The sequence below is a fragment of the Sulfuricella sp. genome, assembly GCF_035531155.1.
Classification (GTDB): domain Bacteria; phylum Pseudomonadota; class Gammaproteobacteria; order Burkholderiales; family Sulfuricellaceae; genus Sulfuricella.
The window spans coordinates 1-114,095 of the sequence record NZ_DATKTK010000056.1 but is presented as its reverse complement, the minus strand read 5'-3'; the positions used below and the strand labels follow the sequence as shown (position 1 = coordinate 114,095).

Here is a 114,095-nt window from a genome sequence, read left to right as displayed (position 1 = left end):
CCGGCTTCCACGGTAATTTCATTGATGCCGCGCTTGCCCAGTTCATCCAGCATCCGCGCGAGATCGACCCGGCCATCCAGCGGCGGCAGCACCAGCACTTCAGCACCGGCCTCGCGCAAGCGCCCGGCCTTGGCCTGGTCGCCGCTGGCGGTGACTACCAGGGTTTCCCCCGCCGTCAGCATTTTCGCCGTGGGCAGCATCTTCAATGTGCTATCCACCACGATGCGCAGCGGCTGGCGCGGGGTTTCCACATCACGCACGTTGAGCGACGGATCGTCAGCCAGCGCCGTGCCGATGCCGGTCAGCACCGCGCAGGAGCGGGCGCGCAGACGGTGGACGTCACGCCGGGCATCCGCGCCGGTGATCCACTGGCTGACGCCATTGTTGAGGGCGGTTTTGCCGTCCAGGCTGGCGGCGATTTTCAGCCGCAGCCACGGCCGCCCGCAGGTCATGCGGGAAACGAAACCGATGTTGAGATTGTGCGCCTCCTTCTCTAGCAGGCCGATATCGGTCTGGATGCCGGCCTGTTGCAGTTGCGCCAACCCCTCTCCCGCCACCTGAGGATTAGGATCGACCATCGCCACCACTACGCGGCCCACACCCGCCTTGATCAGGGCCTCGGCGCAAGGCGGCGTGCGGCCATGATGGCTGCATGGCTCGAGCGTGACATAGACCGTTGCGCCCTGCGCCAACTCGCCTGCCTGTGTGAGTGCATGGATCTCGGCATGGGATTCGCCGGCACGCTCATGCCAGCCGGAACCCACCACCTTGCCGTCGCGCACGATCACGCAGCCGACGCGCGGATTCGGCGTGGTGGTGTACAACCCCTTCTCGGCCAAGCGCAGCGCCTGCGCCATGTGTTCATGATCAGCAGCGGAAAACATGGGGCGCTTACTTATCCAGATCCCGGATCACGTCGCGGAAGTCATCCACATCCTGGAAACTGCGATAGACCGAGGCGAAGCGGATATAGGCCACCTTGTCGAGCTTGTACAGCTCGTGCATCACCATTTCGCCGATCTGGCGAGACGGCAACTCTCGTTCGCCCAGACTCAACGCCTTTTGCGCGATGCGCTCAATCGCCTGATCCACGAATTCGGTCGGCACCGGGCGCTTGTGCAGCGCGCGCATGAAGCTGGTGCGCACCTTGGCGCGGTCAAATTCCTCGCGGGTACCGTTCTGCTTGATCACCTGCGGCATGTGCAGCTCGGCCGTTTCGTAGGTGGTGAAACGCTTGTCGCAGGACGGGCAGCGGCGGCGGCGACGTATGCTGTCCCCCTCCTCGTTGACGCGGGAATCAATTACTTGGGTGTCGATGGCACCACAAAAAGGGCATTTCATTTTTTAGTGAGGAGTGAAGTGTGAGGAGTTAGGAGCGGAACACCCCATAAAAAACTCCTCACTCCTCACTCCTTACTCCTCACTTTCCATACACAGGAAACTTCGCGCACATCGCCTTGGCCTCATTCGCCACGCGGCTGATGACAGCCTCGTCGGTGGGTGCGTCGAGCACATCGGCGATCAGGTTGGCGAGATGCTCCGCTTCGATTTCCTTGAAGCCGCGCGTGGTCATCGCCGGCGTGCCGATGCGGATGCCGCTGGTGACAAAAGGCTTCTGCGGGTCATTCGGAATGGCATTCTTGTTCACGGTGATATGAGCGAGGCCCAGCGCCGCCTCGGCTTCCTTGCCGGTAAGATTCTTGGCACGCAGATCGACCAGGAAAACGTGCGACTCGGTGCGCCCGGAAACGATGCGCAAGCCGCGCTCCTGCAGCACCTTGGCCATCACGATGGCGTTTTCGATCACCTGCTCCTGGTACTGCTTGAATTCTTTCGTTGCCGCTTCCTTGAACGCCACCGCCTTGGCGGCGATCACGTGCATCAGCGGGCCACCCTGGATGTTGGGGAAAATCGCCGAGTTGAGCGCTTTCTCATGCTGAGCGGAGGACAGGATGATGCCACCGCGCGGGCCGCGCAAGGTCTTGTGGGTGGTGCTCGTTACAAAATCGGCAATCCCGACTGGATTGGGGTACAACCCTGCCGCGACCAGGCCGGCGTAATGCGCCATGTCGACGAACAGGTAGGCACCGACCGCGTCGGCGATCTTGCGGAAGCGTTTCCAGTCGATGATCAGGGAATAGGCGGAAGCCCCGGCCACGATCATTTTCGGCTTATGCTCGTGGGCCAGACGCTCCACTTCATCGTAATCGATCGCCTCGGTTTCCGGATGCAGGCCGTAGGTGAACGCCTTGAACAGCTTGCCGGAAAGATTGACCGAAGCGCCGTGGGTGAGGTGACCGCCATGTGCCAGCGACATGCCCAGAATGATGTCGCCGGGCTGCAGTACCGCCATGTATACCGCCTGGTTGGCCTGGGAACCGGAGTGCGGCTGGACGTTGGCATATTCCGCACCGAACAGGGCCTTGACCCGGTCGATCGCCAACTGCTCGGCCACGTCCACGTACTCGCAGCCGCCGTAATAGCGCTTGCCAGGATAGCCTTCGGCATATTTATTGGTCAGTTGCGAGCCCTGCGCTTCCATCACAGCCGGGCTGGTATAGTTTTCCGAGGCGATCAGCTCGATGTGGTCTTCCTGACGGCGTGTTTCATCCTGCATCGCCTGCCACAACTCGGGATCGAACTTGGCGATGGTCTGGTCTGCGCTAAACATAACGAGCTCTTTCCAAAAAGCAAAATGGTAATTTTATCATGACACGGCTTCCTTTTGCTGAGTATTCGGATTTCCCGGCTGATGGAGCCATCAGATTAACCGCAGCATGGTTGATATGGGGACGGTCGCAGCGGCTTTGCGCCGGCTCAAGCAATGACGGCCCGCACCCTCCTTGCCGCCTCGACCATGTTGGCCAGAGCCGCTTCTGTTTCCTCCCAGCCACGGGTCTTGAGCCCGCAGTCCGGGTTGACCCAAAGGTTTCCCGCCGGAATGACGGCGGCTGCCTTTTCCAGCAACCGCACCATTTCGTCAACCGTGGGCACGCGCGGAGAGTGGATATCGTACACGCCCGGCCCGATCTCGTTGGGATAGTTGAAATCTCCGAAGCCTCGCAACAGTTCCATATCCGAGCGGCTGGTTTCGATGGTGATGACATCGGCGTCCATCGCCGCAATCTCCGGCAGGATGTCGTTGAATTCCGAGTAGCACATATGGGTGTGGATTTGCGTGTCGTCCGTAACACCCGATGCCGAAACACGGAAGACGCGAGTAGCCCAGGAGAGATATGCCTGCCACTGCGCGCGCCTCAAAGGCAGGCCCTCGCGGATGGCGGGCTCGTCGATCTGGATGATGCCGATGCCGGCCTTCTCCAGGTCCTCCACTTCGTCCCGGATGGCGAGCGCGATCTGCAGGGCAGTGTCGGCACGCGGCTGGTCATCGCGCACGAAGGACCATTGCAGAATGGTGACCGGCCCCGTGAGCATTCCCTTCATTGGCCTGGCGGTAAGGCCCTGGGCGTAGGCCGCCCATTCGACTGTCATGGCGGCAGGCCGCGACACGTCGCCGTAGATGATCGGCGGCTTGACGCAGCGGGAACCATAGGACTGCACCCAGCCGTTCCGGGTAAAGACGAAGCCGGCAAGCTGCTCGCCGAAATATTCCACCATGTCGTTACGCTCGGGCTCGCCGTGGACTAGCACGTCGAGGCCGAGTTCTTCCTGCTTTCTCACCGCAACGGCGATTTCCGCGTACATCCGGCTGCGGTATTCCTCTTCACCGATTTCTCCGCGTCTGAAGGCCGCGCGGGCGGCACGAATCTCCGCTGTCTGCGGGAAGGAGCCGATGGTGGTGGTGGGAAAGCGCGGCAAATTGAACCTCGCCCGCTGCACGGCCTGGCGCACAGCGAAAGACGAGGCACGCCGGTCGGCATCGGCGGGCAGGCCGGCGATGCGTTCGGCGACCCGGGGGTTGCTCACACGCGCGCTGGATCGCCGGGATATGAGCGCTGCGCGGGCGGCGGCAAGCTCCCCCACCACGGATGCCTCTCCCTCGTCCAGCACATGTTTCAGCATGGACAGCTCGCCAAGCTTCTCCACGGCGAAGGCGAGCCAAGACTTCAATTCCGCGTCCAGCCCGGCTTCCGCCTCCAGGCCCACCGGAACGTGCATGAGCGAACACGACGGCGCCAGCCAGAGGTTTTCGCCCCTTTTCTCATGCACTGGCCTTAGCACCGCCAGCGCGTAGTCCGGATCGGTACGCCAGACATTGCGCCCGCCCACGATGCCGACTGAGAGCACCTTGTGTGCGGGCAGCCAGTCCGCAGCCCCAATCAGCTCCTGCGGCGCACGCACGGCATCCACGTGCAAGCCTGCCACGGGAAGCTGACAGGCCATGCGCAGATTCTCCCCCAGCGCAGAAAAATAAGTGGCAAGCAGCAGTTTCGTACCGGTCGAGGCAAGGCGCCAATAGGCGCCCTCAAAAGCCTTCTTCCACGCGGCCGGCAGATCGAGGCCAAGGATGGGCTCATCCATTTGCACCCACTCGACACCGGAAGCCTTCAGCCGGACGAGAATTTCACAGTAGACCGGCAGCAGTTTTTCCAGCAGACCCAGACGGTCGAATTGGGTTGTCTTTTCCTTGCCCAGCCAGAGAAAAGTGAGCGGCCCCACCAAAACGGCCTTGACTGGATAACCTAGAGCCCTCGCTTCCGCTACCTCGTCAAACAGGCGTTCCGAGGCCAGATGGAAACCGGTATCGGACGTGAATTCCGGGACAAGGTAATGGTAGTTGGTGTCGAACCACTTGGTCATCTCCAGCGCGGGTTTTCCGACGACATCGGCGCCGTGGATCTGACCGCAGCCGCAAACGGGCACCTCCCCCGCCACCCCCCGCGCCATCGCAAAATAGCGCGCAAGTTCCGGTTCTCGCACGGTGAAGCCGAAGCGCGCCGGTTCGCAACCAAGCAGCTGGACATGGGCCGCCACGTGATCATAGAAGGCGAAATCACCCACCGTCACGAAGTCCAGTCCCGCCTCCCGTTGCAGCGCCCAATGCCGTGCCCGCAGTTCGCGGCCCACGGCCTCAAGGCCAGCGGCGGAAATCTCTCCGCGCCAGTGCTTCTCCAGCGCGAACTTCAGTTCCCGTTGCGCGCCCATGCGCGGGAATCCCAGGGTGTGGGTGGTGGTCATGGCGATCTCCTGATGCAAATTCAGCCATAATCCGGGTTTATCATGTATGATACAAACGCATGTTTATCACTTTATTATGATTATAATTCATGATTGAGCTACGCCACCTGAAAGCCATCGTTGCACTGGAGGACACGGGCAGCGTAACCCGTGCCGCCGCCAGGGTTCATTTGACGCAATCCGCCCTGTCCCATCAACTTGCGGCGCTGGAGGATTATTTGGAGACTCCGCTTTTCGAGCGCCAGCAACGGCCGCTGAAACTGACTGAAGCCGGCAAGGCGCTTCTGGCGCTTGCCAGGCAGATGCTGCCGGAGGTGGAGGCGGCGCGCCGGACGATAGCCCGCATGAAAGCCGCGCCACCCACGCGCGAACTGCGCATCGCGGTGGAATGCCATACCTGCTATGACTGGCTGATGCCCGCCATGGACGCCTACCGTGAGCGCCATCCAGAGGTGGAACTGGACCTGGTGCCGGGCTTTCACACCGAACCGCTAGCCCTGTTGACCGAGCACCAGGCCGACATGGTGATCATTTCGGAAGCGAAGCGCCAGGCAGGGATCGCCTACCACCCCCTGTTCGCCTACGAGATGGTGGGGCTCACAGCTCGCGGCCATGCTCTGGCCGCACGGGCTTCTCTCACGGCGCGCGACTTCGGGCAGGAAACGCTGATCACTTACCCCGTGCCGGACCGGATGCTGGACTTGGTGCGGCGGGTTCTAAAACCCGCCGGGGTGAACCCGCCCCGGCGCACGGCGGAGCTGACCGTGGCCATTCTGCAACTGGTGGCTTCCGGACGCGGCATCGCAGCCCTGCCGCGCTGGGCAGTACAAACTTATTTGGAACGTGGCTATGTCGCGGCGCGGCCCATCGGCCCCAGGGGATTGTGGGGGCGGCTCTATGCCGCAACGCGCTCCGCCGAGAAGGAAACCCACGCCGAGTTCACGGCATTACTGCCAGAGACGGTGTTTGCGACGTTGCACGGCGTGAAACCCATTGCCGAATCAGCCAGGGGCCGGTAAGCAATTCCCGGCAGCCGTGACATCCGTCTTCATGAGCGCTATCGGCTTATCTTCAACAAGGCAGCAATGACGAAATCTGCTGAAATAGGCTCTTATTCGCCCGCGACGGTCATTTTCTCAATCAATATCGAACCGCACTGCTTCGAGCCTTGGATCAGGATGTCGCTGCCGACCGCCGCAATCTGCCGGAACATGTCCTTAAGGTTGCCGGCAATGGTGATTTCCTCGACGGGAAACTGAATTTCGCCGTTTTCCACCCAATAACCGGCGGCGCCGCGGGAATAATCCCCGGTCACCGGGTTGATGCCGTGGCCGAGCAGTTCCGTCACCACCAGGCCCTTATCCATCATTTTCAGCAGACCGGCAAAATCCTGGCCGCTGCTCTCGATAATCAGGTTATGGTTGCCGCCGGCATTGCCTGTGGAGGCCATGCCCAATTTGCGCGCCGAATAGCTGCCGAGAAAATAACCTTGCAGCACGCCGTCCTTGACCAAGTCGCGTGCGTGGGTGGCGACGCCTTCACTATCGAAGGGGCTGCTCGCCAGCCCCTTGGGGATGTGCGGCAGTTCGCGGATCTGGACGAACGGAGCAAAAATTTGCTGGCCCAGGCTGTCGAGCAGGAAAGAGGATTTGCGGTACAGACTGCTGCCGCTGACAGCGCCGACCAGATGTCCAATCAGGCCGGAAGCAATCGGCGCCTCGAACAGCACCGGGCACTCGGTGGTCTTGATCTTGCGCGCGCCGAGGCGGCGCACGGTACGCTCGCCGGCCTTGCGGCCAACCGCTTCGGCGCTTTCCAGGTCGGAGGCATCGCGCCGCGAGCTGTACCAGTAATCGCGCTGCATTCCTCCATCTTCGGCGATCACCGCACAACTGATATCGTGGCGCGAGGAAGGATAGCCGCTGAGGAAGCCCAGGCTGTTGCCGTACATGAACAGCGATTCCTGGGTGGAGACCGAGGCGCCCTCGGAATTGTCGATCCGCTTGTCCACCGCGAACGCCGCAGCCTCGCAGTTTTTTGCCAGTTCGATCGCCTGTTCCACCGACAAATCCCACGGGTGGTACAGGCTGAGATCGGGGATCTCCCTGGCCAGCAGGTTCTCGTCGGCGAGCCCGGCGAATTCGTCGCTGGCGGTGTATCTGGCAATGCTCACCGCCGCCGCGACGGTATCCTTGATCGCCTGGGGCGACAGGTCCGAAGTGCTGGCATGGCCGCGCTTATGGCCGAAATAGACGGTGACACCCAGGCCCTTGTCGCGGTTGTACTCAATGGTTTCGACCTCGCCGCGGCGCACCGAGACGTTCTGGCCGAAGCCTTGCGACACTTCCGCCTCGCAGGCCGTAGCACCGGCCAGTTTCGACTGGTTCAGAATGTCGCGAGTGATCTGACTTAGCGTTTCAATAGAGTGGGAAAAACGGGAATCTGGCACATGCACCTCAAAAATTTCAGCAAACGGTTTGCCCCACAAGGGGACTCCGACTTTCTATCCGCTGAAACGACCAGCGGATGAAAGGTCGTATGCCGAAGGCCGTTGGGAAAAGGAGTTAATAAAAAGCATTTTAACCGCAGAGGACGCGGAGGACGCAGAGGAATTCAAAAACTTCATGACGTACCCATGTAGCTCCCCAGATAAAGAGCTCTTCACAAGGCTCCAGCCTCTTGGTTTCCTCCGCGTCCTCCGCGTCCTCCGCGTCCTCCGCGTCCTCTGCGTCCTCTGCGGTGGAATGACGTTTTTAAGGTTATCATATCAACTTTGATTCCATTTGCGAAACCATGACGGATACAGAAGACAACGCGGCGGACGACTTACCGGAAACCCCGAGCAAAACCAAGCGCAAGCAAGAAATGCACGCATTGCAGGATATCGGCGAGGAGCTGGTGGGGCTGAACAAGGATCGGCTGGCACAGTTGAATCTACCCGATAACCTGCTGGATGCCATCATTGAAGCCAAGCGCCTGACCCGCCACGAAGCGCGCCGCCGCCAGATGCAATACCTCGGCAAATTGATGCGCACGGTGGATGCGGAACCGATCCAGGCCAAGCTGGACGAGTGGAACAATGTCACACGCGTCCAGGCGGCCAAATTCCACTCGCTGGAGCGCTGGCGTGAGCGCCTGCTAACGGAAGAGCAAGCCTTGAGCGACCTGGTGGTGGAATATGCGCGGGCCGACATCCAGCAGATCCGCACCCTGATCCGCAATGCGCAGAAAGAGGCCGCAGCCGGCAAGCCGCCAAAGAGCAGCCGCGCCCTGTTCAAGCTGCTGCGTGAAATGATCCTCGAAGAAAAAGAAACCGAACCGGAGGAAGGGTGACTCTAAAAATTCAGAGTTCGCCCAAATGCAAGGCGCGGAAAAAATTTCGCAGCGCGGCATATGGTTGATATGTAAGCAAGAAATTTTTTCCGTAACGCAGCAGTTGGGATGAAATCTGGGTTTTTAGAGGTGCCCGCAACATGAATAGCGAACAGCAAGTTTTGATCGGTCTGGTCACCATCAGCGACCGCGCCGCACAGGGCGTTTACGAAGACCAGGGCATCCCGGCGCTCAACGACTGGCTCGGCAACGCGCTGGCCACGCCGTGGCGTGCCGTTACCCGCCTGATCCCGGACGAGCAGGCGCAAATCGAAGCCACGCTGCGTCAGCTGGCGGATGAAGAAGGCTGTTGCCTGGTGCTCACCACTGGCGGCACCGGTCCGGCGCCGCGCGATGTCACACCGGAGGCGACGCTGGCTGTGGCGGACAAGGTGCTACCCGGCTTCGGCGAGCAAATGCGCGCCGTCAGCCTGAAGTATGTGCCCACCGCCATTCTCTCCCGCCAGGTCGGCGTCATCCGCAAGCAATGCCTGATCATCAACCTGCCCGGTCAACCCAAGGCGATCAAGGAAACCCTCGACGGCGTGTTTGCTGCAGTGCCTTACTGCATCGACCTGATCGGCGGGCCTTACCTGGAAACCCGGGAAGAAGCGATCAAGGCATTCCGCCCCAAGTCCGCCATCCGGGCAAAAGAATAGCCGAGGCTGACAAATCCAGGCCCACCATTCACTCCGGCCTTCCCGACCATCAGTTCGACCATGCGCTTGCTGATGGCAAAGCCGATACCGCTTCCCCCGATTTCACCAAACTGCGCTTTCGCTACGCTCAGCTCGCGTAAGGCGTAATGTGGGTGCCAATAAGCGAAGCGCATTGCACCGGATGTTTTGCGAGTTGGGCGACAAGTCGCCCATCCCTGCGAACCCCATTTCATTCGGCGCAATAACGATTGCGCCTACGCGGGCTGTCCCCTATTGGTCTTCTCCATCAACTCGTGGACTCGGCGATCCGCGCTCCGGTCAAATCATCTTATCCAGTTCGCGATAGTTCACCTTGCCGGTGCCGAGCTTGGGAATCTCGTGGATGAACTTCACTTCGCGCGGGACGGCGATGTTAGGCAAACCTTTCGCTTTGATCGCGGCGCGTACCTCGTCGAGCGTCAGCTTCGCTTCATTGGAAATCGCGATGAGTTTCTCGCCTTTATCTTCGTCAGGGCGAGAAACCACCGCTGCCTGGCAACGCAATCCGTAATGCGGAAATGCCCCGGCCAGCGCGTCTTCGACCGCAGTGAGGCTCACCATTTCACCGCTGATTTTGGCGAAGCGCTTCAGCCGGCCTTGAATGAACACATAGCCTTCTTGATCCACGCGTACGATATCGCCAGTGTCGTACCAGCCGCCGAGCGATTGGAACTTCGCGTTCGCGTCCGCGTTGAGATAGCCCTTCATCACGTTGGGACCGCGCACGAATAAGCGCCCGCCTTCCGCGACGCCTTCGACGCGTTCGAGTTTATATTCCATGCCCGGCATGAGCCGCCCCGCCGAGCCATACTTTGCTTGCAGCGGCGTGTTCCCGCTCACGCACGCAGCGCACTCGGTCGCGCCGTAGCCTTCGAGGACGCGTACACCGAAACGTTGTGCCCACGTCGTTGCGGTCGTTTCCTGCAACTTCTCCGCCGCGGCGAACATGTAGCGCAGGCTGCGAAAGTCATAAGGGTTGGCCTTGCGCGCGTAACCGTTCAGGGATGTGTTGGTGCCAAGCATGATGGTGCAATCTGTGTCGTAAAACACCGTTGGCACCACGCGGTAGTGCAACGGCGATGGATAAATGAACACGGACATCCCGCGCACGAGCGGCAGCAACGTTCCGACCGTTAGCGCGAAGCTGTGGAAGAGTGGCATGGCGTTGAATATCCGGTCGTTGTCCGTGAGGTCGGTCACGGCGAGCATCTGTCGTACGTTCGCGAGAATGTTGCGGTGCGTCAGCTCAACGCCTTTCGGCACGCCTTCGGAACCGCTCGTGAACAAAACGATGGCGGCTGAATTTGTGTCCACCCGCGCACACGGCAGTCCGGCCGAAAAAGTTTGCTTCAATAACGCGCGCAGTTTTGCGCTGCCGGAGATTCGCGCGCGAATGTCTTCGAGATAAACGAAGTCAATGCCTGCTTCGCTTAAAGCGCTCACGTCGAGCTTCGCGCGCTCGAGAAACGCGCGTGACGTGATGATTTGCTTCACAGCTGCGAGTTGCGCGCACGAAAGCATGATCGCCGGCCCTGTGGAGTAGTTAAAGATCGCCGCCTCCTTGTCGAGCGTCCACAGACTCAGCAACACGACCGGCGTGGCGTTCACGTTCGGCAGCAAGACGCCCACCCTCTTCACGTCTCTCGACAACGCGTTGTCGAGTTGTCGGGCCATCAAGTCCGCGCTCACGAGCAGTTTCTTGTAAGTGAGCGCCGCATTCACGTCCTGCAACACGACGTGTCCCGGAAAACGCGTGGCGGGCTCGACCACAGCTTCGGCCAGTGTTTGCGGGCCGAACTGCATCTCGATTTCGAACTGCTGCCGCACCATCTGATCGCGCAGCCAGTTTGTGAACAGCGCGCGCGCTTGCGAGGTGCTGAGGTGCTCGACAGGCGGCGCGATAAGCGCATCGCTGAAGTGCGCGGTGATGCGCGGGAAGCATTTCTTCCGATTGGGATTCGGCGACGCGGGCAGACGGTGCGCACCGCGCAAGTAGCAAGTGATGACCTTCGCGCCCGTCTTGTGCAGGAGAAACCCGGTGCCGTCGAACAGTTTCATCAGCGTGCCGGTGCGGGAAAGCCGTCCTTCAGGGAAGAGCGTGAGCCGGCCGCCTTTCGCCAAAAATTCCGCCATGTGTTTCACGGCGTAAGGCGAATCGGTGTCGATCGGGAACGTGCGGCGGTTGATCATGATCTTGCGGTGCAGCCACGACGTGTGCGCCGTACGCTCGGAGACGACGCACTTCCAATCCTTATCTGTACAGACGAGCAGGAACAACCAATCGAGCCACGACACGTGATTGGGGAGCAACAGCACCGGTCCCGGCGTCTTCAACACTTCCTCGTTGTAGGCGCGGAAGCCGAACAGCAGCCGAAGCAAAAAGCGCAGCAGTGTTTTCATTTTTCAATCAAGGGTGAACAGGGATTAACACGGATGCACCTGCGAGGCGATATGGGAAGTCTTGGCCCGTGATTGAAAGAAGCGATGGCCCTAGCAGCCTGTCGGACTTGAAGAATCGAAGCGAAAATTCGGCTGGGCGAGGTCTGGTCGATTGGCTGCATGGAGGTCCATGACCAGAAACGCGACTTCGTTCATCACATCGATCCAGCGCAAGTCCGGGTTGAATTCGATGCAATCGAAAGCCCGCGGCTCACCGTCCAGGAGCACGATGTTCCCCAAGTGAAGATCGCCGTGGCATTCGCGCACCCGGCCTTCGCGTTTGCGCTGTGCAAACACATTGCACAGGCGCATGTGCTCCTGCCGCGTCCATGTTTCGATGTCGTCCAGAACCTGCAGATGCACCGCATGGTTCGGAACAGCACGGATCTGGCTGAAGTTCTGTGCGACAGAGGCCAGTATCGCCTCTGGCGTCCCATAGTCATCGCTCTCCCGGGAACGGTGCGAGCGGGGGTGAAACTCCGCCACCAGTGCGGCCAGCGCGTCCATATGGCGCGACGGCAACTCGCCCCGGGCAAGCACCCTGTCGGCCAGTGCCTCCTGCGGAAACTCGATCATCTTGACCGCATACTCGATGGCCCGCCCGTCCTCTCATTAGCTCTTAGGGTGCCACTTACCATCGGTACCCTTTTCATACTTATTTTTTACCGCGCTCCAAGCAACGCGGTGCGCCACTTCTTCCCGGCCGGCGTCATCCCGACGATCTTCGGGGTTTTTGTATTCTTCCCATGCACTATTAAAAGCTTCTTTATAAATATCTTGGGCATGATTTGGTAACACATTCTTCACGCTGTCAGGTAATTCATCTATATGCTGATATGGCATGTTAAATCCTCCTTACAAAAATCAACGCAAAAATAAATAGGGTCGTACTCGATTGATCCTGCACTACAAGAAGCGAAGGCTGCCCCCTAAGGCAGCCTGACAGTCGCCGCCATTCCGGCGCGCAGCAACTCCTTCACCGCAAACACCGCATCCGCCTCGTAGGCCGCCCCGTCTTTGTCCTTGACTGGCTCCAAGCCGAGGTTTTTAAGCGTGGCCGGGTAGTCCTGCTTGCCCACAACCACCGTCACTGCCTGTCCGACCTTGAGGCTGCCGATACGGTCGGCGGACACCTTGAAGCGCGCCGCCATCTCCCCCACCTTCGCCAGTACCAGCAAGGGCTGGGGCTGAAGCCCGACCGCCACATGCTGCCCCGGCTCGGCCAAGCGCGCCACCACCACCGCATCGAAGGGGGCGCGCAACGCGCTATCCGTCAGATCCTGGCGTTCCCGCGCAAGCCGTGCCTGGGCGCCGTCCAGTTGGGCCTTGGCGCGGGATTGACGCAACTTGGCCTGATCCAGCTCGGAGGTAGAAATCACGGTCCGGTCGTAGAGCTCCTGGGTACGCACCAGTTCGCGCTGGGCCTCCGCCGTTTCCTCCGTAAAGCGGACGACTGCGGCTCGGCTCTCAGCTACCCGCGCCTGATAAGGCGCAGCGTCCAAGATCAGGAGCGACTGCCCTTTCCGCACCCGATCGCCGGCATTCACCCCAACCTCACGCACAATGCCGGATACTCGCGGAGATAACTCCACCCGTTGCGACCACTGCAACGTCGCAGGAAAACTCTCCGCCCAAGCGGCGCTAGCCGCAGCCCACAGCATGCCCGCCAAAATCCATTTCGTCATTTCGTTCGCCCTTCATCCTACAAAAAGCTGTTGAACCGCAAAGGACGCAAGGGACGCAAAGGAATTCAAGGACTTGAACAACTTAATCTGCTTACCAGATAGGTGATGCAGAATAATACATTAGCTCGTTGTTTTACCTTGCGAACCTTAGCGTCCTTTGCGGTTAATCGCTGTTTTTAGGTTCATCCTTACCCTTACTTTCCAGCGGCTTGCCCAGCAGCGCCTTGATCCGCGCGAACGCCAGCGCCAGCTGGTACTCTGTTCGACGCTCGCGCAGCTTCGCCTCCATCGTCGCCGCCATGGCATCCCCCAGGTTGGTTTTCAGTTCCACTTCATATTGCCCGCGCGCCTTTTCCAGCGCCAGATCACGATATTCGACCTGCTTCCGGGCTGCCGCGCGCACGCTGCGCTGCAACTGATCGACCTCAGCCCACACTTCCAGAAGCGCCTCGGCCAGATCCATCCCGAGTTTGTCGGCCTCGGCCTGGAGCTTGTGAAACTGGGCCTGTTCCCGCGCCAATTGCGCCGACACGCGCCGACCCTGATACACCGGCCAGGTCAGCACCACGCCGGCGCGCAGGTTGTCGCGGGTAGTCGTTTCCCGGCTGTAGCCCGCCGCTTCGACCTCGGCATCCAGCATCGGGGAGTTCTCGGCGCGCAAGGCTTCCATGCGCTGCCGCGAGGCTTCGAGCAGGGCGAATTGGGTACGTAGCCGGGGGTTGTATTCCCGCATTACGGGCAGCAGGATCTCGTAATCCGGCAGGGAAAGGTTGTTGGCGGCAAGCTTCGGGTCTTCCAGTTCAACTGCAAGCTGTCCGGGCTGGTTCATGGCATTTGCCAGCTGCGCCCGGGCGAAACGGGCGCGAACCTGGCTGGCGTTGCGCCGGACCAGAATATCCTGGTAGCGGGACTCCAGTTCCGCCAGTTCCGTGGCGGATATCTGGCCGACCTTGAGGCGATCCCTGGCATTATCGGCATTGACATAGGCCACCGCCATATATTCATTATCGGCAATAAACTGCATGTCCGCCGCCAGAACGTTGAAGAACCGGGCCATCACTTCGATGCTGCGCCTCTCGCGCGCTTCCAGCAGGCCGGCTTCACGTGCATCCACTGTCGACTTGGCGGCCTGCTCGTACAAGGCGGTACGGCCAAAATCGTACAGGCTCTTGCGTGCGCTCAGCCGAAGGGAATTGTCGGAAAGGCTGGCATCCGGGCCGAAGGAAGGGTGTGCGTGACGCAGGCCGGCTTCGACATTGACGGAAAGATCGCTGCGCGAGGCTGCCGCCTCCTGTTCGGCCAGAGCGGCTGACCGGTCGGCCTCGGCCAGCCGCAGGTCGGGATGGGCAACTTCCGCCGCCGCCAACGCCTCGTTGAGCGTGAGCCGCTTGCCGGCAGGCGCGGACCAGCCATGCGGTATCAGCCAGACCATCAAGACCAGCGCGATCCCGATGCGGGAAAAAATCATTTCGCGGCTTGCTGCTTGTACTTGGCAAACGGCATGGTTTTCCAGAACCCCTCTGCCACGTAGCGTCCCAGTAGCATGAACTCATTCACGTCCTTGGATGCCCCAGTGAAACGGGTCATCGGTTTGCCGTCAAGATCGTAAAAACCGAACACCGGGGTGGCACGCACACGCTGCTCGGCGGCAAATTTCTTCTCGGTGGTTTCCTTGCCGGAAAAGTCCACCAGGGGGTTGTCGCCATTGATGTCGACGCTGAAGATGAGGAAGTGCTTGCGGTAATAATCCTGGACTTCGGACTGGTTGAGGATGGTTTCCTTCATGCGGTGGCAGAAGGGGCAATCCTCCAGCTCATACATCAGCAGGATGCCGATTTTTCCCTCTTTGCGCGCGGTCGCAAGTTCGGTCTTGAAGTCACCCAGATTCTGGTCAAAAAAGGTCTGAACGTCACGAGTTTCAGCCACTCCCGGTCCAGCAAAAAAAAACAGCAATACGACGAGTAACCATTTCAACATGAACGCCTCCGTTTACTTCTTTGTCCCAATGTAGCTTTCAACCGTCTTTTTCGTCAACGCACCCACGTTGTACGCCACGACCTTGCCTTGCGGATTAAACATGTAGGTCATCGGCAGTCCTTCCACCCGACCGATCTGCGCCACGATGCCATCATTACCCAGCACGACCGGATAGGAAATCCGGTGATCCCTGGCGAAATCGTTGACCAGCTTCGGGTTGTTATAATCCGTGACGATACTGATCACCACCAGGTCTTTGTCCTTGTGCGCGTCGTGTAGTGCGATCAGGTCGGGAATCTCTTTCAGGCAGGGTGGACACCAGGTCGCCCAGTAATTGACCAGCACCCACTTGCCGCGGTAGTCGGCCAAATTATGCTGCTTGCCGACGATATCCCTGAACGAAAAATCAGCCGCAGCCACAGCCGAGCTGAAAATCGCCAGGCAGAGTCCAAAAAAAACACGCGTCATTGATGCAACCCTTTCCATAAGGCTTTGCGCTCTTCTCTGCGCCACAGGGCGTCATCAAACAGCCATTCCAACCGTTACATTACTCGAATTCCTCCAAAATAAAACGGTTAATGCGCGCTGGGACACCTGCCGCGGCAGAATGAGCCACGGCCATTACCCTCATCGCGGATTGCCCCACCCCGCTTCGTCCGCATCTACTCTTGATGTATGATTCCTGAGTATTGGATTTATTTTACAAAATATCCGATTGTTTCTAGAATTTACCGGATAAAAAACATTCTTGCCAGGGGATACCTCCATGTCGCTAACGCTGACCGTACCCGCACCCGATCCGGTCGAAGACCTGACCGTGGAAAAACGCCCGAAACATCTGAAAGAATGGCTGGACGACCTGCCCCTCACCAACCTTACCGATGTTTGCCGCACCCTGGACGATGAAATCGGCGCACTGAATCGACAAAAAGTCGCCCTGGAAAAGCGCCTGAAATTGCTCGAATTATATCGCAGCGTCATTCTTAAACTGCTGCCCGCCATGGAAGAGCAGTATGTTGCCACCCGTCTGCCGCAACCGGGAAAGAACCGACAAATGGCCGAACAGGCGCGCCAACTCCTGATGGAACTCGCCAACGGCTATAAGATCATCTTGCTCGATTACCAGAACGCACGCATTACCCTAGGCAAGGGAAAAATTGCGGTGACTGCGGCGCAGCGCGCCATATCCGCCTTGAGCCGGATCCTGATGATCTGCTACCAGACCTATGCCCCCGCTCCCTCCGGCATCTGGTTCGAGATCCACCAGATTTTCCGCTTCGCCATCGAGCAGGATAGCGCCAACGAAACCGTTTCCGACGAGGAATGCGAAAGCAGCGTCAATCTGGTTTACAAGCAAACCCTGTTGCTCGCACTGTCGAATCCTTACCAACTGAGTCCCGGCGAAGTCGCATGCATCCAGAACTACCTGGCGGTGTTCGGTGGTCTCGCACAACTTCAGGCATTCGCACAAACCGGCAATCCGATCGGTTTGTTTCTGGCGCAGACTCACAGCGACAAGCCTCCCAAGCCCTTGCCCCAGGATCTGGATGAAGAAGTGGACAACCGTAGCGACATCCAGCTCAACACGCTGGAATTGGCACAGGCGCTACATCACCACATAGAAAGACTGAACGCAGGGGAATTGCCGAAAAACTTGCGTCTGCCCGATGTCGCCAGGGAAGCCAACTACCGGAACCTGCTAAAACGTTTGCTCAAGAGCTGGTCAGCGGCGCCGAAACGGGTGTTCAACCGGACCCGGAACATCTCCAGCACCCAGGTCTGCATCGGTTTGCCGTCCCTCCATCATTTCCTGGGTGGGCGCGAACCCGGAGAAAGCACCGATCTTTCGTTTGTCCAGCCGGCCGAGGATCGGCGCTTCATCTCGGGCAAGTGGCTGGTCATCAATGAAAGTGCTGGCGGCCTTGCATTGAGCGGGGCTTTCGAGACCCTGCCCCAGATTCGCCCTGGCGACGTGATCGGGTTAAAAGCGGATGGAGCGAACAAATGGCATGTCGGCGCCGTGCGCTGGGTGAAAAGCGGCAAGGCCGACCATCTTGAAATCGGCGCGCAGCTTGTCGCCCCCAAGGCCGATCCAGCCAGAATCAAACCTTCCATTGCCGGTCCGGCGGAAACTTTCCAGGCCGCCCTGCTGCTGCCGGAAATCCTCCTGCTCAAGCAGCCGGAAACCCTGATCGCACCACGCGGAACCTTCGGCCCGCAACGCGAGCTGCTGCTCGAGCTCGATGGCAACACGACCCAGGCCGTCCGCGCCGTCAAGCTGGTGGAACAAACAGCGGGCTACGAAAGGTTCGAGTTCAGCCGGGGTTGAGCATCCCGCCCCGCTCAGCCTGGGCTGAACAATTCTTTCAAGGACAGGCTCAATGCCTCGTCCAGCTTGGCCGTCAGGCCAGTCAGCAGGACAGCTGCGCGCGTACCTGCAACGCCCGGAGCCGGACGGCCCTGGTCCGGATCGAACACGAAAACGCGGTAAACATCGGCGAGCCGGATCGCCTCCGCACTTCGGGTCAGGGTCCAGCCGCCGCCCTCCACGCTGCCCACCCAGTTCACCTCGTTCAGCCGGTCGAGGATATCCTCGATATCTTCCAGCCCCAAATCCGATTCGCGCAGCAGGCGCTGCAGGCTGAGTGTTTCACCGGCCCGATGCGCCTGGTAAATCGCCTTGAGAACGGCCAGCGCGGCGAAAAACCCCCGTCCGGCAACTTCCTCGCCACGATGCATGGAGGTGTTCCAATAAGGAAGCGCAGCGGCGATCACCGCACCGGACAGCACCACCAGCCAGGACAGATAAATCCAGATCAGGAAAAGCGGAACACTGGCGAACGCGCCGTACACCAGGGTATAGGTGGAAAAGTGAGTGACATAAAGTGCAAACACCTTCTTCATCAACTCGAAGGCAATCCCCGCCGCCATCCCGCCGACCAGGGCATGAAGCGGTAAAACAGGGCGGCTGGGGACAATCCTGTAGAGCAGCGCGAAGGCAAAGATGGTCAGCGCCACCGGCACAATCTTCAGGGTCACCATGCCGACTGCGGGTACGCCTTTCGCCAGCTCGAGAGGAAAGCTTACCAGGTAGGAAGTCAGGGACAGGCTGACCCCGATCAGCAGCGGTCCGAGCGTCAGCGCCGCCCAGTAGATCAGGAAGCGACGCAGCAGCGGGCGCTTCCGGCGCACACGCCAAATCACATCGAAGGCGTGATCGATAGTCAGCATCAACACGAACGCGGTCACTGCCAGCAACCCGATGCCCAGCGCCGTCAAGTGCGCCGCCTTCTGAGCGAATTGCTGCATGTACACCGAGATGATCTTGCCCGCCGAGATCGGCACGAAGTTGCCCAGGATGAACACCTTGAGCTGGGTCATCAGGTCAGTAAATACTGGGAAAGCGGACAATACCGTCAGCGCGATGGTGACAATCGGTACCAGTGCCAGCAGCGTGGTGTAGGTCAGGCTCGCGGCGAACTGGGCACAGCGATCTTCCTTGAAGCGTCGCCGCACCAGGAGCAGAAACGGCATAACGCGAGAAAAGTTATTGACCATGAATTACGTTATTATCCTTAAAACGACAATTAACCACGAATGACACGAATATTCATGAATAAACACGAATAGTTAGAGAAAATCATCGTGTCTCCAAACAGGTGAATCAGGTCGTCCATGCTAACCATCTGATTATTAGTGAACATTCGTGTTTAATTCGTGTAAATTCGTGGTTAAAAGCTTTCCCAGGATTATTATATTAAAAAGGAGTATCCCATGATGTATGAAATTCCGCATGGTCGCTGCCCCGCCGGGCCGGCCGAAATCGCCCCATGACGACTGCTGAAAAGACCTGGAAACAGGCGCGCAGGTTGCTGCGTGCAGAGCATACCGGCTTGCTTTCCACGCTTTCCCACAAACTCGGCGGCTACCCGTTCGGCTCGGCGGTATCCACCCTGACCGATCATGAAGCCAAGCCGTTGTTCCTGATCAGCCAACTGGCGGAACACACCCGCAATATCGAGCAGGACGAGCGCGCCAGCTTACTGGTACACGAGCAATCCGTCGACATCCAGGCCGGAGAGCGACTCACACTGGTCGGCAAAGCAATGCATGTGGAAACAACGGAGCAGCTCAAGGCGCGTTACCTGCGCTACTTCCCCGGCACTGAACCTTATTTTGCACTGGACTTCAGCTTCTACCGCATCGAGCCCGTCACTCTGCGCTACATCGGCGGCTTCGGCGTGGCGCGGTGGATTTCCCCGACGGAAATCCTGCCGCCGCCAAACTCAATGGCGCAAGATGAAGAAGCACTCCTGGCCCGCTTCAATCGCAACCAGGCCGGCGACCTGCAGTTCTTCTGCAGAGCCTACTACGGCGCAAGTGCCAGCGATGCAACCCTGGTGGGAATCGACTGCGACGGCTTCGACATTCTGGATGACGGACAGCTGTTGCGCTTCGATTTCCCTGAAACCGTCCTCAATGCCGAACAGGCCGAAGCAGCGCTCCTGCGTATGATACGAGAAAGCAGCACATGAACCGAACCGCAGCTCTCCACTATGCCAGCATCGCCAGCCTGATCGCGCTGATCATCCTGTGCCTCGCGTGGGAATTGTGGCTCGCGCCGCTACGTCCCGGCGGCTCCAGCCTGGTTTTCAAGGTGCTGCCGCTGCTGCTGCCGCTGGCCGGCATCCTGCGCGGCAAACGCTACACTTACCAGTGGGCCTCGATGCTGATCCTGCTCTATCTCACCGAAGGCGTGGTACGCGCCATGAGCGACAAAGGCCTGTCGGTGGCCTTGGCGGGAGTGGAAATCGCGCTCAGCCTGATTTTCTTCAGCAGCACGATTTTCTACGCCCGACTTAGCCGCAGGCCCTAATTCAAATCATTAACCGCAAAGGACGCAAAGTGACGCGAAGGAATGCTTGATGATCTTGATTTCCTTTGCGGACCTTCGCGTCCTTTGCGGTTAATCGCTTTTTGATTGCGAATTAGACCTGCGGATTCATCCGCTCCAGCTTTCCAGTCAGCTTGTTCAGGGCATTGAGGTAAGCCTTGGCCGAAGCGATCACGATGTCGGTATCCGCCCCCTGACCATTGACGATACGCCCACCCTTGGCTAGCCGCACCGTGACTTCGCCCTGTGCATCCGTACCGCTGGTGATGTTGTTGACCGAATAGAGCAGCAGTTCCGTGCCGCTCTTGACGATAACCTCGATCGCCTTGAACGAGGCATCCACCGGACCGCCACCATCGGCTTCCGCAGCCTTTTCCTTGCCGCCATCGCTGATGGTGACTTGGGCATGAGGCGTTTCGCCGGTTTCCGAGCAGACGCGCAGGGACACCAGCTTGAACTGTTCCTTCACCATCGCCTGTTCCTCGTCGCTGACCAGCGCATGAATATCCTCGTCGAAGATTTCATGCTTCTTGTCGGCGAGATCCTTGAAGCGGGCGAAGGCGGCGTTGAGCGCTTCTTCCGATTCCAGCTCGATACCCAGTTCAACCAGGCGACTGCGAAAGGCGTTGCGCCCGGAATGCTTGCCCAACACCATCTTGTTCGCGCTCCAGCCGACATCCTCGGCGCGCATGATTTCATAGGTTTCGCGGTGCTTGAGGACGCCGTCCTGATGGATGCCGGACTCGTGGGCGAAGGCATTGGCGCCGACGATAGCCTTGTTGGGCTGCACCGCGAAGCCAGTAATGCCAGCCACCAGGCGGCTGGCCGGCACGATCTGGGTGGTGTCGATGCCGGTATCGCAGGAAAAGACGTCCTGACGCGTACGTACCGCCATGACTATTTCTTCCAGCGCAGCGTTACCTGCCCGCTCGCCCAGGCCGTTGATCGTGCATTCCACCTGACGCGCCCCGGCCAGTACCGCGGAGAGGGAGTTCGCCACGGCCAGACCAAGATCGTTGTGGCAGTGCACCGAGAAGATCGCCTTATCGGAATTGGGAATCCGCTCGCGCAAGGTGGCGATGAGGTTGCCGAACTGCTGCGGCAGGTTGTAACCGACGGTATCAGGAATGTTCAAGGTCGTGGCGCCGGCCTCGATCACCGCTTCCAGGATGCGGCACAGGAAATCGGTCTCGGAGCGGCCGGCATCCTCGGGCGAGAACTCGACATTGTCGGTCCACTTGCGCGCCCATTTCACCGCCTTCACCGCCTGCTCGACCACCTGATCCGGGCTCATGCGCAGCTTCTTCTCCATGTGGATCGGGCTGGTGGCGATGAAGGTGTGGATACGGCCTGAGACGGCTGGCTTGATCGCCTCGCCAGCGCGCTCAATATCGCGCTCCAGGGCGCGCGCCAGACCGCACACCGTGCTGTCCTTGATGCTGCTGGCAACCGCCTTGACCGACTCGAAATCACCGTTGCTGGCGGCCGGGAAACCGGCCTCGATGACATCCACGCGCATCCGCTCGAGCTGCCGCGCGATGCGCACCTTCTCCTCTTTGGTCATGGAAGCGCCGGGGCTTTGTTCGCCGTCGCGCAAGGTAGTGTCGAATATGATTAATTTATTTTTCATGACGGGCTCCGTTGCAGAAGTCGTAATTTAACCTAGAAACCTTAGTTGGACGGGGTGGAGTGTGCGGTTTTTGGGGTGCAGGGCAAGGCGCAACGACGCGGAATGGCCGTTCCATTCCAAGGAGTTGCAACGCCGCCATGTGCCCCAAAAACCGTGCAATCCACCCCGTAGCGGATTCACAAACCGTGTGAAACGGTAAATTTATGAAGAAGTTTATTGGGATCATGCCGTTAAATATCCAGTCGAGCGGTCAACTGAGGTTTCTAGGTTCATATAACACGAAAACCGGTCGCCGCCGATTTCCGCAATTCAAAACAAGTAATGGGGGGAGGAAAGTTAGCGCCTGCGGCGCAGCAGCAGGCCGACCAGCAGGATGTTGGCCCGATATGAAACGAAGGAGACTGGGATAGCGGAGTTCATGGTTTGAAATATAAACGCTTTCATTTGTGAGCGCAAGCAGTTAGCCCTCGGCTAGCCTTTCCGCCTTCTCCGCACCAAACCCCACAGCCAGTCCGCGTAAGCAGACAGCGCATACAGCACAAAAACGCTGAACAGTACACGTGGCGGGTCGGAAGAAATCAGAATGAAGGTCAGCACGATCAACAAGATGCCCACAAAGGGCACGCTCTTGCGCAGGTTGATATCCTTGCCGCTGTAATAGCGCAGGTTGCTGACCATGGTCAATCCGGCGAACAGGGTCACCCCCCACACCAGCCAGCGGATATCGGTGCCGCGGATATGGTACTCGTTCATCACCCACACCAGCCCAGCCAGCAACGCTGCAGCAGCTGGGCTGGGCAAACCCTGGAAGAACCGCTTGTCGGCAACTTCATGCTGGGTGTTGAAGCGTGCCAACCGCAGCGCCGCGCCGGCACAATAGATAAAGGCGGCGATCCAGCCCCATTTTCCCATGTCCTTCAGCGCCCAGACGTACACGATCAAGGCGGGCGCTACGCCGAACGACACCATATCGGAAAGCGAATCGTATTCCGCCCCGAACGCGCTCTGGGTATGGGTAAGGCGAGCGACCCGGCCGTCCAGGCCGTCCATCACCATGGCGATAAAGATCGCCACCGCAGATTGCTCGAAATTCCCGTTCATAGCCTGGACGATGGCGTAGAACCCGGCGAACAGTGCCGCAGTGGTGAACATGTTAGGCAGCAGGTAGATACCGCGCCGGCGCAAGCGGCCATCCAGCAGGGGTTTGCGATTGGCGAGATTATAGTCTTCGTTCATGGCACAAATGTTTTAGCTGATCAGCCGACATTCATCGGCAGTTCGGACAGCACGGTTTCCCCGGCACGGACCTTGTCGCCGATGCTGACACGTACCTGGGCAGTCAATGGCAAGTACACGTCCACCCGCGAGCCGAAACGGATGAAACCGTAACGCTGGCCGCGCGCAAGCCACTCACCCGGCTTGGCATAGCACAGGATGCGCCGTGCAATCAGCCCGGCCACCTGGACACAGGTAATGTCGTAGCCGTAATCGGAACGCAGCCAGATGGCATTGCGTTCATTTTCCGTGGAGGCCTTGTTCAGGTCGGCATTGACGAATTTTCCGGGGTTGTACCAGATTTCCTCGATCACACCATCCACCGGACTGCGGTTGGAATGAACGTTAAACACGTTCATGAACACGCTGACCTTCTGCGCATCGCGCTTGAGGTAGGGATCCTGAACACGTTCGACGGCGACGATGCGGCCATCTGCAGGGGCGATCACCAGATTGCGCGCCGTCGGCACATTACGCCCCGGGTCACGAAAGAACTGCAGCACGAACAGGCTGATGATCCACAATGGCAGCGCCCACAGCCAGCCGGCCAGGAACGTAACCAGCAGCGAAACCGCCACGATGCCGGCCAGGAAAGGCCAGCCCTCGCGGGCAATAATAGGGTGGGGATAATTTTTCACTGGGGGAGCGATACCGATGCACATAGGAGTATGAGTAATGGGGTATGAGTAATGGGTAATGGGGGACCCCATTACCCATCACCCTTTACCCATTACTAGTTTTTGGACTGGTCGACCAGCTTGTTCTTGGCGATCCACGGCATCATGGAACGCAGTTTTTCGCCCACCACCTCGATCTGATGCTCGGCGTTCAAACGGCGACGTGCAGTCATTTCCGGATAGTTGGTCTTGCCTTCCAGGATGAAGCGCTTGGCATACTCGCCATTCTGGATGTTCTTCAGCGCTTCCTGCATGGCCCAGCGGGATTCCTCGTTGATCACCTTCGGGCCGGTGACGTATTCGCCGTACTCGGCATTGTTGGAAATGGAGTAATTCATGTTGGCGATGCCGCCCTCATACATCAGGTCGACGATCAGCTTGAGCTCGTGCAAGCATTCGAAATAGGCCATTTCCGGCGCATAGCCGGCATTGGTCAGGGTTTCGAAGCCGGCCTTGACCAGCTCGACGCAGCCGCCGCACAGCACGGCCTGCTCGCCGAACAGATCGGTCTCGGTTTCTTCACGGAAATTGGTTTCGATCACGCCACCCTTGGTGCCGCCGTTGGCTGCTGCATAGGACAGAGCAACGCTCTTGGCCTTCTTGGACACGTCCTGGTAGATAGCGATCAGGGAAGGCACGCCGCCGCCCTTGAGGTACTCGGAACGCACGGTATGACCGGGGCCCTTGGGTGCAATCATGATGATGTCGAGATCGGCACGCGGTTGGATCTGGTTGTAATGGATGTTGAAGCCGTGGGCAAAAGCCAGGGTTGCCCCCTTTTTCAGGTTGGGCTCCACGTCTTTGCTGTAGACGTCAGGCTGCTGCTCATCGGGCACCAGGATCATCACAATGTCAGCGCCCTTCACCGCATCGGCGACTTCCTTCACCGTGAAGCCGGATTTCTTGGCCTTGTCCCAGGAGACGCCGCCCTTGCGCAGGCCGACCGTCACCTTGACGCCGGAATCCTTCAGGTTGGCGGCATGGGCATGCCCCTGGGAACCGTAACCGACGATGGTGACTTTCTTGCCCTTGATGATGGAGAGATCGGCGTCCTTGTCGTAATAAACTTTCATGACTATCGTTTCCTTAAGAAATATAAATATAAATAACCGCGGAGCCAAAAGTAGGCGCATCTAGGCGACGCGGAGGCGCGGAGCCGAGAGAAAAGCAACGGTTTTCCTCAGCGCCTCCGCGGTTCAAACTAAAATTCAAACTTTCAGTATTCTATCACCACGCCCGATGCCGGATGCACCCGTACGCACCGTTTCCAGAATCGCATCCTTGTCCAGCGCTTCGAGAAAGGCATCCAGCTTGTAGCCTGCACCGGTCAGCTCGATGGTGTAGGTCTTGTCGGTGACATCCACAATGCGGCCGCGGAAGATATCCGACAGTCGTTTCATTTCCTCGCGCGACTCACCTTCGGCGCGCACTTTCACCAGCATCAATTCGCGCTCGATGTGGCCGGCTTCGGACAAATCCACCACCTTGACCACGTCGATCAACTTGTTGAGCTGCTTGGTGATCTGCTCGATCACGTCGTCAGAACCGCGAGTGACGATAGTCATGCGCGACAGGGTGGCATCCTCGGTCGGAGCGACCGTCAGCGACTCGATGTTGTAGCCGCGTGCCGAAAACAGTCCGGCGACACGGGACAGAGCGCCCGCTTCGTTTTCCATCAACAAAGAAATTATGTGTCTCATACCAGAATCATTTCACTCAACCCCTTGCCGGCGGGAATCATCGGGAAGACATTTTCCTTCTGGTCGGTAATGAAGTTCATGAACACCAGCCGATCCTTCATGTCGAACGCCTCTTTCAGCGCGCCCTCGACATCTTCCGGCTTCTCGATCTTCATACCGACATGGCCGTAACTTTCAGCCAGCTTGGCAAAATCCGGCAGCGCATCCATATAGGATTCGGCATAACGGTTGCCGTAAAAGAATTCCTGCCACTGCCTCACCATACCGAGGTAGCGGTTGTTGAGCAGAATGATCTTGAGCGGCAGGTTGAACTGCTTGCAGGTAGACAGCTCCTGAATGTTCATCTGGATGCTGCCCTCGCCGGTCACGCAGGCCACCATTGCCTCAGGGTGGGCAAACTGCACGCCCATCGCTGCCGGCAAGCCAAAGCCCATGGTGCCCAAGCCACCGGAGTTGATCCAGCGACGCGGCTGGTCGAACTTGTAATACTGCGCAGCCCACATCTGGTGCTGTCCGACGTCGGAGGTCACATAGGCATCACCGCGGGTAACCTCGTACAGCTTTTCGATCACGTACTGGGGCTTGATCAGGCTGCTATCGCGATCGTATTTCATGCAGTCTTGCGAGCGCCACAGTTCGATTTGCGTCCACCAGGTCTTGAGTGCAGTCTGGTCGGGCTTCTCCTTGCTGGCCTGAATCAATTTATTCATCTCTGCCAGCACGTCCTTGACGTTGCCGACAATGGGCACGTCCACCTTGACCCGCTTCGCGATGGAAGTGGGATCGATGTCGATGTGGATGATGCGGCGGCCATCCTGAAAGAAATGCTCCGGATTGCCGATAACACGATCGTCGAAACGGGCGCCGATGGCGATCAACACATCGCAATGCTGCATCGCCATGTTGGCTTCATAGGTACCGTGCATGCCGAGCATGCCGGTAAACAGTGGATCGGTGGCGGGGTAGCCACCCAGCCCCATCAGTGTGCTGGTAATGGGGAAACCGAGCTGACGCGTAAACTGGGTTAGCTCCTCCGCCGCATTGCTCAGCACCACGCCGCCGCCGGTATAGAGCATCGGCCTCTTTGCCTCCAGGATCATCTGCACCGCGCGCTTGATCTGCCCCGGATGACCCTTGATCACCGGGTTGTAGGAGCGCATCGTCACCTTCTTCGGATAGGTGAATTCAGTCTTGCGCTGGGTCACATCCTTGGGGATATCCACCACCACCGGTCCAGGCCGGCCAGTTGAAGCGATATAAAACGCCTTCTTGATGGTCTCGGCGAGATCCTTGACGTCCTTGACCAGGAAATTGTGTTTCACGCAGGGGCGAGTGATGCCCACCATATCCACTTCCTGGAAGGCATCCATGCCGATCGCGGCGGTCGGCACCTGACCGGAAATCACCACCAGCGGGATCGAATCCATGTAGGCGGTAGCGATACCGGTCACGGCATTAGTCGCACCCGGCCCGGAGGTCACCAGTGCCACGCCGGTCCGACCTGTGGCGCGCGCATAACCGTCCGCAGCATGCACCGCGGCCTGCTCGTGCCTGACTAGCACATGCTTGAACTTGTTCTGCTTGAAAACCTCGTCGTAAATGTTCAACACTGCACCGCCGGGGTAACCGAAAACAAATTCAGTCCCTTCTTCCGCCAGACAGCGCACAACGATCTCTGCGCCCGTCAATTCCATATACCAGCCTTAAATAATCATTCCGGGGAAACGTGAAACACTAATGGTTGCCGCCAACTTGGTCAAGTGCGGCATTTTACCAAACTTGCCCGGATGATTCATAAATTCGCATGATGATCGCGCAGGATGTTGTTTGAAAGGGAAGTTTTGCGAAGAAGCTGTGCAGTTATTCATACACCTGACAGAGCAACATTTTCATGTCAAACATTTTTAAAGGCTAGTGAGGGCGTGCGTCACTACGAAACATCCGGGCATAAAGAAGACTCTGCTTTATTTTTCTTTATTTGATAAGATACGACGAAAGAACCTTACTCGGGAACTCTCCAACTGGCCACCTTTCAGGAACTTTCCAAGTTTCTTGCCGAAGTCGAACGACGCGCTTACAAACAGGCGCTATTTGCCGTTCGCGACGAACATGGCGCTCTGGACATCGTGCAGGACTCCATGATGAAACTGACGGAAAAATACTCGGGGAAGCCCGCCGAGGAATTCCCGATGCTATTCCAGCGCATTTTGCAAAATACCATCCGCGACTATTACCGACGCCAGAAAGTGCGCTCGTTGTGGACCACCCTACTGTCGTCTTTCTCTCCGCATCAGGAAGAAGAATATGATCCTCTGGAAACTTTAGAAGTCGAGGACGACTCAAATAAGATTCATCGGCCGGAAGAAACCCTGGCTCGCTCGCAAGTCGTTAAATTGATTGAGCAGGCACTAAAAATATTGCCGGCTCGTCAACGGGAAGCGTTCCTGCTGCGTTATTGGGAGGAACTGGATGTTTCTCAAACCGCTGCCGCGATGGGTTGTTCCGAAGGCAGCGTCAAGACACATTGTTCCCGGGCCACCCACGCAGTGGCGGCCTTTTTGAAATCGAAGGGAATTGAGCCATGAACGAGCACGATCTGGCAAAAAAAATTGTCCATCACCTGGATTACGGCACGGCCCATCTGGACAGCCGTCTGCAACACCGCCTCCAAATGGCGAGGCAGCACGCCCTGGAAGCCTATGCCAAACCTCGTCACAGCTTCAGCCTGGCTTGGGCAAGGCACGGCCACAGTAGCCACCGTGGCCACTCCCCTTTCCGTGCCTGGGTGCCGCTGGCGTTGCTGGTGTTGGGGCTGATGTTCGTCACCTATTGGCAAAACACCCAAGAGATGAACGACGTGTCGGAAATCGACGCCCATCTGCTGGCCCAGGACTTGCCGATCCATGCATTCATTGATAACGGGTTCGATACATGGCTAGAAGGCTCGCCGCAGCAATAACTCTCGCCTTCTGCCTTTTGGCACAAGGCATCGCGATTGCGGCCCAGGAAGCCCGGCAACCCGCATGGACCGAGCTGACATACGAGCAGAAGCAAATCCTTGCCCCCGTTCACGGCGAATGGGACAAGATGCCGGCCATTCAGCGCAAAAGACTGCTGGGCGTGGCCAAGGGTTATCCAAAAATGAAGCCCGAGGAGCAGCAGCGCATCCAGAGGCGCCTGAAAGACTGGAGCAAGCTGACACCGGAAGAACGCACCCTGGCCCGGAAAAAATACGAGAAACTGAAGCAGTTGCCGCCGGAAAAACGTCAGGAAGTCCAAAAGAAGTGGCAGGAATACCAGCAGCTACCGGAAGAAAAAAAGGAACAGCTCCGGCGCAGCAAGGCCAAGGCCGCGGAAACCAAGCCGGCCGCCGCACCCGAACCTCCCAAAACCAATCAGGCACCTCCGGCCGTTGAGTCGGCTGCGCCGGCCGCTTCGCCCAAGGCGGAAACGTGGCCCAATCCATGGCAGTTTGATACACCGCGCCCGTGATCGCCCGCCCCCCAGAAACACCCAGCATACGGCGCCGCATCGCCAGCATGCTTTATGAAGCCTTGCTCCTTGCCGCAGTCCTGTTCATCGCCGGCTTCGTGTTTACCGCCATATTCCATTCCCCGCTGCCGCCCACTCTCCGCTACGTTTTCCAGCTTTACCTGCTGCTGGTAACGGCGACCTATTTCATCTGGTACTGGCTGCACGGCGGGCAGACTCTGCCCATGAAAACCTGGCACCTGCGGATAGTGCGCACTGATGGCCAACCCCTTCGCCTGAAACAGGCATGCCTGCGTTTCCTCCTCGCCTTAATCGGCGTGGGGTTGGGCTTCGGCATCCTGTGGGCGCTGCTCGACCGCGAACGCCTGTTCTGGCACGATCGCATGGCGGGAACTAAAGTGGTGATGAGTAATGGGCGATGAGTAATGGATTGCCTCACCCTTCACCCATCACCGCCTCTCCACCCGCCACATCATCACTATCGCCGCGCCAAGGAATGCCAGCGTCGGAAACAGGGCACTGAACAGGGGCGGCCAGTCGTTCAATAGCCCGAGATGAGCGAATAGCCGGTTCAGCAAATGAAAACCCAATCCCAGCATGATGCCGGCAAAGATTTTCGCGCTTACCCCGCCTGAACGTCCCTGGTAATAAGCAAACGGCAATGCCAGCATGATCATCACCAAGGCCGCAAAAGGGTAGACCAGCTTCGACCACAGCGCGATTTCGTAGCGCGTGGTTTTCTGTTTGTTTTCACTCAGGTGCTGGACATAAAAATACAGGTTCCAGGCCGACATCTGCTCCGGCACCACCAGCAGCACATTCAGGATGTCAGGGGTCAGTACCGAATGCCAATAGGCCTCGGGAAGCGTGCTGACTATCGTCCTGCCCGGCTCGAACCGGGTCTGCGCCACACCAGTCAGACGCCAGCGGTTCTCGGCCACGTGCTCGCCACGCTGGGCATAGCTAATGGAGCGCAAACGGAAGTCGGGGTCGAACTCATAGATTTTTACCCCCTTCATGGAGGCATCCGGCAACACTTCCTCGACATTGACGAAGCTCCCCGCATCTTTCACCCACAGCCCGGAACGAAATTCCTGCGCCACGACCGAACTGGTCGCCTTCAGACGTAACTCTTGGGCCGCTCGCCCGCTAAGCGGCGCGATAAATTCCCCGAAAATAAAGGTCAGCACCACGAACAGCAATCCGGCTTTCGCCAGCGACAAGGCGATGCGCGGCGCGGACAACCCCGACACGCGCATCACGGTAAGCTCGGAATGGGCTGTCAACTGCGCCAGGGCGAACAGGGAGCCGATCAAGGCCGCAATCGGGAACAGTTCGTAAACATGGCCGGGCAGGGAAAGCAGCACATAGCCAAAGATTTTCACCAGCCGGTAATCGCCCTTGCCCAGGTCGCCCAACTCGTGAATCAGGTCGAAAAAAGCAAACAACATGAGCAGCGCGGCAAACACCAGCACCGTGGCCGAATAAATTTCACGCGCCAGATAGCGGCTGAGGATTCTCATTTACCTTCACCACTGAGCCGATGAATCAATCTCTTCAGCCAGGTCATCCAGAATGGGGCCAGTACAAGCCGGCGGTAAAACAGCAACAACAGCACCAGCAGCATCACCCCATGCACCAGCCACAGCCCGATATACGGAGACAATTTGCCCTGCGCCACCCAAGCCTGGGTAATGCTGAGGAAATTGCTGTAAATCATGTAGAGCAGCAACGCCAGGATTAAATTAAGTGAGCGCCCTGCACGCGGATTGACGAAACTCAGCGGGATCGCCAGCAAAGCCAGAATAAAGGCACTGAGCGGCAAGCCCAGCCGCCACAGCAGCTCCCCCATATTGGCCGCTGAGCGGTCGCTCAGCAACATCAACGTGGACAGGGATTTCTGCGTCGGCAGGGTCAGGCTCGCCTCAAAGGCATGCATCCGGATGGAATAGCGTTCGAAGGCCATGACCTTGTAATCCGGCGTGCCGCCTACCCCCTCATAGCGCCTGCCGTTGAGCAGCACCAGGAATCGGTCGCCATTTTCAGATACCGTCTGGTAGCCATGCTGAGCGACCAGAATGCCCAATTTCTGATGCTGGACAGAGCGCATGAAAATGTTGCTTACCGTGTTCTTCTCGCCAGCGAAGCTTTCCACGAAATACACCCGCTCGGCAAATTTGGATTCCTTGAACACGCCCGGCGCCACCGAGTATACGTCGTCGCGGCTGTCCAGTTGCTGCCGGAACTCATCGCTTTTTCTCAACGCCCAAGGTGAAACCACCAGGCTTAAAAACGCGATGGCGAATACCGCTGGCGCGGCGAAGGCAATTACCGGACGCACCCATGCCGCGACGCTCAAGCCGGCGGTGAACCAGACCACCATTTCGCTATCGCGATAGCAGCGGGTCAATGTCATCAAAACAGCAATAAACACCGTCAAGGACAGCAAAACCGGCAAATAATTAACAATACTGAAGCCGAGGAAGGCCGCCACCGCCTCGTTAGCCACGGCGCCACCGGCCGCCTGCCCTAGATAGCGGATCAGCATCGTGGTCAGGGTAATCATCAGCAGCACCGAAAAAACCAGCAATGCATTGCTGGCCATCTCGCGCAGCAGAGCGCGGCGGAAAATCATCGTTCGAGGTTTTCTTTGACTTTTAGACTACAGTCTGCGGATAATTGCCGATTATTAAACATGAATAAACCTAGAAAAGATTTTAACCACGAATTCACACGAATGAAACACGAATATTCACGAATAATCAGTAGATTAGCCTAGCTTAGCTGATTCAACTGTTTGGTTACACGATGTTTGTCTCTAACCATTCGTGTTTATTCGTGAACATTCGTGTCGCCTGGAGGCGCCTACTTTTGGCATTCGTGGTTAATCGCCGTTTTAAGGATAAAGCCTGATACACAGGCAGGCATCAAGAAGGAGCAAAAAGTGGAATTTAGCATAAAAAGCGGCAGCCCGGAAAAACAGCGCACCGCCTGCGTCGTGGTCGGCGTATTCGAGCCACGCAAGCTTGCACTGGCCGGCGAGATGATCGACCAGATTTCCAACCATTACCTGAGCGACATTATCCGCCGCGGCGACATGGAAGGAAAGTCCGGCACTACACTTATGCTGCACAACGTCCCCAACACTCTGTGCGACCGGGTATTGCTGGTCGGTCTGGGCAAGGAACGTGAGTTCAAAGACAAGGAATATCGCGATGCGGTCCGCGCAGCCATCAAAACCCTGAATGAGTCCGGGTCACTTGAAGCCTCGGTTTTCCTCACCGAACTCCCGGTCAAGCGCCGCGACACCGCGTGGAAAGTCGAGCAGGCCGTATTGATGGCAATGGAAGGGCTTTACCGCTTCGACCGCCTGAAAAGCAAGCAGGAAGAGATGCGCCGCCCGTTGCGCCGTATCGTCCTGAACGTGCCGCGCCGCACCGAACTCGCTATCGGTGAAGAAGCGGCCAAACAAGGCCAGGCGATCGCCGATGGCATGAACATGGCCAAGGACCTCGGCAACCTGCCAGGCAACATCTGCACCCCCGCCTATCTGGCCCAGCAGGCGCAGGAACTGGCAAAAACCTACAAGCTCAAGATTGAAGTGCTGGAGCAGAACGACATGGAAGCCCTGAAAATGGGTTCACTGCTTTCCGTAGCACGCGGTAGCCGCCAACCGCCCAAGCTGATTGTTTTGCACTACCAGGGCAATAAAAAACAAAAGCCGGTGGTCCTGATCGGCAAGGGCGTCACCTTCGATGCCGGCGGCATCTCCCTCAAACCCGCCGCCGAAATGGATGAAATGAAGTACGACATGAGCGGCGCGGCCAGCGTGCTCGGTACGTTCAAGGCGGTGGCCCAACTCAAGCTGCCGATCAATCTGGTGGGCATCATACCGGCCACAGAGAACCTGCCAGACGGTGATGCCAACAAGCCTGGCGACATCGTCACCAGCATGTCAGGACAGACCATCGAAGTGCTAAATACCGATGCAGAAGGCCGCTTGATCCTGTGCGACGCGCTCACCTACGCAGAACGCTTCGAGCCGGAGGCGGTAGTAGATATCGCCACCCTCACCGGCGCCTGCCTCATCGCCCTGGGTAACCATGCCTCAGGGCTGTTCAGCAGCCATGACGCCCTTGCCCGCGAACTGCTGCATGCCGGCGAGTACGCGGTCGACCGCGCCTGGCACATGCCGCTGTGGGATGATTACCAGGAGCAGCTGAAGAGCAACTTCGCCGACATGGCCAATATCGGCGGCCGCCCTGGCGGCGCCATCACTGCCGCCTGCTTTTTGTCGCGCTTCACCAAGAAATACGACTGGGCGCACCTGGACATTGCCGGTACTGCCTGGAAATCCGGCAAGGACAAAGGCTCAACCGGGCGACCAGTGGCACTGCTGGTGCATTTTTTGATTAATAAATGTAAGGTGAATTGAGTAACCACCCCTCATCCCAACCTTCTCCCCTCCGGGGAGAATGGGCGATGGTGAAGGGCGCTTTCTCAACGTATATTCCCTCCCCCTTTTAGGGGGAGGGCTAGGGTGGGGGTGGGAAGTTTCGCGTGAGAATCAGCATCTGAACCCCCATCCTAACCTTCCCCCTAAAAGGGGGAAGGTACAATGGTAAAAGGCACTTGTTTTGATATGACCCAAATCGACTTCTACACTCACGCCGCCGACAAATACCACACCGCTTGCGTGCTCTGCGCCAAGGCCGTGGAGCGCGGGTTGCGGGTCATGGTCTATACTCCCGACGCCGCAACCACGGAAAAAATGGACAAGCTGCTGTGGAGCACGCCCGCCGTCGGCTTCATCCCCCATTGCCGCGCCTCGGATAGCCTTGCCCCGGTCACCCCGGTCATCGTTGACCATAATGCCGACATGCTGGCACACGACGACATCCTGCTCAATCTTCATACCGAGCAGCCCCTGTTCTTCAGCCGCTTCCACCGGCTGATCGAGATCGTCAGCACGGAAGAAAATGACCGCACTGCAGCGCGCGAGCGCTTCCGCTTCTATCGGGACCGCGGCTACGAAATTCATTCCCATGACATTGGAAACAAGGCCAGATAAATGGATCCCGCCAACGGCGAGCCCGACGTACTCGGAAAAATAGATGCCCTGCTCACCCGCCATCGCACCGGTGCGCCCACGCAGCAAGATCTCGCGTCGGCTGAGGCACAAGCTGCCCGGGCGGCGATTCCCGTCCTGACAGAAATCATCACCGAAGACAGCACCATCCCGGTTCTAACTGAAGCCGTACCCGCTACGGAGGCAAACGAAGCCACAACAGCCGGTAACGGGAAGCCTCCGCTCCACATCGAGGTCGCGGCAAGCGAGCCAGCCAGCACAGGCGACCCAATCGCGGACATCTCTCGTGACCAAGAAGCCCTGCGCCAAATCGAGGAATCCATGGTGCAGGAACTGGAAAATCGCATTGCGATGGAATTCACCGCCACCCTGGCCCGCGCCCTGATCGAGTTGCTCGACCATTCACGCGAACATATCCGGCATGCCGTGCGCGAAGCACTCAAACAACGGCTCGGCACCCCACCCCACGGCGCACAAGAAGACCCAGACCAGGCCTGACCGCCGGTCCGCCTCGACCGGGAAAACAGGTATAATTGCCGCCTTTCCCGTTACTCCAAGAAATTCCAAACCATGGAACTCGCCAAAAGTTTTGAACCCGCTGCCATCGAGGCGCACTGGTACCCGCTGTGGGAATCCCGCGGCTATTTCAAGCCTGCCCAGAGCAACGTCGAAGGGGCCGCCACCAAGGTCGACAAGTCCGGCAAGCCCGCCTACTGCATCATGCTGCCGCCGCCCAACGTCACCGGCACCCTGCACATGGGCCACGCCTTCCAGGACACCCTGATGGACACCTTGGTGCGCTACCATCGGATGAAGGGCGAGAACACCCTGTGGCAGCCGGGCACCGACCACGCCGGCATCGCCACCCAGATCGTGGTGGAGCGACAACTGGATGCACAGGGCGTATCGCGCCACGATCTCGGCCGCGAGGAATTCCTCAAGCGGGTGTGGGCCTGGAAGGAAGAATCCGGCTCCACCATCACCCGCCAGATGCGCCGCCTCGGCGCATCCTGCGACTGGTCGCGCGAGCGCTTCACCATGGACGAAGGCTTGTCGAAGGCGGTGACCGAGGTCTTCGTCACACTCCATAACCAGGGCCTGATCTACCGCGGCAAACGCCTGGTCAACTGGGATCCGGTGCTGCTGACCGCGGTTTCCGACCTGGAAGTGGTTGCTGAAGAAGAAGACGGCTTCATGTGGCATATCCGCTACCCGGTCGAGGGCAGCAGCGAAGCGCTGGTCGTCGCCACCACCCGCCCCGAAACCCTGCTCGGCGATATGGCCGTGGCGGTGCATCCGGACGACGAACGCTACAGGCACCTGGTCGGCAAGCATGTGCGTCTGCCGCTGTGCGAAAGAACCATCCCGATCATCGCCGACGACTATGTCGACCCGGCATTCGGCACCGGCTGCGTCAAGATCACCCCGGCACACGACTTCAACGACTACCAGGTGGGCCTGCGCCACCATCTGGAGCCGCTCAACATCCTCACCCTCGACGCCAAAATCAACGATCTGGCGCCCGCCGAATATCAGGGGCTGGACCGCTACGAGGCGCGCAAGAAGATCATCGCCGACCTAGAAGCCCAGGGGCTGCTGGTTGAAACCAAGCCACACAAGCTGATGGTGCCGCGCGGCGACCGCACTCATGCCATCATCGAACCTCTGCTCACCGACCAGTGGTATGTGGCGATGGAGGGCCTCGCCCAGCGCGGCCTGGAAGTGGTCGCCAACGGGGAAGTGAAATTTGTGCCGGAAAACTGGGCCCACGTCTACAACCAGTGGCTGGAGAACATCCAGGACTGGTGCATCTCCCGCCAACTGTGGTGGGGCCACCGCATCCCGGCCTGGTACGACGAGGATGGCAATATCCATGTCGCGCGCAATCTGGAAGAGGCGCAGAAACAGGCCGGCCCGGACAAGCCGCTCCGCCAGGACGAAGACGTGCTCGACACCTGGTTCTCCTCCGCACTGTGGCCGTTCTCCACCCTGGGCTGGCCGGACAAGACGCCAGAGCTTGCAACGTTCCTGCCCTCCAGCGTGCTGGTGACCGGCTTCGACATCATCTTCTTCTGGGTCGCCCGGATGGTCATGATGTCCGAGCACTTCACCGGCCAGGTGCCGTTCAGGGAAGTCTACGTGCACGGGCTGGTGCGCGACATCCACGGCAACAAGATGAGCAAGTCCAAGGGCAACGTGATCGACCCGATCGACCTGATCGACGGCATCGCCCTGGAAGCGCTGGTCGCCAAGCGCCAGACCGGCCTGATGAACCCGAAGCAGGCGGAATCCATCGCCAAGCAGACGCGCAAGGACTACCCGGACGGCTTCCCCGCCTTCGGCACCGATGCGATCCGCTTCACCTTCGCCAGCCTCGCCAGCCATGGCCGCGATATCAAGTTCGACCTGCAGCGCTGCGATGGCTACCGCAACTTCTGCAACAAGCTGTGGAACGCCACCCGCTTCGTGCTGATGAACACCGAAGGCAAGGACTGCGGCCAGGACGAGTCGCTGCCCCTGGAATTCTCGGACGTGGACAAATGGATCATCAGCCGCCTGCAACAGGCCGAGAAGGAAGTGGCCGAGGCTTTCGACTCCTACCGCTTCGACATGGCTTCGCGGGCCATCTACGAATTCGTCTGGGACGAATACTGCGACTGGTACGTGGAGCTCGCCAAGGTGCAGATCGCCAGCGGCAACGATGCCCAGCAGCGCGCCACGCGCCGCACCCTGGTGCGAGTGCTGGAAGCCACGCTGCGACTCGCCCATCCGATCATCCCCTTCATCACCGAAGAGCTGTGGCAGAAAGTCGCCCCGCTGGCGGGTAAAAATGGCGAGAGCGTCATGCTGCAGCCCTACCCTGACGCTGACCTGAGCCGGGTCGATGCAGCTGCCGCCGGACGAGTCGCGCTACTCAAGGAAATCATCAACGCCTGTCGCACGCTACGCGGCGAGATGAACCTCTCCCCAGCACTCAAGGTTCCGCTAATCGCACTGGGCGACATCGCCACCCTGGGCCCCTACATTCAGGCGCTGGCGAAAATTTCCGAAGTGGCTATCGTACAGGGTGAATTGCCGGTAGCTGATGCACCCGTGGCAGTGGTCGGCGACATCCGCCTGATGCTCAAGATCGAAGTGGACAAGGAAGCCGAGCAGGCACGACTGGCCAAGGAAATTGCCCGGCTTGAAGGGGAAATCACCAAGGCACAGGCCAAGCTCGGCAACGAGAGCTTCGTCGCACGGGCTCCTGTAACTGTGGTTGCACAGGAAAAAGAACGGCTGGAGAACTTCGGCGCTACGCTGGAAAAACTTAAGGCACAGCTTGCCAAACTCGGGTAATAATGAGTAGTTTTGATGGGGCAAAGCGGAATTCGGGATAGCGATTAAACCTAAAAAAGCCGTTCACTACAGAGACACAGAGGCACAGAGAAAAACAAGAGATGGGAGCAACTAAGCGTTTTCCCGCAGGGTGATCAAGCGCCTGTCTTTTCCTTTGAATTATCTCTGGTCCTCTGTGTCTCTGTGGTTCAATAACTGCGTGCCGGACTCACAAAGAAAAACCCCGCCGAAGCGGGGCCAATTCTTCTTATTACGCCGTTTCCGGCTTATTGTTGCTGTTATTCCTTGCCGCCTGCCGCCGCCACCATGGCCTTGCGGATCGCTTCAGGCGACTCCATGATCTTCATGAAGCTGTTTGCCCCGGACATTTTCAGGTCGGGGAAATCGAGTGCGATGCGGAAGCGGCCATACAGCGCAATCACCTGGTTGCCGGTAACCAGCATTTCATGGGGCAGATGCGCGGAGGCCTTGAGGTCGCCGAAATCAACGATGCTCATGATGTACTTGTCGTCCATGTATTTGTCGCCGCCCTTCATGGCCACGCCGAACACGGATTCCTTCTTGCCCGGAACGTCAACGCGGTAGACCTTGGTGCAACCGCCCTTGCCCGCCGCCAGATTGGCCTCGACCGCCTTCACGGCCTCTTCATGGCTGCCGTACTCAGCCAGGATCACCGGTTCGTCGAAATATTCCATGCCGAACATATAGTGGTACTTGCGCAGCTTGGAAGCGCTCAGACCCTTGGCGCCGAACTCCTCCACCTTGCCCAGGGCGGCCTTCAACTTCTCCGAAGTCTGCGGCAGATCGCCCGCCATACGGTAACCGTTGGCCATGTAGGTCGGGTTGGTATAGGAAACCTGCACCTCGTCATGAACCTTGGTCACCGAAACGCGCTGAGCCGCGCCAAAACCGCCGTTCTCGGATTTTGCCGCGGTGGTTTTCATTTCATCGTTGGTGACCACGATGATCGTGGTTTCAGGATAGGGCGAGTAGCTGCCGGCGATGGTGAAGCCGTTCGCCTGCAATGCAGTCTTGGCTGCCGCCGCCTTGTCCGCCACCGTGCCCGCGCCCTTGGATGCCAAAACGAAAGGCTTGAGATCGTCCGCCAGCGCGGCGCCCATGCTCAAACCCAAGGCCAGGGTTGCGAGAACAAGCTTCTTCAGAACTCCATTCATGTTGCCTCCATAAATCAATTTTCTGGTTTTAAATAAAAAGGGCTGGAAGTGATTTCTCACCTCCAGCCCTTTTTAGCTTACTTCACGAAAGTCCTCTAGCCAACAGCCTGAATTAGAACTTCATGCCGTAAGCGATACCCAGAGAGTTTTGGTACATCTTGATGGTTTCGGTACCACCAACAGGGAAGTTAGGATTTGTGGGGCCGGAAACAGACTTCTCTTGAGCATGCATATAGGCAACCGTTACTTCAGAATCCTTGGTTACGCCATAGGTCGCGCCCAAGGTGTAGTGATCCGTCACTACACCGGGAGCGATAATGTTGAAGGTCTGCTCACCGGATTTGACCGGGTTGTCACCATGATTGATACCGGCGCGCAAAGTCAGTGCGTCGTTGTACTTATACTCGACACCCAATTTCACGACATCAACATCAGACCATCCGAACCCCAAACCAGCATTACCACCCATGCACCTGGCATCACCCACATTTGTTCCGGAACCAAATGGCGCTGGTGCGCAAGGCGCTGTACCTGGCGTCCCAATAACGGAAACTCCGGAGTTGGCAACCGATTTGACACCAGAGTAATCAATATGTTGATAATCCAGTGCGATGGTTATGTCCGGAGTAGCCTTGAATGCCACGCCCAGATTCCAGTTCATCGGAATATCGAAATCGCCTTGTTCTGCAAACAAGCCCTCATAGCGCTTGAAATTGCTCATGTCAATTTTCGGTGAATAGGTTGCGCCCAAGGTCACGGTATCCGTTACCTTGCCCTGCCAGCCGAGCCTGACTCCCCAACCGGTGGAAGAGTCATGTCCTTTGTTCGAGAGCCTTGTTGCATCCGAAGAAAGTCCCCCGAAGGCGTCAAGCCCGTCAGCGCTGAAACGCTGATAGACAAACAAGGGGGATACGCCGATAGAGTTACTGGCATTCACTTTATAGGCAAAAGTAGGCGCAACAATTAATTGCTCCAGATTCATGCCAAGCTTGCCAGAACCGCACAGCAAGTTTTGCGTTTTAGCCGCAACACCACCAGGAAAGCCACAATTCTGTGTTGATAACTGTGCACCTTGATAATCGGTATTCATGCCGCCATTGCCGTAAACCGAAATGCCCAGCGACATTTTTTCGCCCAGCATCATGTTGTAACCAAACTCTGGCACAAGAAAATCATTACTTGAACTCTCATAATCGCCATTGTTCGCGTTCCCTAGGGAAGCAGTCCGATTTGCACTGCGCTTCGGGCTGAACCAGTCAATACCGACATCCAGACGGTCGCCGACAAACGCCATGCTGGCCGGGTTGTTCGCGCCGCCCATGGCATCCTTGGCCATCGCAGTTGCGGCGCCGCCCATCCCCTTGGCAGTCATGCCGTAGCCGTGAGAAAAATAACCGTTGGTTGCAGAAGCAATCCCTGGCATCGCCAGACCCGCAACAGCCAGAACTCCTACCAGTGCTTTTAATTTCATTTTGTATGCCCTCCGTTAATCGATTGGTAAATTCTTATGCCCGGCCAGGATGGATTCTTTGATCTGGATTGATAACCCAATCCAGATCTATCGCTAACCATGATCGGAATATGTCACAAACCGTTACATGTCTCAAATACTTTTTGGTATTTCAGCATATTAGCCCCTCCTAATGGTCTATTTATCCCATTAAAACAATCTATTAAATGAAAATTTTTGTTGCTTTTTCGCAACAACCCGGTTTATTCCTGAAATGGTTTTACCCTTTCACCCTTCATCTGAAGTTGAACGATTTCAATATCTTCCGGATTCAACTTAAACGGATATGACAAAATGTCAGTTGGATTGCTGTCGCCATAGGGTCGGTTGCAGGCCGAAACATCGGCAGATTCATTTCCGGGGCAGCCGGAGGTACGGAACGGGGTGCCTGCATTGATGATCTGCTCCACTTCGCTTTCGGCGATGCCGAAATCAACCACCCTCCCCGACGCATCGAATTCCATGTAACGAAAATTACCGCCGGCATAGTCAATAATGTAGCGGGCAAGCTGCACGCGCCGCCATTGTGCTTTACCGCAGGCCGGCCAATCCTCCATCAAGGAACCTTTTTCGGGGAAGAAGGCAAATAAATGGCTATGGCCACCCATGCCGTTGATGCGTTGCACGACTTCGAGCAGTTCGCGCTCCGTTTCCCCCATGCCGCAAATCAGGTGTGCCCCGAATTTTTCCGGACCGAAGATTTCCGCCGCCCAGCCTATCGCCTGCCAGTATTTCTCCCAGCGGTGCGGGCTATCCACGGCCTTGCCTCGAGTACGCTCGAAGATTTCCGGCGTTACGGCGTCCAGCGCCACGGTGAAGATATCTGCGCCAGCCTGCTTGAGGCGCACCAGATCGTCGCGTTCCATGGTGGTGGGATTGGAGAGGATGGAAACCGGGATATCGGGCAGAGCAGCAACCCACAACTCCAGCAGCGCGAGCGTATCGCGGTTCGAGTCGGGGTGGCTGATCATGGAAATGCACATGCGCTGGAACCGTCCCTTATCCCCGCCTGCCTGGACGCGTGCCATCACCTCCCGGTAGCGCAGCGCCGGCCAATCCACGCGGATGAAGTTGCGGTCGACATAATCGCGCGTCTCTTCGCGATGCCGCGCCAGACCGCAATAGGCGCAATTGGCGCGGCAGCCCTCGGGATAGGTCAACAGCAGGTTGAGGCAATGGGTGCAGTCGGTGCGATACATGCGGCCCGGCACCACGCCGAGCGTGATGGCGGCTGCCGTGCTCATCTGGACGTACTCGGGTGAGCGCATTGCGGGCGTCATGTCATTATCCTGAGCCAGCCAAGCTGGAGCCAAAAAAGATTTACCGCAGAGGCGCGGAGGCGCAGAGAAAGGCATTGCTTTCCTGGCTTCCCCTTACGTTGATCTTTTCTGCGTCTCTGCGCCTCTGCGGTGAACAGCTTTTTCAAAATTGACCCTCATCAAAATATTCCGGAAAAGCGACCCAGCCACGCCGGTGAATCCTGTCCGCATCTGCCGCAGGAGTGCGCCAATTCTGTCCGATCCAGGCCCGGCGTGCCACTGCCCGCTCCAGGCAGGCGCCGAACTGGTCGCGAATATCATTTTCAAAATCCATCAATGAATTTTTTTCACACCCGATCAACCAGGCTGCAGCAGCCTGCCCGGCACGCTCGCCGGACGCCACGGCGGCGGCGATGCCCGCACCGGTAATGGGATGCGTCAGTCCGGCCGCATCGCCAACGAGCAGCACGTTTCCCACCACCAGATTCCGGCGCAGGCCGCTCACCGGGATTGCCCCGCCTGTGCGGCGCAGGATGGCCTCTCTCACCCTGCCCTCGACAACAAGCTTGCGGTGAAGCGCATCCAGCAAGGCTTTAGGATCACTGCCATAACGCTTGTCCACGCCGAGACCGAGGTTGGCCACCCTGCCCTTGGGAAACAGCCAGGCATAGCCACCGGGGTAGTCGGGCGACAACCAGATTTCAGTCTCCTCGCTGGCCTCAAGCAACGGCACGGTATATTGCCGGGTATGCACCGTTTCTTGCTGCGGCAAGCCGAGCGACCTCGCCACGAAGGAATACGGCCCGTCGGCGGCGACCAGTAGCCGGTAATCAAAGCCTATCTCGCCCTGCGACGTAACGGCGATAGCCGACGAACCCGCACTATCCAGCCCGACCAGGCGGCTGTTCAGGTACAGTTTGGCGCCGCTTTGCTTAGCCTGCCGCGCCAAGGCCTGATCGAATGCGGCGCGGTCTATCATCAGGCCGGTAGAATCGCTTTTTTCCATCCTCCCCGAGGGCAGGTAGCTGACCATGCCCTGAATGCGCTGCTGCAGCACGCCCTCGGGCACAGCGTAACGAGCCAGCGGTAAGGGAATGAATTCGGCACACTGCACCGGCACTCCGATTTCCTTCCGTCGCTCCACCGCGGCCACGCGCAATCCGGCCTGCGCTGCAGCCAGTGCCGCCGCGCCGCCAGCCGGCCCGAGGCCGACCACCAGCACATCCACTTTTTGCCGACCATCCATCACGCCGCCGCTTGCCGGATCACCGCTGCAAAATCTTCCGGCGTCAGCATCAGCAGGTCGGCCTGCTGCTGCGCGAAAAACGACCTGATAAGTTCTTCGACCCCATCCAACGGAACGTTGCGCAGCGCCGCTTCCAGATCGGCCACCGCGCGCTTCGGGCTGACGAAGAAATCGCCGCTGAACCACACTTGCCTGATGCGACCGGCGCGCGCATCGAACGCCAGGCACACCCGCAGCAGGCCGCCGGGAAATTTGCGCGATGCCTGCAGGATCGACATATCCGCTGCCGAACGGTCGATCAGGTTGACCCAGTCCGGATGATCGATCTCGGCCAGCGCATCTTGATAGCGCGCCAACTCTACCGCAGCCAGATTGCCAGGGGCGAAGGAAACGCCGAATTCCTTGGCGAATGCCCCGGTCAGTGCCGCCTTGACCGTCTCAAGGTCGGGCACTTGGCCGAGCAGATCGGCCAAATTCGTCACCCGCTCCCGCGCCGAAGAAATTACCTTGTCAGAAAGCTTTTCGGCCGTGATACGCAGCACGCGCAGCATTTTTTCCACGTCGAACCGTAGCAGCAGCGTGCCCTGGTACATCAGGGCATTGCCCTCGAACGCGCCGCCGGTTCCGGAAATCTTTTTTCCCTCCACCTCGATGTCGTTGCGCGGCCGGTATCTCGCCTCGACGCCCAGGGCAGAAATTCCCCGCGCCGCCGCTTCGCAGATGCGGCGAGCAATCTGCGCCATGTCGGCGCAGCCGAGAGTATCTTTGGTAAGGTAGAGTTCCCAGCCGATCTGGGTTTCGTCGAAGTAGATCGCCCCGCCACCGGTGATGCGACGCTGCACGGCGATATTGTTGGCACGGCAGTAATCGAGATCGAGCTCCTGCTCCGCGCTCTGGTGATAGCCGAGCAGCGCGCTTGGCCGGAAGCGCAGGAAACGCAGGGTATTGGGGATTTCACTGGCCTGACGCGCTTCAAGCAGGGCGCGGTTGAGGGCGATATTCTCTGCCGCCGGCCTCAGGCCGGTATCGATGACGCGCCAGGTTTTGCCCATAGTCCGCTTTCTGTCACCATCTCGCCACCCACTGCCATCGAGCAGCAGGCCGAGGCAATACGCGCCTTCCGGCCGAGCCGCGCCGCCAGTTCGACCATGCCGTCGGCAGGATGCGCGATACCGTTCAAGCCGGCCATCAGCGCATAGGCATCGATCTCGGCCTTGGCCTGACCTGCCGGACGTGCACAGCCGAGCAGCAACGGGATATCCGGCAAGGCCTGCCGCGCGTCGAGAAAAAAACGGCCGACTTCAAGACTGTCAGGCACGCCGAACGGCTTGTGGACAAGTGCGTAGAATGGCATCACCACCACCAGCACTACCGCTGACGGTTTGTGGCGGCGCAGCATTTCCAGCGCGACCCGTTCGCCAAGAAAGCGGCCGTAATGCAGCCCCAACACGATGTGCGGCACCACCTTGAGGCGCGTCGCCACCAGATTTTCCAGCGATCGCTCGAAGTCGTCCACGCTGCGCTTCAGATGGTAGACCTGGGTGATGGTCTCCTGCGCGCCGATCACGTCCATCATGGCGGCATCGATGCCGCTGTCTTCCATCCGTTGCGCCATATCCCTGTCCACCAGCGCAGTATGCAGGGCGATCCTGAATTCCGGAAATGCATCTTTGATGCGACGGATAGTAGAATAGTAGGGATCGTACTCGACTTCGTTGCGGTGGTTGGAACCCCCGGTCAGCAGCATGCCGCGAGCGCCGTGCTCGATCTGCTGATTGGCTACGCACCACAATTCTTCCGGGGTGCGGGCCGGAATCATGCTGGCGAGAATCCTGCCCTTGCAATGGTCGCACTGCAATTTGCAATCCGGCCCGGTAATGGAAACCGCCGGCCAGGCGCTCTTGCTGCAGGAGGCGATTTCGGATGTGGCGTAGGATTTGAAGCTTGGGGTGTAGAAGTCGATGGCGTCCATCGTACCGGCGGCGCGCTGCATTTCCCCGACCAGGGCGGCATCCAGTGAAATACCTTCCAGTGGCTCGATCTTTGCCGCAATGTTCAGCCAACTGCCGCTGCCGTTAAACATGACGCGCTCCATAATGCAGCTCAACAAAACATTTAACCGCGAAGGACGCCAAAGTACGCAAAGGAAAAACAAGTTTCATGGGTTACCTCGCGTTCCTTTGCGCCCCTTGCGGTAAAGAAATGCAGTCGACAGGCAACAATTATGCGCAGCCCGGGAAACCTTCCGTCTGCATCTTGGCCTCGAACGCCTCAGCCGCAGCCTGCCCGCTCAGCAACAAGCCCGACTCCCCGACCCAGTCGGAAGGTTTCATCCTGACCAGCCAACCGGCTCCGTAGGGGTCGGTGTTGATCGTGCTGGGCACAGCGATTACCGCCTCGTTGACGGCAATAATTTCGCCACTGACGGGTGCCTTGACCGGGCCGACCCATTTACCCGACTCAACGGTGCCGGTGGACTTGTTCTGGTCGACCGCTCGACCCACTTTTTTAGCCGTCCAGGCCACGATCTCACCCGACAGTGCGCAACCGTAGGGGGTCATGCCGATGACAACGGTGCCGTCAGACTCGCGCCGAGCCCACACGTTATCGTCCACGTTGTAATACAGGTCATCGGGAAAATTACAGCCGCGTACTAACGCCATGTTTCATCTCACACTTTAAAAAGCAAAAAAGGGCAGGCGATATCGCCTGCCCTTTTTTGTCTACCTCAGCTCAACCTGCTGCCATACATCAAATGTACAGGCAGATATCCGATTCCCCGGCAAACTCGAAGAACGACGCAGCGCCCACGTAATCGAGCCCGTCAATGAAATCGCTGTGCTCGAAGCCGAACAGTTCCACGGTCATCTGGCAGGCGAGGAACTTCACCTCAGCCTCCTGGCACAACTCGCGCAGTTCGGAAATGGTCGCAACGCCGTTGTTGGCAATGGTTTGCTTCATCAGTGCGGTTGCCAGCGACTCGAAACCGGGAATATTCGCCTGGATAATATTGGGAATATTCCAGTTGATCCCCCTGAACCACTTCGGACCGAACGGCATCTTCATCGGCATGCCGGGATTCCCCAGCGGACTGACCTTGAGGCAGCCCGTATCCTTGCGCACCAATTGCAAACCATAAAAAGTAAAGAATATTTGCACGTCATAACCCAGCGCCGCGGCGGTCGAAGCCAGAATGTAAGGGGGATAAGCCCAGTCCAGCGTGCCCTTGGTCGCGATGATTGCAAGCTTCTTCGCCATTTTCGTTGCCTCCGAATTGTAGATAGTTATTATTTGTTCAAACTATTCTTAAATTATTTCTTCTTGAGAAAGAACTGGTATTTGCCGCCTACTTCGGCAGAAGACAGCAACTCGTTGCCGGTCTGCTTGGCGAAGGCCTGCATATCCTTGACGGAACCCGGGTCGGTGGCAACCACTTTAAGCACCTGACCGGCAGTCAATTCGGCGAGAGCCTTCTTGGTACGCAGGATAGGCAGGGGGCAGTTAAGGCCGCTGGCGTCCAATTCTTTATCGAAATTCATTTTTCTTAGTCTCCTTAAGTGTGGGTTTAGATGTAAAAAAGGATTTTATAATATAGATAAGGGTAAATTGCAACAGCCGCGACTATCCACTGACAAAAATCAAGCTGCCTTGGCCAGTGCCAGACCGGACTGCATCCAGGCCATAATTCCACCCTGCAGGTTATACACGTTGTCGTGCCCCTTGGCCGCCATGAAAGCGCAGGCCTGCGCCGAACGCGCGCCGGAACGGCAATAAAAGATGGTATGGACATCCTTGTCAAGTTCGTCAGCCTTGATCGGCAACAGGTGCAAGGGCAAGTGCAGCGCACCTTCGATCACGCCGTAAGCGACTTCATTATCACTGCGCACATCCACCAGGGCGAGATTCTTTTTCTCGCTCAACAGGGAGCGCAACCCAGCAACATCAATTTCCTTGATGCCAAACATATTGGATCCAAACATGGCGATATTTCCCTTCAACAACAAAATCATAGTCCGCTAATATACCAAAAAGCAGCCAATCTACAACTACTTTATATTTATGCGTACATAATTTTAGTTATGTCCAACTCCCGTTACTCCTATCTTACAAGAGACTACGCAACCGCCCCACAAGTTCCAGAGCGTGAACTCCCTGCCTATCCACTATTATTCCGCCGCCACCCAGTGGCCCGACTTGCCGCCCTGCTTCTCCAGTAGGCGGATGCCATCCAGATGCATGCCACGATCCACCGCCTTGCACATATCGTAGATCGTCAGCAAACCGACGCTCGCAGCAGTCAACGCCTCCATTTCGACGCCGGTGCGCCCCAGGGTTTCCGCCGTGACGATGCACTCGATCGCCGTATTGGATTCGTCCACGTTGAACTCCACGCCGACCTTGGTGAGCGCGAGCGGATGGCATAAGGGTATCAATTCGGAGGTGCGCTTCGAAGCCTGGATCGCAGCGATGCGAGCGACGCCGAGCACATCGCCCTTTTTGGCCCCACCCTCCAGAATCAGCTTCAGAGTGGCGGGCTGCATGGTAATTCTGCCGGCAGCGCGGGCGATGCGGCGAGTTTCCGGCTTTTCTGCCACACCCACCATATGCGCCTGCCCAGCCTCGTCAAAATGGGAGAATCCGCTCATTTTTGGCACCTGAATAATGAACTTATATTTTAAAGCGATTATCATAGCACCATGAATTTACGCCACCTAGTAGTCCGTTCCACCAAAACGGGGACAAATGAAACGGATGGATTTTTTCGCCAGGCTAGGCGCAGACTCGCCGCCGTATGGGGTATACGGCAAGGGGATGCAACGACGCATGGCGGGAAAAGACGCCGTTTCATGTCTTCGGTTTGGCGGAACGGACTACTAGCCCTGCTCATCCCGCTGCTGACCATGCCGGGCGTGTTGGCCGATGGCCTGCCCGACTTGGGCGAGGCATCGCAAAGCGGGTTCTCCCCGCAAACCGAGCGCCGCATCGGCGAGGCCATCATGGTTGACGTCCGCCATGACCGCAGCCTGGTGGACGATACCGAACTGACCGACTATCTCAACAACCTCGGCTACCGACTGGTGGCCTCCAGTGCAGGGAATCGCCAGGATTTCGAATTTTTCGTACTTCGCGACAGCACCCTGAACGCCTTTGCCCTGCCTGGCGGGTTTATCGGCGTGCACACCGGACTGATACTCGCGGCACAGAGCGAATCCGAGCTCGCTGCCGTGCTCGGCCACGAAATCGCCCACGTCACGCAGCACCACCTGGCTCGCATCATCGCCAAACAGGAGCAAAGCACGATGACCTCACTCGCCGCGCTGGCGGTGGCAATCCTGGCTGCACGTTCCAATCCACAAATGGCCAATGCCGCCATGGCGACGGCGCAAGCGACTTCCATCCAGACCCAGCTCGACTTCACCCGCGAGCACGAGCGCGAGGCCGACCGCATTGGCCTGCAGACGCTGACCCAGGCCGGGTTCGACCCGCGCGGAGCGGCTTCATTCTTCGAACGGCTGCAAAAATTCAACCGGTTGTACGAAAATAACGCGCCGGAATACCTGCGCACTCACCCGATCACCAGCGAACGCATTGCCGACCTGCAGAACCGCCTGGAAAACACGCCCATTCGCCAAGTTCCGGACAGCCTGGAATTTCAGCTGGTGCGCGCCAAACTGCGCGCAGACGAAGGATCGCCGCAGCAAGCAATCGCCCACTTCGAGGAAGCGCTGCGCGAAAAAAAATACAGCAGCGAAGCCGCCAGCCGCTACGGCCTGGCAGCGGCCCTGCTACGTGCCAAGGAGACCACGCGCGCCGAGCAGGAACTGGCACAATTGCGCAAAACCACTGCGCCCAACGCAATTATCGAAAACCTGAGTGCTCTGATCAAGACTGCCGCCGGCCCGCAAGGGGCCGCCCTCGCCCAGTATCAGGCAGCCCTGAAAAGCTTTCCAAATCACCGAGCGCTGGTGTATGGCTATACCGAAGCTCTGCTGCAGAACCGCCGCAGCGGCGATGCACTGAAGCTGGTCGGCGACCGGCTGCGCCGCTTCCCCAACGACGGCCGGCTCTACGAATTGCAGGCGCAAGGCTACGCCATGCAGGGCAAGATGCTGCTATCTCACCAGGCGCAGTCCGAAGCCTATACTCGCCAAGGCAATCTGGTCGCTGCCATCGAACAGCTGCAGCTCGGCTTGAAGGCGGGCGACGGCGATTTCTACCAACTTTCCATTGCAGAGGCGCGACTCAAGGCATTGCGCGCCGAACATGCCGAGCTCACCAAGAAACCATAGGGAGGCGCTGATTAAATCGGTCCGCCCTGAGCCTATCGTAAGGGCATGCTTGGTAAATCATAATGTTAGAAAGGGCTTCGACCGTTCGACAAGCTCACGGCTCAGCCCGAACGGAGCAAATAAATCAGCGTTTCCATAGCGTCCAGAGGGTCGTTATTTTTCCTCATCTCCCCCTTGGGGTACTTGAAAAATTCACTGCCAGCGCCAAAATGGTTCTAGTATGCTTAAAGGAAGAGAATGGGTAGCAAGCGTCAAGAAACTCCGGTACTGGAAACGGTAAAAAGCAGGCTGAAGTCCCCGCCTCTGTTCAACGTGGTACTGCTGAACGATGACTTCACTCCGATGGAGTTTGTCGTCGAGGTTCTACAGCAATATTTTTCCAAGACCCACGAACAAGCGACGGAAATCATGCTCAAAGTACATACTGAAGGCGCCGGCCTATGTGGGGTATACCCCAAGGACATCGCCGCAACCAAGGTCGAACAGGTCGTGGCATTCGCCCGGCAGCATCAACATCCGCTGCAATGCGTGATGGAGGAAAATTGAAATGATCGCACAGGAACTTGAAGTCTCTTTACATATGGCTTTCATGGAAGCGCGCCAGAAGCGCCATGAGTTCATTACCGTGGAGCATCTATTGCTGGCCATGCTGGACAACCCCAGCGCGGCCAAGGTGTTGCGCGCCTGTGCCGCAGATATCGACGAGCTGCGCAAAATCCTGGCCGACTTCGTCACCACCCAGACTCCCACCATAGCCGGCTCGGGCGAAGTGGACACGCAACCCACCCTGGGCTTTCAGCGCGTGATCCAGCGCGCCATCCTGCACGTCCAATCCTCCGGCAAGAAGGAAGTGACCGGCGCCAACGTGCTGGTGGCGATTTTCGGCGAGAAGGATTCCCATGCGGTGTATTTCCTCAGCCAGCAAGGCATTTCCCGCTTCGACGTAGTGAACTACATCTCTCATGGCATCAGCAAGGTACCGGAAGGCAATGTACCGCGCCAGGATCCGGAGCAGGAAGCCGAGCAGGAAGCCGCTCCCGCCGGTGCGCTGGACAACTTTACCCAGAACCTCAACACCCAGGCTCTGGCTGGCAAGATCGACCCGCTCATCGGGCGCGAACTTGAACTGGAGAGAACCATTCAAACCCTGTGCCGCCGCCGCAAGAACAACCCTCTGCTGGTCGGCGAGGCCGGCGTCGGCAAGACTGCCATTGCAGAAGGGCTGGCGCGGCTCATCGTCGAGGGAGAAGTGCCCGAAGTGCTGGCCGAGAGCACAGTCTACTCGCTCGACATGGGCGCGCTGCTGGCTGGGACCAAATACCGCGGCGATTTCGAACAGCGCCTCAAGGCGGTACTGAAGCAGCTCACCGAGGATCCGCACGCCATCCTGTTCATTGACGAGATCCACACCCTGATCGGTGCCGGTGCCGCTTCCGGCGGCACGCTCGACGCTTCCAACCTGTTGAAGCCCGCACTGAGTTCCGGGCAGCTGCGCTGCATCGGCGCCACCACTTACAACGAGTATCGAGGCATCTTCGAAAAGGATCATGCCTTGTCGCGGCGTTTCCAGAAGATCGATGTGCCCGAGCCCAGCGTCGAGGAAACCGTGGCCATTCTGCGCGGCCTGAAATCGCGCTTCGAGGCCCACCACGGCGTCAAGTACACGGCCTCAGCGCTCACCACGGCGGCGGAACTGTCAGCGCGCTACATCAACGACCGCCACCTTCCCGACAAGGCCATCGACGTGATCGATGAAGCCGGGGCTGCGCAGCGCATCCAGCCGAAATCGAAGCAGAAGAAGACCATCACCAACAAGGAAATCGAGGAAATCATCGCCAAGATCGCGCGCATCCCGCCGAAGAGCATTTCCAGCGACGATCGCTCCGCCCTCAAGACCCTCGACCGCGACCTCAAGTCCGTGGTATTCGGCCAGGACAAGTCCATCGATGCGCTCGCCTCCGCGATCAAGATGGCACGTTCCGGCCTCGGCAATCCGCACAAGCCGATCGGCTCCTTCCTGTTTTCCGGCCCGACCGGCGTCGGCAAGACCGAAGTGGCGCGGCAGTTGGCCTATACCTTGGGCATCGAGCTGATCCGCTTCGACATGTCCGAATACATGGAACGGCACGCGGTATCTCGCCTGATCGGCGCCCCGCCCGGCTATGTCGGCTTCGAACAGGGCGGCCTGCTGACCGAGCAGATCACCAAACACCCTTATGCGGTGCTGCTGCTCGACGAAATCGAAAAAGCCCACCCCGACATCTTCAACATCCTGCTGCAGGTAATGGACCACGGCACGCTCACCGACAACAATGGCCGCAAGGCGGACTTCCGCAACGTAATCATCATCATGACCACCAACGCCGGCGCCGAATCGCTGACCAAGAGCAACATCGGCTTCACTACTGCGCGGCAGCAAGGCGATGAAATGGCGGAGATCAAACGGTTATTCAGTCCGGAATTCAGGAACCGCCTGGATGGCACCATTTCCTTCGCGCCGCTCAGCCGCGAGGTCATCCTGCGAGTGGTGGACAAATTCCTGATGCAGCTGGAAGAACAGCTCCACGAGAAAAAAGTGGAGGCCGTGTTTACCGATGCCTTAAAAGATCATCTGGCCAAGCATGGCTTCGACCCGGCAATGGGTGCGCGACCGATGGCGCGGCTGATTCAGGACACCATCCGCAAGGCGTTGGCGGATGAACTGCTGTTCGGCCGACTGGCCCATGGCGGCAAGGTAGTGGTGGATGTCGATGAGCAGGAGAATGTCCATCTCGAATTTGCCGAGAACAGCGAAAAAGCCGTCAGCGTTTAGCCTAGCCGCAAAAAACAAAAAGGCGCAGGATTGAATAATCCTGCGCCTTTTTACAGTCGAGTTTGATAAGCCGATAATACAAGACATGCTCTTTCTGCGACCGCTCTACCGGCTTGGCGTTTTTTTGATGGGCGTGGCCCTGCTGCTCCAGGCATCCCTTGCGGATGCAAGCAATGCGACTACGGTGCGGATCGGTGTCCTGGCATATAAAGGCGCCGAGGCGGTACAGGAAGATTGGTCCTATGTCAGGAATTGGCTTGTAGCCACCATTCCGGACCATCGTTTCATTCTGCTTGATTTCGACCAGGCCGGGCTGACGCGTGCGGTGCATGAACGGACCATTGATTTCGTCATCACCAATAGCGGCCACTATGTCGCCCTCGAACATAGCGATGGCGCCAGTCGCATCGCGACCATCGAGTCGCCTTGGGCCCTGTCGCCAAGGCAATCGATCGGATCGGCCATCGTGGTGCGCAACGGTGCCCACTTGCACACATTGGCGGATCTGGCCGGCAAACATGTGCTGGCGGTTGATCCGGATGCGTTCGGGGGATACCAGATCGCTGCACGCGAATTGCTGGAAGCCGGTGTCGATCCCGCGCATGATCTGGCCGATCTGCAGTTTACGGGTTTCCCGATTCAAAAAATCGTGCATGCGGTTCATGCAGGCCGAGCCGACGCCGGCATCATTCGCACCTGCCTGCTTGAGCAGATGATCCGCAGCGGCGAGATTGGCGCCGGGGAGTTGCGTGTGCTGGCGCCGATCGCCACCCAGGGCTTCCAGTGCCAAACATCGTCACGCTTATACCCCGACTGGCCGATTGCCGCCTTACGGCATACCCCGGCGGAACTGTCCAAGCAAGTGGCCATCGCTTTACTGGCAATGCCGCGTACCGCGGATGGCTATAGTTGGGCAGTACCCGCCGATTATCAGGTTGTCGACGAGCTGTTCCGCGAATTGAAAATCGGCCCCTATGCCTATTTGCGCCAATGGACCTTCGAGGGAGTTTTGCGGCGCTATTGGGGCTGGATGCTGCTGATTCTGGCCTTACTGGTCGTCTGGGCAGTGCATACCGTGCGCGTTGAACACCTGGTGAGTCAGCGCACGCGCGCGCTGCGCGACGCGCAGGAGGAACAGCGCCGCATGGCAGAAGAAGCGCGCTTGCGACAAACCACGCTCGACCATACTGCGCGACTGGCCATCCTCGGCGAAATGGCAAGCGCGATCGCGCACGAGTTGAACCAGCCGCTGGCGGCGATCCGCAACTTCGCCCGCGGCATGGCGCGGCGCATTACAGCAGGTCGATTGGAGCCGGCGCCCTTGCTGGACGGAACCAACGAAATCGTCACGCAAAGCGAGCGGGCGGCAAGCATCATTCGGAACATCCGCGCTTTCGCCCAAAAAAGAGCATCCGAACAGAAGTCGGTCGATCTGATCGCGGTTCTGGGAGAAGCCATCGCCCTTTTCACCGGCACCCATCCACAAGCGCGCGTTATTTGGCAACCCGACGCGACACAACCGGCCAAGGTGATGGCCGACCCCGTGAAGATCCAGCAGGTCATGCTCAATCTGCTGAAAAACGCGCTGGATGCGCAACAGACCGCCGGCCATGCGCAGGAGCCGATCGAGGTGCGGTTCCGGGTGGAAGCCAGCGCCTATCTCATCACCGTACGCGATTCCGGTTGCGGGCTTAAGCCCGAACAGTTCGCACGCCTGTTCGAACCGTTCTTCACCACCAAACCCGAGGGCCTCGGCTTGGGTTTGTCGCTTAGCAAAAGCATTATCGAATCGCTTGGGGGAACGCTGTCGGCTATGGCCAATGACGACAATCCAGGGCTGGCAGTATGGTTCAGCCTGCCGAGGGAAGAATCACAGGGAGGCCTATGAACGAACGCGATGCGGTGCTGTTTGTGGTCGACGATGATGCGGCGATGCGCCGCTCATTGGTTTATCTGTTCGATTCGGCGGGATGGCGTGTGGCGACTTTCGAGTCGGCGCATGACTTTCTCGACCGTTACAACGGGCATGTGCCGGGCTGCCTGGTTCTCGACGTGCGCATGCCCCTGATGAGCGGATTGGAACTGCAACAAACGCTCAAAGAGCATGGCGTACACTTACCCATCATCTTTCTGACCGGCCACGGTGATTTAGCCATGGCCGTGCAGGCGATGAAAACCGGTGCCTGCGATTTTATCGAAAAGCCGTGCAAGGATCAGGTATTGCTCGATGCGGTTACGCGCGCGGTGCAGCGCAGCATTGAGGAGTGCCGGATCAGTACGCAAACCCGCACAGCACAAACCGCTCTGGCGACTTTGACCGCGCGCGAGCGCGAGGTGGCGGAGTTGATGGCCGCCGGCAAGCCCAACAAAATCATCGCCCGCGAGCTGGCAATCAGCGACAAGACCGTCCAGGTGCACCGCCATAACACGATGGAAAAGCTGGGCGTGCATTCGGCGGCGGAAATCACCCATCTGTTGATGGAGGCAAAAGCGGGGCATCCTGGCTCGCATTAGGGAAGGTCTGATCAAACCACCAGGCAGGCTCAGCGCGGGCCAAGAATTTTGGTCAGCATTTCTGCCGATGGCGCACCTTGTATCTTTTGCAGATTGCCGCTGGCGTCCTTGTAGAAGATGGTCGGGGTGGCAGAGGCCCCGAGTTGCTGCATCAATTTCTGGTTGGCGTCGAGCTGCACGCGAACTGTTGCCGATATCTGGGCCAAGGGCTTGACGCCACCACTGGCATGCTGTTGTTCGTGCTGGGTCAGGGCAACTTGCGGATCCTTGGCAGAGAGCAGGGCCGCCGCCTTACCCGCGCTGGTGTCCGTGAGGATGGCAACTATGACGTGGCGCAACTGCACCTTGCCGGCCTTGACCCAGGGTCGGGCATCATTCCAGAACTTGTTGCAGTAGGGGCAGTTAGGGTCGGTAAAAGTGTAGATGACACGCGGGGCATTCTTGCTGCCATCGGCAATCCAGGCGCTCTTCTCAAGCTGCTTCCAGATTTTCACGGTCATGGGTTTGCTGACCAGCCTGTCCAACGGTTCCTGGCTCAGGTTTACCCCTTTTGCGTCGATCATGGAGCCGATGATCGCCTGTTTGCCGTCGGCGGTCAGGTAGATGGCCAGCGGCTGTTGCTCGATCATGCCTGCATAGCCGGTCAGCCCGCCTGGCGCAGCAAAGGTCCCTATCACCTCGACACCCTGGGCTTCGAGCGCCTTGATCGGTGCCGGCCAGTCTTTCGCCTGTGCACCCAGGGTCATGCCGAGCAAGGCAAACAAAACGGCAAACAGAACGAATGGTTTTTTAATCATTGGTGATTTACTCCTTATTTGAGAGGTTAGTGCGCGAGCGCAGCTGGTTTAATTTACTCGCCAGCGAGGCGGCCGATAGCTCACCCAGGTGGGTATCGATCAGCCGTCCGTGGGCGTCGTAGAAAAGAGTGGTTGGCAACGCCATCGAGCCGACCTCGCGGCCAATGCCGGCGCCGGGGTCGAGTAGAACGTTGGCAAGATCGAGTCGAGCGGCGGTGAGATAGTGCTGGGCCGTCGTCCCATCTTCGCCCTGGTTGGCAAAGACAAAGCGCACTCCCGTTTCCTGTTTTTGCGCGGCGGCGAGCACCGGCATTTCGCGCCGGCAGGGAGGGCACCAGCTGGCCCACAAATTGACGACCATGGGCTTGCCGGCAGCCAGCGCAGCGAGGTCTGCCGGCTCGCCCGCAAGTGTCGTCAACGACACCTTGGGCAGAGCCGTATTGTCCATCATGAGTATCGCACCGAACATCGCTCCCCAGGCAAGCGCCCCTGCCGCCAGTCCCAAGGCCAGCGGTTTGCGTAGTGCCGCGCGGCGCCAGCCCCGCCAGACCGCCACCAGCAATGCCGCCGCCATCCCGGCCCACGGGGTGAAGCCGCCGTCGCGGATATCGAGCATGGACCACCAGGGCATGCCGCGATAAGTGTCGAACCAGATGACAACGAAGGCGATGCGTGCCACCAGCACAGCCGCGATCAACATGTCGGTCAAGATATTGCCTATGCCCGTTTGCTGACCACGCCCGGCCAGGCGGCCTGTCCCCGCCGCAACAAACAGAGCCCCCATCAGCAGCAGCAGGGTGATCGGCACTGGGAGGGGACCCAGATTCACTGTCAGCATTCCCAGCCTCCCTACGGCTGGATCATCACGTAACCTTCCTGCACCAATTGCACGATCCGTCCAAGCGCACCGGAATTCACCTTCACCCCGGGCAGCAGGTTCTCATTGACCCACATATTGGCTTTCATGGTAACAACACATTCCTCGATCTGGGCGCCCTGCTTGATCAGGTCTTCGACCATGCCCTTGTAGGGGTTACCGGTTCTGGTCTTGCGCGCAGCATTGTAAGCCTCGTCGTTAAGCAGCATGTATCCTGCATCGCCGTGGAAAACAGCAACCAGGCTCGATTCGGTACCGGCCTGCTTGAACCGTTCGAGCATCAGGGTCATGTGCTTGAGGCCGATAGGGGTATCGCCGCTAAATGCGGCATGGTCCAGGTTGAAAACGACCTTCGCCTGTTTTAGCGCGACCGGGACGTCGATCCGGATCTGGGGTGCAGGCGCCGCCTGTGTGGCAATTGCAGGCATGCTAATGGCGGTAGCCATGAGAGTGGAAAGGAAAAGTTTTCGTGCAAAGTGCGACATTTGTTTCATTTTTATTCCTTGGTTGAGATTGAAGATTGGACACGCGTAAAAAACACTATCGACCGCGCCAAAAGTCAGATTTGACGCGGCATTCCGGAAGATTTTAATTAGCCCTCGATTAGGCGATGCTCGGCATATTTCTTCATGCTGACCAGACTAGCCGCGCAAGAGCACCTCCGCCTGCTGCCAATGACAAGCCCGGCCCTTCCGTCACGCCCGCACCAGACGCGCCGGCAAACCCTGCCGCACAGTAGTTCCCGCCACCGGATCGACGAACACGTTGCGTCCGTTGCGGGTCGGATCGCTCAAACCCATATCATTGAGATTGATGCCGGCAGCTATCGCCGGTTCGTGCGGCTGCACTTTGTCACCGATGCGATGCGCCCGCGCACCGAGCTCGCGATGGCCAAAACCGTGTTCAACCGCAACCACGCCGCGCTGCACGCCGTGGCGCAGAATCACCGTCGCCTTGGCACGCCCTCCCGGGGTTTCGAGATAAACCTGGTCGCCGCTGTGCAGGCCCAGCCGTGCCGCATCTTCCGGATGCAGCGCCACCGGGTTGTCGGGGTGGATACCACGCAAGCGCCGTGCACCGATGCTGTAAGAATTTTGCAGCGGCGATTTGTAGCTGATCAATTGCAGCGGCCATTCCGCCTCGGGGTACTTCTTGCGTACCGGCGTGCCGTCGGCGAAAGCCGGTTCATGCCACGATGGGGTGCCCGAAAAACGCTTGCCGGTGAAACTGTTTTTGGCGGTACCGACGTTTTCGTTATACAGCATCATGGGCTTGGTGAAGCGATGCGTGGACCAGTCTGAGGGGTAAGGCGCTTCCTCTTGCTCTCCGTGGACGGCAGCGCCCGCCACCGTCGCCGCTGCCAGCGGCTTGATGCCGGCAGATTTGGAGTTTTTGGCCAAGGCGGCTCCTGCTGGCGCGGCATGCGCCTTGGGATCGGCCGGCGGCGGCAAGCGCAGGCCGAACATTTCCTTGTAGTTCTGATACCGTCCGCCCCGCGCCAGCATGAAAGCCACCTTGCGCCACTCTTCGGGCTTGAGTGTTTTTTCCAGCAGGGGACGGATACGGGCCACGCCGGACAGTTCGATATCCTCGTCGCTCGCTTCCGGCACCGGCGTCTTGCCCTGCCACGCGATATTCGCGCCGCCGCGCAGATACCAGTCCTCGGGGCGTTCCAGCGGGCAAGGATTTCCTTCGGCGTCGGCGAGGCCGGCCGGACCGAAGCCGGGCAAAGCCATGGCCTTGGCCAGCGCGATGAAGAAGGTCTCCATGCCGATCGCCTGGCCATCCGGCAGCTTCTGGGCTTTAGGTTCGACCACCGGCCAGCGCGCCGTGCTCATCTTGACCGCCACCCCACCCCAGGCGCCGGCCCAACCCCAGCTTTCATAGAGCAGCGAATCCGGCACGATATAGTCGGCAAAGGCCGAGGTTTCATTGATAAACGGGTCGACCGCCACGATCAGCGGCAGCTTCTTCGGGTCGGCAATATCTTTCCCGATTTGCGCGCGCAGTCCCGGCACGCCATAAAGCGGATTACAGCTCCACAAGATCAAGGCCTTGAGCGGATAGGGATAGCCGTTGATCGCGCCGGTCAGCCATTCGGACGCCAGACCCGGAGCATTCGGATACCACGGCGCCTGCGCCGGATAGGCCTTGCCGCCTGCCTTTTTGCGCTTGAACTCGGACGTCTTTTCGTAGGGCACGTTGCGTCCGATCGGGATGCCGCTCGGCTTGACCTCGCCGGCAAAATTTTCCAGATTGTAGCGCGGCCCTTCGCCGACATCCTTGAAGCTGCCGCCGCTGACCAGGGCACCCCCTTGGCGGTTGAGATTACCGATCAGGGTATTCAGCATCACCACCGCATAGGCGTTGTAAAATCCGCTGCCGGACATCATGCCGCCATGCGCGTTGACAGCGGCACGTTTGCCATGGCTGGTGAATTCGCGCGCCAGTCCCTCGATGATCTCCACCGGCACACCGCAGGCGGCGGAATAGTCGGCCAGGCTGTGCTTCAACGCTTCTTCACGCAGCAGGCTCATCGCGCTTTTGAGCTTGAGCGTATCCGCACCGACCTGTGCCTCGCCGTCAAAGAACAGCTCTGCCACACCCTTGGCTTCGGTGTGAACGACGAGCTTCTTCGCCACCGGATCGAACACGACGAAGGGGTCCTTGTCCTTGTAGCGTTCTTCTTCGGGGAAGACCATGCCCAAGTCGGAACCGCGCAAATAGCGGCCGTCGCGCGCATGGCCCGGCTGGACGATCACCAAGTGCGTGGCATTGCTCCAGCTCGCTTCGCCGGACGCCTCAGCCACTTTGAGGTTGGGCTGGACCAGGTAATGCCGGTCGTAGCGTTCCTGCTCGATGATCCAGCGTATCATCCCCATCGCCAGGGCGCCGTCGGTGCCGGGCTTGATCGGCACCCAGCGGCTGCGGTCACCGGCGGCCAGGCTGTCGGCATTGGTCAGCACCGGATCGACCACCACGTAGCTGAACTGCCGGTTGCCCGAGCGCGCCTTGGCGATTAGCGTGCCCTGCCGCTTGAACGGGTTGCCGGCATTGCCGGGCGCAGTCCCGATGAAGATGCAGAACTCAACATTTTCAAGATCCGGCTTGGCGTGCGGCATTTTCTTCATATCGCCGAACATCGCCCCCGAGCCGCTGCGATAGGCGCCGCCGCAGTAGGAGCCGTGTCCCACCATGTTGAGGCTGCCGTAGGACTGCTTGATAAAACGCTCCACAAAAGCAAGGCGGCCCTCGTTGGTGCTGGCCATCAGGCCGACCTGATTGACCTTGGGGCCGAGTTCTGGCTGCTGCGGATCGATCGGCGCCTGCAGGTCGCGCAAGGCGCGCAATCCCTGCACTTCGCCCTCGCCGAACAGATTGCCGCCTTCGACGATCTCCTTGACCAGCTGGTCGAACGCGATCGGCTGCCACTGGCCGCTGCCGCGCGGGCCGACGCGCTTCATCGGGGCCAGCACGCGGAAAGGCGAATCCATTTGCTCCAGCACGGCGTTGCCGCGCCCGCAGGCGGTGGATCGCCCCGCCAGGCCTTTTTCCTCGTAGCGCGTGAGCGATACGAAACTTTCGCGGATCGGCGTCTGGAAAGGCAGCGGCGGATCGGCCGACATCGGGCTGTACGGATTGCCCGCCACGCGCAAAATCTTGCCGGTTTTTTTGTCGATGCGCACCCGCACGCCGCAGAAGGTGGTGCAACCCGTGCACATGGTGTAGCTGACCTGCTGTTCCGGGTTGATGCTCAGCGCGCCGGTGGCGGGATTGACGGTGAACTCGGGCGCCAGAGAATTGCCATTCAGCCGCTGCTTCGGCTTGTCCTTGCCGAGCACGTGATCGAACATTCTTCCGGCCGTGGTCGAGAAGCCCGCGGCAAAAGCGGTGAGACCACCGCCTATCGCGGCCTTGCGCAGAAACGAACGACGCTTGTCTTCCATGCTGATCTCCTTAGTGCTGAGCAATCGCGCTAGCGGCGAGTGCGTGGGTTGCTTTGTTGTTGCGGCTGGCAAACGCCCGTCCGGCCCAGGGCAAATAATCCACCATCAATACCAGCAGCGCGATCCACAAACCCAGCGTGCCGACGATGCCGAGCAGGCCGTCACCGCCGAGCGGCAGATGGTAGTCATAAAGACCGGCGCCGGTTTTGGGGATAGACTGGCCGCCGATGAAGATGGTCCAGCGCATCATCCATGCGCTGTGCACAGCAATCAGTCCGGTAATCAGGCCGCTTGAGGCCGGACGCCAGATCGCCAGCGCCATCGGCAGTATCGTTGCCAGCACCGCCCACACTGCGGTCAGCTGCCATTGCGGCATGCCTGCCACCTGGCTGAAGGCGGCACTATGCGCGGGGCTGACTCCGGACAGGCTGACAAAAAGCCATCCCCCGCCCAGCGTCAGCACTACCGCCAGAGCCAGCACAAGAAGGCGGTTGAGGCCGATTTCCAGCTGGTTATCGTGGCCACCGACAAACCGGTTGAACAACAGGGACAAACCGATTGCACCGGCGAAGGCGGTTGCCGCGAACTGCAGCGGCAGGAAAGGCGTGTTCCACAGCGGACGGGCCTGAACCACCATCACCTCCATGCCGGTATAAAGCGCCACCAGCACAGCGCCCACCAGGGTCAGCAAGGCTGCGGCGGAAATGGCCATTCGCGGCGCGGCTCCGCCCCGCCCGGCAAGGCGATAGAAGCGGGCCAGCAATGCGTCGCCGCCTTGGCCCTGCACGGCAAAATCTCCGCGCAGTACCAGCCACGCATAGAGCAGCAAGCCGCCGAGATAAACCGGGATAAAGAACGAGCCCCACGACATCCAGGATTGCGGCTGGAAATACAGGTAAAAATTCAGGAAACGTCCCGGACCATGCAGGTCGGCCAGCAGGGCAACGGGCGCCGTCAGTCCGCAGGCCAGCGCACCGAGCAGGGCCAAACGGCCAAGCTTTTCGTGCTCTGCGCGACCGAAGACAAAATACGGCAGAGTCAGCATAAAGCTGCCGAAACTAAGCCCGATCAGGAAAAAATATGACACTGCCCACGGTAGCCAGGCCACCCCGCGCGTAACGTTGAGCACTTCGATGATTTGACTGTCCATGATTTAACCTCCGTGTCCGCTTGGTTGCCATAATGTGCCTTCGCCCTCGACGCGCCCCTGGAAGCGCTCGTCCAGGCCAAGATAAAAGACATGGGGTTGTGTGCCCATTTCCGGTTTCAGCACCTTGATCTTGTTCTGGTCGACCAGGTGGCGTACTTTGCTGTTCGGATCGTTGAGGTCGCCAAAGATGCGCGCCCCGCCGACACAGGTTTCGACACAGGCCGGCAACAGCCCGGCATCGACCCGATGGGCGCAGAAAGTGCACTTATCCGCTTTGCCGGTTTCGTGGTTGATGAAGCGTGCGTCGTAAGGGCAAGCCTGCACGCAGTAGGCGCAACCGACACACCGGTCGCCATCAACCACCACCACGCCGTCCTTGCGCTGAAAGGTCGCGCCCACCGGGCAAACCGGAATGCAGGGCGGATTATCGCAATGGTTGCACAAGCGCGGCAGCATGTAGGTGCCTGTACGCTTGCCTTCATGCACCTCGTAAGTGGAAACGATGGTGCGGAAACTGTTCTCCGGCATGGCATTTTCCATGATGCAGGACACCGTACAGGCTTGGCAGCCGATGCATTTTTGCACATCGACCACCATCGCCCAGCGATGCTTGCCATCCTCTGCCCCTGCCGCCGAAGCGATTGCCGGAGCCGGAGCCAACGCCGCTCCGACGGTGATGGCCGGCAAGGCGCGCAAGAAATTGCGTCGGGATTGAATCATTTGACCCTCCTTTTGCTGTAAGCGAGCCTTATTGGCTTATTTGCATGATAGGAGAGCAGGCGCCTTGAAGATATTGGATGTTTGTTGCGGTCGACTACACAAAATAGCCTATATCCATGAATCTGATTTTATGGTAGCCGATGAACCCTTGCCGCCGGCAAGGTGGCCCGAAGGGCGGCATTGGAGAGGACCCTATTCGCTTAGAGTTCGCGCACGGCGAGAGCGTGGTCAGCAATTAAAGTCAGGTAGTCACAAAAATGCAAAAAGGCGCAGGACTTTTTGAGTTCTGCGCCTTTTTTACAACCGAACGGTTCTTTTACTTCTTTTCTTTCATCGGGCAGGTGTTCATGCCCAGAATGCTGTAGGCCGGGCACCAGCTCATCAGGCCGGTTGCCAGCGGCACGATGCCGATCAGACCCCACAGCCAGAAACCGCTTTCATTCTTGAGTACGAATACCAGCGCCAACAGCACGATCCCAGCCACGATGCGCAGCAGCCTGTCAATTCCGCCTACGTTTACCTTCATAACTTCCTCCAATTTTAAAGACAACATTAGCAACGCCTTAATATTAAATAACTTCGGCGCATCGTGTCTGTGACTTTGGTTACATTTCACGCGCTTGCTTGCGCGATTCCTCGCAGAGCTTGTGCATTTAAAACCTGTATCTGCTCGCGCCGGAGTGTGACCAGCCCCTGGTCCTGGAAGCTTTTCAGCAATCTGCTGATGATCTCGCGCACGCTGCCCAGTTCGTCCGCCAGGCTTTGGTGTGTCGCATTGACGGTCTCGCCTTTTGCCAGCAGCAGCGCCGCCAAACGCTGATCGAGCTTGTGAAAGGCCACTTCTTCCACCAGTTGCATCAGGTCGGCGAGGCGTGCGCCGAACAGGTTGAAAATAACCGCGCGAAAAGGCGGATGCTGCTCGATCAACTGGGTAAACAACGCCCTCGGCACCATCACCGCCGTCAAGTCATGCTCCGCCACGCCGCGCGCAGGATAGGCGACGTTGCCCAACAAACAGCTGCTGGTGATGATGCAGCTTTCGCCGGGCAGAACGCGGTAGAGTTGGAGTTCGCGCCCGTTCGCCCCGGCCTTGGCCACGCGCACCGAGCCCGACAGCAGCATGGGGAAAGCCTGGCACGGACCGCGCGATTCGAACAGCACTGTTCCCGCCGGCGCTTCGATATAGGCAGCCTCCCGGTCGAACCGCCGCCCCAGCTCGGCGGGGGTATCCCGCAGCGCCGGAAACAGGGTGAGAAGATTATCCTTGATGATGTCGTCCATCTCATTGCTCCGAATGCAGCCCATAGCGATTCAGCTTGCGGTACAAGGTGCGTTCGCTAATGCCGAGTATATCCGCCACTGTGCGCCGATGGCCCTGGTACCGCCCCAGCAGATCCTGGATATGGCGAATTTCCATTGCCTCGATGGAAAGCGAGCCACCGGCAACCTCGGCACGGCCCTTCGCTTGCGGCGCTTTTTGCGGTTTCACGCCGCTCGCCCCCTCGAACTGGATGTGCCTGGCGTGGATGATCCCGTTGCCAGTCAGGGCGGCTGCTTTCTGCAAGACGTTGCGCAACTCTCGCACATTGCCCGGATAATCGTAGCCCATCAGGCGGGTAACGGCGTCGGCGCCAAGCCGCGGGGGCCGCTTCCCCGTTCCGCTGATGCGGGCAAGCAGCGCATCTGCCAGCGCGGGAATATCCTGGCGCCGCTCGCGCAAGGAGGGAAGCGTCACATCGATGCCGGCGATACGGTAATAAAGGTCCTCGCGGAACAGGCCCTGGTCGACGCGGTCCAGCAAATTGCGGTTGGTGGCGGAAATGATGCGCACATCCGCCTTCAGGGTTTCAGTCCCGCCGACCCGGCGAAATTCTCCCGTTTCCAGCATGCGCAGCAGCTTGGGTTGCATGGACAAGGGAATTTCGCCGATTTCATCGAGAAACAGCGTGCCGCCGTGCGCCAGCTCGAACAGCCCCTGCTTGCGCCCGACGCAGCCGGTGAAGGCGCCGCGCTCGTGGCCGAAAAATTCGCTCTCGAACACCGATTCGGCAATTGCGGCGCAATTCACCGCCACATACGGCCTTCCGCTCCGGCCGGAATGCTTGTGCACGAATTCCGCCGCCAGCTCCTTGCCTACGCCGCTTTCCCCATAGAGCAGAATCGGCGCCTCCGACTCGGCCACGCGCCCCAGTTTATCGGCGCATTCGAGGAAGGCGGGCGACTGTCCGATCATGCGCATCTCGTCGCAATCCAGGTCTTCCGAAGATCCCAACGGCACGATGGCCTCGCCCAGGTAAAGGCAACCGTCACGCCCGCGAATCGGATGCCCCTTGAGGCGCACCCGCTCGGCGCGATTGTGATTGTCGTAATGAATATGCAGTACCTGGCAAGCCTCGCCGGTTGCAAATACCTTCTGGTGTGGACAGACCTCGCCGTTCTCGTGACAGGGAACGGCGGAATGATGGGAAATTTCATGGCACAAGCGGCCCACAATCTCACCCTGACTCATGCCATATACCTGACAGTAAGCCTGGTTTGCAGAAACTACACGGTAATCCTTATCGATCAGGACGAATGGATTTTCCTGGATATTGATCAGAGATTGCAGGTCGAGAGATAGATCGTTCATTTTGGCAGCCCCTCATGACAGATTGTCATGACGCAGTATAACCTTGACCAAGCCGCCATGCAAATCAAAAGGTTGCTGCCTCAGCAGGCTGAGAAAACATTCTTCATGAATGACTATACTGACATATTGGCATGACATCCTGTCATCACAGAAATCACAATAATTAAATATCATTAACAATCAACAAAGTGCATCATGGCACGCCGATTGCTTAAAGGTTTACCACAACCCCCATTAAATGGAGAAGCAAATGACCGCAAAATGGATACTACGCGAAGGCGTAAAAATGGACGACGCTACTGCCAGCGAAGTCGCCAAGATCGCCTGTGCGCTGAAATCTCTGTCAGCCTATACCAGCCTGGCGATGGAAAGCGAAGATGCGCCGGAAGACCTGCAAGTCATCGTAGACGAAGGACTTGACGCGATGACCCGAATTTTCGTCTGGTAATTCGGGATTATTCCCCATAAAAAACGATACCCCGGAAAACTCTTAACCCATAAGGAACCGTGCACATGGCACATATCGTAATTCTCGGCGCAGGCATTGGCGGCATGTCGTGCGCGTATGAAATGCGGGAGCAACTTCGCCCCGAAGACAAGGTCACCGTCATTTCGGACTCTCCGCTATTTCAATTCGTCCCTTCCAACCCCTGGGTCGGCGTCAACTGGCGCACCAAGGAAGACATCACCATTCCCATCGCGCCCTATTTCGAGCGCAAGGGCATCAACCTGATCGCGACACCGGCGCAGCGCGTTCACCCCGAAAAAAATCAGGTCGAACTGACCGACGGCCAAATCGTCGACTATGACTTCCTCGTCATCGCCACCGGCCCGAAGCTGGCCTTCGACGAAGTGGAAGGCATGGGGCCAGGCAAGAACACTTATTCCATCTGCCACGTCGATCACGCAGTGGAAGCCGGCAAGGCATGGGACCAGTTCATCCGTGATCCGGGTCCTATCGTAGTGGGTGCCGTGCAGATGGCTTCCTGCTATGGACCTGCCTATGAATTCGCCATGATCATGGACACCGACCTGCGTAGACGCAAGATCCGCGACAAGGTACCGATGACCTTCGTCACCGCCGAACCCTACATCGGCCATCTCGGCCTGGGCGGCGTGGGAGATTCCAAGGGGCTGATGGAATCCGTCATGCGCGACCGCCACATCAAGTGGATCTGCAACGCCAAGGTCACCAAGGTCGAACCGGGCAAGATGTTCGTCACCGAGCTGGACGACATGGGCAACGTCAAAAAGGAACACGAACTGCCGTTCAAGCACTCGATGATGCTGCCGGCCTTCAAGGGCGTGGACGCCGTGTTCGGCATCGAGGGACTGACCAACCCGCGCGGCTTCATCCTGATCGACCCGTTCCAGCGCAACCCGAAATACAACAACATTTACGCGATCGGCGTGTGCGTCGCCATCCCGCCGGTGGAAGCCACTCCGGTGCCGACCGGCGCGCCCAAGACCGGCTACATGATCGAAACCATGGTCACCGCCACGGCGCACAACATCCGCGCCGTGCTCGACGGCAAGGAGCCGGATTACAAGGCCACCTGGAACGCCATCTGCCTGGCCGACTTCGGCGACACCGGCGCGGCCTTCGTGGCGCTGCCGCAGATCCCGCCGCGCAACGTCAACTGGTTCAAGGAAGGCAAGTGGGTGCACCTGGCCAAGATCGCCTTCGAGAAATACTTCATCCGCAAGATGAAAAAAGGCACCACCGAGCCGATTTACGAGAAATACGTGCTCGGCGTGCTCGGCATCAAGAAGAAAAAATAGCACGTCACGATTTTTAAAGTTGTGTCTCCGTTTTGGGGCGGCCTCGGCCGCCCCCTTTTTTTCAGCCCTATTCAACCCCGTTTTTCATCCTAGAAAAAGCGATTAACCACGAATTTGCACGAATAAAGCACGAATGTTCACGAATAATCGATGAATTAATCATGCCTGGTCGTCTCACCCGTTTGGTGAAGCGGGATTATGTTCTAACTATTTGTGTTCATTCGTGAAAATTCGTGTCGCCTAGAGGCGCCTACTTTTGGCATTCGTGGTTAATTGCCGTTTTAAGGTTCATTCTGATTTAAGCGCCCGGAAAATACCGGATATAATGGCAGTTCGTTGAAATACCCTCTTTCCGAGTGCACACCATGCTGAAAACCTATCGTGACCATGCCGCCGAGCGCACTGCGCTTGGCCTGCCGCCGCTACCTCTGAATGCAGAACAAACGACAGCCCTGATCGAGCTATTGAAGAGCCCGCCTGCGGGAGAGGGGGCCTTCCTCGTCGACCTGCTGGAAAACCGTATTCCTGCCGGCGTCGACGACGCGGCCAAAGTAAAGACAACCTTCCTCGCCGATATCGCCAACGGCAGGGCAAACTCGCCGCTGATCAGCCCGCAGCATGCGGTAAGGCTGCTTGGAACCATGCTTGGCGGATATAACGTTACCGCCCTGATCGAGCTTCTGGATACCGCTCTCGCCGCCGACGCGGCCGAAGCGCTGAAGCGCACCATCCTGATTTTCGATGCTTTCCAGCAAGTCGCCGACCGGATGCAGGCAGGCAACGCCCACGCCAAATCCCTGATCCAGTCCTGGGCCGAGGGGGAATGGTTTACCGCCAAGCCCGCGCTGGCGGAAACCATCAAAACCGTGGTGTTCAAGGTGCCGGGGGAAACCAACACCGACGACCTTTCACCTGCCCAGGCAGCCTGGTCGCGCCCCGACATTCCGCTCCACGCCAAGGAAATGCTGGTCGCCAAGATGCCGGATGCACTCGGCACCATCGCCAAGCTCAAGGAAAAGAACCTGCCCATCGCCTACGTCGGCGACGTGGTCGGCACCGGCTCCTCGCGCAAATCCGCAATCAATTCGGTGCAATGGCATATGGGCGCGGACATTCCCCATATCCCCAACAAGCGCACTGGCGGTATCGTGCTGGGCAGCAAGATCGCGCCGATCTTCTTCAACACCGCCGAGGACTCCGGCGCGCTGCCGATCGAGTGCGACGTTTCCGCCATGAACACCGGCGACGTCATCGTCATCCATCCTTACCAGGGTCAGGTCACCGACGAAGCCGGCAAACTCATCGCCAGTTTCACCCTGGCGCCGGTCACGCTGGCGGATGAAGTCCGCGCCGGCGGCCGCATCCCGCTGATCATCGGCCGCGGCCTCACTACCCAGGCACGCGCCGCACTCGGCCTGCCGCCCTCAACCCTGTTCGCCCTGCCCACCCCGGTAAAGGACACCGGCAAGGGCTACACCCTGGCGCAGAAGATGGTCGGCCGTGCCTGCGGCGTCGCCGGCGTGCGCCCGGGCACTTATTGCGAACCGAAGATGACCACCGTCGGCTCGCAGGACACTACCGGCGGCATGACCCGCGACGAACTGAAAGAGCTTGCCTGCCTCGGATTTTCCGCCGACCTGATGATGCAAAGCTTCTGCCACACCGCGGCCTACCCCAAGCCGGTGGACGTCAAGCTGCAGCACTCCCTGCCCGAATTCATGGTGCACCGCGGCGGAGTCAGCCTCAAAGCCGGCGACGGCATCATCCACTCCTGGCTGAACCGCATGCTGCTGCCGGACACGGTCGGCACCGGCGGCGATTCCCACACCCGCTTCCCGATCGGGATATCCTTCCCCGCCGGCTCCGGCCTGGTGGCTTTTGCCGCCGCCATGGGCATCATGCCGCTGGACATGCCGGAATCGGTGCTGGTGCGCTTCAAGGGCCAGATGCAACCAGGTATCACCCTGCGCGACCTGGTCAATGCCATCCCCTATGCCGCGATCCAGGAAGGCACCATGACGGTCGGCAAGCAGGGCAAGAAAAACGTGTTCTCCGGCCGCATCCTGGAAATCGAGGGGCTGCCGGACCTGAAGGTGGAACAGGCTTTCGAGCTCGCCGATGCCTCGGCCGAGCGATCCGCTGCAGCCTGCACGGTACGCCTCAACAAGGAACCGGTGATCGAGTACCTCAATTCCAACGTCGCCCTGCTCTCCAACATGATCGAGAACGGCTACCAGGATGCTCACACCCTGCAACGCCGCATCGACGCCATGAAGGCCTGGCTGGCCAAGCCCGAACTGCTGGCGCCGGATGCCGATGCGGAATACGCCCATGTCATCGAAATCGACCTCGCCTCCATCAAGGAACCGTTGGTGGCCTGCCCCAACGACCCGGACGACATCAAGCCGCTTTCCGCCGTCGCCGGCGACAAGATCGACGAGGTGTTCATCGGCAGCTGCATGACCAACATCGGCCATTACCGCGCCGCCGCGAAAATGATCGAGGACTCCGGCCTGATCACGCCCCGGCTGTGGGTGGTGCCGCCGACCCGGATGGACGAAGCCGAACTCAGGGAAGAAGGCGTCTACGGCATTTTCGGCCGCGCCGGCGCGCGCACCGAAATCCCGGGCTGCTCCCTGTGCATGGGCAACCAGGCGCGGGTGGCGGACAATGCCACGGTATTCTCCACCAGCACGCGCAACTTCGACAACCGGATGGGCAAGGGTGCCCGCGTCTACCTCGGCTCAGCCGAACTGGCAGGGGCTTGCGCGCGACTGGGGCGCATCCCGACGGTGCGGGAGTACCTCGATCTGGTAAACAGCAAGATCGCTCCCGAGGCCGACAATATCTACCGTTACCTCAATTTCGACCGGATGGAGGAATACCGTCCGCGCAAAATCATTAAACTGACGCAGGTGTAGTAAAAAAATGAAACTGATCATGACGCCGACCAGCCCGTTCGCGCGCAAAGTGCGCATTGTCCTGGCGGAAAAACGCATCGAATACGAACAAGTGGTGGACAGTCCATGGGAAGCGGGCACTCACGTCCCCGACTACAACCCGCTCGGCATGGTGCCGGTGCTGGTGCTGGACGACAACCACACCCTGTTCGATTCGCGCGTGATCGTCGAATATCTCGACACTGTCAGCCCGGTGTCCCAGCTGATTCCCAAGGACAGCCGCCAGCGTCTGGCTGTGCGCCGCTGGGAAGCGCTAGCCGATGGCGTATCCGACGCCGCTGCCGCCATTTTTGTCGAGAAGAAACGTCCCGAATCGCGGCAAAGCCCTGAATGGATCGTACGCCAGGAACAGAAAGTGTTCCGCGGCCTCGAAGCCATGGCGGAAGAACTGGGAGACAAGAACTGGTGCACCGGCGAATTCTTCAATCTTTCGGATATCGCCATGGGATGCGCCATGGGTTACCTCGATCTGCGCTTCCCGGAAATCGAATGGCGCAAGGCTCACCCGGTGCTGGCCCGACTCGCTGACAAACTGTCGCAACGGCCGTCTTTCAAGGAAACCCTGCCGCCTTCAGCTTGACGCACTGAGTGCTGAGTGCTGAGTGCTGAGTGCGAGGATTTTACTCAGGACTCAGCACTTTCAACTCAGCACTATCGAATTATTCCGCCCCCCAGGCACACTTCGCTTTCGTACACCACCACCGACTGGCCCGGCGTCACGGCCCATTGCGGCTGGGCGAAATCGATTTCGCAGCTTTCCTTATCCACGCGACGGATGCAGCAAGGTGCATCCGCTTGGCGGTAGCGAATCTTGGCGGCATAAACCCAATCCGTGTGGGGCGCATGGCCTGACACCCAGGACAGGTCGGCGGCGACCAAGCCTTCCCTGAACAAGGCGGGATGGTCATGCCCCTGCACGACGATCAGCACGTTGCGCGCCATGTCCTTGCCGGCAACGAACCACGGCTCGCCCTGCCCCCCGATACCCAGCCCCTGCCGCTGGCCGATGGTGTGATAGGCCAGCCCCTCGTGCCGCCCCACCACTTTGCCTTCCGGCGTTTCCATGTCGCCCGGCTGCTTCGGCAGGTAGCGGGAAAGGAATTCGCGAAACGGACGCTCGCCGATGAAGCAGATGCCGGTACTGTCCTTCTTGGCATGGACCGGCAGACCGGCCTCGCGGGCGATCTCGCGCACCTCGCGCTTGTACATCTCGCCAAGCGGGAATAGGGTTCGGGAGAGCTGCGCCTGGTTGAGGCGGTGCAGGAAATAGCTCTGGTCCTTGCTGCCGTCTTCCGCCTTGAGCAGCTCGAACAGCCCGGCCCGCTCCCGCACCCGGGCATAATGGCCGGTGGCGATCTTGTCGGCGCCGAGGGCGATGGCATGATCGAGAAAGGCCTTGAACTTTATTTCAGAGTTGCACAGCACATCCGGGTTAGGGGTGCGGCCGGCCTGGTATTCGCGCAGAAAAAGTGCAAATACCCTTTCCCGGTATTCCTTGGCGAAATTGACTGCCTCCACCTCGATGCCGATTTTGTCGGCCACGGCGAGGACGTCCATGAAATCCTGCTTGGCCGGGCAATAACCGTCTTCGGTGTCGTCGTCCTCCCAGTTCTTCATGAACAGCCCGACCACATCAAAGCCCTGACGCTTCAGTAGCAACGCGGCAACAGCGGAATCCACTCCACCCGACATGCCTACCACCACACGCTTATTCCTCATTGGGTTCTGCTCCATTACGCCATTCTTCCAGGGGCACCACGAATGCCGGTTGTCCATTGTCGAAAAACCAGGAATCCACCGCGAACTCCTGGCCAGTCTTTTTTTCCACGATACGCGCCGCCCAGTGGTCGTTCACCAGGAGAGGCGCCCTCTTCACCGCTTCCAGAACAAGATGGTACTTGAGCCAACCCCGGCCTTCCAGCAAGCGCAGATAGGCAGTGGCATTGGCAGATTCATCGATGCAATCCATCCGCCCATCCACGCCGTCATCGTTCACATTGCGGCCTTTATCGGCCCAGGTCGGAGTCTGCTGTCCGGCAGCAACTTCGAACAGTCCGATCACCCGGGAAATCGCAACGCGTTCCTCGACTGCATCCGTTGCCTGCAGCAACAACCTTCTGGCTGCGCGCAGTTCGTTCTCGCGAAGATCAACCTTGGCGGTTACGGCGCAGCCATAGTTGTAGCAGATGCTGACTTCGTCAGCCTGCGCGGCCAGCCCGAAACACAGCGTCAAGAGAATCAGCCACGCCCGCATCAGGAAAAGTGGGTGACCAGTTCCAGAGGATAGCGTGTACCGGCCAGATAATCCTCAATGCATTTCAGCACCAACGGGCTGCGGTGACGCTCCGCCGCAGCACGAATTTCTTCCTGACTCAACCATACGGCGCGCAGGATACCGCTGTCCAGCTGTCGTTGCGGGTCGTGCCCATGCACGCTTCCGGCAAAGGCAAAACGCAGGTAGGTGATATCCTTGCGGGGGTGACGCCAGCGATAAACACCCAGCAACCATTCCGGACTGAAATGATAAGCGGTTTCTTCCAGCGCTTCGCGAACCGCGCCCTGCGCCAAGGTCTCATCCGCTTCCCAGTGGCCGGCAGGCTGATTGAAGCGAAGGCCCTCACCGGTTTCTTCCTCCACCATGAGGAATTTTCCGTCTTGCTCGATCACCGCCGCCACGGTGACATTGGGCTTCCAGATCATTGGGTTTTCCTGCAAAAAGAGGCGATTTTATCGCTTTTTGAGTTCGATTCAAAACCGGAAGATCCCCGTGTAGAATTGAAAGCCATTTAAGGGGAATGCCATCTTGAACAAAGCAGTCGTGCTACTGTCGGGCGGACTGGATTCCGCCACCACTCTCGCCATCGCCCGCAGCGAGGGATACGCCTGCTATTGCCTGAGCCTGGATTACGGTCAGCGCCACGGCTCTGAACTGGAAGCCGCACAGCGTGTTGCCGCCGCGCTAGGGGCCAGCGAACACCGCACGGTAAAGCTCGATTTGACGGCATTCGGCGGCTCGGCCCTGACCGACGAAAAAATTGCCGTGCCGACTACGCCATCGGCCGGCATCCCCGTTACCTACGTACCGGCACGCAACACCATCATGCTGTCGCTCGCGCTGGCGTGGGCGGAAGTACTGGGCAGCCGCGACATCTTCATCGGCGCCAATGCGGTGGACTACTCGGGTTACCCGGACTGCCGCCCTGAATATCTCGAAGCCTTCGAAAAAATGGCCAACCTTGCCACGAAATCCGCAGTCGAAGGCAACACCATGCATATTCGCGCCCCTCTGGTCGCACTCTCGAAAGCGGAAATCATCCGCCGTGGCACTGCACTGGGCGTGGATTACCGCCTCACCGTTTCCTGCTACCAGGCCGGAGAGGACGGATCAGCCTGCGGAACTTGCGATTCCTGCCGTTTGCGCCGCCAGGGATTCGCCAGCGCCGGAATGGCCGACCCCACCCGCTACCGGCTTGAAGTTAACAGCCGAATTTAGTACGAACAGACTATGTATAAATATTGCATTTAACTATAGAATCAAACAAATATAATAAATAACCCAATGGATGGAAGGATAAACAGATGGTCTTTGAAAGCTTTGCGCAAGCTCAATCATTTTTTCTTTGGGCTACCTTTGGCATCGCCCTGGTCATGGGGGCGCTCGTCAACAAAACCAATTTCTGCACCATGGGCGCGGTTTCCGACTGGGTCAACATGGGCGACACAGGCCGCCTGCGCGCCTGGCTGTTTGCGATTGCGGTGGCGATGCTGGGCGTGGCGATCCTCGAAGCCAGCGGCCTCGTCAAACTGGCCGCCACCTTCCCGCCCTACCGCGCGAACCAACTGGTCTGGGCCGAAAACCTGCTGGGCGGACTGATGTTCGGCATCGGCATGACGCTCGCCTCCGGTTGCGGCAACAAAACCCTGATCCGCATCGGCGGCGGCAACCTCAAGTCCATCATGGTCCTCGCCATCATCGCGATTATCGCCTACTACATGGTCAATCCATTCCCGGACTCGGACAAGACGCTGTTTACCATGCTGTTCTACGACTGGATACGCCCGCTCGCCGTCACCCTGCAAACCAACCAGGATCTGGGCGCAATCGTCGCCGGCAGTGGCGCCGCTGCGACACCGCGACTGGCGATCGGCGGCATACTTGCGCTGGTGCTCATCGGCTTTGCATTCATATCCGCCGATTTCCGCAGCAATTTCGACAACATCCTGGGCGGCCTGGCGGTAGGTCTGGCCGTACTGGCGGCCTGGTACATCACCAGCAACGTGATGGTGAGCGCCGACGGACAGTCCTTCTCCCTGCAGAATTTCGTCGCCGAGCAATGGGACATGTACGCCAAGCCAGAAGAGCTGAAACCCGCAGACAGCCGGCCACTCTCGACCCAATCCTTTACCTTCATCAACCCCATGGGCCAGACTTTCGGCTACGCAATGGCCGGTTTCAAGCTCACTGCGCTGACTTTCGGTGTCATGTCGGTTGCCGGCGTCATCCTCGGATCCTTGCTGTGGTCCCTGATTAGCAGGAGCTTCCGCATCGAGTGGTTTGTTTCAGCGAAAGACTTCTTCAATCACTTCGTTGGCGCCATCCTGATGGGTTTTGGCGGCGTACTGGCGATGGGTTGCACCATCGGCCAGGGGGTGACCGGCGTTTCCACACTCGCGGTCGGCTCCATCATCACCCTGCTGGCCATCATTGCAGGCTGCGCCTCCACAATGAAATATCAGTACTGGAGAATGATGCGGGAAGCCTGATTTAATCAAGGCGTTAACATCACGAGGCCCCGTCCAGCGGGGCCTCGCTCTTGACAGAAAACTCATGCCACGGCATAATCGTTGTTTTTCGGGGGTCGTTAGCTCAGCCGGTAGAGCAGCGGACTTTTAATCCGTTGGTCGCCAGTTCGAATCTGGCACGGCCTACCAAAAAATTCAAAGGGTTAGTCAGCAATGACTAGCCCTTTTCATTTTATAGCGCGCTGCGCTACATTTCATCCTCTCTCAAAACCGGGTAATTCGCCATGAAATGGATCTTCAAGATATTCTTCCGCAGCCTGAGAGTCGTCATCGGCCCTTTCATTCTGCTTGGGGAGATCGCAACCACGCCGAAGGGCGTTGTTCGCCAGCCCGAAGCGCAACGCCAGGTCGACCTGCAATGCCGGGGACTGATCCTCTATCAATTCAGGACTTGTCCCTTTTGTGTCAAAGTCCGGAGAGAGATCCGTCGCCTGTCGCTTAACATCGAACTACGTGATGCGCAAAAAGACCAACAGAATCGCGCAGCGTTATTGCAGGGCGGCGGCCAGATCAAGGTGCCCTGCCTGAAAATCACGGATGAACAGGGCAATAACCAGTGGATGTATGAATCCTCCGATATCATCCAATATCTGCATGAACGCTTTGCCTAGCCGCCTGTTAACCGACTTTGTGCTGAAAGCTTGATTGGGTTTGGGCCGAATAAAATGCGGGCGGCGCCAACGGGCCATTTCTCATCAACAGCCCGGTAATTTCATTGCCAGGCAGTGGCTTGCTAAACAGGAATCCCTGCGCTTCGTTGCAATTGAGAAAGCGCAGAAACTCGAGTTGAGCGGGTTGCTCCACACCTTCCGCGATCAGATTCATCTTGAGCCCTTGCGCCATTGCGCAAATCGCGGTCACGATTGAAACATTATTCGGGTCGCCGGGGAGACCTCGCACAAAAGACTGGTCGATCTTGATGGTGTTGATGGGAAATTTCTGCAGGTAGCTCAAGGACGAATAACCGGTGCCGAAGTCATCCAGCGCGATCTTTATTCCCATGCTCGCCAGCATGTTAAGTTTTGCAATAATATGCTCGCCATCGTTCAGCAGCGCGCCTTCAGTGACCTCCAGCTCAAGCATCGAACCGTCCAGATGGTATTCCCGCAATAACTGCGAGATGTAATCGCAGAATCCGTCCTGTTCAATCTGCCGGGCCGAAATATTCACGGCCATTCGCAGCGGCGGCAAACCGGCATTTTTCCACAGCATGGCCTGCTTGCATGTAGACCTTAACACGAACTCCCCGATGGAGAGAATCAGGCCGGTTTCTTCTGCCAGCGGAATAAACTCCAGCGGCGTGATGCCGCCATGAAGCGGTGACACCCATCGCACCAAAGCTTCCATTCCGGAGATGAGGCCCGTGCTTACATTGATCTGAGGCTGATAAAAAACCTGAAACTCCTGCCTGTCGATCGCTTTCCGCATCTGCATTTCAATGGAGAGCTTCTCGGCAAACGACACATTCATGCTGCCGGAGTAGAGCTGGTAACGGTTCCCGCCTTTCGCCTTGCTGTCATACATGGCGATGTCAGCGTTCTTGATGAGGGTGTCTATGGATTCCCCGTCCACAGGGTAAAGCGCGATCCCGATACTGATGGATACGTAGAGTTCGTGCCCATCGATCTGGAATGGGGTGTCAAACGACTTGATCATTTTCTCCGCCGTTCGCATGGCATCTTCCCGATCGTCGATCCGGGGAAGAAGCAGAGTAAACTCGTCCCCACCCTGACGGGCCAGCGTGTCCCCCTCGCGTAAACAACCCTTGAGCCGCGATGCCACTTTTTTTAACAGGCTGTCGCCTATTACATGGCCCAGCGTGTCGTTGACAACCTTGAAGCGGTCCATATCCAGGAACATCACGGCCAGCATTTTCTGGTCACGTTTAGCCTGGGCAATCGCCATATCCAGGTGGTCCTTGAACAATATACGGTTGGCAAGCCCGGTGAGCAGATCATGATAGGCTTGGTAGCTGATAATCTGTTCAGCCTTCTTTCTTTCGGTGACATCCTTCGCCACACCATAGGTACCCACATGCTTTGCGGGCTGATCTGTCCTGCTTTCCTCGTAAATTCCGAAAGAGCTGAACTCCAGGGTAAGCAGTTTCGACTCGATATTGTGGCGGACCCTGAGTTCCATATTGCGGGACGCACGATCGCCAGCCCTCTTTTCGTTCAGGATATAATGGGCAGACTCCAGATCTTCGAGATAGATGAGAGCGGAATAATGCTGGCCGATCAGGCTTTCCTTGCGATAGCCTAACAACGGTTCCACACGGTCATTAAGAAATGTGAAGCGGCCATTGGCATCCAGCGTATAGATGATGTCCGGCGAGCTGTTCACCATGTAACGGTACCAGCGCTCCGACTCCCACAACTGGAGGTTCATGGCTTTGTTTTCTTTTTCCAGACGGCGCTTGATGAGGGCATTCTCGATCTTCAGAAGCAGCTCATCCGGCTCGTAGGGTTTTCTCAGGAAGTCGTAGGCCCCACGGCGCAGGGCGCTAATGGCGGAGTCTATGGAAACATCGCCGCTGACGACGATGACGCAAGTATCGAGCCGCTGCTCGATAATGGAATCCATGACCTGATGTCCGTCCACATCCGCCATAAAAAGGTCCAGCAGGACGAGATCGAATCGCTGGCTTTGGAGAAGCTCGATAGCCGCGCGCCCTCCATCCGCGGTGATGACCGAAAAACCATGGAGGCCCAGCAGGGCGCTCAGGCTGTTGCGCAGATGCAACTCATCATCTACAACCAATATCAATGGTTGTTCGGCCAATGCGACACTCATAGTTGAAGCTCCCTCATTTTGCATCCTCGCCAGCGCCAGATCCCGGGTCTACTGAAATACGGCGCGAGCCGAAAGGCGACGAATCACCTATCCATCAACGCCACTGTTGCCGTTACGGGTAAAAGTATCTGAAAAGCGGTACCCGATATTTCATTGCTCTGGCAGAAAATCCTGCCTTTCAATTCGTCGACCAGGTTTTTTACAATCGAGAGACCCAGGCCGGCATGTCCTTTCCCCTTGGTACTGGAGACCGGCTTGAACAGATCCGCCATGATGTGTCCGGGGATGCCGGGACCGTTGTCCACGAGCGAAATCTCGATGTATTCGTTGCCGTCGCGGATGATTTTCCCACGCGTGGAAATGAGCAGCAGGCCCCCTTCCTGCATGGCCTCCACCGCATTCTTCATCAGGTTGATCAGCACCTGCTTCAGCTTGTCCCTGTCGGCCACGATGTTTGGCAGCGACGGGTCAAGCTGGGTTTGAACGGCTATTTGATGTTGCGCAAACAGGGATTCAAGAAATATTCTGTACAGATCCTGAATCACGCCATTGACGTTCAATTCCTCCAGCGGGTTGGCATAGGCTTCGGCCGCCTCAGCTAGCTGCCGGATGATCGTGGTGACGCGATCTATTTCCTCCTTGATGATCGCCAAGTCTCCTTGAGCCGGGTCTTCCTGCGGCAGCTTCACACCCAACAGCTTGATATAGTTTTTTATGATGCTGAGCGGATTGTTGGCTTCGTGCACAATCTGCCTGGCCCTGGCTCGCGAGGCGGACATCGCCTCGAATTCGATGCGCTGCACCTGCTCGCTGGCCACATGCCATGCAGCCAAGGTCTGAGCAGCCTGCTGAGCAAACATCAAAATCAGCTTGCGCTGTTTTTCCGCCTGCGGCAACTGAACCCTGGCAAGCCCGAACAGCATGGCGCCGACAACAGCATCCTGGGCAACCAGGGGCTGGCAGTAAAACCCTTCTGCCTGCATCAACCGGACAATCTGGCCGTCCAACACGGTCAAGATCCCATTTTCCCCGGAAGCAAATGAACTGCCGGCTGACTGGGCGAGTAGCACATCGGTGACGATGCTGTTTCCCTTCTTCGAAGGGATAGCCATTTCATTGACCAGCGCTTGCTGCCAGGCCAGGCTCTTCCCATGAAGAGTGCCTGACTCCCGGTCACGGAGGAAAAAAATGACATTTTTAAAGCCGAACAGGATATGCAGCGAGCGCTGAATTGCCAACAGGATGCCATCCAGAGAGGGCGGAGCGGCGGTAACGCCCAGCGCAATACCGTCAACCAGAGCAATGTCCCGCACCTCCAGGGCAAGCTGCATTCTTTTCTGGCGGAACTTGTCCCGATCCGGCTTTTCGGGCGTGACGCCATCTTCCGTAGCGCCTGTGCCGACGTCGATCTCGATCTCAAGAGACTGTGCAATCTCGGTGACCCGCTTCCTGGCCATGTCGATTATCCGCCGGGAGTCTTCCTGTGTGATTCCCAACAACGCAGCCCCGTCCGCCAGCCTCTCCTCGTCGCTGGGGTTGGCCAGGCTCAAGCTGTTGGCCGCATGCGCAATCCTGATCAACGGGTGTGCGTCGGCGACCCTTGCCGCCGGCTCATGGTGATAGAGTACCGCGTCCGCCATGAATGAATTCAGGTGCCAGCCGCCTACCAGCCATGATCCCACTTCGCAATGATTGCTTCCGATTTCTTCCGTTTCCCGTTGCATAAGCTGGAGATCATCAACGGCATCTGCAGAGAGCGTGGCATACTGTTTGGGAAAATTGCTCCACAGCACCAGCTGGCCCACGTCGAGCAGAAGTCCGGTGAGATACGCCTCCTCCGGATGGGGATAGGCGGCTTCCTGGGCGATAAGTTTGGCCAGGGTGGCGGAAGTCAGTGATCGACCCCAAAAGGACTTCAGGTCAAATTCCGGACTGCTGCCGATATTGCTGAAGACCTGATAAACCGAAGAGCTGATGGCAATGGTCCTGACCATATCAAGGCCAAGCATGATCAGCTTTTGTTCAAATGCCGTTATATTGTTTGGCCTGCCGAGCAGGGTGGAACTGCTCGCGCCAATGACCTTGGAACTGAGCGCGGTATCCTTGTTGATGATTTCCGCAATTGCCCTAAGCGACGTCTCGTTGCGATTGCACGCGTCCAGCACTTGCAACAGCACGTGAGGCAAGGAAGGGAGATTCGAAGTCTCCAGACTCTGGATCAATTGTGAGGCGACAAGTGCCATATGTATTATTTATAAACAAGACACTAAACAGTTTAGCTAAGTTTATACTATAGATCTTTAACTTGGTGTCATAATTTTGTTATATTTTTTAAAAAAGATGAAAGTATTCCAAAAAACCGACAGTTAGGCACAGAATATTGGCCATAAAGTGGTCAGGAGAAACGGTGTGACTTCGTATTGCCCCGTCGCCAGCGTTAAATTCTAAAAAGAGAGCCCGAATGGCACATCTTCAAGCCCTTACCCAACCGAAAATCTTCGACCGCCAGTTGCTGAATGACTACCTGGAAGACCTGGCCGACCTCGCCCCCAAGGTTGAGCAGGATGTAGCCCGGCTCAGGCAATCGCCTGACGACAAGCGAATCGTCGACAATCTTTTCCGCATTCTGCACAACATCAAGGGCGACGCCGCCTTGTGCAAGGTGGAAATGGGCGTCATCATCAGTCATCCACTCGAAACCCTGATGGGGCACCTGCGCACTGGAAAACTGCACTTCACCGAGTTGCTCGGCGAAATCATCCTGCTGACGATAGATCGCCTGGAATTGGCTGTGGAAGCGTTGGCAGCTGGGAAAGCCATCACCCAATTGCAGCTCGTCAAACTGGTGCAAGGACTGGAAAAGTTAAGCCAGACTCCGCAGAACCAACTCGACACCGCCATCAGCGGCGTCATCGAATCAGTCACCGGGTTTCGTCCCACCATGGCGACGCTGCGCGGCATGCCGCAAAAGTCGGCAATCTCGCGCAGCCAGGAAAGCATCGCCACGGATCTGCGCTTCTTCCGTTCGCTTGCGCAGCAATTCGAAAACCGCTCAACCCACTTTCAGGGACGCAGCGCCCGGATTCTTCGCCTTGCCCTGGATACCAACAAGGCAGCAGGCAAACCGGTCAACCCGGTACAACTGGAAGCCGCGGCCTACATGCACGACGTCGGGATGATGTTCCTGCCCGAAGGGATGTGGCTGAACAAACTGGGACGGCTCAATGAGGATGACAAGAAAGCCCTGCGCGAGCACCCCGCTTACGGAGCCGGCCTGCTGGAACGGATGGAAGACTGGGAACCCGCCGCCGAGATGGTGGCACAGCACCATGAAATGCCTGATGGCGCGGGTTACCCGGAGGGCCTGAAATCAGATGCCATCTGCCCGGGAGCAAAAATCCTGGCGATCGTCGACGCTTTTGAAGCCGTGATGCTGAAGCATACTCATCGCGGCCACGGACGTTCGATGCTGCGCGCCATCGCGGAAGTGAATGCCTGCGACAACCAGTTCGCAGCGGAGTGGATCGGACCGTTCAATTCGGTCATCCGCCGCCTGATCGAGAGCTGATCTTTCCCCGATCCACAGGCTGCCAGGCGTTAGGTCTCAATGTACCGTGCACACCATGCACGGATCGAACGAGCGCACCACGTGCTGCACGGCCACCGGCGTATCCTCGCCGGGCAATACCGGCACGCCGACCAGCGCCTGTTCCAGCGCACCGGGCGTATCCGCCCCGTCGCGCGGAGAGAAATTCCAGGTGGTGGGAGCGATGATCTGGTAGTTGAAAATCCGCCCGCGGTACACGTGCAGCCAGTGTCCGAGACTGCCGCGCGCAGCCTCGACCAGGCCAAAGCTGCGGACGTCTTCCGGCATTTCACCGTGATGACAGAAAGGCTCGCCCGGCTTGAGAGCCTTCACCCAATTTTCCATCGCGGGTACCACCAGGGCAAACTCAAGCAGGCGCGCGACGACGCGGTTCTGCACGTTGCCGCCATGGTGCGCCGCCAAGTCTCGCATCAAGGGGTGCCCCTGCACCAACTGACGCGCCAGCGCCCCGGTTTCCACCACCTCGCCCGCCAGGCGCGGCGCCTTGCACCAGGAGTAGGCGCCCGCCTTTTCCTCCAGCGGCAGGGTGATGCCCTGCGCCGGCGGCAGCGCGGCGTCTGGACCGGACATCAGACTGTGGCTGACATCCTCGGCGATTTCCGCCGGATCGAGCGCACGCCATTCATCCTGCCACACGCCGGGACGGAATAAATGGGAGGATTCGAACGGATAGCTGCCATAGCTCATGAAGCGGTCCGCAGCGCGCCCCAGGCGGTGCAGCTGCAGATCCGCGGCGATTTCGAGGAACAGGCGGAAGTCGCTCGCCCCGGCAGGCCGGGCGTCCATCCAGGCCTGTAGCGCCGCCTCGGAATCGAGCGCGGCAATGGTCTCCAGCCGGTCGCCGAATAAAGTCTGCTCCAGCCAGCGGCGGAACTGGTGGATCACCGCCAGCATGCGCGCCTTTTCCGCCGCCTCCACCGCTTTGGCCGAACCGCCAGGCTGAACGCTCAGGGTATGCGGCCACTTGCCGGCCAGGTAGCCCATCAGGTGGAGGAAATCGGCACGCGCCGGCAGCGCCTGCTGGGCTGCCGAGCCGCGCAGAGCCTTGAACCGCGCCTGTACCGGGGAAAACCAGGAACGCTCGCGGTATGCCTCGCGGGCGAAATCCGGCATAAAAAACAGGTAGAAATGAGAAAAATGGTCGGCCAGGTTTTCGCAAGCGAGGGTGAGGTTCTGTGCCAACCTGCCGTTGGGCGGCATGTCCAGCCCCATCGCGGCGGCCAGGGCAGAGGCTGCCGCCGCCGACTGCGACACCGAACAGATGCCGCAGATGCGCGGTGCGATCACCAGCGCGTCGAATGGGTCGCGGCCCTGCATGATTTGCTCGAAACCGCGATACAGCGGCGCATTGACTTGGGCCGACGTCACTCGCCCATCGGCGATGTCGAGGGCAACTTCGAGGTCGCCCTCGACGCGGTTGAAAGGCCCGACGATCAGGCGACTCATTTCAGCCTCGTCTTTTTCACCGCCGGCGGCACCACCAGGTGGTCGGCATGGGCGTTTTCCCGCACCCTCTTCGGCGTGGCGGATTTCGATAAGGAAGCCAGCGCAACGAACCAGGCTTTGGGCATATCGGTCGGCAGGCCGATGGGGATGCCGGCGAACTTCGGCGTCTGTGCAAAGGGATGGCCGGGGTCCTCGAACCCCGGCTCGGTGCAGCTGATGCAGGCGTAGCCGCCGCGCGGGCAGGAACCTTCGCCGTTCCACAGGCGGATGTTGCAGTCGGCGTGGGCTTGGGTGCCCTTGCAGCCCATGTTTTCCATCAGGCAGCCGAGATCGGAGGACTTTTCCGCGCTCGCCTTGAATTCGTAATACTCGTTACGCGGGCAGCCGTGGTGCACCAGGTGGTCGGCATAGTGGCGCGGACGGTTAAAGGAATCGAGCTGATCCAGGGGCAGCTCGCCCAGCGCCAGCAGGGTCAGGGTCTCGGTCACCCAGTTGGGATGGGTCGGACAACCCGCCACGTTGATCACCGGCATCCCCGCGCCGGAGCGGTAATCGGCACCGAGCAGCCCGCCCACCAAGTCGCGCTCGTACTGCAGGCCGCAGGCACCAGTGGGGTTGCCCTGTGAAATATTGATGCCGCCGAAGGCGGCGCAACTGCCGATAGCGAGGGTGTAGCGTGCCACCGCTGCCAGCTGTTTCACCCAGTGCATCATCGGCTCGCCGCTGCCGGACAAGAGATGGAACTTGCCCGACCCATTCGGCCCGCGCAGCATCGCCCCCTCGACGCACAGCACGTCGAGACGGGTTTCCCCGGACAGGCAGCGCTTAAAAATCGCCAGCACCTCCGCGCCTGTTTCCTCGCTCAGGGAAGGGTGCCACAGGAAGCGCGCCCCCGCAGTTTCCAGCGCGCCATGCAGGTCGGGCGCCTCGGCATTCAGGAGTGAAATGCTGCAGCCGCCGCAGCCGGCGGATTGCAGCCAAAGCACGTTGAGCTTGGCGTCGGTTGTCCCGTTCATTTTTTCTCCAGTCCGAAACGTTGCAGCTTGGCGCGCAACCCTACCCGCGACAAGCCCAGCTCCTGCGCGGCACGCGACTTGTTCCAACGGTGGCGGATCAAGGTTTCCTTGAGCACACTTTTTTCCAGCACTTCGATCCGCTCCTTGAGCGGCCCCACGCCAGTCCCGGCGAGAGGCGTGTCGCTTTCCTGCTCCTGCCCCGCCGCGCGCAGCACCCGCGGCGTCAGCAGCTCGGCGCCGAGATACTCTCCGTCAACCAGTGCCAGCATGCGGATAATCTCGTTCTGCAACTCGCGCACATTGCCCGGCCAGTGGTAGGCGCACAGGCAGTCGATGGCCTCGGCGGTGAAACCCTTGACCGGCTTGTCGAGTGCGCGCGTCGCCTCGCCCAGCAGGTGGTCGGCGAGCGGGCGAATGTCCTGGACACGTTCGCGCAGCGGCGGCACATGCAGGGCGAAGGTGGTAAGGCGGTAGTACAGATCCTCGCGGAAACGCCCGTTGCGCACATCCTCTTCCAGGTTCCGGTTGGTGGCCGAGATTACCCGCACGTCCACCTTGCGCGAGCGCGAACTACCCAGCGGACGGATTTCCCCTTCCTGCAAAACCCTCAATAATTTGACCTGGAACGCGGGTGTAGTATCGCCGATTTCATCGAGGAAAATGGTACCGCCGTCGGCCTGTTCGAACAAGCCGACGCGGTTCTCGAACGCGCCGGTGAAAGCGCCGCGCTTGTGGCCGAACAGTTCGGATTCGAGCAGGCTGTCGGACAGCGCACCGCAGTTCTCGATCACGAAGACGCGGTCGGCGCGGCTGCTGCCATAGTGGATGGCACGCGCCAGCAGTTCCTTGCCGGTGCCCGATTCGCCGGTGATCAGGATGGAAATATCGTAGGGGGCGATGCGCTGCGCCATCTGGCACACCCGGTTGACCGGGCTTTCGCGGCTGCGCACCAGGCGTAAAAAATCATTCCGGCTCTTGAGCGCTTCGCGCTTGGCTTCGACCCGACGCCGCAGCACCGGCTCGGTGGTGCGCAACTCGAGCGAAGCTTGCTGGTTTTCCTGCTGCAGGCGGTAGAGCTGCGCAGCGGCGCGCACCGAAAGCAGCAGGGATTCCGGATGCCAGGGCTTGGTGATGTACTGGTAGATGCCAGCGGCGTTGATGCCGGCGATGATGTCCTCGGTTTCGGTGTAGCCGGACAGGATGATGCGCACGGTGTCCGGCCAGCGCTCTCGCACCTGCTTGAGGAAATCCACACCGCTCGTTCCCGGCATGCGCTGGTCGCATAGGATTACGTGCATCCACTCGTGCTCCAGCAGCGCCAGCGCATCTTCCGCACCGGACGCCGTGAACACGTAGAACTCTTCTTCCAGGGTGCGGCGCAGCGATTCCTGTGAACGCACCTCGTCGTCAACCACCAGGACTGTCGGCAAATTCGGCACGGCCTATTTCCCCCCGATTCTGCGATGCAGCGCCAGATGGCGCGGTGTACGCGAATGTAGCACTTTGTGGACGAAATTGTAGCGCGCGACATGGTAGCTGGGGTCGAAGCCATAGAAATTGCGCTTCATCTGCGCCAATTCCTCGGCGCGGTAGGCAGCCAGCGGCTTTTCCGCCTCGTCACGGCGGCGCTCTGCACGCTTTTCGGCGAGCAGGGCTGGCGCATCTGCGGCGAGGCTTTCCGCCAACGCCTCCACGCCACACCGGAATCCTGCCGCGTCGCTGCCGAAACAGTCGTCGATCAGGCCGAGCTCCTTCGCTTGCCTCGCCCTCACGGGCAGGCGGTTCCCGGTGATTTCGCCGGCCCGTTCCGCGCCCACCCGGCGCGGCAGCAGGTAAGTCCAGTATTCTGAGCCGTACAGGTTGCCCATCGCCTTGTAGTGCGGGTTGAGCACTACGCCTTCGCGCGCCACCACCCTGTCCGCCGCCAGCGCAAGGAACACCCCGCCCGCCCCGGCGTTGCCCTGCAAAGCGGAAATAATAAAATGGCTGTCGGTAGCAAGGATGGCGCGCGCCAGGTCGTTCATGGCGTTGATGTTGCACCAGGATTCGTCGGCGGGGCTGTCGGCCGCCTCGATCAGGTTGAGATGGAGACCGTTCGACCAGAAATCCGCCCCGCCCGCCAGCACGATCACTTTCGTGTCGCGCCGGATCGCCTCCTGGTAAGCCTGAAGCAGACGCCCGCACTGCGCCGTGCTCATCGCGCCATTGTAGAACTCGAAATGCAGGGTGCCGACGCCGTTTTTTTCCTCGTAGCGGATGTCGCGCCAAGCGCCCTCGGTTTCCGCCACGCCGGCCAGCTTTTCGCCCAGCACCATTGCCGCCGGCAGCTTGAAGGCCGGCTCGCTTTCCTGTTTCTTTTTCAGGTGGCCGATCCACACCGCGCCGTCCACCGTGGCGCGGCAGATCATGCCGTTGTAGTGGGCGATAATCTCCCCCGGAGCGCCGCGCAGCCCGGTTTCGGGATGCGCGTCGTACAGGTAGCAGGCTTCGCCCAGCACTTCGTCGAGCACACCGGGAAAGCCATCGGCAGATCTGATTTTGCGCAGCACCGTCGAGGCATCGTCATCGCGCCAGTCGATGGCGCGGTCTTCCTGGCGCATTGCGGGCCGCCACTGCCCACGCACGTCAGGCCGCGCAGAATCGAGCGGTTCGGGCACGAAGCCGCCCGCCTCAAACTTTTCCACCGCCTCCAGCACCGCCGCCGCCGCCGCCGCCGTCACCTCGTTGCGGTACAGGCTGCCCTTGCTCGCCGCGCGCATCGGAAAATTCGCGCTTGCCCAGATACCGCCGGCATCCATCTCGGCGGCGGCCTGCAGCACCGTCACACCCCATTCCTGCTCACCGTTCAGGATCGCCCAATCCAGCGCCGACGGCCCGCGGTCGCCCCGGATGCCGGGGTGGACGATCAGGCAGACCTGCTTGCGCCAGATTTCCTCGGGAATGGCGCGCTTGAGGAAGGGCGCGATAATCAGGTCGGGGCGGTACATCGCCACCGCCTCCAGCGTCACGGCGTCGCTGATGTCGAACTCGATCGACACCTCGTGGCCGCGCCCCATCAATTCGAGGTAGAGCCGCTGCGACAGGCTGTTGAAGGAATGGGTCAGGAACAGAATGCGCATATTTTCAAACGGGATAAACCGAAATTAATAAAAACTTTACCGCAGAGGCGCGGAGGCGCAGAGGTTCCGCAAAGAAAATTCATATTCCACACTGCTTTGGAATCGCTTTTCTCTGCGCCTTTGCGCCTCTGCGGTGAAAGACTTTTTAACATATCCGTGGCAACTGCTCCCCCGTCAGCCAGTCCACGATGCGCCGCCCGCCGAAAGCGGTTTCCATCTGGACGAAATGATGATCGTCTTCGATCACCTCGCCGATCAGCGCCGCTTCCCTTCCCAACGGATGGGCGCGCATCGCCGCCAGCAGCGCGTCCGCGTCATCGCGCGGGCAGATGGCGACCAGCTTGCCCTCGTTGGCGGAATACAGCGGATCGAGGCCGAGGAACTCGCACGCCGCACGGACTTCGCCCCGGATGGGCAAATCGGTTTCGCGCAGCATCATGCCGACGCCCGACTGGCGGGCAATTTCGTTGAGCGTAGTAGCCAGCCCGCCGCGCGTCGGGTCGCGCAGCACGTGGATGTCCGCCACCGCGCCGACCATCTCCGCGACCAGGCCGTGCAGCGCGGCGGTATCTGACTGGATGGCGGTGCCGAAGCTGAGGTTCTCGCGCAAGCTGAGAATCGCCACGCCGTGGTCGCCGACGGGGCCGTTGACGATGATCGCGTCGCCCGGCCGGGCGCGCTCGCCGGAGATATTCACCCCCGCCGGCACCACGCCGATGCCGGTGGTGTTGATGAACACGCCGTCGCCCTTGCCGCGCTCGACCACCTTGGTGTCGCCGGTGACGATCGGTACACCGGCTTCCCTGGCGGCGCGCGCCATCGACTCGACGATGCGCACCAGGTCGGCGAGCGGAAAGCCCTCTTCCAGGATGAAGCCCGCCGAGAGATAGAGCGGCACCGCGCCGGCCATGGCGACATCGTTGAGGGTTCCATGAACAGACAGGCAGCCGATGTCGCCGCCGGGAAAGAACAGCGGCGACACGACATGCGAATCGGTCGCCATTACCATGCGCCCGCCGGGTACATGAAAGCTCGCCTGATCGTTCTGCTGGTTCAGGAATTCATTGTCGAAGGCGGCGAGGAACAGCTCCTCGACCAGTTGCGCCATCGCTCGCCCGCCGCTGCCGTGGGTCATGTCGACGCGGCCGTTTTTCAGGTCGAGGGGTCGGATGTAACCAGTTCTGACTTTAGTCATGGTTGCTCTCAATTTTTTTACCGCAGAGGCGCGGAGAAAACCCGGATTGGGAATTCTCTGCGCCTCTGCGGTTAACGATTATTTGCATCCCGATAGCGTCCATAAGTGTAATAAGCCGCGCAGGCCCCTTCCGACGACACCATGCACGAGCCAACCGGGTTCTCCGGCGTGCATACCGTGCCGAACAACTTGCAGTCGAGCGGTTTCTTCACACCGCGGATGATCGCGCCGCATTCGCACGCCTTGTTGTCAGGCACGGATTGATAGGGCAGATCGAAGCGCCGCTCGGCGTCGAAGGCAGCGTATTTCGCCTTGATCCTGAGACCGCTGTAAGGCACCAGCCCGAGACCGCGCCATTCGAAGGAACGGCGCAGCTCGAACACTTCCGCCACCATGTCCAGCGCCTTGAGGTTGCCTTCCCGCGTCACGGCACGGGAAAACTCGTTTTCCACCTCGGCGCGGCCCTCGTTCAACTGCCGCACCAGCATCAGGATCGCCTGCATCACGTCCAGGGGCTCGAAGCCTGCGATCACCACCGGACGCTGGTATTCGTAAGCAAAATATTCATAGGGCCGGCTGCCGATCACGGTTGAAACGTGCGCCGGACCAATAAAGCCGTCGAGCGGCAGCAGCCCCATTTTGCGCACCTCCGGCGATTCGAGGATGTTGGCGATGGCGGATGGGGTCAACACATGGTTGGAGAACACCGAAAAATTGGCGAGGCCCAGCTTTTCCGCCTGCAAAATCGCCACCGCCGTCGGCGGCGTGGTGGTCTCGAAGCCGATGGCGAAGAACACCACCTGGCTTTCGGGGTTTTCCTGGGCGATCCGCAGCGCGTCGGCGCTGGAATAGATCATGCGCACGTCAGCCCCGCCCGCCTTGGCCTTCAGCAGGCTGACCCGGTCCGAGCCGGGCACGCGCAGCATGTCGCCGTAGGAACATAGAATCACGCCGGGCGTGCGCGCCAGCCGAATGGCGCTGTCCACCCGCCCGATCGGCAGCACGCACACCGGGCAGCCGGGGCCATGGATCATGCGCACGTTGTCCGGCAGCAGATCCTGGATGCCGTAGCGGAAAATGGCATGGGTATGCCCGCCGCAAAATTCCATCAGGCTGTAGCTGCGTCCGGGATTCACCTCGCGCCGCACGTCGGCGGCGAGTTTCCGGGCCAGCGCGCCATCACGGAATTCGTCGATATATTTCATCCCAAATATTCCATTAGCCCGTCATTCCCGCGCAGGCGGGAATCCAGCAAGGACAAACATCCCGCGAAGCGGACAAAACCGCGATGTTGTCCCGCTTCGCGGGAAATTTTCTAATCAACTGGATTCCCGCCTGCGCGGGAATGACGCAGTTTTGTACTAACGGGCAATTCGGGCTCATGTCAGGCTTTCACCCAACTCGGCAAACAATTGCAGGGTCTTTTCCGCCTCTTCCGGGTCGAGCCGGTTGAGCGCGTAGCCGACGTGGACGATGACGTAATCGCCCACCCCCACGCCGTCCACCAGCGCCAGCGAGATTTCCTTGCGCACGCCGCCCAGTTCGACCACGGCGCCGTCGTTATCGAGAAGTTCGGCCACGCGGGCCGGAATCGCCAGACACATTCATTTCTCCAAAAAAGCAATTTCACCGCAAAGGACGCAAAGGTACGCGAAGAGTTACTTGCATTTGCCTTCCTTCGCGTCCTTTGCGGTAAGTAATCACAAACTATTTATCGCGATCCACGCCTGCCCTAGGCTCAGCCCGCCATCGTTGGGCGGTGCCTGGCGCGCCTGGTACACCTTCGCACCCAGCGCTTCGAGGCGGGCGACAAGATCCGCGCTCAGCAGCCGGTTGAGGAAACAACCGCCGCCGAATGCAACCTGGTTCAATCCGGTTGTTTCCAGCGCATCCTCCACCCAGGCCGCCAGCGCTTTGGCCAAGGTAGCATGGAACAGCGCCGCGCCCTGGCCAGCATCGCGGATTTCGCTTAGCGCGGCGAGCAGCGGCAAAAGATTCAGACTGCCGTCCGCCTCGATCCTGAAACCGTTATCCAGCGCCACGACCGGGCCGTGGCGCTCGGCCAGCCCTTCCAGCAGCATCGCCGCCTGGCCTTCGAAGGCAGCCACTTCGCGCACGCCGAGCAATCCGGCGGCGGCGTCGAACAGGCGGCCGCAACTGGAAGTGGCCGGGCTGTTGAGGTTCTTCTCCAGCATCTGCCGTACTGCCGTAGCGCCGGAATGCGCAAAGCGGCGCTCGATTTCCCCGCCCCGGCCCAAGGCGTGCAGGGCGCTCGCCGCCATGCGCCAGGGTTCGCGCGCCGTGCTGTCGCCGCCGGGCAGCGCCAGTCCGGCGAGGTGACCGAGGCGCTCGAACGACGCCCCGTCCACCCGCAGCAGCTCGCCGCCCCAGGCCTTACCGTCACGGCCCAGCCCAACCCCGTCCAGCGCCAGCCCCAGCACCGGGCCTGCCAGCCCATGCTCCGCCATCACTGCGGCGATATGGGCATGGTGGTGCTGCACGTCAAGCACCGGGATGCCGCGCTGGCGCGCGAAATCGGCGGCGAAACGGCTGCTGAAGAAATCCGGGTGGAAGTCGTGGGCGACGATTTCCGGCTCGATTTCGAGCACGTTCATCAGGTGCTGCGCTGTTTCCTCCAGGCTGCGGCAGGTGGAAGCGTTATCCAGATCGCCGATGTGCTGGGAAAGGAAGGCCTCGTCGCCGCGCGTCAGGCAGACGGTGTTCTTGAACCAGCCGCCCACGGCCAGCACGGAACGCCCCGCTTTTGCCAGCTTGATGGCGCACGGGGTGTAGCCGCGGGCGCGGCGGATGAAAGACGGGGATGTGTGATGAGTAATGAGTGATGGGCCGCTCGTAATCGGTTTTCCGCATTGCCCATTTCCCATTCCCCATTCCTGATTTACCCGCATCACGCTGTCGTCGCAGCGCACCAGGATATCGCGGTCATGCATCAGAAATACATCGGCGATACTCGCGAGCCGCTGCAGCGCCTCGTCGTTGCCGGTTACCAGCGGTTCGCCACCGGGGTTGGCCGAGGTGCATACCAGCGCCAATTCCTGCGGCGTTTCAAGCCATGCCGTACCGTCTGGCCGGCCGGCAGCCTCGTGGAACAGCAGGTAATGCAGCGGCGCATAGGGCAGCAACACGCCCAGCTCGCCCATACCGGGCGCCACGCCGGGCAGGGCCATATCGCATTCCGCCCGCTTTTGCAGCAGGACGATGGGCCGCTCGCGGGCTTCCAGCAGTCGCCGCTCGGCATCGCTGCACACAGCAAATTGAGCAACGGAGGCCACCCCCGCCAACATCACCGCAAACGGCTTCTCCTCGCGCTGCTTGCGCCGGCGCAGCCGAGCGACCGCCTCTCTATTGCGTGCATCGCACATCAGGTGGAAGCCGCCCAGCCCCTTGATCGCCAGAATTTGTCCGGCGTGCAGGCGTTCCAGCGTGGCAGCGATAAGGTCATCCGCCGCCATAGCCTGCCCGCCGGCCTCGACCAGAGCAAGGCGCGGCCCGCATGCCGGGCAGGCATTGGGCTGGGCGTGGAAGCGGCGGTCGAGCGGGGCATCGTATTCGCGCCGGCAGTCCGGGCACAGGGCGAACTTCGCCATGCTAGTGTTAGGCCGGTCGTAGGGCAGGCGGCGGGTGATGGTGTAGCGCGGGCCGCAGTGGATGCAGTTGGTGAAGGGGTAGCGGTAGCGCCGGTTGGCCGGGTCGAAGATTTCGGCCAGGCAAACCGGGCAGATGGCGGCATCGGGCGCGATGCCGGTATGCGCATGGCCGGCGCGGCTTTCCAGAATGGCGAAACCGTGGTGCGGCCGAACCTTGGCCAGCATCGTGCTCACTTCATCCACCCGCGCCAGATCGGGCGCCTCGCTCTTGAGTCCTCGCAGCAGCGCAGCAAGTGCCGCCTCCCCGCCCTGCGCCTCAATTTCAACGCCGTCGGCGTCGTTGCGCACCCAGCCGCTCAAGCCCAGTTCGATGGCCAGGCGATAGACGAAGGGGCGGAATCCCACCCCCTGCACAATGCCTCGTACCCGTATGCGGGCCGCAGCCTGGCCATCGACAGGAACCTGCATGATTTCAGCCGGCCTTTGCGGCAAGCAGCGCCTCCAGCTCGGAAACCTTGCGTTTCAGCGTATCCACTTCGCGCTCTTTCTGCTCGGCAGCCCGTTTCATGCCTGCCTCGATCCATTCCTGCCATTCCCCCATGCCCTCGTCGCTAACCGCGGAGGTGAGGATAACGCGGATATAGGGATTAACCCGGCGTGCGTATTCAATGGCGAGCGGCACGTTGAAATTCAGGTAGGGCAACAGGTCCACCTTGTTGAGCAGCATCACCTCGGCGGCGGCGAACATGTCGGGGTATTTGAGCGGCTTGTCCTCGCCTTCGGTCACCGACAGGATCGCCACCTTGTGCGCCTCGCCCAAGTCGAAAGCCGCCGGACAAACCAGGTTGCCGACGTTTTCGATCAGCAGCAGGCCGCCGTCCGGCAAGCCGAGTTTTTCCAGCGCGTGGCCCACCATGTGGGCGTCGAGATGGCAGCCCTTGCCGGTGTTGACCTGCACCGCCGCCACGCCAGTGGCGCGAATGCGGTCGGCGTCGAGGCTGGTCTGCTGGTCGCCCTCGATCACTGCGATGCGGTGTTTGTCTTTAAGCCGTTCGATGGTGCGGGTGAGCAGCGCAGTCTTGCCGGAACCCGGACTGGAAACCAGATTGAGTGCGAAGATGCCGCACTCGGTGAAACGGCGGCGATTGGCGGCGGCATACTGGTTGTTCTTGGCGAGGATATCCTGCTCGATCTGCACCATGCGGCCCTGGCTCATCCCCGGTGCATGAGCACCCGCGATTCCGGTGCCGAAATGCAGGTCGCCGTGGCCGTGCTCATGCGTCGCTCCGTTCTGGTGCGGATGATCGTGGCCATGCTCGTGCTCATGGGCCTGCTCATGGCCCTGTAGATGCGTGTGCTCGTGCGGGTGGCTGTGCACTGCGCCGCCATGCTCGTGCTCATGGGCATGAACGTGGGTATGAGCGTGTTCCTCGCCCTCGATTTTGGTTTCACCCTGGCCGCAGCCGCAAACTGTGCACATGCCTGTTCTCCTTTATTTATTCGACTTCGAGTTCCTTTACCCGCATTTCCATGCCGCCGGTCGGCTCAACCTGGTAACCGCCGCACAACGGACAAGGATCATAGCGTAGCTGGATGGCGACGGTTTTACCACAGTTCAGGCACCAGCCCTGGCCCTCGGTTGCAACGATTTCCAGCCGGGCACCGTCCAGCAGCGTGTTTTTGACGACCGCGTCAAAACAGAAACGCATCGCCTCCACCTCTACGCCGGCCAATGCCCCGATCTCCAGCCACACTGTTTTAACCCGTGTGAAGCCGTTGCTTTTAGCGCTGTCTTCGATCACCTGCAAAACGCCCTCGGCGAGCGACATTTCATGCATTGACAACCTCGATCTGATAAGCGACGCAGGGGTCCAGCGCCTGCACCATCAACTCGGCGCAGTGGCGCGCTTCATCCGCGCTGGCGGCTGCCCTGCCCGTCAATCCGTAGACGCAGGCCCCGGCAGGATGAAAATTCCATTCGGTCGGGGCGACGATGCGGTAATCCCGGACATTGCCGCTATCGTCCACTTCTACCCGGTGAACCAGCAGCCCGCGCGCGGTTTGCACCCAGGCCAGGCCGGTTCCATGACGCAACGCGGCGCCCTGCACCCATCCCGACGGCTCGCCGGCAGGAGCACGCAGCGTCTTGGTCAATTCCACCAGTTCGACCAGGCGCGCAAGCAAACGTGCCAGCACGGTTGCCCCGTCCCGCTGAAGCAACCCGGCCAGCAGTGGATGGTTCCGCATCCGCGCCAGCGAGCCGGTTTCCATTACCCGCCCGAGCCAATGGGGGCGAAAGGCAAAATCCGGATCGTTTTCCAGCCCCGGCAGCAGTTCGTTCAGCACGCGTCCGCGGCTCGTTTCCGGCATCAGGGCAATCCCGCTGCCCCCCCACAAGCCCTTGCCGTTCCACAATTTCAGCAGCAGCCGGGCGGTTGGCGTATGGGAAGCGTGCAGCCAGCGCGCCGTCTGGCCCACTGTGGTCGCCTCAACCCATTCCGCTGCAGGCAGGCCCAGAATATCCGCACTGATCACCGCCTCGACGTCGCGGGAAAATCCCTCCCATGCCGCTGCGTCCGGCTCGGCCAATTCCGCCCCCGGCGTCTTCCATTCCTCCCCGCCGAGCACTGGCGCAACCACCCTGGCGAAGCGCCGGCGCAACTCGGTCAGCAGTTCGGGTTGGCGCGGCTCTCCCATGATCCCCGGCAAATCGAGCAGAAAGCGCCACAGCAATTCCTGAATCGCCTCGCCCAGCACCATCAGCTCGCGCCATTTTGCGGCGGTCGCAGCGGGGGCCGCGCCCTGCGCGGCCTCCAGCGCGGTCACCGCGGCCGCGGCCTGAGCCTTGGCACACAGGCTGAACAGCAGCGGCACCGTACGCGCCGCCTGCACTGCCGACTTGCCCCGCAGCAGGTCGGCGGCCTGCAGGGGATGGCGCGGTTCCAGGCCCACCCGGACGATGCGCTGCCCGTCCCAGTGCAGGCGGAGGGTGATCTTACCCTCGGGGCTCACGTTGTCTCCCAGGCAAAAAACTTCCACGCAGAAAATCCCGCTTCGTCATCGGCGCGGCGACCGCTACGCGCATTTCCGCCAACGGGCCAGCGGGCTGAGTTTGAACTGGCACTGGTGGCTCCGGTTCGGCACTGACGATCTCGGTGAACAGCCCATTCAGAACCGCCTGTGCGGCGGCGCGGGCTTCCTCCTGATTGGCGAATTCCCGCATCGGCGAAAACAGCGAGCACACCTGACAGGACCCGACCTCCGCTTCGAAGCCGGCATAAAATTTCAGGGCGCCGCCTGGAAATAGCCAGGACTGGCTCTCCCCTTCGGCCAACACCGGGCAAAGGGCCGTTCCGGACAGTAGCATCAGGTTCATGAACCACGGCGTGATCAGGATGCCCACCCAAAGGCCGCGAAACGGCACGAAACCGACCGCTTCGACCTCCAGGTCAGGATTGAGAATGGGGAGTCCGAGCATGTGCTCGCGGTGGATTTTTCGGTAAATTTCTTCGAGCAAGGGGCCGGGATGGACGGCCTCCACCGATTCTGAACTTCTCATCATGCGGCACCTGTTTTCAGCGATTGCAGCGTCATCATTCATCCCGTCGAATTTGGTTCTTGAGTTCATACTGCTATCAAGATCTATGCCATTTTTCCCGGAAATAAAACAGACGTCAGATCATGGCCTTATCAGAGGCCACGAATATTCTCAGACGCTTTATCGGTAATCAGTATTTCACTTGCAGCAGAAAAAGGAAAGCATGTTTCCAGGGTTTAGCAAGAAATGAAAACCTTGTTACCGGTATGGCTATAAACCTAGTTCAGTCGAACTTAACTCCGCGCTCATTCTGGTTCTATATGCGAAAAAAAGCCGGCCTTACAGCCGGCTGTTAACGGAGGTCAAACTCTATGCAGTCGCAGCCGGCCCGATCACAGCGCTGAAAATATGCAGCGCTTCTTGGGCGGCAGCATGCTCGACGCGCTCGTAGGCGAAGCCGCCGGCCTGCACCAGCACATAGTCGCCCAGCGCAACGTCGCTGCTCATCAGCATCAGGCTGACCTCACGCTGCTCGCCGAAGCACTCGACGGTGGCCATTTCGCCAGCGAGGGCAATGATGCGGGAGGGAATAGCCATGCACATTGCTATGCCGCCTGTGCCGCAATGCACTTAACAGCCACGCCCAGTTGGCGCAACTCCGCGACCACCAGAGATACCACTTCGGGCAGCAACGCTTCCACTTGCGGCGACAGCGCCATGGCGGTTTCCAGCGATACCGGCTCGACGCCGATCACGGTGACGCCGCCGGGCTGTTCGCCGATCAGCTCCAGTGTCGCCAGCACGTCCGAAAGCCCGATCTGGTGCGGCGACAGCTTGGTCCTGAAGAACACCGGCACCTGCTCGCCGGCAAGCCTGACGATGGAAGCCGGCGCATGGCCGCCGAGAACCGCGTCGACAATGATGATGTGGTCGGCGCAAGCCAGATCTTCGAGCATCTCCATGCCCGTGGTGCCCCCGTCGATGACCTCGACCTCGGCAGAAAGGACGAAATCCCGCTGCAATTTCTCCACTGCCCGCACCCCGACACCTTCATCGGAGAGCAGGATGTTGCCGACACCGAGAACCACTATGCGCATGAAAAATCCTTCATCCTATAGACCTCAGTTCATTAACCGCAAAGACGCAAAGTCGCAAAGGAAGACAAAGTCGTAAGATCAATTGCGCTCTCACCTGTTTGGTGATCCGATGAACACCGGTAACACGTTGTTTTTCCTTTGCGTTCTTTGCGCCTCTGCGGTTCAATTGGTTTTTTATGCGTCAAAGCGCCTTGACCTGCACCACCGGCTTTCCCTCATTATCGAGCACATGCACGGCGCAAGCCAGGCAGGGGTCGAACGAGTGCACCGTGCGCAGCACTTCGAGCGGACGCTCCGGATCGGCGACCGGAGTGTTCAGCAGCGACGCTTCATACGGGCCGGGCACATCGCCCTCGTTGCGTGGCGCGGCGTTCCAGGTGGTCGGCACGACTGCCTGGTAGTTGGTGATTTTGCCGTCCTTGATCACCACCCAGTGCGACAGCACGCCACGCGGCGCTTCGTGGAAGCCGACGCCGCTAACCTCGCCCTTGGGAAACACCGGCTTGTTGAAGGTCTTGGTGTCGCCCTTGCCGATGTTGTCCACCAGCAACTGCCACTGGTTTGCCAGCTCGTCCACCTGCACCGCGCAGGAAACCGCGCGGGCGGCATGGCGGCCGATGGTGGAATGCACCGCGGCGAGAGGGATCTTGGTCTTGGCGAGCGAGCCGGCGGTGTCGAGCACGCCGGTCAGGTATTTCAGCGTCGGCGCGTGGTTCTGCGCGACCATCGCCAGCACCCGCGACAACGGGCCGACCTGGGCGGGCTTGCTGTAGAAGGTGGGCGACTTGACCCAGGAATATTTGCCGTTGTCCTGGAAGTCGGTGTAATCCGGTACGGTTTCGCCCTTGTAGGGGTGCAACGCGCCCTTGCCGCCCTTGTACCAGGAGTGCTTGACGCTCTCCTCGACGCCGTCGCGGAAATAGGCGTCGCCGAAGGTCTTGATCGGCTTGATGCTAGCCAGGTCGCCGCCCTTGATGTAGCCGCCGGGCAGGGCGAACTGGGTGCCCTTGGTGTCGAGCGGCAGGTCGGGTACCGACAGGTAGTCCATGACGCCGGCGCCAATCGCGGTCCAGTCGGCGTAGAACGCGCCGATGGCGGCCACATCCACCAGGTAGACGTTCTTGATGAAGTCGTTCAGCTTGTCGATCCATTCCTTGACCGCGAGCAGGCGTTCGACGGTCAGTACCGACTGGGAATCCAGCGCGATCGGGTTGGACACCCCGCCCACCGCCATGTTCTGGATATGCGGCGATTTGGAGCCGAGGATGCTGACGATCTTGCTGGCGTAGCGCTGAATCTCCAACGCCTGGAGGTAGTGCGTCACCGCCAGCAAATTCACTTCCGGCGACAGTTTCATCGCCGGGTGGCCCCAGTAGCCGTTGGTGAAGATGCCGAGCTGACCGGTGCCGACGAAATTGCTCAGTCGTTCCTTGACCTTGGTGAATTCCTGGCGGCTGTTGCCGCTCCAGCTGGACAACCCTCCGGCAAGCTGCGCAGTCTTGGCCGGATCACCCTTGAGCGCGGAAACAACGTCCACCCAGTCGAGCGCCGAGAGGTGATAGAAATGCACGATATGGTCGTGGATGGCATGTGCCGTGATGATCAGGTTGCGGATGTACTGCGCGTTGAGTGGCACTTCCATGTTGAGCGCGTTTTCTACCGCGCGCACCGAGGCCACGGCATGCACCGTGGTGCACACGCCGCAGATGCGCTGGGTGATCGCCCAGGCATCGCGCGCGTCGTGACCCAACAGGATCTGCTCGACGCCGCGCCACATCTGGCCGGATGCCCACGCCTTGGTGACCTTGCCGCCGTTCACTTCGCAATCGACACGCAGATGGCCTTCAATCCGGGTGATCGGGTCTATCGTGATTCTTTTTCCCATTTAAATTCTCCTAATTTTCCTGATTACTTTTGGGCGGCAACGGCTGTCGGCTCGATTTTTCCTGGCAGGATCGGCAGGTAACGCACCAGCACGATGTAGCCCAGTACCTCAAGGGCGATCATGCCGATAGAAACCATGATTTCCGGCACCGACGGGAAGTAGTGCCAACCCGGCCCGGTTTCATAGCCGACCAGGAAGGAATTGATGCGCAGCAGAAAGCCCGCCAGCATCAGGCACAAAGCCGCAACGAACAGCTTGGCCGGATTCCTGCGCGCGGAGGGCTTGGCCAGTATCGCCAGCGGCGCGATAAACAGCGCCATCTCGATCCAGAACATGATGGCCTCGATACTCGCCTCGAACATGCTGCCGAGCGCGCCGCGCACCACCAGATCAGCCAGCCGCACTGCGAGATAGGCCGCCAGCACCCAGATCATCAGGTGCGACAGCTTGCCCAGCAGGTGCAATTCCAACGGCCGCTTGAAGCCGGACGAGGACAGGCAAGCCTCGAAGATGACGATAGCAAAGCCGATCAGTACCGCCGTCATCAGATAAAGCAACGGCAGCAGGATGGTCTGCCACAAGGGGTGAACCTGGTAGCCGAACACCACCAGCAGCGAACCCAGCGAAGACTGGTGCATGGATGGCAACAGAACGCCGAGCGCAATGACGAAGAACAGCACCTTGCTGAGCTTGCGCTTGACGTCCTTGAGGCCGAATTTCTCGAGGAAGGCCGGCGCGAACTCGATCCACATTACGATGATGTAGGCCGTGATGCACACTGCCACCTCGAACATCACCGAGTTGACCTGGGCATAGCCCGGCCAGTAAATATGCCAGAAGTTCCAGTAGCGGCCGAGGTCGAAAATCACCGAAGCGCCGGCCAGAGTGTAGCCGAAGAGGGAAGCCAGCAGCGCCGGCCGCACCATCGGGTGGTATTCGCCCTTGTTGAAGATGTAGACCAGCAGCGCCATGGTATAGCCGCCGCAGGCGAAAGCCGAGCCGATCACCACGTCGTAGGCGATCCAGATGCCGAAAGGATAACCATCGTTGATGTTGGTGACCGCACCGAGCCCGAAGAAGAAACGGATGGCCAGGATGATTAAGGCGATCGCCGCCAGCGCCGCCAGGATCAGCGTCGTCGGCGTCACCAGCGGACCGCCGAGCGGCGCGGGAGCGGGATGAGATACGTTAGACATCGGAACCTCCCTTGCAATTTATTTCACCGCAGAGGCGCGGAGGCGCAGAGGGAAACAGGTTAAGCGTATTGGATTTCTCAGCGTCTCTGCGTCTCTGCGGTTCAATCTTTTTCATGGCCAGCCTCATTTTCATCATCCTTCACGTTGCGCTTGGCGACAAAGGTCAGCACGCCGAGAAACGCCAGCGGTGCGAACAACCCGCCATACAGCGTGTGCTGCATGGTTTCGGACACGCTGGCGTAAGAGCGCTCCGGCAAGGTGGGCTGACCCAGCTTGTCGAACGGCACGGCAGAGAGCTTGAGCATCTGGGTGCCGCCGACCTCCTTTTCACCGTAGATTTGCGGGATATACTTGGCCGCCCTGGCGGAGTGCGGCGACTGGTCGCCCGTATTGAGATTGCCGCGCGGGAACACCGCCTCCTCGCCCGCTTTCAATGCCAGGCGCCGTTTCGATTCGGCGTGCAAATCCTTGACCTTGCCGAACAGCGTCGCCCCGGTCGGACACACCTCCGCGCAGGCGGCATACTTGCCCTCCGCCATGCGGTGGCGGCAAAGCTGGCATTTGGAAATCTGCGGGAACGGGGTGTCGTACTGGAAGCGCGGCACGCCGAACGGGCACGCCGCGACGCAATAGCGGCAGCCGATGCAGGCACCCTTGTCGTAGCCGACGATGCCGGTGACCGGGTCCTTGGTCATCGCCGACACTGGGCAAGCGGAGACGCATGACGGGTCCGCGCAGTGCAGGCAGGACACCTTCATGAAGGCATAGCCGTTTTTCTCGCTGTCCTTGGTCTCGCCGGTGCCGTCCTTGTACATCTTGATGACGTTGAGGGTTTTGCCGGAAATATCGAGAGGGGTATCCCAATACTGCTCCGGAGTGGAAAACTCGGGCGGCATGCCGTTGACTTCCTTGCAGGCCGCCACGCAGGCCTTGCAGCCGATGCACAGCGTGCTGTCGTAAAGCAGCCCCACCGCTTCGGGCGGCATGGCCTTATTGGGGCGCGCCTCGGCCGGCGCCCCCGCCGCCAGCAAGGTGCCTCCGGCCAGCGCCCCTCTCAGGAAATCGCGCCGGTTGATGCTCATGATTCGGTCCTTTCCTCTTGCTTCTTGGCGGTCTCGCCCTCATCGACCTTGACGTCCTTGCCGAGGTTCTTCGCCAGCATCGCGCCGGCGCCCGCCGCCGCGCCGGCAATCGCAGCGGTCAACGCGATCGCTCCAATGCTGGCACCCTTGCCCTGCTCCTCGACGATGCGCGGGAAACCGACCGGCGGCACCACCGTCTTCAGCTCTGCCAAGGCGTGGATCGGCTTGGCGAACCCGATGCCCTTCTCGGTGCAGCCGATGCAGGGGTGGCCGGTACCGACCGGCCAGCTGGCGTTGCCGACGTCGCCGAACAGGATCGACGGACAGTTGGCATAGGTTTCAGGGCCCTTGCAGCCCAGCTTGTACAGGCAGTAGCCCTTGCGATGCCCTTCGTCGCCGAATTCCATGGCGAAGCGGCCGGCGTCGAAATGAGCGCGGCGCTCGCAGTTTTCATGGATGAGGCGGGAGTAGGCGAACTTGGGACGGCCCAGGTGATCCACATCGGGCAGCTTGCCGAAAGTAAGGAAATGCACCACGGTGGAAAGGAAGTTATAAGGGTTGGGCGGGCAGCCGGGAATATTGGGAATCACCTTGCCCAGCACCTCACCCGCGCTCGAAGCGCCGGTGGGATTCGGCGGCGTGGAGGGCATGCCGCCCCACGAAGAGCAACTGCCGATCGCCACCACCGCGGCGGCGTCGGCGGCGCATTCCTTGAGCATGTCCATCGCGGTCTGGCCGCCGATCTTGCAATAGATGCCATTGTTTTTGGTCGGAATCGCACCTTCCACCACCAGCAGGTATTTACCCTTGTTGGCCTTCATCGCCGCCCTGCGCGCAGCCTCGGCCTGGTGGCCGGCAGCGGCAAACAGGGTCTCGTGATAATCGAGCGAGATCACGTCCAGAATCAGCTTCTCCAGCGTCGGATGCTCGGCCCGCAACAGCGACTCGGTGCAGCCGGTGCACTCCTGGAAGTGCAGCCAGATCACCGAGGGACGCTTCTTGCCCGCCACCGCGGCGGCAATCGCCGCGTCTGCCCCGGTTGGCAAGCCCATGGTCGCCGCCATCGCCGCGCACAGCTGCATGAAGCTGCGCCGTGAAATGCCCAACCGGTTTTCCAGCGCGATAATGCTTACATCGTTTCCAATGGTGTTCTCATCCATAGCCTCAACCCCTCGTTATCGTTTGCAACACACCTCAAGTGCTAACAAAAACCGTGCCACAAAAACAATTTTTTATTAAACAATGGGTTGACATGTGAAAACGAAAAATCACGAGTCCCGGCAGCAAACCGGAATTACAGTTTATTGAAGCGATTGGAAGGTAACTTTGCAGCCGCGCTGCTTCACGCGAGCGGCAGACGCAGGGAGAACACAGCGCCACCGTCGGCATGATTGGCGACGGAGAGCCGCCCGCCGTGGCGGTCGATGATGCCGTAGCTGATGGAAAGGCCGAGGCCGGTGCCCTTACCCACCGGCTTGGTGGTGAAGAACGGGTCGAACACCCGGTTGAGGTGTTGCGGTTCGATGCCGGGGCCGTTGTCGCGAAAGGATATCTCAACCTGGCCGTCGGCGATCCTGCCGCCGATATCGAGGGCCGGCACCTCCCTGCCGCGGGTTGCGTCGAGAGCATTCTGCACCAGGTTGATCACCACCTGCTGGATTTGGCCAGGGTTGCCCAATACCGGGATATCGTCCGGCAGCTCGCAGCTCACCCGGCATTGCGCGGATGATGAGCGGGTGACCCAGTGCACCGCCTTGGCGATCACCTCGGCCAGGTTGAACTGGCTCGACTCGTCCTTGTCCTTGGCGGAAAATCGCTTCAGGCCCTCGACGATGTCGCGGGTGCGCTCGGCGCCTTCCACCGTACCCTCGATCAGGGATTCGAGATCTGACAGAATGCGGTCGATACGCAGTTCCTTGCGCAGGTCTTCGCACTGCGCCTCGCTGGCGCCGCCGTGGATCGTATCCAGGTAGCTCTTGAGACGCTGGCTGTAGCGTTGCAGCGCGTGGATGTTGCCGAGCACGAAACTGATCGGATTGTTGAGCTCGTGCGCCACGCCCGCTACCAGGCGACCCAGCGACACCATTTTTTCCGAATGCACCAGATGCTGCTGCGCGCGTTTCAGCGCCTCGTGGGTGTCGTTCAGTTCCTGGTAGGCGCGGCGCAATTCGCCCACCGGCCGCCCCACCATGACGAAGCCGGCCTCGCGCCCGCGCAGGTCATAGCGCGGCGCGCAATTCAGGGCCACCGGAATGGTTTCACCCGCCGCACCGAGCATCTGCGCCTCGCATTCCTTGAGCTGCATTACGGGGCTACGCGAGGCCAGCGCGTTTCTCGCCTTCTCGCGCGAACATTCGTCGGCGAAGAGATCGAACACCGGACTGCCGCGCAACTCGCTCTCGCCGCGCCCGACCAGGTTGACCAGTGCGCGGTTGACCTCCACCACGTTGCCATACAGATCGCACACAATCAGCACGTCGGACATCGAAGTGAGGACGCTGAAAACGAATTGCTGGGTTTCCTCCAGTTCAACATTCTTCTCTTCCAACGCCACCTGATACTGCAGCAGGTTGGAATAAACCTCGTCCATCTTGCGGATGACTTCAATCCAGGTCGATTCGCCAATGCCGTCGACCGGGCAGAACTGCGCCGCGACCAGCGCCTCATGGTGCACGTGATGGTTATCCGCGGGTTCCGGTGGGATGGCAGTAGACATTTCGTTGCGTCGATTCAGGTATTGGGATGGCTGTGCAGATGGGAATGCACGCCGTGATCGTGCTCTTCCACATCCAGACTGACCGGGATCAGGTTGAGCTGGCCGTGACGTACGCCGCGCTCGGCGATAATGCTGTCTGAAAAGGCTCGCACCTCTGCGGTCGGGCCGCGCAAAATCACGGTTTCCAGGCAGTCGTCATGGTTGAGATGGACGTGCATGGTGGACAGGTTGAGCTGATGCTGGGCGTGCTGCTGGCTCGTCAGCCGCGCCGCCAGGTCGCGCTCGTGGTGGTTGTAGACATAGCTCAGGCTGGCGATGCAGTAAGGCGCCTCGGCGCTGCGGATGCGCCGCGTCTCCAGTTGCTCGCGCAGCATGTCGCGCACCGCCTCGGAGCGGTTGAGGTAGCCGCGATTCTTGATCAGCTCATCGAACTGCCGCGCCAGCGATTCATCCAGGGAAATGGTAAAGCGTTCCATAACGTTCCTTCACGCAATATAAATGCCACCCTACACTGAAAAGCCGCGTAGGGTGCGCCACGCGCACCATTCGGGTTTTGTGCGCAGAGCACATCCTAAAGAATTATCGGCTCACAATGAAAGTTCATCTGCCAGATGGTTCTCATTATGCAAATAAAATTTCCACCCCACCGACCAAATTGACTCTGAAATTCCACACAATTCAAGGCGCTGTAAATTTGGCACGAAACTTGTATGATAATTTCTCAAGTTATCATAACCTCAAGGAACAGAGGATGGAAAATTTGCCCAATGATTGGCTCGCGCTGCTGGCACTGGTATTCGTGCTGGGGCTGAAGCACGGCTTCGACCCCGACCACCTCGCCACCATCGACGGCCTGACCCGCTTCAACGCCGCCAACAACAAGCCGCACCTGTCGCGCTGGTCGGGCCTGCTGTTCTCGCTTGGCCACGGCGCCGTGGTGATGGCGGTAGCGGTGCTGGTCGGCGTTGTCGCCCGACGCTGGGAGATCCCGGCCTGGGTCGAGGATCTGGGGGCATGGATTTCCATCCTGTTCCTGCTGGCGCTGGGCGCGGTCAACCTCGCCACCGTTTTCAGGACCAGTCCCGACCAAGTGGTCAGAACGGTCGGGCTGAAAGGCCGCTGGCTGGGCAAACTCAACCAGGCCAGCCATCCCGTTCTGATCGCCTGCGTCGGCGCTCTGTTCGCACTTTCCTTCGACACCCTCAGCCAAACTGCATTGTTTTCCCTGACGGCTTCCAGCATGGCGGGCTGGATGTTCTCGGCGGTACTCGGCATGGCATTCATGCTCGGCATGATCGCCACTGACGGCATCAATGGCCTGTGGATTTCGCGCCTGCTCAACCGCACCGACGAGCGCGCTCTCGTCGCCTCCCGGGTAATGGGCCTGGCGGTAGGCGGCCTGAGCATCATGGTCGGCCTGTTCGGCATCGCCAAATATTTCTTTCCCGTTGTCGCCACCCGCAGCGAAGGCCATGAATTGCTGATGGGCCTCGCCGTGATCGGCACCGTGGCATTGAGCTTTTATCTTGCCCTGCGCCTGGCACACCGACAGGCTGTCGCACTCACACCGCATCCCTCCAATAGCGAAATCTGAATAACTTTATTCCAAAGTGACCGCTTCGCCATGCGATATGATAAAAAACTTTTTCTTCTTACGTGGGCGTTGATCGCCAGCCCACTCGCCACGGCGGGCGGCATCCAGACCCTGGAGGAGGTCGTGGTCACGGATGCTGCGGAAAACCTGGTCGGCGTGGCGGATACCGCCAGCCAAGGCACTGTCACCGCCAGGCAATTGGAAGACCGCCCGCTGCTGCGCCCCGGCGAAATTCTGGAGGCCGTGCCCGGCGTCATCGTCACCCAGCACAGCGGTGACGGCAAGGCGAACCAGTATTTCCTGCGCGGCTTTAACCTCGACCACGGCACCGATCTGGCCGTGACGCTAGACGGCATGCCGGTGAACATGCCGACCCACGCCCACGGCCAAGGCTATGCTGACCTCAATTTCCTGATCCCCGAACTGGTCGCCGGAATGCGCTACAAGAAAGGCCCCTACTCCGCCGAGGAAGGCGATTTCTCGGCCGCCGGCGCGGTGCATATCGGCTATGTGGACCGGCTGAAAAGCGACCTTGCCGAGCTCGGCGTGGGCAATTTCGGCTACCGCCGCCTGCTGACGGCGGCCTCGCCGCAGCTTGCCGACGGCTGCCTGCTGGTGGCGCTGGAAGCATTCCGCAACGACGGTCCGTGGGACAACCCGGAAGGCCTCGCCAAGCTCAACGGCGTACTGCGCTACAGTCGCGGCACGGCGCAAAACGGCTTCGACCTCGCGGCGATGGCCTACCAGGCCGATTGGAACGCCACCGACCAGGTGCCGCAGCGCGCCCTGGATAGCGGCCTGATCTCGCGCTACGGCGCGATCGACCCGACCGACGGCGGCAAGACCAGCCGCTACAGCCTTTCCGGCAACTGGCGCGAGACCGGCAGCGATACAGCCACCCAGGCCAGCGCCTATCTGATCGGCTACCGCCTCAACCTGTTCTCCAATTTCACCCACTTCCTCGACGACCCGGTCAACGGCGACCAGTTCGAACAGGCCGACCGGCGCGTGACCTCCGGCGGTGCGCTGAGCCATGCCTGGTTCGGCAGGTGGAATGGGCGCGAAGTCGAGCAGAACATTGGCTTGCAAGCGCGCAACGACAACATCCTCAACGTCGGCCTCTACCACACGGCAGCGCAGCAGCAGCTTTCCACCGTACGCGCCGACCGCGTCGTGGAGACCAGCCTGTCGCCCTGGTATCAGGCGACGGTGCAGTGGAGCGAGCACTTGCGCAGCGTCACCGGCCTGCGCGCCGACTTCTACCGCTTTCACGTGACAAGCAACCTGGCCGCCAACTCCGGCGATATCGGCGACCACATCTTCAGCCCCAAGCTGAGCCTGATTTTCGGGCCGTGGAACAAAACCGAGTATTACGCCAATTTCGGCTACGGGTTCCACAGCAACGACGCGCGCGGCGCAACCCTCACCCTTGACCCGAAAATTATCGCCCCGGCGAGCCCGGTCACGCCCCTGGTGCGCACCAGAGGCACGGAAGTCGGCGTGCGCGCCGTACCCCTGCCAGGGTGGCAAAGCGCCGTGGCATTGTGGCGGCTGGATACCGCCTCGGAGCTGCTCTTCACCGGCGATGCCGGCACCACCGAGCCGAGCCGCCCGAGCCGCCGCACCGGGGTGGAGTGGGCCAACTACTACCAGCCCAGCTCCTGGCTGACACTGGACGCCGACCTGGCCATCTCGCAAGCGCACTACAACGATGCCGACCCGGCCGGCGACCGCATCCCCGGCGCCATCGAAAAAACCCTGTCGGTGGGTGTTGCGCTCGAATCCGAAAGGGGCTGGCACGGCGGCCTGCGCCTGCGCTATTTTGGCCCGCGCCCGCTGATCGAGGACAACAGCGTGCGCTCGAACTCCTCCACCCTGGTCGATGCCCGCGCCGCTTATAAATTAGACAAGCAGTGGCAAGCCGCGCTCGACATCCACAACCTATTCAACCGCCAGGTCAGCGACATCGACTACTACTACACTTCCCGCCTGCCCGGTGAACCGGCAGCAGGCGTGGCCGACATCCACACCCATCCGGCCGAACCGCGCGCGTTGCGCCTGAGCCTCACCGCGCGGTTCTATTGATTCGGAGCGCAGAATCTACAAATGGCCTTCTCATTCCCAATGTATTACGCTAACGGTTGAATTTCCGACACTGCGGAGGAAACATGACAAAATTCGCCAAGCGCTCGAAAAAAGCCGGCCTGCCACCCGGCACGCTGGTTCATATCGGGAAAAAACGGAGCGAAAAGATACGCATCAGGCTGATCAATTACGACGAATCCAGCTTTTTCGACAAGGAAACGGAGGCTACCGAGGAGTACTGCGCCGCCAGGGCAGCCTCAGGTATCACCTGGGTCAACGTCGACGGCATCCACCAGATCGACCTGTTTCAGCGGATCGGCGAATGTTTCGGGCTGCACCCGCTAGTGCTGGAAGACATCATGAACACCGACCAACGCCCGAAAATGGAGGATTTCGGCGATTACGTCTACATCGTGCTGAAAATGCTGTCCCTCAACGACCGCGGGGAAATCGCCGCCGAACAGGTGAGCCTGATCCTGGGAAAGAATTTCGTGCTGTCCTTCCGCGAGCAGAATAGCAACATCTTCGACCCCATCGTGGAGCGCATCAAAAGCGGCAAAGGGTTCATCCGCAAGGCTGGGGCGGACTATCTCGCCTACGCACTGCTCGATGCGGTGGTGGATCACTATTTCGTGGTACTGGAAAAACGGGAAGAAGAAATCGATACGCTCGAGGAGGAAGTCATTGCCAATGCCACACCTAAAACCCTGCAAAGAATCCATAAACTCCGTCGCGAACTGATCTACCTGCGCAAGGCCATCTTCCCCTTTCGCGGCGTGATCAGCGCGCTGGAACGCGGCGAGTCCGCCTTCTTCGAGCAAACTTCGCGGATTTACCTGCGCGATATCTACGACCACACCATCCACATCATCGACACGCTGGAAACCTTCCGCGACCTCGCCGCCGGCCTGCTCGACATCTACCTGTCCAGCGTCAGCAACCGCATGAATTCGGTAATGCGCGTCCTCACCGTGATCGCCACCATCTTCATGCCGCTCACCTTCCTCGCCGGCGTCTACGGCATGAACTTCAAACACATGCCGGAGCTCGAATGGACCTGGGGCTACCCGGCGGTGCTGCTGCTAATGGCGACCGTCGGCATTTCCATGCAGGTTTATTTCCGCAAGAGAAAGTGGCTATAAGCCGGAACACTCCGGGCGGCTGTCCGGCCATGCTAGAATTTAGTCCTCTCACTCTTGTTCAAACCACCCCATGCCTCAGAGTACTCACAACCTGCTGACAGAGCTTCTTTCCGATCTGGAACAAACCAAGATACTGTGGCAGCTGGCGGTACTGGGATTCAGCCTGGTGCTGGCTTGGGGTTTCAGCCGCCTGTTAAGGAGCCGCCTGCCCAAATCGGAAGGCGCAATCAAAGTGGGCCTGGGCGGGGTTTCCCGGGTAGCTTTTCCGCTGGTCGCACTGCTGCTGGTGGTGATCGGGAAAACCGTGCTCAAGAACTGGCACTCCATCAATCTGCTGAATATCGCCACTTCCCTGCTCCTGGCCTTGGCACTGGTCCGCCTTGCCGTCTATGCCCTGCGCAAGATTTTCGCCCCGAGCGGTTGGCTACACAGTTCCGAACGCTTCATTGCCACGACAATCTGGATCGGCCTCGCCCTGCACCTCACCGGATTTCTCCCCGAAATCCTGGATGCCATGGACGAGCTCAACTTCCACATCGGCAGGCAGAAAATTTCATTGCTCACCATCCTGAGCGGCATTCTGTCCGTCCTTGTCACCGTGCTGGCGGCGATGTGGCTGGGACGGGTGCTCGAAAACCGGGTCATGGCCACAGAACATCTGGACATGAATCTGCGCGTAGTGCTGTCCAAGCTGTTCCGCGCCATGCTGGTCGTGCTCGGCATCCTGGTCGCACTGCCCCTGGCCGGCATCGACATCACCGTGCTTTCGGTATTCGGCGGCGCCCTGGGTGTAGGCATCGGCTTAGGCCTGCAAAAAATCGCCAGCAATTACATCAGCGGCTTCATCATCCTGATCGACCGTTCCATCCATCCCGGCGATGTATTGACCGTCGACAACCGCTTCGGCACGGTTTCGCAGCTCACCGCCCGCTACCTGGTATTGCGCAGCGGTGACGGTACCGAGGCGATCATCCCCAACGACACCCTGATCACCTCCACCGTCCTCAATCACTCCTACTCCAACCGAGAAATGCGCATCGGCATCCCGGTGCAGATCAGCTACCAAAGCGATCTGGACAAGGCCATGACCATCATGCGGCAGGCAGCGGAAAACCACCCGCGCGTGCTCAAGGACCCCGAACCCAAAACCTTCTTGAAGGCATTCGGCGAAAACGGCATCGACCTGGAAATGAGCATCTGGATCAATGACCCGGAAGAAGGCCAGCTCAACCTGCGCTCGGATATAAACCTGGAAATCTGGCGCCAGTTCCAGGCTGCAGGTATCGAAATCCCCTACCCGCAAAGAGATATCCGCATCATCGGCAACCAGCCCGGCTAATTCCAACGATTGCGTACCGGAGTAACAGACAACAAAAAACCCGCCGAAGCGGGTTTTTTGTTGGGCAATACCTGAAGAAAGCGCTTAGCTTAGCTTACTTCAGTTTGGTTTCCTTGTAGTCCACGTGCTTGCGTGCCACCGGATCAAATTTCTTGATCAGCATCTTTTCCGGCATGGTGCGTTTGTTCTTGTCGGTAGTATAAAAGTGACCGGTTCCAGCAGTGGATTCCAGTTTGATTTTCTCGCGTCCGCCTTTTGCCATTTTTCAGCCCCTTAAATGCTTTCGCCGCGAGCGCGTAGCTTCGCCAGCACGGCGTCGATGCCGTTCTTGTCAATGGTGCGCAAAGCAGCGCAGGAAAGGCGCATGCTCACCCAGCGGTTTTCGCTTTCCACCCAGAACTTGCGATTTTGCAGGTTCGGCAGGAAACGACGTTTAGTCCTGTTGTTGGCGTGGGAGACGTTATTCCCCGACATCGGCTTCTTGCCGGTGATCATGCATACGCGGGCCATGGTATTGCTCCAGAAATAGAATAGTGAATTACGAAAAACGCGATTTATACCATATTTTCGCCCGACAACTCAAGAGAAAATTACACTGACCAGCCCGGATGTTTCATAAATTCGCACGATGATCGCGCAGAATTTTGCGAGTTGGGCGACAAATCGCCCTTCCCTGCGAACCCCGTTTGATTGATAGGGCAGTTTTGCGAAGGATTGAACTGATCGCAGTCCCTGCCATTTCTGCGGGATGTGGCGTTCAACTCAGGAAAATACTCTAAGGTTGACCGCGATCAATGTTCCTGTATTTATTCTTGCCATAAAACATGATATTAATATCCTTTTATCGTCTTATAGGTATATACAATAATGAATGAACTAATGGAATGGAGTGACACACTGTGTGTGGGTATCGAGGAAATCGACAATCAGCACAAGGCGCTGGTGGGGTTGTTGAATCAGCTCCATACCGCGATCCATGAAAAGCACGGCTCCGCGGCGTGCATGGAGATTCTCGACAAACTGGTCGAATATACCCGGGTGCATTTCACGGTCGAAGAGAGTCTGATGCGCATTCTGGGCTATCCGGAATATGAGGATCACCATGAGGAACATGACAAGCTGATCACGCAGGTCGTGGAGCTCCAGCAGAAGCTCAAAAGCGGCAAGGTCAACGTCAGCTTCGAGTTGCTCCATTTTCTGCGCGGCTGGTTGTCGCATCACATTCTGGAGACCGACAAAGCCTACGTGCCTTATTTCCTTTCCAAAGGGGTGGCGCGCGGTTCCACCAGGAAAAGCTTCTGGAAGTTCTGGTAAGCCGGCCGCCACCGGACGTGCGGTTCTGTGTCCGGCGGTCTTGGAAAGTGCCAGACGGGCTGACCGCAAAACCGGCTCACCATATTTTTTTCCTGGATTATTTTTAAACGGGGTTACACCAACCCCCGCTCCGCGAACGACACCAAGCTGCTTCCGGCAACGATGAAATGATCCAGCACCCGGACGTCCACCAGAACCAGGGCATTTTTCAGCGCCTGGGTCAGCACCTGGTCGGCATTGCTGGGTTCGGCCACGCCGGAAGGATGGTTATGGGCCAGGATCACCGCTGCCGCATTATGGTGCAGGGCACGTTTGACGACTTCGCGTGGGTAGACGCTGGTCTGGGTCAGCGTACCGCGAAACAGTTCCTCGCTGACTATGACGCGATTTTGCGCATCCAGGAACAGGGCCATAAAGACTTCGTGGGGCAAGCCCTGCAACCGGAGCCTCAAATAGTCGCGCACAGCCTGCGGCGAGGACAGGGCATCGCGCTGTGCGATGTCCTCCTGCAACGCGCGCCGCGCCATCTCCAGCACCGCCTGCAGCTGGGCATATTTCGCCGCACCCATGCCCGGCGTCTGGCAAAACTCCTTTTCGCCGGCCGCGAACAACGCGTTCAGGCCACCGAAGCGCCCGTGCAGTTCCCGCGCCAGGTCAACCGCGCTTTTCCCCGGCAGCCCGGTGCGCAGGAAGATCGCCAGCAACTCGGCGTCCGACAGGCTGGACGCGCCTTTCTGCAGGAGCTTCTCCCGGGGTCGTTCGCCTTCCGGCCAATCCGTTATCGCCATGAAAATTCTTTTTGTTTCAAGTAGAATGAAGGGATTATGACCGATTCAGCGAAAAAACGCCTGGTTCTCGGCGTCACCGGCGGCGTGGCCGCCTACAAGGCCGCAGAGCTTACCCGCCTGCTGGTGAAAAACGGCATCGAGGTGCAGGTGATCATGACCGAAGCGGCCCGCCACTTCGTCGCCCCGGCCACCTTCCAGGCACTCTCCGGCAAGCCGGTGCTGACCGACTTATGGGACGGCCAGTCGGCCGGCGGCATGGCGCACATCGACGTCACGCGCGGCGCCGACGCGGTGCTGATCGCCCCGGCCAGCGCCGATTTCATCGCCAAGCTCGCGCACGGCGCCGCGGATGACCTGCTCTCCGCCGTCTGCCTGGCGCGCGCCTGCCCGCTCCTGGTCGCCCCGGCGATGAACCGCGAAATGTGGGACAACCCTGCCACCCATCGCAACATCACCCAGCTCAAGCGCGACGACGTCACCATCCTCGGCCCGGCCAGCGGCCCTCAGGCCTGCGGCGAAACCGGCATGGGACGGATGGTGGAGCCGGAAACTCTGCTTGAGGACATCGAATCGTTCTGGCATCCCAAGCTGCTGAAAGGCCAACGCGTTCTGGTCACTGCCGGGCCGACCTACGAAGCGATCGACGCGGTGCGGGCCATCACCAACCTGAGTTCGGGCAAAATGGGGTACGCCGTCGCCCGCGCCGCCATCGAAGCCGGCGCAAAAGTCACCCTGGTCTCCGGCCCGACCTGCCTGAGCCCGCCCACGGCAGCGAAAACCGTTGCCGTCACCAGCGCCCAGCAGATGCTCGAAGCGGTCAACCAGGAAATTGCCGAAACCGACATCTTCATCAGCGTCGCAGCGGTTGCGGACTATTATGTGCTCAACCCGAGCGAGCAGAAGATCAAGAAGGACGCCCACATCCTCACGCTGGAACTGGCGCCCAATCCCGACATCGTCGCCAACGTGATGAACTTGCCAAACCCGCCGTTTTGCGTCGGCTTCGCGGCGGAAAGCGAGAACCTCTACGAATTCGCCGAGATGAAGCGGCGCCGGAAAAATCTGCCGCTGCTGGCCGCCAACATGGTGCAGGACGCCCTCGGCCAGGAAGACAACGAGCTGATCCTGTTCGACGACGAAGGCACCCATCCGCTGCCGCGCGCGCCGAAAATCGTGCTGGCGAGACAGCTGATCAAGCATGTCGCCAAGCTATATCATCATTCCGGAAATAAAAACGAGGCTTGAAATGAAAAAGAATCTGAAGAAAGTCGACGTCAAAATTCTCGACGAGCGCCTCAGGCAGCACCCGCCCAGCTACGCCACGCCGGGATCGGCGGGACTCGACCTGCGCGCCTGCATCGAGCACGTCATGACCATCCATCCCGGGCAGACCGATCTGATCCCCACCGGCATCGCCATCCACCTCTGCGACCCCGGCATGGCGGCGATGATCCTGCCGCGCTCCGGCCTGGGCCACAAGCACGGCATCGTACTCGGCAACCTGGTCGGCCTGATCGACTCAGACTACCAGGGACAGCTCTTCGTTTCCTGCTGGAACCGCGGCCATACACCCTTCATCCTCAACCCGATGGAGCGCATCGCGCAGATGGTCATCGTCCCGGTGATCCACGCCGAATTCAATGTCGTTGAAACTTTTGAAGAGAGCGAACGCAGTTCCGGCGGCTTCGGCAGCACCGGGCGCCAATAGACTCACCCCTTTTCAGGGTGTGGACGCATGGCGACCGCGCCCAGGAATCCGTATATTTACTCATCGCATTGGGAACGACATTCCACCCCCTCCCCCTCGCCGGGGGAAGGAAAGTCAGAAGGCATCACCTCAACAAATCAATAGCGCCCTCTGGGGCCGGGACCAATGCCACCACCCCCTGGGCCCATGCCGCCACCAGGACCCATACCTCCGCCCCTCGCTGGAGGCTCATCCGGCAGGGTAACGCCTCGCTCCTTGGCACGCACCTTCATCTGCTCGTGGTGTTCGGCGCGGATTCTTTCACGCTCTTCCTGGGTTTTTGCCGCGCGCATTTTGGCGCGGTAAGCCGTGCGTTCTTCCTGCGTCATCAACTGCGAGCCATATACCTGCTCCTGGTCCTGAGTTCGAACCTGGTCCTGCTGGCGGGTTTGATCCTGGCCGACAACCAGCGGTGACATAGCTATCATCCCCGCAGCCAGCGGCAACAACCATAATCTTTTGGACATCGTGCTTCTCCTTCTATCTATGCAAGTTAAAGTGAACAACCCCCTTTTGCTTTATTATTATAGATAGTCTTATGGAATCTGCTCCCCGCTTCCTGTGTGACGTGATGCTGGCGCACCTGGCCCGCTACCTGCGCGCCGCCGGCCTGGACACCACCCTGGCCGTCGAGTCCGCAACCGACGCGGAAATCCTGCGCGAAGCAATCGACGAAGGCCGCTGGCTGCTCACCGCCGACCGCAAAATCACCGAACACAAAGCCGCCAAAGGCCGCGTCATCCAGCTCCCCTTCGGCTCGCTCGACCTCCAGGCGGCAGTCCTGAGCGGACAATTCGACATCGACTGGCTGAGCCACGCCTTCACCCGCTGCCTGATGGACAACACCCCGCTCCAGCCCGCCACCCCAGAACACGCCCAGCAGGCGCCGGATGATGTTCGCCAGCCGCAGGATGAGCTGCTGGCCTGCCCGAACTGCGGCCGGATTTACTGGCGCGGCTCGCATTACAAGCGGATGCGCAGGAAGCTGGCCGAATGGCAGGAAGCATCGCGGCAAGCCTAGCAACTAAAAAATACGGAACAAGAAGCGAATGGCCGAGTCAAATAGTTAGGCTTGGCATGCGCCAAGCCATGATTTTTCCGCAATTGTTTCTGGAGGGCAACATCATGGACATCCACCTGCCTGAAATGTTTGGCTGGCATCCGAAGAAAGAAGAAAAGCCGGAAACGAAAACAACCTCTGAACCCAGTCCCATCACCAAATGGTCCGTCATCACAGCATTGATCTTGCTTGTTCTGGTGATGACTGGACTGACGGCTTACTATTTTTTTTCTGAATACCTCAATGAGGTTTTCAAGCTCTGGTAATGAGTTAAGGTTGACGCGCTCTGCGCGGTTGATTTAGGTGCCGGGGGCAGCCCGGCGGCTGGCTGTACACCTTTCTTGCTTCGCCAAGAAAGGGTGTACCAAAGAAGGCGACTCCCATCCACCGCCCCTTCGGGGTTCCCTGCGCTGCTCGCCGAGCCGGGCGGCTGTGCTGCTCGGCGGCGAATCAAGGGGACTGAAAATCCAACCCAACCCCGCCCCACCCCACCCAGCCCTCCCCTCGGGGAGGGTTTCTAAAGCACGGGCTACGCCCACAAAACCCAAACCCCCTTCTGCGCCGCTTCGGTTTGGCGGACAAATTGGGGTGAAGGCGAGCACTGTCTGAGTTCCGCGGTGGGGTGCGGGGTGTGCACCCCGCTAGGGCGAGTTGCGCAGCCGCCCAATTTGACCGTCAAACCGAAGGTAGCCCGCAGGGCCGGCGCGGCAGGGGTCGCGGTAGGAATGCCGGTTACCCAACACCCCCCGCACAGATCCGTACTTGCGGAATTGCCGCATACGGCTCCTGCCTCGGGTCATGACGCGAAACGCGGTGACGGGTATGGATGCACCCGTCGCGGATACGGCAAG

The 114,095-nt window shown here is 59.4% G+C and carries 107 protein-coding genes and 1 tRNA gene (1 of these 108 running past the window's edge); 37 read left to right on the top strand and 71 right to left on the bottom strand.

Features of this window, described 5'->3' with window-relative positions:
* From ribD to metE, 4 genes are all read right to left on the bottom strand, one after another.
* Positions 1-884, bottom strand: the 5' portion of a protein-coding gene (ribD, locus tag VMV64_RS12945) for a bifunctional diaminohydroxyphosphoribosylaminopyrimidine deaminase/5-amino-6-(5-phosphoribosylamino)uracil reductase RibD (protein ID WP_325330972.1). It extends 205 nt beyond the left edge of the window; 884 of the gene's 1,089 nt are visible here — the first part of the coding sequence; it begins with the start codon at positions 882-884; the stop codon falls past the left edge of the window.
* A 7-nt stretch (positions 885-891) separates the two neighbouring features.
* On the bottom strand, positions 892-1,341 hold the full coding sequence (nrdR, locus tag VMV64_RS12940; protein WP_325330970.1) for a transcriptional regulator NrdR: 450 nt from the start codon (positions 1,339-1,341) through the stop codon (positions 892-894).
* A gap of 79 nt (positions 1,342-1,420) precedes the next feature.
* On the bottom strand, positions 1,421-2,671 hold the full coding sequence (glyA, locus tag VMV64_RS12935) for a serine hydroxymethyltransferase (RefSeq protein ID WP_325330968.1): 1,251 nt from the start codon (positions 2,669-2,671) through the stop codon (positions 1,421-1,423).
* Between the two features lie 146 nt (positions 2,672-2,817).
* Complete coding sequence (gene metE / locus VMV64_RS12930) at positions 2,818-5,139, bottom strand: 5-methyltetrahydropteroyltriglutamate--homocysteine S-methyltransferase (RefSeq protein ID WP_325330966.1); 2,322 nt, start codon at positions 5,137-5,139, stop codon at positions 2,818-2,820.
* A gap of 89 nt (positions 5,140-5,228) precedes the next feature.
* On the opposite strand from metE, the gene VMV64_RS12925 reads away from it, so the two are divergent.
* A complete protein-coding gene (locus tag VMV64_RS12925; protein ID WP_325330964.1) occupies positions 5,229-6,158 on the top strand; it encodes a LysR family transcriptional regulator in 930 nt (309 codons plus the stop codon).
* 92 nt (positions 6,159-6,250) lie between these two features.
* On the opposite strand, the gene pmbA is transcribed toward VMV64_RS12925, so the two are convergent.
* A complete protein-coding gene (gene pmbA, locus VMV64_RS12920; protein ID WP_325331490.1) occupies positions 6,251-7,603 on the bottom strand; it encodes a metalloprotease PmbA in 1,353 nt (450 codons plus the stop codon).
* Between the two features lie 329 nt (positions 7,604-7,932).
* Here pmbA and yjgA point away from each other — a divergent pair, with 329 nt between their 5' ends.
* Both yjgA and mog read left to right on the top strand, forming a co-directional pair.
* Positions 7,933-8,472 carry a ribosome biogenesis factor YjgA gene (gene yjgA / locus VMV64_RS12915; RefSeq protein ID WP_325330962.1) on the top strand — a complete coding sequence of 180 codons (540 nt, stop codon included), beginning with the start codon at positions 7,933-7,935 and terminating at the stop codon, positions 8,470-8,472.
* A gap of 140 nt (positions 8,473-8,612) precedes the next feature.
* Positions 8,613-9,170, top strand: coding sequence for a molybdopterin adenylyltransferase (mog, locus tag VMV64_RS12910; RefSeq protein ID WP_325330960.1), 558 nt, complete (start codon positions 8,613-8,615; stop codon positions 9,168-9,170).
* Between the two features lie 318 nt (positions 9,171-9,488).
* Here the strand turns inward: mog and VMV64_RS12905 are convergent, their stop codons facing one another.
* The 7 genes from VMV64_RS12905 to VMV64_RS12875 form a co-directional block, all read right to left on the bottom strand.
* Positions 9,489-11,609, bottom strand: coding sequence for an AMP-binding protein (locus VMV64_RS12905; RefSeq protein ID WP_325330958.1), 2,121 nt, complete (start codon positions 11,607-11,609; stop codon positions 9,489-9,491).
* A 90-nt stretch (positions 11,610-11,699) separates the two neighbouring features.
* On the bottom strand, positions 11,700-12,224 hold the full coding sequence (locus VMV64_RS12900; RefSeq protein WP_325330956.1) for a phosphotransferase: 525 nt from the start codon (positions 12,222-12,224) through the stop codon (positions 11,700-11,702).
* Between the two features lie 36 nt (positions 12,225-12,260).
* A complete protein-coding gene (gene chaB / locus VMV64_RS12895) occupies positions 12,261-12,491 on the bottom strand; it encodes a putative cation transport regulator ChaB (protein WP_325330953.1) in 231 nt (76 codons plus the stop codon).
* Between the two features lie 86 nt (positions 12,492-12,577).
* A complete protein-coding gene (locus VMV64_RS12890) occupies positions 12,578-13,333 on the bottom strand; it encodes an efflux RND transporter periplasmic adaptor subunit (protein ID WP_325330951.1) in 756 nt (251 codons plus the stop codon).
* A 163-nt stretch (positions 13,334-13,496) separates the two neighbouring features.
* Positions 13,497-14,801 (bottom strand): TolC family protein, encoded by a 1,305-nt coding sequence (locus tag VMV64_RS12885; protein WP_325330949.1) that lies wholly within the window; start codon positions 14,799-14,801, stop codon positions 13,497-13,499.
* On the bottom strand, positions 14,798-15,310 hold the full coding sequence (locus VMV64_RS12880; protein WP_325330947.1) for a thioredoxin family protein: 513 nt from the start codon (positions 15,308-15,310) through the stop codon (positions 14,798-14,800). The genes VMV64_RS12885 and VMV64_RS12880 overlap by 4 nt, the downstream gene beginning before the upstream one ends.
* A gap of 12 nt (positions 15,311-15,322) precedes the next feature.
* On the bottom strand, positions 15,323-15,778 hold the full coding sequence (locus VMV64_RS12875) for a TlpA disulfide reductase family protein (protein WP_325330945.1): 456 nt from the start codon (positions 15,776-15,778) through the stop codon (positions 15,323-15,325).
* A 298-nt stretch (positions 15,779-16,076) separates the two neighbouring features.
* Here VMV64_RS12875 and VMV64_RS12870 point away from each other — a divergent pair, with 298 nt between their 5' ends.
* The gene (locus VMV64_RS12870; protein ID WP_325330943.1) at positions 16,077-17,639 is read left to right on the top strand and encodes a hypothetical protein; all 1,563 of its coding nucleotides are present in this window, start codon (positions 16,077-16,079) and stop codon (positions 17,637-17,639) included.
* 14 nt (positions 17,640-17,653) lie between these two features.
* Here VMV64_RS12870 and VMV64_RS12865 read toward each other — a convergent pair whose 3' ends face one another.
* On the bottom strand, positions 17,654-18,868 hold the full coding sequence (locus VMV64_RS12865) for a YihY family inner membrane protein (RefSeq protein WP_325330941.1): 1,215 nt from the start codon (positions 18,866-18,868) through the stop codon (positions 17,654-17,656).
* A gap of 272 nt (positions 18,869-19,140) precedes the next feature.
* On the opposite strand from VMV64_RS12865, the gene VMV64_RS12860 reads away from it, so the two are divergent.
* On the top strand, positions 19,141-19,845 hold the full coding sequence (locus tag VMV64_RS12860) for a HugZ family protein (protein WP_325330939.1): 705 nt from the start codon (positions 19,141-19,143) through the stop codon (positions 19,843-19,845).
* Positions 19,842-20,186, top strand: a complete 345-nt coding sequence (locus VMV64_RS12855) for a DUF2069 domain-containing protein (RefSeq protein ID WP_325330937.1) — start codon at positions 19,842-19,844, stop codon at positions 20,184-20,186. The genes VMV64_RS12860 and VMV64_RS12855 overlap by 4 nt, the downstream gene beginning before the upstream one ends.
* 112 nt (positions 20,187-20,298) lie before the next feature.
* Here VMV64_RS12855 and VMV64_RS12850 read toward each other — a convergent pair whose 3' ends face one another.
* The 6 genes from VMV64_RS12850 to VMV64_RS12825 all read right to left on the bottom strand — a co-directional run bounded on the left by VMV64_RS12850 (position 20,299) and on the right by VMV64_RS12825 (position 27,180).
* A complete protein-coding gene (locus VMV64_RS12850; RefSeq protein WP_325330935.1) occupies positions 20,299-21,834 on the bottom strand; it encodes a 2-isopropylmalate synthase in 1,536 nt (511 codons plus the stop codon).
* 471 nt (positions 21,835-22,305) lie between these two features.
* Positions 22,306-23,070 (bottom strand): CDP-diacylglycerol--serine O-phosphatidyltransferase, encoded by a 765-nt coding sequence (gene pssA, locus VMV64_RS12845; RefSeq protein ID WP_325330933.1) that lies wholly within the window; start codon positions 23,068-23,070, stop codon positions 22,306-22,308.
* A 20-nt stretch (positions 23,071-23,090) separates the two neighbouring features.
* The gene (locus VMV64_RS12840) at positions 23,091-23,747 is read right to left on the bottom strand and encodes a phosphatidylserine decarboxylase (protein WP_325330931.1); all 657 of its coding nucleotides are present in this window, start codon (positions 23,745-23,747) and stop codon (positions 23,091-23,093) included.
* Between the two features lie 95 nt (positions 23,748-23,842).
* Complete coding sequence (ilvC, locus tag VMV64_RS12835; RefSeq protein WP_325330929.1) at positions 23,843-24,859, bottom strand: ketol-acid reductoisomerase; 1,017 nt, start codon at positions 24,857-24,859, stop codon at positions 23,843-23,845.
* Positions 24,860-24,994: 135 nt separating this feature from the next.
* Complete coding sequence (gene ilvN, locus VMV64_RS12830; RefSeq protein ID WP_325330927.1) at positions 24,995-25,486, bottom strand: acetolactate synthase small subunit; 492 nt, start codon at positions 25,484-25,486, stop codon at positions 24,995-24,997.
* Positions 25,483-27,180 carry an acetolactate synthase 3 catalytic subunit gene (locus tag VMV64_RS12825; protein WP_325330925.1) on the bottom strand — a complete coding sequence of 566 codons (1,698 nt, stop codon included), beginning with the start codon at positions 27,178-27,180 and terminating at the stop codon, positions 25,483-25,485. Before VMV64_RS12825 ends, ilvN begins: the two co-directional genes overlap by 4 nt.
* A 327-nt stretch (positions 27,181-27,507) precedes the next feature.
* Between VMV64_RS12825 and VMV64_RS12820 the strand changes: the two genes are divergently transcribed.
* From VMV64_RS12820 to VMV64_RS12805, 4 genes are read left to right on the top strand one after another with little or no spacing between them, the layout of a single operon-like run.
* Positions 27,508-28,071, top strand: coding sequence for an RNA polymerase sigma factor (locus VMV64_RS12820; protein WP_325331488.1), 564 nt, complete (start codon positions 27,508-27,510; stop codon positions 28,069-28,071).
* Entirely contained in the window at positions 28,068-28,445 is a 378-nt protein-coding gene (locus VMV64_RS12815; protein WP_325330923.1) for a DUF3619 family protein, read from the top strand. The genes VMV64_RS12820 and VMV64_RS12815 overlap by 4 nt, the downstream gene beginning before the upstream one ends.
* Positions 28,418-28,978 carry a DUF3106 domain-containing protein gene (locus VMV64_RS12810; RefSeq protein WP_325330921.1) on the top strand — a complete coding sequence of 187 codons (561 nt, stop codon included), beginning with the start codon at positions 28,418-28,420 and terminating at the stop codon, positions 28,976-28,978. The genes VMV64_RS12815 and VMV64_RS12810 overlap by 28 nt, the downstream gene beginning before the upstream one ends.
* Positions 28,975-29,400: an RDD family protein gene (locus tag VMV64_RS12805; RefSeq protein ID WP_325330919.1), complete on the top strand. Its 426-nt coding sequence runs from the start codon at positions 28,975-28,977 to the stop codon at positions 29,398-29,400. The genes VMV64_RS12810 and VMV64_RS12805 overlap by 4 nt, the downstream gene beginning before the upstream one ends.
* 27 nt (positions 29,401-29,427) lie before the next feature.
* Here VMV64_RS12805 and lptG read toward each other — a convergent pair whose 3' ends face one another.
* Positions 29,428-30,501, bottom strand: coding sequence for an LPS export ABC transporter permease LptG (lptG, locus tag VMV64_RS12800; protein ID WP_325330917.1), 1,074 nt, complete (start codon positions 30,499-30,501; stop codon positions 29,428-29,430).
* Entirely contained in the window at positions 30,498-31,613 is a 1,116-nt protein-coding gene (gene lptF, locus VMV64_RS12795; protein WP_325330915.1) for an LPS export ABC transporter permease LptF, read from the bottom strand. The genes lptG and lptF overlap by 4 nt, the downstream gene beginning before the upstream one ends.
* A 309-nt stretch (positions 31,614-31,922) precedes the next feature.
* Here lptF and VMV64_RS12790 point away from each other — a divergent pair, with 309 nt between their 5' ends.
* The 4 genes from VMV64_RS12790 (at position 31,923) to VMV64_RS12775 (ending at position 37,406) form a co-directional block, all read left to right on the top strand.
* Complete coding sequence (locus VMV64_RS12790) at positions 31,923-33,413, top strand: leucyl aminopeptidase (protein ID WP_325330913.1); 1,491 nt, start codon at positions 31,923-31,925, stop codon at positions 33,411-33,413.
* 207 nt (positions 33,414-33,620) lie between these two features.
* Positions 33,621-34,049: a DNA polymerase III subunit chi gene (locus tag VMV64_RS12785; RefSeq protein WP_325330911.1), complete on the top strand. Its 429-nt coding sequence runs from the start codon at positions 33,621-33,623 to the stop codon at positions 34,047-34,049.
* Positions 34,050-34,565, top strand: coding sequence for a hypothetical protein (locus VMV64_RS12780; RefSeq protein WP_325330909.1), 516 nt, complete (start codon positions 34,050-34,052; stop codon positions 34,563-34,565).
* Positions 34,566-34,637: 72 nt separating this feature from the next.
* A complete protein-coding gene (locus VMV64_RS12775) occupies positions 34,638-37,406 on the top strand; it encodes a valine--tRNA ligase (RefSeq protein WP_325330907.1) in 2,769 nt (922 codons plus the stop codon).
* Between the two features lie 278 nt (positions 37,407-37,684).
* On the opposite strand, the gene VMV64_RS12770 is transcribed toward VMV64_RS12775, so the two are convergent.
* The 11 genes from VMV64_RS12770 to moaC all read right to left on the bottom strand — a co-directional run bounded on the left by VMV64_RS12770 (position 37,685) and on the right by moaC (position 47,242).
* Positions 37,685-38,581 carry a hypothetical protein gene (locus VMV64_RS12770; protein ID WP_325330905.1) on the bottom strand — a complete coding sequence of 299 codons (897 nt, stop codon included), beginning with the start codon at positions 38,579-38,581 and terminating at the stop codon, positions 37,685-37,687.
* Positions 38,582-38,693: 112 nt separating this feature from the next.
* Positions 38,694-40,052: an OmpP1/FadL family transporter gene (locus VMV64_RS12765; RefSeq protein WP_325330903.1), complete on the bottom strand. Its 1,359-nt coding sequence runs from the start codon at positions 40,050-40,052 to the stop codon at positions 38,694-38,696.
* A gap of 242 nt (positions 40,053-40,294) precedes the next feature.
* Positions 40,295-41,371 carry a radical SAM protein gene (locus VMV64_RS12760; RefSeq protein WP_325330901.1) on the bottom strand — a complete coding sequence of 359 codons (1,077 nt, stop codon included), beginning with the start codon at positions 41,369-41,371 and terminating at the stop codon, positions 40,295-40,297.
* Positions 41,372-41,513: 142 nt separating this feature from the next.
* Positions 41,514-42,596, bottom strand: coding sequence for a geranylgeranyl reductase family protein (locus VMV64_RS12755; RefSeq protein ID WP_325330899.1), 1,083 nt, complete (start codon positions 42,594-42,596; stop codon positions 41,514-41,516).
* On the bottom strand, positions 42,596-43,648 hold the full coding sequence (locus tag VMV64_RS12750; protein ID WP_325330897.1) for a lipoate--protein ligase: 1,053 nt from the start codon (positions 43,646-43,648) through the stop codon (positions 42,596-42,598). Before VMV64_RS12750 ends, VMV64_RS12755 begins: the two co-directional genes overlap by 1 nt.
* Positions 43,612-44,679, bottom strand: coding sequence for a radical SAM protein (locus tag VMV64_RS12745; protein ID WP_325330895.1), 1,068 nt, complete (start codon positions 44,677-44,679; stop codon positions 43,612-43,614). Before VMV64_RS12745 ends, VMV64_RS12750 begins: the two co-directional genes overlap by 37 nt.
* Positions 44,680-44,818: 139 nt before the next feature.
* Positions 44,819-45,259, bottom strand: a complete 441-nt coding sequence (locus VMV64_RS12740) for a glycine cleavage system protein GcvH (RefSeq protein WP_325330893.1) — start codon at positions 45,257-45,259, stop codon at positions 44,819-44,821.
* Between the two features lie 88 nt (positions 45,260-45,347).
* The gene (gene dsrE2 / locus VMV64_RS12735; RefSeq protein ID WP_325330891.1) at positions 45,348-45,854 is read right to left on the bottom strand and encodes a sulfur carrier protein DsrE2; all 507 of its coding nucleotides are present in this window, start codon (positions 45,852-45,854) and stop codon (positions 45,348-45,350) included.
* A 53-nt stretch (positions 45,855-45,907) separates the two neighbouring features.
* Positions 45,908-46,135: a sulfurtransferase TusA family protein gene (locus tag VMV64_RS12730; RefSeq protein WP_325330889.1), complete on the bottom strand. Its 228-nt coding sequence runs from the start codon at positions 46,133-46,135 to the stop codon at positions 45,908-45,910.
* Positions 46,136-46,234: 99 nt separating this feature from the next.
* Positions 46,235-46,576, bottom strand: a complete 342-nt coding sequence (locus VMV64_RS12725) for a rhodanese-like domain-containing protein (RefSeq protein ID WP_325330887.1) — start codon at positions 46,574-46,576, stop codon at positions 46,235-46,237.
* Between the two features lie 186 nt (positions 46,577-46,762).
* A complete protein-coding gene (gene moaC / locus VMV64_RS12720; RefSeq protein WP_325330885.1) occupies positions 46,763-47,242 on the bottom strand; it encodes a cyclic pyranopterin monophosphate synthase MoaC in 480 nt (159 codons plus the stop codon).
* Between the two features lie 201 nt (positions 47,243-47,443).
* Here moaC and VMV64_RS12715 point away from each other — a divergent pair, with 201 nt between their 5' ends.
* The 5 genes from VMV64_RS12715 to VMV64_RS12695 all read left to right on the top strand — a co-directional run bounded on the left by VMV64_RS12715 (position 47,444) and on the right by VMV64_RS12695 (position 54,212).
* Complete coding sequence (locus tag VMV64_RS12715) at positions 47,444-48,886, top strand: M48 family metalloprotease (RefSeq protein ID WP_325330883.1); 1,443 nt, start codon at positions 47,444-47,446, stop codon at positions 48,884-48,886.
* 237 nt (positions 48,887-49,123) lie between these two features.
* Entirely contained in the window at positions 49,124-49,432 is a 309-nt protein-coding gene (gene clpS / locus VMV64_RS12710) for an ATP-dependent Clp protease adapter ClpS (protein ID WP_325330881.1), read from the top strand.
* A gap of 1 nt (position 49,433) precedes the next feature.
* Positions 49,434-51,698: an ATP-dependent Clp protease ATP-binding subunit ClpA gene (gene clpA, locus VMV64_RS12705; protein WP_325330879.1), complete on the top strand. Its 2,265-nt coding sequence runs from the start codon at positions 49,434-49,436 to the stop codon at positions 51,696-51,698.
* Between the two features lie 85 nt (positions 51,699-51,783).
* Positions 51,784-53,586 carry a sensor histidine kinase gene (locus VMV64_RS12700; RefSeq protein WP_325330877.1) on the top strand — a complete coding sequence of 601 codons (1,803 nt, stop codon included), beginning with the start codon at positions 51,784-51,786 and terminating at the stop codon, positions 53,584-53,586.
* A complete protein-coding gene (locus VMV64_RS12695) occupies positions 53,583-54,212 on the top strand; it encodes a response regulator transcription factor (RefSeq protein ID WP_325330875.1) in 630 nt (209 codons plus the stop codon). The genes VMV64_RS12700 and VMV64_RS12695 overlap by 4 nt, the downstream gene beginning before the upstream one ends.
* A gap of 29 nt (positions 54,213-54,241) precedes the next feature.
* Here VMV64_RS12695 and dsbG read toward each other — a convergent pair whose 3' ends face one another.
* The 9 genes from dsbG to VMV64_RS12650 all read right to left on the bottom strand — a co-directional run bounded on the left by dsbG (position 54,242) and on the right by VMV64_RS12650 (position 64,332).
* Positions 54,242-55,009 (bottom strand): thiol:disulfide interchange protein DsbG, encoded by a 768-nt coding sequence (dsbG, locus tag VMV64_RS12690; protein WP_325330873.1) that lies wholly within the window; start codon positions 55,007-55,009, stop codon positions 54,242-54,244.
* A gap of 7 nt (positions 55,010-55,016) precedes the next feature.
* A complete protein-coding gene (locus tag VMV64_RS12685; protein ID WP_325330871.1) occupies positions 55,017-55,847 on the bottom strand; it encodes a TlpA disulfide reductase family protein in 831 nt (276 codons plus the stop codon).
* Positions 55,848-55,858: 11 nt separating this feature from the next.
* On the bottom strand, positions 55,859-56,380 hold the full coding sequence (locus VMV64_RS12680; protein ID WP_325330869.1) for a DsrE family protein: 522 nt from the start codon (positions 56,378-56,380) through the stop codon (positions 55,859-55,861).
* A gap of 201 nt (positions 56,381-56,581) precedes the next feature.
* On the bottom strand, positions 56,582-59,833 hold the full coding sequence (locus VMV64_RS12675) for a tetrathionate reductase subunit A (protein WP_325330867.1): 3,252 nt from the start codon (positions 59,831-59,833) through the stop codon (positions 56,582-56,584).
* Between the two features lie 10 nt (positions 59,834-59,843).
* A complete protein-coding gene (gene nrfD / locus VMV64_RS12670) occupies positions 59,844-60,983 on the bottom strand; it encodes an NrfD/PsrC family molybdoenzyme membrane anchor subunit (RefSeq protein WP_325330866.1) in 1,140 nt (379 codons plus the stop codon).
* 3 nt (positions 60,984-60,986) lie between these two features.
* On the bottom strand, positions 60,987-61,703 hold the full coding sequence (dsrO, locus tag VMV64_RS12665) for a sulfate reduction electron transfer complex DsrMKJOP subunit DsrO (RefSeq protein WP_325330864.1): 717 nt from the start codon (positions 61,701-61,703) through the stop codon (positions 60,987-60,989).
* A gap of 316 nt (positions 61,704-62,019) precedes the next feature.
* Positions 62,020-62,229, bottom strand: a complete 210-nt coding sequence (locus tag VMV64_RS12660; protein WP_325330862.1) for a DUF2892 domain-containing protein — start codon at positions 62,227-62,229, stop codon at positions 62,020-62,022.
* An 86-nt stretch (positions 62,230-62,315) separates the two neighbouring features.
* Positions 62,316-62,984: a Crp/Fnr family transcriptional regulator gene (locus VMV64_RS12655; RefSeq protein WP_325330860.1), complete on the bottom strand. Its 669-nt coding sequence runs from the start codon at positions 62,982-62,984 to the stop codon at positions 62,316-62,318.
* Position 62,985: 1 nt separating this feature from the next.
* Positions 62,986-64,332 carry a sigma-54 interaction domain-containing protein gene (locus tag VMV64_RS12650; RefSeq protein WP_325330858.1) on the bottom strand — a complete coding sequence of 449 codons (1,347 nt, stop codon included), beginning with the start codon at positions 64,330-64,332 and terminating at the stop codon, positions 62,986-62,988.
* Positions 64,333-64,582: 250 nt separating this feature from the next.
* Between VMV64_RS12650 and VMV64_RS12645 the strand changes: the two genes are divergently transcribed.
* From VMV64_RS12645 to VMV64_RS12630, 4 genes are all read left to right on the top strand, one after another.
* Positions 64,583-64,780: a hypothetical protein gene (locus VMV64_RS12645; RefSeq protein WP_325330856.1), complete on the top strand. Its 198-nt coding sequence runs from the start codon at positions 64,583-64,585 to the stop codon at positions 64,778-64,780.
* A 65-nt stretch (positions 64,781-64,845) separates the two neighbouring features.
* Entirely contained in the window at positions 64,846-66,114 is a 1,269-nt protein-coding gene (locus VMV64_RS12640) for an FAD/NAD(P)-binding oxidoreductase (RefSeq protein WP_325330854.1), read from the top strand.
* A gap of 365 nt (positions 66,115-66,479) precedes the next feature.
* Entirely contained in the window at positions 66,480-69,035 is a 2,556-nt protein-coding gene (acnB, locus tag VMV64_RS12635) for a bifunctional aconitate hydratase 2/2-methylisocitrate dehydratase (RefSeq protein ID WP_325330852.1), read from the top strand.
* Positions 69,036-69,042: 7 nt separating this feature from the next.
* On the top strand, positions 69,043-69,654 hold the full coding sequence (locus VMV64_RS12630; RefSeq protein ID WP_325330850.1) for a glutathione S-transferase: 612 nt from the start codon (positions 69,043-69,045) through the stop codon (positions 69,652-69,654).
* 71 nt (positions 69,655-69,725) lie between these two features.
* Here the strand turns inward: VMV64_RS12630 and mnmA are convergent, their stop codons facing one another.
* From mnmA to VMV64_RS12615, 3 genes are read right to left on the bottom strand one after another with little or no spacing between them, the layout of a single operon-like run.
* Positions 69,726-70,793, bottom strand: coding sequence for a tRNA 2-thiouridine(34) synthase MnmA (gene mnmA / locus VMV64_RS12625; RefSeq protein ID WP_325330848.1), 1,068 nt, complete (start codon positions 70,791-70,793; stop codon positions 69,726-69,728).
* Entirely contained in the window at positions 70,783-71,307 is a 525-nt protein-coding gene (locus VMV64_RS12620; RefSeq protein WP_325330846.1) for a hypothetical protein, read from the bottom strand. Before VMV64_RS12620 ends, mnmA begins: the two co-directional genes overlap by 11 nt.
* 20 nt (positions 71,308-71,327) lie before the next feature.
* Positions 71,328-71,774 carry an NUDIX hydrolase gene (locus VMV64_RS12615; RefSeq protein WP_325330844.1) on the bottom strand — a complete coding sequence of 149 codons (447 nt, stop codon included), beginning with the start codon at positions 71,772-71,774 and terminating at the stop codon, positions 71,328-71,330.
* 100 nt (positions 71,775-71,874) lie between these two features.
* Here VMV64_RS12615 and queC point away from each other — a divergent pair, with 100 nt between their 5' ends.
* The 4 genes from queC (at position 71,875) to VMV64_RS12595 (ending at position 74,488) form a co-directional block, all read left to right on the top strand.
* Entirely contained in the window at positions 71,875-72,567 is a 693-nt protein-coding gene (gene queC, locus VMV64_RS12610; protein ID WP_325331486.1) for a 7-cyano-7-deazaguanine synthase QueC, read from the top strand.
* Positions 72,568-72,653: 86 nt separating this feature from the next.
* The gene (locus tag VMV64_RS12605) at positions 72,654-73,838 is read left to right on the top strand and encodes a YeeE/YedE family protein (RefSeq protein WP_325330842.1); all 1,185 of its coding nucleotides are present in this window, start codon (positions 72,654-72,656) and stop codon (positions 73,836-73,838) included.
* Positions 73,839-73,930: 92 nt separating this feature from the next.
* Positions 73,931-74,006, top strand: a tRNA-Lys gene (locus tag VMV64_RS12600).
* Between the two features lie 95 nt (positions 74,007-74,101).
* A complete protein-coding gene (locus VMV64_RS12595; RefSeq protein WP_325330839.1) occupies positions 74,102-74,488 on the top strand; it encodes a glutaredoxin family protein in 387 nt (128 codons plus the stop codon).
* A gap of 7 nt (positions 74,489-74,495) precedes the next feature.
* Here VMV64_RS12595 and VMV64_RS12590 read toward each other — a convergent pair whose 3' ends face one another.
* The gene (locus VMV64_RS12590) at positions 74,496-76,670 is read right to left on the bottom strand and encodes a putative bifunctional diguanylate cyclase/phosphodiesterase (protein WP_325330837.1); all 2,175 of its coding nucleotides are present in this window, start codon (positions 76,668-76,670) and stop codon (positions 74,496-74,498) included.
* Positions 76,671-76,753: 83 nt separating this feature from the next.
* A complete protein-coding gene (locus tag VMV64_RS12585; RefSeq protein ID WP_325330835.1) occupies positions 76,754-78,913 on the bottom strand; it encodes an HDOD domain-containing protein in 2,160 nt (719 codons plus the stop codon).
* Positions 78,914-79,131: 218 nt separating this feature from the next.
* On the opposite strand from VMV64_RS12585, the gene VMV64_RS12580 reads away from it, so the two are divergent.
* Positions 79,132-80,238 carry an HD-GYP domain-containing protein gene (locus VMV64_RS12580; RefSeq protein WP_325330833.1) on the top strand — a complete coding sequence of 369 codons (1,107 nt, stop codon included), beginning with the start codon at positions 79,132-79,134 and terminating at the stop codon, positions 80,236-80,238.
* A 36-nt stretch (positions 80,239-80,274) separates the two neighbouring features.
* Here the strand turns inward: VMV64_RS12580 and VMV64_RS12575 are convergent, their stop codons facing one another.
* The 20 genes from VMV64_RS12575 to nikR all read right to left on the bottom strand — a co-directional run bounded on the left by VMV64_RS12575 (position 80,275) and on the right by nikR (position 102,651).
* Positions 80,275-81,723, bottom strand: a complete 1,449-nt coding sequence (locus VMV64_RS12575; protein WP_325330831.1) for a nickel-dependent hydrogenase large subunit — start codon at positions 81,721-81,723, stop codon at positions 80,275-80,277.
* Positions 81,720-82,739 carry a HupU protein gene (locus tag VMV64_RS12570; RefSeq protein ID WP_325330829.1) on the bottom strand — a complete coding sequence of 340 codons (1,020 nt, stop codon included), beginning with the start codon at positions 82,737-82,739 and terminating at the stop codon, positions 81,720-81,722. Before VMV64_RS12570 ends, VMV64_RS12575 begins: the two co-directional genes overlap by 4 nt.
* Positions 82,736-84,178, bottom strand: coding sequence for a sigma-54 dependent transcriptional regulator (locus tag VMV64_RS12565; protein WP_325330827.1), 1,443 nt, complete (start codon positions 84,176-84,178; stop codon positions 82,736-82,738). Before VMV64_RS12565 ends, VMV64_RS12570 begins: the two co-directional genes overlap by 4 nt.
* 3 nt (positions 84,179-84,181) lie before the next feature.
* A complete protein-coding gene (locus VMV64_RS12560; protein WP_325330825.1) occupies positions 84,182-85,858 on the bottom strand; it encodes a hydrogenase maturation protein in 1,677 nt (558 codons plus the stop codon).
* Positions 85,859-86,003: 145 nt separating this feature from the next.
* The gene (gene hypE, locus VMV64_RS12555) at positions 86,004-87,053 is read right to left on the bottom strand and encodes a hydrogenase expression/formation protein HypE (RefSeq protein ID WP_325330823.1); all 1,050 of its coding nucleotides are present in this window, start codon (positions 87,051-87,053) and stop codon (positions 86,004-86,006) included.
* A gap of 71 nt (positions 87,054-87,124) precedes the next feature.
* A complete protein-coding gene (hypD, locus tag VMV64_RS12550) occupies positions 87,125-88,258 on the bottom strand; it encodes a hydrogenase formation protein HypD (RefSeq protein WP_325330822.1) in 1,134 nt (377 codons plus the stop codon).
* Between the two features lie 174 nt (positions 88,259-88,432).
* Positions 88,433-88,657, bottom strand: a complete 225-nt coding sequence (locus VMV64_RS12545) for a HypC/HybG/HupF family hydrogenase formation chaperone (RefSeq protein ID WP_325330820.1) — start codon at positions 88,655-88,657, stop codon at positions 88,433-88,435.
* A gap of 96 nt (positions 88,658-88,753) precedes the next feature.
* Positions 88,754-91,153, bottom strand: a complete 2,400-nt coding sequence (locus VMV64_RS12540; RefSeq protein WP_325330818.1) for a carbamoyltransferase HypF — start codon at positions 91,151-91,153, stop codon at positions 88,754-88,756.
* Positions 91,134-92,141: a hydrogenase nickel incorporation protein HypB gene (gene hypB, locus VMV64_RS12535; RefSeq protein WP_325330816.1), complete on the bottom strand. Its 1,008-nt coding sequence runs from the start codon at positions 92,139-92,141 to the stop codon at positions 91,134-91,136. Before hypB ends, VMV64_RS12540 begins: the two co-directional genes overlap by 20 nt.
* Before the next feature lie 16 nt (positions 92,142-92,157).
* Complete coding sequence (gene hypA, locus VMV64_RS12530) at positions 92,158-92,499, bottom strand: hydrogenase maturation nickel metallochaperone HypA (RefSeq protein WP_325330814.1); 342 nt, start codon at positions 92,497-92,499, stop codon at positions 92,158-92,160.
* A complete protein-coding gene (locus VMV64_RS12525) occupies positions 92,492-93,673 on the bottom strand; it encodes a nickel-dependent hydrogenase large subunit (protein ID WP_325330812.1) in 1,182 nt (393 codons plus the stop codon). Before VMV64_RS12525 ends, hypA begins: the two co-directional genes overlap by 8 nt.
* On the bottom strand, positions 93,657-94,223 hold the full coding sequence (hybE, locus tag VMV64_RS12520; RefSeq protein ID WP_325330810.1) for a [NiFe]-hydrogenase assembly chaperone HybE: 567 nt from the start codon (positions 94,221-94,223) through the stop codon (positions 93,657-93,659). Before hybE ends, VMV64_RS12525 begins: the two co-directional genes overlap by 17 nt.
* A gap of 345 nt (positions 94,224-94,568) precedes the next feature.
* Positions 94,569-94,796, bottom strand: coding sequence for a HypC/HybG/HupF family hydrogenase formation chaperone (locus VMV64_RS12515; RefSeq protein WP_325330808.1), 228 nt, complete (start codon positions 94,794-94,796; stop codon positions 94,569-94,571).
* Between the two features lie 8 nt (positions 94,797-94,804).
* A complete protein-coding gene (locus tag VMV64_RS12510) occupies positions 94,805-95,296 on the bottom strand; it encodes a HyaD/HybD family hydrogenase maturation endopeptidase (RefSeq protein WP_325330806.1) in 492 nt (163 codons plus the stop codon).
* A gap of 181 nt (positions 95,297-95,477) precedes the next feature.
* Entirely contained in the window at positions 95,478-97,181 is a 1,704-nt protein-coding gene (locus tag VMV64_RS12505) for a nickel-dependent hydrogenase large subunit (protein ID WP_325330804.1), read from the bottom strand.
* A gap of 23 nt (positions 97,182-97,204) precedes the next feature.
* Positions 97,205-98,377 (bottom strand): Ni/Fe-hydrogenase cytochrome b subunit, encoded by a 1,173-nt coding sequence (hybB, locus tag VMV64_RS12500; protein ID WP_325330802.1) that lies wholly within the window; start codon positions 98,375-98,377, stop codon positions 97,205-97,207.
* Between the two features lie 101 nt (positions 98,378-98,478).
* The gene (gene hybA, locus VMV64_RS12495) at positions 98,479-99,459 is read right to left on the bottom strand and encodes a hydrogenase 2 operon protein HybA (protein WP_325330800.1); all 981 of its coding nucleotides are present in this window, start codon (positions 99,457-99,459) and stop codon (positions 98,479-98,481) included.
* On the bottom strand, positions 99,456-100,619 hold the full coding sequence (locus tag VMV64_RS12490; RefSeq protein WP_325330798.1) for a hydrogenase small subunit: 1,164 nt from the start codon (positions 100,617-100,619) through the stop codon (positions 99,456-99,458). Before VMV64_RS12490 ends, hybA begins: the two co-directional genes overlap by 4 nt.
* A 182-nt stretch (positions 100,620-100,801) precedes the next feature.
* A complete protein-coding gene (locus VMV64_RS12485) occupies positions 100,802-102,175 on the bottom strand; it encodes a PAS domain-containing sensor histidine kinase (RefSeq protein ID WP_325330796.1) in 1,374 nt (457 codons plus the stop codon).
* A gap of 14 nt (positions 102,176-102,189) precedes the next feature.
* A complete protein-coding gene (nikR, locus tag VMV64_RS12480; RefSeq protein ID WP_325330794.1) occupies positions 102,190-102,651 on the bottom strand; it encodes a nickel-responsive transcriptional regulator NikR in 462 nt (153 codons plus the stop codon).
* Between the two features lie 275 nt (positions 102,652-102,926).
* On the opposite strand from nikR, the gene VMV64_RS12475 reads away from it, so the two are divergent.
* The 4 genes from VMV64_RS12475 (at position 102,927) to VMV64_RS12460 (ending at position 108,335) form a co-directional block, all read left to right on the top strand.
* A complete protein-coding gene (locus VMV64_RS12475) occupies positions 102,927-103,769 on the top strand; it encodes a nickel transporter (RefSeq protein ID WP_325330792.1) in 843 nt (280 codons plus the stop codon).
* 30 nt (positions 103,770-103,799) lie between these two features.
* Positions 103,800-105,854: a TonB-dependent receptor gene (locus VMV64_RS12470; RefSeq protein WP_325330790.1), complete on the top strand. Its 2,055-nt coding sequence runs from the start codon at positions 103,800-103,802 to the stop codon at positions 105,852-105,854.
* A gap of 83 nt (positions 105,855-105,937) precedes the next feature.
* Positions 105,938-106,996 (top strand): magnesium/cobalt transporter CorA, encoded by a 1,059-nt coding sequence (corA, locus tag VMV64_RS12465; protein ID WP_325330788.1) that lies wholly within the window; start codon positions 105,938-105,940, stop codon positions 106,994-106,996.
* Positions 106,997-107,066: 70 nt separating this feature from the next.
* Entirely contained in the window at positions 107,067-108,335 is a 1,269-nt protein-coding gene (locus VMV64_RS12460; RefSeq protein ID WP_325330786.1) for a mechanosensitive ion channel family protein, read from the top strand.
* 94 nt (positions 108,336-108,429) lie between these two features.
* On the opposite strand, the gene rpmG is transcribed toward VMV64_RS12460, so the two are convergent.
* Positions 108,430-108,597, bottom strand: coding sequence for a 50S ribosomal protein L33 (gene rpmG, locus VMV64_RS12455; protein ID WP_009206460.1), 168 nt, complete (start codon positions 108,595-108,597; stop codon positions 108,430-108,432).
* Positions 108,598-108,608: 11 nt separating this feature from the next.
* Positions 108,609-108,845, bottom strand: a complete 237-nt coding sequence (rpmB, locus tag VMV64_RS12450; protein WP_325330784.1) for a 50S ribosomal protein L28 — start codon at positions 108,843-108,845, stop codon at positions 108,609-108,611.
* Between the two features lie 357 nt (positions 108,846-109,202).
* Here rpmB and VMV64_RS12445 point away from each other — a divergent pair, with 357 nt between their 5' ends.
* Positions 109,203-109,649: a bacteriohemerythrin gene (locus VMV64_RS12445; protein WP_325330782.1), complete on the top strand. Its 447-nt coding sequence runs from the start codon at positions 109,203-109,205 to the stop codon at positions 109,647-109,649.
* A gap of 113 nt (positions 109,650-109,762) precedes the next feature.
* Here VMV64_RS12445 and radC read toward each other — a convergent pair whose 3' ends face one another.
* Positions 109,763-110,437: a RadC family protein gene (radC, locus tag VMV64_RS12440; RefSeq protein ID WP_325330780.1), complete on the bottom strand. Its 675-nt coding sequence runs from the start codon at positions 110,435-110,437 to the stop codon at positions 109,763-109,765.
* A 36-nt stretch (positions 110,438-110,473) separates the two neighbouring features.
* On the opposite strand from radC, the gene coaBC reads away from it, so the two are divergent.
* Complete coding sequence (coaBC, locus tag VMV64_RS12435) at positions 110,474-111,682, top strand: bifunctional phosphopantothenoylcysteine decarboxylase/phosphopantothenate--cysteine ligase CoaBC (protein WP_325330778.1); 1,209 nt, start codon at positions 110,474-110,476, stop codon at positions 111,680-111,682.
* Between the two features lies 1 nt (position 111,683).
* Entirely contained in the window at positions 111,684-112,145 is a 462-nt protein-coding gene (gene dut / locus VMV64_RS12430) for a dUTP diphosphatase (protein ID WP_325330776.1), read from the top strand.
* 137 nt (positions 112,146-112,282) lie between these two features.
* On the opposite strand, the gene VMV64_RS12425 is transcribed toward dut, so the two are convergent.
* Entirely contained in the window at positions 112,283-112,651 is a 369-nt protein-coding gene (locus tag VMV64_RS12425) for a hypothetical protein (RefSeq protein ID WP_325330774.1), read from the bottom strand.
* A 71-nt stretch (positions 112,652-112,722) separates the two neighbouring features.
* Between VMV64_RS12425 and VMV64_RS12420 the strand changes: the two genes are divergently transcribed.
* Together VMV64_RS12420 and VMV64_RS12415 are read left to right on the top strand one after the other, a co-directional pair.
* Positions 112,723-113,205, top strand: a complete 483-nt coding sequence (locus VMV64_RS12420) for a Mut7-C RNAse domain-containing protein (RefSeq protein ID WP_325330772.1) — start codon at positions 112,723-112,725, stop codon at positions 113,203-113,205.
* Positions 113,178-113,510, top strand: a complete 333-nt coding sequence (locus VMV64_RS12415) for a hypothetical protein (RefSeq protein ID WP_325330770.1) — start codon at positions 113,178-113,180, stop codon at positions 113,508-113,510. Before VMV64_RS12420 ends, VMV64_RS12415 begins: the two co-directional genes overlap by 28 nt.
* A 375-nt stretch (positions 113,511-113,885) precedes the next feature.
* Here the strand turns inward: VMV64_RS12415 and VMV64_RS12410 are convergent.
* Positions 113,886-114,095 (bottom strand): hypothetical protein (locus tag VMV64_RS12410; protein ID WP_325330768.1); only part of this gene is annotated, 210 nt, incomplete at its 5' end.

What these genes read in the sequence shown, in the direction of transcription:
- nrdR (WP_325330970.1), bottom strand. Translation starts at nt 1,341, where the DNA reads ATGAAATGCCCTTTTTGTGGTGCCATCGACACCCAAGTAATTGATTCC.
- glyA (WP_325330968.1), bottom strand. Translation starts at nt 2,671, where the DNA reads ATGTTTAGCGCAGACCAGACCATCGCCAAGTTCGATCCCGAGTTGTGG.
- metE (WP_325330966.1), bottom strand. Translation starts at nt 5,139, where the DNA reads ATGACCACCACCCACACCCTGGGATTCCCGCGCATGGGCGCGCAACGG.
- VMV64_RS12925 (WP_325330964.1), top strand. Translation starts at nt 5,229, where the DNA reads ATGATTGAGCTACGCCACCTGAAAGCCATCGTTGCACTGGAGGACACG.
- yjgA (WP_325330962.1), top strand. Translation starts at nt 7,933, where the DNA reads ATGACGGATACAGAAGACAACGCGGCGGACGACTTACCGGAAACCCCG.
- mog (WP_325330960.1), top strand. Translation starts at nt 8,613, where the DNA reads ATGAATAGCGAACAGCAAGTTTTGATCGGTCTGGTCACCATCAGCGAC.
- VMV64_RS12905 (WP_325330958.1), bottom strand. Translation starts at nt 11,609, where the DNA reads ATGAAAACACTGCTGCGCTTTTTGCTTCGGCTGCTGTTCGGCTTCCGC.
- VMV64_RS12900 (WP_325330956.1), bottom strand. Translation starts at nt 12,224, where the DNA reads ATGATCGAGTTTCCGCAGGAGGCACTGGCCGACAGGGTGCTTGCCCGG.
- chaB (WP_325330953.1), bottom strand. Translation starts at nt 12,491, where the DNA reads ATGCCATATCAGCATATAGATGAATTACCTGACAGCGTGAAGAATGTG.
- VMV64_RS12890 (WP_325330951.1), bottom strand. Translation starts at nt 13,333, where the DNA reads ATGACGAAATGGATTTTGGCGGGCATGCTGTGGGCTGCGGCTAGCGCC.
- VMV64_RS12885 (WP_325330949.1), bottom strand. Translation starts at nt 14,801, where the DNA reads ATGATTTTTTCCCGCATCGGGATCGCGCTGGTCTTGATGGTCTGGCTG.
- VMV64_RS12880 (WP_325330947.1), bottom strand. Translation starts at nt 15,310, where the DNA reads ATGTTGAAATGGTTACTCGTCGTATTGCTGTTTTTTTTTGCTGGACCG.
- VMV64_RS12875 (WP_325330945.1), bottom strand. Translation starts at nt 15,778, where the DNA reads ATGACGCGTGTTTTTTTTGGACTCTGCCTGGCGATTTTCAGCTCGGCT.
- VMV64_RS12870 (WP_325330943.1), top strand. Translation starts at nt 16,077, where the DNA reads ATGTCGCTAACGCTGACCGTACCCGCACCCGATCCGGTCGAAGACCTG.
- VMV64_RS12865 (WP_325330941.1), bottom strand. Translation starts at nt 18,868, where the DNA reads ATGGTCAATAACTTTTCTCGCGTTATGCCGTTTCTGCTCCTGGTGCGG.
- VMV64_RS12860 (WP_325330939.1), top strand. Translation starts at nt 19,141, where the DNA reads ATGACGACTGCTGAAAAGACCTGGAAACAGGCGCGCAGGTTGCTGCGT.
- VMV64_RS12855 (WP_325330937.1), top strand. Translation starts at nt 19,842, where the DNA reads ATGAACCGAACCGCAGCTCTCCACTATGCCAGCATCGCCAGCCTGATC.
- VMV64_RS12850 (WP_325330935.1), bottom strand. Translation starts at nt 21,834, where the DNA reads ATGAAAAATAAATTAATCATATTCGACACTACCTTGCGCGACGGCGAA.
- pssA (WP_325330933.1), bottom strand. Translation starts at nt 23,070, where the DNA reads ATGAACGAAGACTATAATCTCGCCAATCGCAAACCCCTGCTGGATGGC.
- ilvC (WP_325330929.1), bottom strand. Translation starts at nt 24,859, where the DNA reads ATGAAAGTTTATTACGACAAGGACGCCGATCTCTCCATCATCAAGGGC.
- ilvN (WP_325330927.1), bottom strand. Translation starts at nt 25,486, where the DNA reads ATGAGACACATAATTTCTTTGTTGATGGAAAACGAAGCGGGCGCTCTG.
- VMV64_RS12825 (WP_325330925.1), bottom strand. Translation starts at nt 27,180, where the DNA reads ATGGAATTGACGGGCGCAGAGATCGTTGTGCGCTGTCTGGCGGAAGAA.
- VMV64_RS12815 (WP_325330923.1), top strand. Translation starts at nt 28,068, where the DNA reads ATGAACGAGCACGATCTGGCAAAAAAAATTGTCCATCACCTGGATTAC.
- VMV64_RS12810 (WP_325330921.1), top strand. Translation starts at nt 28,418, where the DNA reads ATGGCTAGAAGGCTCGCCGCAGCAATAACTCTCGCCTTCTGCCTTTTG.
- lptG (WP_325330917.1), bottom strand. Translation starts at nt 30,501, where the DNA reads ATGAGAATCCTCAGCCGCTATCTGGCGCGTGAAATTTATTCGGCCACG.
- lptF (WP_325330915.1), bottom strand. Translation starts at nt 31,613, where the DNA reads ATGATTTTCCGCCGCGCTCTGCTGCGCGAGATGGCCAGCAATGCATTG.
- VMV64_RS12785 (WP_325330911.1), top strand. Translation starts at nt 33,621, where the DNA reads ATGACCCAAATCGACTTCTACACTCACGCCGCCGACAAATACCACACC.
- VMV64_RS12780 (WP_325330909.1), top strand. Translation starts at nt 34,050, where the DNA reads ATGGATCCCGCCAACGGCGAGCCCGACGTACTCGGAAAAATAGATGCC.
- VMV64_RS12775 (WP_325330907.1), top strand. Translation starts at nt 34,638, where the DNA reads ATGGAACTCGCCAAAAGTTTTGAACCCGCTGCCATCGAGGCGCACTGG.
- VMV64_RS12770 (WP_325330905.1), bottom strand. Translation starts at nt 38,581, where the DNA reads ATGAATGGAGTTCTGAAGAAGCTTGTTCTCGCAACCCTGGCCTTGGGT.
- VMV64_RS12765 (WP_325330903.1), bottom strand. Translation starts at nt 40,052, where the DNA reads ATGAAATTAAAAGCACTGGTAGGAGTTCTGGCTGTTGCGGGTCTGGCG.
- VMV64_RS12760 (WP_325330901.1), bottom strand. Translation starts at nt 41,371, where the DNA reads ATGACGCCCGCAATGCGCTCACCCGAGTACGTCCAGATGAGCACGGCA.
- VMV64_RS12755 (WP_325330899.1), bottom strand. Translation starts at nt 42,596, where the DNA reads ATGGATGGTCGGCAAAAAGTGGATGTGCTGGTGGTCGGCCTCGGGCCG.
- VMV64_RS12750 (WP_325330897.1), bottom strand. Translation starts at nt 43,648, where the DNA reads ATGGGCAAAACCTGGCGCGTCATCGATACCGGCCTGAGGCCGGCGGCA.
- VMV64_RS12745 (WP_325330895.1), bottom strand. Translation starts at nt 44,679, where the DNA reads ATGTTTAACGGCAGCGGCAGTTGGCTGAACATTGCGGCAAAGATCGAG.
- VMV64_RS12740 (WP_325330893.1), bottom strand. Translation starts at nt 45,259, where the DNA reads ATGGCGTTAGTACGCGGCTGTAATTTTCCCGATGACCTGTATTACAAC.
- dsrE2 (WP_325330891.1), bottom strand. Translation starts at nt 45,854, where the DNA reads ATGGCGAAGAAGCTTGCAATCATCGCGACCAAGGGCACGCTGGACTGG.
- VMV64_RS12730 (WP_325330889.1), bottom strand. Translation starts at nt 46,135, where the DNA reads ATGAATTTCGATAAAGAATTGGACGCCAGCGGCCTTAACTGCCCCCTG.
- VMV64_RS12725 (WP_325330887.1), bottom strand. Translation starts at nt 46,576, where the DNA reads ATGTTTGGATCCAATATGTTTGGCATCAAGGAAATTGATGTTGCTGGG.
- moaC (WP_325330885.1), bottom strand. Translation starts at nt 47,242, where the DNA reads ATGAGCGGATTCTCCCATTTTGACGAGGCTGGGCAGGCGCATATGGTG.
- VMV64_RS12715 (WP_325330883.1), top strand. Translation starts at nt 47,444, where the DNA reads ATGTCTTCGGTTTGGCGGAACGGACTACTAGCCCTGCTCATCCCGCTG.
- clpS (WP_325330881.1), top strand. Translation starts at nt 49,124, where the DNA reads ATGGGTAGCAAGCGTCAAGAAACTCCGGTACTGGAAACGGTAAAAAGC.
- clpA (WP_325330879.1), top strand. Translation starts at nt 49,434, where the DNA reads ATGATCGCACAGGAACTTGAAGTCTCTTTACATATGGCTTTCATGGAA.
- VMV64_RS12700 (WP_325330877.1), top strand. Translation starts at nt 51,784, where the DNA reads ATGCTCTTTCTGCGACCGCTCTACCGGCTTGGCGTTTTTTTGATGGGC.
- VMV64_RS12695 (WP_325330875.1), top strand. Translation starts at nt 53,583, where the DNA reads ATGAACGAACGCGATGCGGTGCTGTTTGTGGTCGACGATGATGCGGCG.
- dsbG (WP_325330873.1), bottom strand. Translation starts at nt 55,009, where the DNA reads ATGATTAAAAAACCATTCGTTCTGTTTGCCGTTTTGTTTGCCTTGCTC.
- VMV64_RS12685 (WP_325330871.1), bottom strand. Translation starts at nt 55,847, where the DNA reads ATGCTGACAGTGAATCTGGGTCCCCTCCCAGTGCCGATCACCCTGCTG.
- VMV64_RS12680 (WP_325330869.1), bottom strand. Translation starts at nt 56,380, where the DNA reads ATGAAACAAATGTCGCACTTTGCACGAAAACTTTTCCTTTCCACTCTC.
- VMV64_RS12675 (WP_325330867.1), bottom strand. Translation starts at nt 59,833, where the DNA reads ATGGAAGACAAGCGTCGTTCGTTTCTGCGCAAGGCCGCGATAGGCGGT.
- nrfD (WP_325330866.1), bottom strand. Translation starts at nt 60,983, where the DNA reads ATGGACAGTCAAATCATCGAAGTGCTCAACGTTACGCGCGGGGTGGCC.
- dsrO (WP_325330864.1), bottom strand. Translation starts at nt 61,703, where the DNA reads ATGATTCAATCCCGACGCAATTTCTTGCGCGCCTTGCCGGCCATCACC.
- VMV64_RS12660 (WP_325330862.1), bottom strand. Translation starts at nt 62,229, where the DNA reads ATGAAGGTAAACGTAGGCGGAATTGACAGGCTGCTGCGCATCGTGGCT.
- VMV64_RS12655 (WP_325330860.1), bottom strand. Translation starts at nt 62,984, where the DNA reads ATGGACGACATCATCAAGGATAATCTTCTCACCCTGTTTCCGGCGCTG.
- VMV64_RS12650 (WP_325330858.1), bottom strand. Translation starts at nt 64,332, where the DNA reads ATGAACGATCTATCTCTCGACCTGCAATCTCTGATCAATATCCAGGAA.
- VMV64_RS12645 (WP_325330856.1), top strand. Translation starts at nt 64,583, where the DNA reads ATGACCGCAAAATGGATACTACGCGAAGGCGTAAAAATGGACGACGCT.
- VMV64_RS12640 (WP_325330854.1), top strand. Translation starts at nt 64,846, where the DNA reads ATGGCACATATCGTAATTCTCGGCGCAGGCATTGGCGGCATGTCGTGC.
- acnB (WP_325330852.1), top strand. Translation starts at nt 66,480, where the DNA reads ATGCTGAAAACCTATCGTGACCATGCCGCCGAGCGCACTGCGCTTGGC.
- VMV64_RS12630 (WP_325330850.1), top strand. Translation starts at nt 69,043, where the DNA reads ATGAAACTGATCATGACGCCGACCAGCCCGTTCGCGCGCAAAGTGCGC.
- mnmA (WP_325330848.1), bottom strand. Translation starts at nt 70,793, where the DNA reads ATGAGGAATAAGCGTGTGGTGGTAGGCATGTCGGGTGGAGTGGATTCC.
- VMV64_RS12615 (WP_325330844.1), bottom strand. Translation starts at nt 71,774, where the DNA reads ATGATCTGGAAGCCCAATGTCACCGTGGCGGCGGTGATCGAGCAAGAC.
- VMV64_RS12605 (WP_325330842.1), top strand. Translation starts at nt 72,654, where the DNA reads ATGGTCTTTGAAAGCTTTGCGCAAGCTCAATCATTTTTTCTTTGGGCT.
- VMV64_RS12595 (WP_325330839.1), top strand. Translation starts at nt 74,102, where the DNA reads ATGAAATGGATCTTCAAGATATTCTTCCGCAGCCTGAGAGTCGTCATC.
- VMV64_RS12590 (WP_325330837.1), bottom strand. Translation starts at nt 76,670, where the DNA reads ATGAGTGTCGCATTGGCCGAACAACCATTGATATTGGTTGTAGATGAT.
- VMV64_RS12585 (WP_325330835.1), bottom strand. Translation starts at nt 78,913, where the DNA reads ATGGCACTTGTCGCCTCACAATTGATCCAGAGTCTGGAGACTTCGAAT.
- VMV64_RS12580 (WP_325330833.1), top strand. Translation starts at nt 79,132, where the DNA reads ATGGCACATCTTCAAGCCCTTACCCAACCGAAAATCTTCGACCGCCAG.
- VMV64_RS12575 (WP_325330831.1), bottom strand. Translation starts at nt 81,723, where the DNA reads ATGAGTCGCCTGATCGTCGGGCCTTTCAACCGCGTCGAGGGCGACCTC.
- VMV64_RS12570 (WP_325330829.1), bottom strand. Translation starts at nt 82,739, where the DNA reads ATGAACGGGACAACCGACGCCAAGCTCAACGTGCTTTGGCTGCAATCC.
- VMV64_RS12560 (WP_325330825.1), bottom strand. Translation starts at nt 85,858, where the DNA reads ATGCGCATTCTGTTCCTGACCCATTCCTTCAACAGCCTGTCGCAGCGG.
- hypE (WP_325330823.1), bottom strand. Translation starts at nt 87,053, where the DNA reads ATGACTAAAGTCAGAACTGGTTACATCCGACCCCTCGACCTGAAAAAC.
- hypD (WP_325330822.1), bottom strand. Translation starts at nt 88,258, where the DNA reads ATGAAATATATCGACGAATTCCGTGATGGCGCGCTGGCCCGGAAACTC.
- VMV64_RS12545 (WP_325330820.1), bottom strand. Translation starts at nt 88,657, where the DNA reads ATGTGTCTGGCGATTCCGGCCCGCGTGGCCGAACTTCTCGATAACGAC.
- hypB (WP_325330816.1), bottom strand. Translation starts at nt 92,141, where the DNA reads ATGTGCACAGTTTGCGGCTGCGGCCAGGGTGAAACCAAAATCGAGGGC.
- hypA (WP_325330814.1), bottom strand. Translation starts at nt 92,499, where the DNA reads ATGCATGAAATGTCGCTCGCCGAGGGCGTTTTGCAGGTGATCGAAGAC.
- hybE (WP_325330810.1), bottom strand. Translation starts at nt 94,223, where the DNA reads ATGATGAGAAGTTCAGAATCGGTGGAGGCCGTCCATCCCGGCCCCTTG.
- VMV64_RS12515 (WP_325330808.1), bottom strand. Translation starts at nt 94,796, where the DNA reads ATGGCTATTCCCTCCCGCATCATTGCCCTCGCTGGCGAAATGGCCACC.
- VMV64_RS12510 (WP_325330806.1), bottom strand. Translation starts at nt 95,296, where the DNA reads ATGCGCATAGTGGTTCTCGGTGTCGGCAACATCCTGCTCTCCGATGAA.
- VMV64_RS12505 (WP_325330804.1), bottom strand. Translation starts at nt 97,181, where the DNA reads ATGGGAAAAAGAATCACGATAGACCCGATCACCCGGATTGAAGGCCAT.
- hybB (WP_325330802.1), bottom strand. Translation starts at nt 98,377, where the DNA reads ATGTCTAACGTATCTCATCCCGCTCCCGCGCCGCTCGGCGGTCCGCTG.
- hybA (WP_325330800.1), bottom strand. Translation starts at nt 99,459, where the DNA reads ATGAGCATCAACCGGCGCGATTTCCTGAGAGGGGCGCTGGCCGGAGGC.
- VMV64_RS12490 (WP_325330798.1), bottom strand. Translation starts at nt 100,619, where the DNA reads ATGGATGAGAACACCATTGGAAACGATGTAAGCATTATCGCGCTGGAA.
- VMV64_RS12485 (WP_325330796.1), bottom strand. Translation starts at nt 102,175, where the DNA reads ATGTCTACTGCCATCCCACCGGAACCCGCGGATAACCATCACGTGCAC.
- nikR (WP_325330794.1), bottom strand. Translation starts at nt 102,651, where the DNA reads ATGGAACGCTTTACCATTTCCCTGGATGAATCGCTGGCGCGGCAGTTC.
- VMV64_RS12475 (WP_325330792.1), top strand. Translation starts at nt 102,927, where the DNA reads ATGGAAAATTTGCCCAATGATTGGCTCGCGCTGCTGGCACTGGTATTC.
- VMV64_RS12470 (WP_325330790.1), top strand. Translation starts at nt 103,800, where the DNA reads ATGCGATATGATAAAAAACTTTTTCTTCTTACGTGGGCGTTGATCGCC.
- corA (WP_325330788.1), top strand. Translation starts at nt 105,938, where the DNA reads ATGACAAAATTCGCCAAGCGCTCGAAAAAAGCCGGCCTGCCACCCGGC.
- VMV64_RS12460 (WP_325330786.1), top strand. Translation starts at nt 107,067, where the DNA reads ATGCCTCAGAGTACTCACAACCTGCTGACAGAGCTTCTTTCCGATCTG.
- rpmG (WP_009206460.1), bottom strand. Translation starts at nt 108,597, where the DNA reads ATGGCAAAAGGCGGACGCGAGAAAATCAAACTGGAATCCACTGCTGGA.
- rpmB (WP_325330784.1), bottom strand. Translation starts at nt 108,845, where the DNA reads ATGGCCCGCGTATGCATGATCACCGGCAAGAAGCCGATGTCGGGGAAT.
- VMV64_RS12445 (WP_325330782.1), top strand. Translation starts at nt 109,203, where the DNA reads ATGAATGAACTAATGGAATGGAGTGACACACTGTGTGTGGGTATCGAG.
- radC (WP_325330780.1), bottom strand. Translation starts at nt 110,437, where the DNA reads ATGGCGATAACGGATTGGCCGGAAGGCGAACGACCCCGGGAGAAGCTC.
- coaBC (WP_325330778.1), top strand. Translation starts at nt 110,474, where the DNA reads ATGACCGATTCAGCGAAAAAACGCCTGGTTCTCGGCGTCACCGGCGGC.
- dut (WP_325330776.1), top strand. Translation starts at nt 111,684, where the DNA reads ATGAAAAAGAATCTGAAGAAAGTCGACGTCAAAATTCTCGACGAGCGC.
- VMV64_RS12425 (WP_325330774.1), bottom strand. Translation starts at nt 112,651, where the DNA reads ATGTCCAAAAGATTATGGTTGTTGCCGCTGGCTGCGGGGATGATAGCT.
- VMV64_RS12420 (WP_325330772.1), top strand. Translation starts at nt 112,723, where the DNA reads ATGGAATCTGCTCCCCGCTTCCTGTGTGACGTGATGCTGGCGCACCTG.
- VMV64_RS12415 (WP_325330770.1), top strand. Translation starts at nt 113,178, where the DNA reads ATGGCAGGAAGCATCGCGGCAAGCCTAGCAACTAAAAAATACGGAACA.